We start from the raw sequence: 111404 nt of genomic DNA, 5'->3' as shown, positions 1-111404 counted from the left end.
CTGGAGAAGCTGTTCCGCGGGGTGCCGAAGACCGGCCCCCTGCGCCTGACGGACCAGGTCGTGGGCCACGGAGACGAGGTCTATGCCGCAGCGTGCAAGGAGGGGGCCGAGGGGATCATCTCGAAGAAGCTGTCGGCGCCCTACCGCTCCACCCGCTCGAAGGCGTGGGTGAAGGTGAAATGCACCAAGCGGCAGGAATTCGTGGTCGGCGGCTACGCGCCCTCGGACAAGAACCGCTCCTTCGCCTCGCTGCTGGTGGGAGAGCACGGGCCGGACGGCTTGCGCTATCGCGGGCGGGTTGGCACCGGCTACAGCCAGGATGACATGCAGGCGCTTGCGAAAGGCTTCATCGCGCGCAAGACGCCACCCTTCAGGGATGTGCCCAAGAACATCGCGCGCGACGCGGTCTGGGTCCGGGCCGACACGGTAATCGAGGTCGAGTTCACCGAGTTCACCGCCGACGGCCATATCCGCCACGGCGCCTACCAGGGCACCCGCGAGGACAAGGCGGCCGAGAACGTCACCCTCGAGACCCCGCAGGACGAGGCCCCGGAACCGCCTGACAAGACGCCGGAGCCAAAAGCGCGACGCGACGGCGCGGCCGAGGTTGCGGGCCAGCGCATATCCTCGCCCGACCGAGAGGTGTTCCCGAGTTCCGGCTGCACCAAGCTTGACCTCGCGCGCCACTACGACCGCGCGGGCGAGCGCCTGACCGCCATCGCGGGCCACCGGCCCCTGTCGCTCTTGCGCGCCCCGAAGGGGATGTCGGGGCAGACCTTCTTCCAGAAGCACGCCAGCGACGGGTTCCCCGACGCGGTCGAGGAAGTCGAGATCGAGGAAAAGAACGGCGGCACCGGCACATACATCTACGCCACCCGCCCCGAGGGCTTCGTGGCCTGCGCGCAGATGGGCACGATCGAGTTCCATATCTGGGGCAGCCGCACCGACCGGATCGACCGGCCCGACCGGCTGATCTTCGACCTCGACCCGGACGAAGGGCTGGGCTGGGCCGACACCAGGTCGGCCGCCTTCGACCTGCGCGACCGGCTGGAGGATCTGGGCCTTTCGGCGGGCGCGATGGTGACAGGTGGCAAGGGCGTCCACGTCTGGGTGCCGCTGCGCCGCGCGCATGGGTGGGACACGGTCAAGGGGTTCTCGAAGACCCTCGCCCATGTGATGGCCGAGGCCGAGCCCGACCGTTTCGTGGCCACCATGTCCAAGGCCAGGCGCAAGGGCCGCATCTTCATCGACTACCTCAGGAACGAACGCGGCCAGACCGCCGTCAGCCCCTATTCCGTCCGCGCGCGGCAAGGCGGGCCGGTCGCCGTGCCGGTGGAGTGGGCCGAGCTGAAGCGGCTCGACGGGGCGAACCTCTTCACCATGGGCGCGGTGAAGGAGCGGCTGGAAGAGCCGTGCCCTTACCTGACGCGCGCCGATGACCTGCAGCAGATCACGCGCGGCACCCTCTCCAAGCTCGAAGACTGGGCAGCGGCGGACGATTGATGCACAGGAGCGCTGGAAACTTCAGGCAGCAGGCAACCGGGACAGCATGATACAGGAATTCAAGGACTTCATCGCCAAGGGCAACGTCATCGATCTTGCCGTCGGCATCATCGTGGGCGCGGCCTTCACTTCGATCGTGCAGAGCCTGGTGAACGATATCATCAACCCGATGATCGGCCTCGTCCTGGGGGGTATCGATTTCACCTCGATGTATGTGGTCCTGTCGGGCGAGGTGCCGCCGGGCATCGGTCTCGACGCCGCGCGCGAGGCGGGTGCCGCGATCTTCGCCTACGGCTCTTTCGTGACCGCGATCATCAACTTCTTCATTGTCGCCATGGTGGTGTTCATGCTGGTCAAGCTGGTGAACCGCATCAAGAAGGCGGCCGAGAAGCCCGACGATGTCGCGCCCACGGTCCCCACCGGGCCCTCGCAGCTCGACGTGCTGATCGAGATCCGGGACACGCTCCGGAAAGATGGCACCTGACGTTGCGAAAAAAGCGCGCGGACAGGTTCAAGGCAATGAAACCTTCACCGGCGTGCCCTAGGTTGAACGGCATGACCCGTGAGACCCTCAACCGGTACGCGCGCGCCGAGCAACTTTCGGATGCCGTGGTGCACATGATCGGCCTCGCCTGCGCGCTGGCGGCGGTGCCGGTGCTGGTGTGGCTCAGCGTCGAATGGCGCGGAGACGTCGCGGTCGTCACTGCCGTCTCGATCTACGGCACGACGCTGGTGGGGATGCTGGGATGCTCGGCGCTCTACAACATGACGCGCGAGCACCGGTTCACGCCGGTGTTCCGCCGCCTCGACCATTCGGCCATCTACCTCAAGATCGCCGGCAGCTTCACGCCCTTGGCCGCCATGACCGGGGGCGGGGGCATGGCGTTCCTCGCCGGGCTCTGGATGGTGGCCATCGGGGGGTCGTCCCTCAAGATCATCGCGCCGGACAGGCTGCGCTGGCTGGGGCTGAGCCTTTACCTCGGGATGGGGTGGGTCGGCGTCTGGGTCGGACGCGACATCATTGAGGGGCTGACACCCGGAGCCGTCGCGCTGATCGCCACGGCCGGGGTGCTCTATACCGTCGGGGTCCTGTTCTACCTGTGGGAGCGTCTGCCCTTCCACACGGCCATCTGGCACGGCTTCGTGGTAATCGCGTCGGGCCTGATCTACGCGGCGATGTGCGTCGAGGTCACGCGACAGCTCGGACCCATGCCCGCCCTCGGCTAGAGGAGCTTTTCCATGAAGATCGAGGTCGTCCCGGAGGCATAGTCGCCGAACGCTTCACACGGCACGAAGCCCGCCCCGGCATAGAGGCGACAGGCCGCATCGAGCGTCGCCCCCGTATCGAGCCGCAAGATCAGCAGGCCCTCGTCGCGCGCGGCCCCTTCGACCGCTTCCAGCAACCTCATGCCGATGCCGTGGCCCCGCACTTCGGGCGCGACGAACATGCCCTTCACCTCGCCGTAGCCCTCGCGCATCGCCAACGCCGCAGTGCCGACGACCGCCCCGCCAGAGTGCGCCGCCCACATGCTGAGATCCGGCTCGCTGCCGTCGATGCCGTGATGGTCGTCGGGCGGGAAAAGGCAGGCCATCAGGGCGGCGCTCTCGGCCAAGCGCCGCCGAACGGCCCGGTCCATGGGGTCGCAGGGGTGAACCGTGATCTGCATCCTGCGTTTCTCTTCCGAACAAGCGCGGAAGGGAATGGCCATGAGCCACGAAAGCGACAAGACCGAGAAGACCCACGACAACGAGAAGACCAAGAAGTCCGATTTCGGTCCGCAAAATGCCGATCAGGGCAAGTCCGGGGGCACCGGCAAGACGAAGTTCGACAAGCCGTCCGCCCCGGCCGACGACACCGCGACAGACGAGCGGCGCGCCAAGCCGATCCGTGGCTCCAAGCCGCATAACGGCAACGACTAGATCGGCGGGTACCCGCCATATCTTGTGGATAAGGTGGGCGGACGGCCCCGATATGGGGCCGTCCGCGTTGACTTTGGCCTCCGCTGCCTCGAACATGGACGCAATCGAGCAGCCGGCAGGGTCCATGCAGTTCACGCGCCTCCGCCTCAACGGGTTCAAGTCCTTCGTCGATCAGACCGACCTGGTGATCCAGGCCGGCCTGACCGGCGTGGTCGGCCCCAATGGCTGCGGCAAGTCGAACCTTCTCGAGGCGCTGCGCTGGGTCATGGGCGAGAACCGACCCACGGCAATGCGCGGCGGCGGGATGGAGGACGTGATCTTCGCCGGCACCGCCACCCGTGCCGCGCGCAACTTCGCCGAGGTTTCGCTGACCATCGACAATGCCGACCGCCTTGCGCCGGCGCAGTTCAACGATGCGGATGCGATCGACATCATTCGCCGCATCACCCGTGACGCCGGCAGCGCCTACAAGGCGCAGGGCAAGGACGTGCGGGCGCGCGACGTGCAGATGCTGTTCGCGGACGCGGCGACCGGCGCGACCTCTCCGGCGCTGGTGCGGCAGGGGCAGATCAGCGAACTGATCCATGCCAAGCCGAAGAACCGCCGCCGAATCCTCGAGGATGCGGCGGGGATCGCGGGGCTCTACCAGCGGCGCCACGAGGCCGAACTGAAGCTGAAGGGGGCCGAAGCGAACCTCGCGCGGCTCGACGACACGGTGGATCAGTTGGCGCAGCAGTTGAACACGCTCGCGCGGCAGGCCAGGCAGGCTGCGCGCTATCGCGAGATCGGCGACCAATTGCGCCGGGCAGAGGGGTTGCTGCTCTATCGCCGGTGGCGCGAAGCCGAGGACGCGCTGGACCGCGCCCGCACCCTGTTGCAGCAGCGCGCCACCGCCGCCGCCGAGGCCGAGCGGGCCGCGCGCGAGGCGACCGAAGCGCGCGAGGCGGCCGATGCGGCCATGCCCGACTTGCGCGAAGAGGATGCCGTGGCGCGTGCGCTGGTCCAGAAGCTGGAACTCGAGGCCGCGTCGCTCGCCGACCAGGCCCGGCAGGCGGATGAAACGATCCAGCGGCTCTCGGGGCGTCTGCGCCAGCTGGGCAAGGATATCGACCGAGAAACGGCGCTGAACGCCGATGCCGACGAGTCGGTCGACCGTCTTGAAGACGAGCGGGCCGAGCTGATCGACGCGACCGAGGGCTTCGACGCGGACCTCGCCGGCGCTGCCGAGGCCGCCGAGGATGCCGCCCGCGTGCTGGGCGAGCGCGAAGGCGCGCTCGCGCGGTTGACCGAGGACGTGGCTCGCCTTGCCGCGCGTCACCAGTCGGCCGAGCGCTTCGTGGCGGATTGCCGCAACGGGCTGGCCCGCGCCGAAGCCGCCGCCACCACCGCGCGCGCGACCGTCGCCAAGGCCGAGACTGCCCGGATCGAGGCCGCCGAACGCGTCGCCGCAGCCGAGGCGCAGCAGGCGGACGCGACCGACCGCGCTGCCCGCGCGGATGTCGCCCTGCAAGAGGCCGAAGCGGCTCGCGCCGCGATCCAGTCCGACGAGGCCGACGCCCGCGCAGCCCGCGCCGCAGCCGAGAGCGAGCGCCAGGCCCTCCGCGCCGAGCACCAGGCGCTGAGCCGCCTCGTCGCGCGCGACGCCGGCCAGGCGGACGCGGTAATGGACCGCATCCGGGTCGAGCCCGGCTTCGAGACCGCCCTTGGCGCCGCCCTCGCCGGCGACCTGAGCGCGCCCCTGACCGAGGACGGCACCGGCTGGGCACGCCTGCCCGACTACGACGACGCGACCCCGCTGCCCGACGGCGCCCGGCCGCTCGGGTCGCACGTCACGGCCCCGGCCGAACTGGGTCGCCGGCTGGCGCATGTGGGGCTGGTGGAGGCCGGGCAGGGCGCAAGGATGCAGGCCGCGCTGCAGCCCGGCCAGCGCCTTGTCAGCGCCGAGGGGCACCTCTGGCGCTGGGATGGCTTCCGCACCCGCCCCGAGGACGCGCCAGGCCAGGCGGCGCTGCGCCTCCAGCAGAAGAACCGCCTCGCTGCGCTGGACGCCGAGCTGGCCGATCTCGACGATCGCGCCGACTCCGCCGCCGAGGCGCATGCCGAGATCGAGGCGCGCCTGAAGAACCTGACGGAAGCCGATCGCGCAGCCCGCGACGAGCGTCGTGCCGCGGATGCGCAGGTTGCCGAGATCGCGCGAACGCTCTCGCGCGCCGAGGCCGACCGCGACCTCGCAGAGGGTCGCCTGCAAACGGCCGAGGACGCCGTCGACCGACACGAGGCCGAGGCCGAAGGCGCCCGCGACAGCCTCGTCGAGGCAGAGAAGGGGATGGAGGGTCTCGCCGATCTGGGGACCCTGCGCGCCGGCGTGGCCGACATGAAGATGACTGTGGATGCCGCGCGCATGACCACCATGGCCAAGCGCGCCGCCCATGACGAGCTGAAGCGCGAGGGCGATGCGCGCGACAAGCGCCTCGCCGCGATCGCCCGCGAGCTGACCTCGTGGCGCGGCCGGCTCGAGAATGCGGGCGGCCGGCTGGGCGACCTGACCGCGCGCCGCGACCGGACCGAGCACGAGCTGGCCGAGGCCGAACGCGCGCCCCGCGCCATCGCCGAGGCGCAGGCCAAGACCGGCCGCGCTCTGACCGAGGCGACGGCCCGCGCCGAAACGGCCGCCGCCGCCCTGCGCGAGGGCGAGGCCCGGCAGACCGACACCGCCGCCGCCGAGCGCCAGACCGAGCGTGCCGCCGGCGAAGCGCGCGAGGCCCGCGCCGCCGCCGAGGCCGCGCGGGACGCCGCGGCCGAGACCGTCCAGGCCGCCGAAGCGAGGATCCGCGAGGACCTCGACCTCGCCCCCGACGCGCTGGTCGAGAAGCTGGCGGTCACCGATCCCGCCCAACTTCCCCCCTCGCGCGAGATCGAGGTCGAGATCGCCACCCTGCGCCAGAAACGCGACAGCCTTGGCGCCGTGAACCTGCGTGCGGAAGAGGACGCCAAGGAGGTCGAGGCCGAGCATGGCACGCTGATCTCGGAGAAGGCCGACCTCGACGCCGCGATCGCCGAGCTGCGCAAGGGGATCGCGGGCCTCAACCGCGAGGGGCGCGAGCGGCTGCTGACCGCGTTCGAAGAGGTGAACCGCTCTTTCGGGACCCTGTTCCAGAGCCTCTTCGGCGGCGGCGAGGCGCGGCTCGAGCTGATCGAAAGCGACGACCCGCTGGACGCAGGGCTGGAAATCCTGTGCCAGCCCCCGGGCAAGAAGCTGTCGACCCTCTCGCTGCTGTCGGGGGGCGAGCAGACGCTGACCGCGATGGCGCTGATCTTTGCCGTGTTCCTTGCCAACCCCTCGCCGATCTGCGTGCTGGACGAGGTGGACGCGCCGCTTGACGATGCGAACGTCACCCGTTTCTGCGATCTGCTGGACGAGATGACCCGCCGGACCGAGACGCGGTTCCTCATCATCACGCACCACGCGGTAACGATGGCGCGGATGGACCGCCTCTTCGGCGTGACCATGGCCGAACAGGGGGTCAGCCAGCTCGTCAGCGTGGACCTGAAGCGCGCCGAGCAGATGGTGGCCTGACCCCCGCCTGTCGCAGGGTTGCATCGCCTCCGTGCCGCCCGCCCGGCGCGGCTAGGCCGAGCCGCGGACCCATGCTAGCCTGCAAAAAAAACGAGCAGGCAATCATGAATATTTCTCCCCTGGCGGACCCGCAGGTCCGCGACCAGCTTCTTTCCGACCCCGACCGGATCCTCGAGGATGCCGAGCTGATGCGCGCGCTTGTCGGTGCCGCCGACGGGATGCGCGGCGGCAACGTCGTGGACATGCGCGGCCTTGCGATGGAGCGGCTCGAGGCGCGGCTCGACCGGCTCGAGGACACGCATCGCAACGTGATCGCGGCCGCCTACGAGAACCTCGCCGGCACGAACATGGTGCACCGCGCGATCCTCGCGCTGCTGGAGCATGACAGCTTCGACGGTTTCCTCGAGGCGCTCGCCGGCCCGGTGGGCGATACGCTGCGGGTGGACGGCATGAAGCTGATCCTCGAGACCGCGGGCGACCGGTCCACCGCGCATCTGGGCGACCTGGAGCGGACCCTCGGCCTTGCGGAGAAAGGCTGGGTCAGCCTGTTCGCGGGGCTCGCCCGGGGCGGGGCGCCGCGGCGGGTCACACTGCGGCAGGTCGATGGCGGCGACCCGGATATCCATGGTCCGAAGGCGGCGGCGATCCGCTCGGAGGCGTGCCTGACGCTGGACCTGGGCGAGGGGCGTCTGCCGGGAATGCTGGTGCTGGGCGCAGAGGACCCGCAGCAATTCGCGCCGGGGCAAGGGACCGACCTTCTGGGGTTCTTCGCCGGCGTGCTGGAGCGTGCCCTGCGCCGTTTCCTGACGTGATCACGCCGGGCCTCGCCGATCTGCTGTCCCGCTGGTGCGATCACCTGCGCGGGATCGAGGCGGCGTCCCCGGCGACGGTCGAGGCCTATCGCGCGGATGTGGCGGGGTTCCTCAAGTTCCAGTTGGGCCATGTCGGTGAAGAGACCGGTGCGGCGCTTCTGTCGCGGGTGGGCGTGCCGGACATGCGCGCGTGGATGGCCGCCGAACGTGGCGGCGGTCTGTCCGCCCGGTCTCTGGCGCGCAAGCTGTCGGCGGTGCGCACCTTCGCGGGCTGGGTGGCCGAGCGCGAGGGGTTCGACGTCACGGCGATTCTCTCGGCGCGGAGCCCGAAGTTCCAGCGCAAGCTGCCCCGCCCGATGAGCGAAGAGGCCGCGCGCGACATGATCGGCACGGCCGGAACCCAGGCGACCGAGCCCTGGATCGCCGCCCGCGACACAGCCGTGCTGACGCTTCTGTGGGGCTGCGGGCTGCGCATCTCCGAGGCGCTTGGCCTGGATGGTGCGTCGGCGCCGCTGCCCGAGACGCTGCGGATCACCGGCAAGGGCGGGAAGGAACGGATCGTGCCCGTCCTGCCCGTCGCGCGCGCCGCGGTCGAGACCTACCGGTCCCTCTGCCCCCACGACCTGCCCTCCGATGAGGCCCTGTTTCGCGGCGCAAAGGGCGGGCCGCTGAACACGCGGATCATCGCCCGCGCGGTGGAGCGTGCCCGGTTGCAGCTTGGGCTTCCGGCCTCCGCGACCCCGCACGCCTTTCGCCATTCCTTCGCGACGCACCTTCTGGCGGCCGGAGGCGACCTGCGCGCGATCCAGGAATTGCTGGGCCATGCGTCGCTATCGACCACTCAGGCCTATACCGGCGTCGATACGGCGCGGTTGATGGCGGTCTATGAAAAGGCGCACCCGCGGGGGTGAGTCCCGAAGATTGGCCGAAACGTCGCATGGGTTGACGCTTGAACAGGGCGCGAAATTGCGGATAGAGAGTGGCCGACTTCGATTTGGAGGCGAGAGCGAATGTTCGACACCATGACCCTGACCAAGATCGTGGGCGGCTTCTGCGGCTCCCTCCTGGTGTTTCTGCTGGGTGGCTGGGCCGCCGAGGCAATCTATCACGTGGGCGGCGGTCACGGCGACGAGCACGCGCAAGCCTATACGATCCCGGTCGAGGATAGCGGCGAGGGTGAAGTCGAAGAAGAAGGTCCCGCCTTCGAGGAAGTGTTCGCCTCGGCCGATGCCGGCGCCGGCGAGCGCGTGTTCGGCAAGTGCCGCGCCTGCCACAACATCGACGGCTCGAACGCCACCGGCCCGCACCTTGACGGCGTGGTCGATCGCGAGGTGGGCGCAGTCGCCGGCTTCAACTACTCGGGCGCACTGTCCGAGCATTTCGACGTCTGGACCCCCGAAAACCTGAGCACCTTCCTGCAGAATCCGCGCGGCACGGCGTCGGGAACCACGATGAGCTTCGCGGGCCTCAGCAGCATCGAGGATCGGGCGAACGTCATCGCTTACCTCCAAAGCGTCGGCGGCTGAATCCGGACATCCTTCAGGCGACCGGGCCGGCCCTTCGCGGCCGGCCTTTTCGTGTCGCGCGGCCCGGCTCGGCCGCTCACGGGCGCATCACCACAATTCAACTTGAATGTTCGCGGACCCGTCCCGTAGCTTCACGTGACCTCACCATGTGACGGAGACGCCTATGCCTTCCCGCCGCCCCCAATCCGCGATCGCGATCGCCCGGGCCGAAAGCTCGGCGCAGCGTCTGGCGATGCAGGCCCTGCTGACCGGCGCCGCCATTGTCGCGCTGGCTACCGCCGCCTTCGCGCAGGAGGCGGAAGACGTCACGACCAGCCACGGCTACACCAATTTCGGCGAGCTGAAATACGGCCCCGGCGAGGTGCTGGATTACGTCAACCCAGACGCGCCCAAGGGCGGCACGTTCTCGACCTGGTCGCTCGGCAATTTCGACAGCTTCAACCTGTATACCCGAGCCGGCGTCCCGGCGGCGCTGGCCGATATCGGAACCGAGCGCCTGATGACCGAGACGCTCGACGATCCTTACGGATCATACTGCTTCCTGTGCGAGACCGTCGAATACGACGAGGACCGCACCTACGCGACCTTCCACCTGCGCGACGACGTGACCTTCCAGAACGGCGAGCCGATGACCGCCGAGGACGTGAAGTTCACCCACGAGCTTTTCGTCGAGCAGGGCATCACCGAATACCGCACGTCGGCCGCGCAGTTCTACGACTCGATCGAGGTGATCGACGACCACACCGTGCGCTTCAACTTCTCGGATTTCATGCCGAAGAATGTCCGCGTGCAGCAGGCGGGCGGCAGCCCGGTGTTCTCGAAGGACTGGTTCGAGGAAACCGGAACCCGGCTGGATGAAAGCGCGACCGAGCCCTTCATGACGACGGGGCCCTACGTGCTGGATGGCGTCGAGTACAACCGGCAGGTGGTCTATGCCAAGGACCCCGACTACTGGGGCGCCGACTTGCCCCTGAACCAGGGCCGCAACAACTTCGACTCGATCCGGATCGAGTATTTCGCCGACACCTCCGCCGCGCTCGAGGCGTTCAAGGCGGGCGAGTATCTCTACCGGGCCGAGACCGACCCGGCCGACTGGAACACCGCCTACGAATTCCGCGCCCTGTCGAACGGCTACGTGACCCGCGAAGAGATCGAGACCGGCAGCGTCGGCGAGCGGTTCAGCTGGGTCTTCAACCTCGACAAGGAGAAGTGGCAGGACCGCCGCGTCCGCGAGGCCATCGGGATGATGTTCAACTTCGCCTGGTCGAACGATACGCTCTATTACGGCGCTTACCGCCAGCCGGTCAGCTTCTGGAACAACACCGACCTTGCGGCCGAGGGCCCGCCTAGCGCCGAGGAAATCGCGATCCTGCAGCCTCTGGTGGACGAGGGGCTTCTCGACCCCGAAATCCTGACCGAGCCGGCCGCGGTGCCGGTCGAGCACGATGCGACCACCAACCGCCCCAACCGCCGCATCATCCGTGCCGCGGGTGCGCTGCTGGAAGCGGCGGGGTGGGAGACTGGCGAGGACGGCGTGCGCCGCAAGGATGGCGAGCCGCTGACGCTGACCTTCATCCAGTTCAACCCGCAATACGACAAGGTCATCGCGCCCTTCCTGTCGAACCTCGAGCTGATCGGCGTGCAGGGCAACCTCGAACGGGTGGACACGGCGCAATATGTCCAGCGCCGCCGCGAGGGCAATTTCGACCTCACCAACCAGATCTTCCGCTTCGGGTTCGAGCCTTCGACCGGGCTGGAGCAATGGTTCGGGTCCGAGGATGCCGCCGACAGCTCGCGCAACATCATGCGGCTCCGCAGCGACGCGGTGGACCGACTGATCGAGGTGGTCACGACCGAGGCCGATACGCTCGAGGATCTGACGGCCGCGACCCATGCGCTCGACCGGACGCTGCGGCGGATCTCGTTCGACATCCCGTTCCAGTACAACCCCGAGACCTGGGTCGCCTACTACAACGTCTACCAGCATCCCGAGGATCTTCCGCCCCTGGGCGTCGGTGCCATTGACTTCTGGTGGTGGGACGACGAGGCCGAGGAAGAGCTTCGCGCCGCCGGCGCGTTCTGATCCCGCACGACGGAGTCTGACTGTTGGGAGCGTACATCCTTCGGCGATTGCTGCTGATCATTCCGACGCTGTTCGGGATCATGGTGGTCAATTTCATCCTGACCCAGTTCGTCCCCGGCGGACCGATCGAGCAGGTCATCGCCCGGATGGAGGGTTCGGGCGACGTCTTTTCGGGCATCTCGGGCGGCGGCGGCCAGCCGATGGAGTTCGAAGGCGGCGGCGGCACGGAATACGCCGGCGCCCGCGGCCTGCCGCCCGAGTTCATCGCCGAACTGGAGCGCGAGTTCGGGTTCGACAAGCCGCCGCTCGAACGCTTCTTCACGATGATCTGGAACTACATGCGCCTCGATTTCGGCGAGAGCTACTTCCGTTCCATCAGCGTGATCGACCTCGTGCTCGAAAAGATGCCGGTCTCGATTTCGCTCGGGCTCTGGTCCACGGTGATCGCCTACCTCGTGTCGATCCCGCTGGGCATCCGCAAGGCCGTGCGCGACGGATCGTCGTTCGACACCTGGACCTCGGCGCTGATCGTGGTGGCCTACGCGATCCCCGGGTTTCTCTTCGCGATCCTGCTGCTGGTGCTGTTCGCGGGGGGCTCGTATCTCCAGATCTTCCCGCTGCGGGGTCTGACTTCGGACAACTTCGAGCAGTTGAGCCTTCTGGGCAAGATCGGCGACTACCTGTGGCACATCGCGCTGCCCGTGATCGCCTCGACCATCTCGGCCTTCGCGACGCTGACGCTGCTGACGAAGAACTCGTTCCTGGACGAGATCAAGAAGCAGTACGTCACCACCGCTCGCGCCAAGGGTCTGAAGGAGTCGCAGGTCCTCTATGGCCACGTCTTCCGCAACGCGATGCTCATCATCATCGCGGGCTTTCCCAGCGTGTTCATCGGCGTGTTCTTCACCGGCTCGATCATCATCGAGACGATCTTCTCGCTCGACGGGCTCGGCCGGCTGGGATTCGAAGCCGCGGTGGCGCGCGACTACCCGGTGATCTTCGGAACGCTCTTCGTGTTCAGCCTGATGACCCTTGTCGTCGGGATCCTGGCGGACCTGATGTATGTCTTCGTCGATCCCCGCATCGACTTCGAAACGCGGGAGGGTTGAGATGACCCGCGAAGGCAACGTCCACGGCCCCGACGAGCCGGGCATCGACATGGCGCCGCCCCGTCCCGCTGCGGGCGGGCACGACGCGCCGCCTCCGGTCGAGCCGCGCCGCCGCCGGCCGACCTTGTCGCCGCTGAACCAGCGCCGGTGGCGGAACTTCCGCCGCAACGGGCGGGCCTTCTGGTCGCTGATCCTGTTCTGCGTGCTCTTCGGCCTGTCGCTCTGCGCCGAGTTCATCGCCAACGACAAGCCGATCCTCGTCAACTACGACGGCGAGCTCTACGCGCCGATTTTCAGCTTCTACCCCGAGACGACCTTCGGCGGCGACTTCCGGACCGAGGCCGTCTATGCCGATGTCGAGGTCGAATGCCTGATCCGCTCGGGCGGGCTCGAGGACTGCTTCGACGACCCCGAGGGGATCATCGCGTCGGGCACCACCGCCGCGGGGGTCGAGGCCGGCTGGCTCGTCTGGCCACCAATCCGCTACAGCTACGACACCATCGCCGATATCGGCGGTGCGGCACCGTCGGCCCCGGATGCGACGCATATCCTCGGGACAGACGACACCGCGCGGGACGTGGCGGCGCGGGTGATCTACGGCTTCCGCCTGTCGATCCTGTTCACCCTGATCGTGACGGTCCTGACGACGCTGATCGGTATCGTGGCGGGCGCGGTCCAAGGCTTCTTCGGCGGCAAGACCGACCTGTTCTTCCAGCGCATCATCGAGATCTGGGTCTCGACCCCGTCGCTCTACGTCATCATCATCCTCTTCGCGATCCTGGGTAGAGGATTCTGGTTGCTGGTCTTCGTCACCGTCCTCTTCGGATGGCCGGCGCTGGTGGGCGTCGTCCGGGCCGAGTTCCTGCGCGCCCGCAACTTCGAATACATCCGCGCGGCTCGCGCGCTGGGGGTCGGAAACTGGACCATCATGTTCCGCCACATGCTGCCGAACGCGATGGTGGCCACGCTGACCATGCTGCCCTTCATCATCACGGGCACGATCTCGACGCTGGCCTCGCTGGATTTCCTCGGCTTCGGCCTGCCGTCCTCGTCCCCCTCGCTCGGTGAGCTGACGCTGCAGGCCAAGCAGAACCTGCAGGCGCCGTGGCTCGCCTTCACCGCGTTCTTCACCTTCGCGATCATGCTGTCGCTTCTCGTCTTCATCTTCGAGGGCATCCGCGACGCGTTCGACCCGAGGAAGACCTTCCAGTGACCGACCCAGCAGATCCCGTCCTCCAGGTCCGCGACCTGAACATTCGCTTCAGTCAGGAAGGGGCCGTGACCCATGCGGTGCGCGGCGTATCCTTCGACGTGGGACGGGGCGAGACGGTCGCGCTGGTGGGCGAGTCGGGCTCGGGAAAATCCGTCACCGCGCTTTCGACGGTCGAACTGCTGCCCGGCTCGGCCAGGATCGAGGGCTCGGCCAAGTTCGGCGGTCGAGAGCTGGTGGGCGCCTCGGAGAAGACCCTGCGCGAGATACGCGGCAACGACATCAGCTTCATCTTTCAGGAGCCGATGACCTCGCTCAACCCGCTCCACACCATCGAAAAGCAACTGGGGGAAAGCCTTGCGCTGCACCAGGGGCTGAGCGGTCAGAAGGCCCACGCCCGCATCGTGGAGCTTCTGGACCAGGTCGGCATTCCCGATCCCGAGATGCGCCTGAAAAGCTACCCTCACCAACTTTCGGGCGGGCAGCGGCAGCGCGTGATGATCGCCATGGCGCTGGCCAACGGCCCCGAACTTCTGATTGCGGACGAACCGACCACCGCGCTCGACGTGACGATCCAGGCGCAGATTCTCGACCTTCTGCAGGAGCTGAAGGAGGAACGGGGCCTGTCGATGCTGTTCATCACCCACGACCTGACCATCGTGCGCCAGATCGCCGACCGGGTTTGCGTGATGAAGGACGGCGAGATCGTCGAGACCGGCCCCACCGCGCAGATCTTCGATAACCCGCAGCACCCCTACACGCGGATGCTGCTCGAGGCGGAATCGATCGGCGGACCGACGCCCGTCCCCGAGGGGGCCGAAACGGTGGCCGAGACGAAAGACCTGCGCATCTGGTTCCCGATCCAGCGCGGTCTTCTGCGCCGCACGGTGGGGCATGTGAAGGCGGTCAACGGCGCGACCCTGTCGGTCCGCAAGGGCGAGACGCTGGGGATCGTGGGCGAATCAGGCTCGGGCAAGACCACGCTGGCGCTGGCCATCATGCGACTGATCGGCTCGGACGGGCCGATCGTCTTCCTCGGGCGCGAAATCCACGAGCTGAAGGGCAGGGGGATGCGGCCCCTGCGCGCCGACATGCAGATCGTGTTCCAGGACCCGTTCGGGTCGCTCAGCCCGCGCATGACGGTCGAGGAGATCATCGCCGAGGGGCTGGGCATCCACGCGAACCTGTCCCGGCGCGAGAAGCACGACAAAGTCGCCGCGATCATGCGCGAGGTCGGCCTGCCGCCCGAGACCATGCACCGCTACCCGCACGAGTTCTCGGGCGGACAGCGCCAGCGGATCGCCATCGCCCGCGCGATGATCCTGCAGCCCAAGCTCGTGGTGCTGGACGAGCCGACCTCGGCGCTCGACATGACGGTGCAGGTGCAGATCGTGGAGCTTTTGCGCGAGCTGCAGCGGAAGCACGGGCTGGCTTACCTGTTCATCAGCCACGACCTGAAGGTCGTTCGCGCGCTGTCGCACAAGGTGATGGTGATGCAGAAGGGCGACGTGGTCGAGGCCGGCCCCGTGGACCAGATCTTCGACCGACCGCAGACCGACTACACCCGCCAGCTGATGGCGGCGGCCTTCGGGAAGCGCGCCGGCTCGGCCGCCTGAACGTCTTTTTCGATCCCCGCAACAAAAGCGGGGTGCGCGCGTTGACCGGCGCAACGGGGACGCGCCAGGAATGTTCAAGAAGATATCTCTCATCGCGAACCGGAAGTCTGGGCAGAACAGCCGCGATGCAGAAGCCATCGACCGGGCCTTGAGTGCCTTCGGCGACGGCGCCGCTCGTTTCGACTGGCATCCCGAGACCCCGATCGAGGACACCGTCGCCCGAGCGCTCGCGCGCGATCCCGAGATGGTCGTGGTAGCCGGTGGTGACGGCACGGTCATGGCCGTTGCAAGCGCGCTTCTTGGCAGCGGCGTGCCGATGGGGGTCCTGCCGCTGGGTACGTTCAACTTCTTCGCGCGCGGGCTGGGCCTGTCCGAAGACCCGGAGGTGGCGGCTCGGCAGATGATGTCGGCCGAACCCCACGATATTCGCGTGGGCATGGTGAACGGGCAGGCCTTCCTGAACAACGCCTCGCTCGGCATCTATCCTGCGATCCTGCGCGAGCGCGAGACGGTCTATTCCCGCTGGGGGCGGTTCCGACTGGCGGCGCACTGGTCCGTGGTCAAGACGTTCCTGCGGTTCCGCAAGCCGATGAAGGTCACGCTGACGATCGACGGCAAGCGCGAGACCCGGCGCACCGCCCTCGTCTTCGTTGCCCGGTCGGCCTATCAGCTCAACCTGTTCGGGATCGACGGCGAGGACGCGATCGACGCCGATCGCTTCGCCGTTCTGGTTTCAAGGGCCGAGACGCGACGGGCGCTGTTCATGATGGCGGCGCGGCTGGCGCTCGGCCACCCGATGCGGGGGCGCGACTACGATCTGTATTCGGCGAAGGTGGCGGATATCCACACCAAGCGGCGCCGGACGCTTCTGGCCTTCGATGGAGAGAAGCGACTTGAAAGCGGACCCTTCCGCTTCCGCATGTCCGACGAGAGTCTGACGATTCTCCTACCGCAATCCGACGCCGAGGCCTGATGCGAATCCTGCACCTCTCCGACTTGCATTTCGGCCGTGACCGGCCCGAACTCGAAGGACCTCTCGTTCAGGCGGTCAACACTCTTGCGCCGGATCTCGTGGCCGTTTCCGGTGATTTCACGCAGCGCGCGCGGGTGGGGCAGTTCGAGCGGGCACAGGCCTTCCTGTCCCAGTTGACGCCCCCGACGCTGTCCGTTCCGGGCAATCACGACACCCCGCTCGACAACCTGTTCCTGCGGTTCCTGCGACCGTTTCACCGCTACAAGCGCCACATCGACCGCAACCTCGAACCGACGATCGAGACGGACGAGGCCGTGATCGCGGGGGTCAACACCGTGAACCGCTTCTCCTGGCAGCGGGGGCGGCTATCGAAGCACACGATCCGCGAGATCGGCCGCGCCTTCGAGGGGGCGGGCAAACGCCTGCGCGTCGTCGTGCTGCATCACCCGTTGGAGCATGGCCCCGAAGTGGAGAAGCGGCTGATGCGGGGGGCACACAAGGCCTTGGTGGCGCTGGACGAGGCGGGGGCGGACGTCGTGCTGTCGGGCCATCTGCACAACACGGTGACGCGGCCTTTCACCGTCGCGCCGGGCTGCCTGTTCGTCCAGGCCGGAACGGGATTGTCGAATCGCCTGCGGGGCGAGGACAACACGTTCAACCTTCTGACGGCGACGCCGGACAAGATCGTGATCGATACGTTCTCGGCCGGGGAGGACGCGGCGTTCGAGGTTCAGGGCCGGGTGACCTTCATGCGAGGCGAAGCCGGCGCCTGGGCCGAGACTTGATCAGCCCGGGCCCAGAGTATTGCAAGTGACGTCGCGCGCGCTGAGCCGCTGACAGGCAAGCGCAGCGCGGTCCTGCGTCATGCCGACGAAGTTCGCCTCCCACCCCTTGGGGCTTTGCACGACCTTGCGAAGCGCGTCGTCGAGGGTGCCGATCTCGGTCAGCGCGGTCTTGAGCAGCACCTGCTCGGCGGCGTAACGGCTGCCGAAGCGCCCGACGTTGATGCCGTAGTGCCGCCCTCCGCTGGAGGACATCCGCGTGACGACCTCGCCACCCTGCGGACGTACGGCTTGCTCGGCCGCGATCTCGGCTTCGGCCATCGCGACCGTGCGGGACCGGGGTTCAGGTGTGATGGTCGGGGCCGCCGCAAGAGTCGGTACCGGGGCGGTGGCTTCGGTGACCATGGGCGCCTCGGCAAGCGCCTCGGGCAATGCCTGTTCGACCGCCTGTGCCACGAGGTCGGGTGACAGCGCCACGGTGCGCACCGGTCGGAGCGCGGGTCGCAGAGAGCGCGCGACGGCCACCGACCCGGCGCCCGTGGCCGTGTTGTAGTTCGGCGGCGCGGGCGGCACAACGGCGACGCGCGAGGGCGCGCGAGAGAAGCCGAGATCGAGCAGTTCCGCCACCTTCGCGTCGCGGGTAGCCGTCGAACGGCCGCCGAAAACCGTCGCGATGATCCTCTCGCCGCCACGTTCGGCCGAGGCGGTAAGGTTGAAGCCCGCCGCGTTGGTGAACCCGGTCTTGATCCCGTCGGCGCCCTGGTACGAGCTTAGTAGCCGCCGGTTGGTGTGGTGGACGACCGCGAGCCCCGCATCGGCGCTCTGCCGGGAGAACAGGTTGTAGTACTGGGGGAAGTCGTAGAACAGGTGCCGCCCCAGCGTCGTCATGTCTCGCGCCGTCGAAAGGTGCCCCGAGGCCGTGAGCCCGTGGGCGTTCTTGAAGGTCGACTGCGTCATGCCGAGCGCCTTGGCCGTCCGGTCCATGCGCGCGGTGAAGTTCGCCTCGGACCCCGAGATTGCCTCGCCGAGTGCGGTCGCCGCATCATTGGCCGATTTCACCGCCGCGGCGCGGATCAGGTAGCGCAGGGCGATCTGCTGCCCGGCGCGAAGGCCTAGCTTCGAGGGCGGTTCCGAGGCGGCGTTCTTCGAGATCGTCACCTTGGTGTCGAGCGAGATCTCGCCCTTCTCGACCGCCTCGAAGGCGATGTAGAGCGTGAGCATCTTGGTCAGCGACGCGGGGTGGAGGCGCGCGTCGGCGTTGCGTTCGTGAAGGACCTGCCCCGACCGCGCGTCAATCACCATGGCCGCATAGGGGGCCGCGATCGCGGGCGTGGCGAAAAGGACCACAAGGGATAGGAGGACCCCCAACGGGGTCGTGAGCCGTCGGATTGCCACGGGTTTCTGCCTCAATCTGCCTCTACGGTCGGCGTTCTTTTTAGGGACCGATCCGTCAACAAACCTATAATAGCATGGAGTCTTGCAGCGGAAAACTGTGCAATGACGGCGGCTTACGTAAATACCGACCGCCGAACCAGATGTGGACAGCGCCCGCGATGCAACCGCTATATCCTGAGCGTCGCATCAGTTCAGAGTTGCAATAAGGTCAGGCAACCCGCCCAAATCGGCCAATTCGTGGAACCGCGGCTCTTCCCGGGGCGGGTCGGCAGCCTCGATCGCCCATTCAAGGCCATGCGGAACGAAGACCCCGTGCCCGCCGGCGGCGATCATTGGCAAGACGTCGGATTTCATCGAATTTCCCGCCATCAACCCGCGGTCAGGGCCATCGCCGTGGCTTTCGAAGACCCGCGCATACATTGCCTGTGTCTTCTCGGACACAATCTCGATCGCGTCGAACAAGTCCCCCAGCCCGGACTGAGCGAGCTTACGCTCTTGGTCGAGCAGATCGCCCTTGGTCACAAGGAGGATGCGGTAGTTCGGCGCCAGGTGCTCGACAGCGTCGCGGGCGTGGGGGAGCAACTCGATCGGGTGCTCCAGCATCTCCTGACCTGCCTCGACGATGCCCCGAATCACGTGGCCGGGTGCCTTGTCGCCCGTAACGTCGAGCGCGGTCTCGATCATGGACAGCACGAAACCCTTGATGCCGAACCCGTAGCGCCCGAGATTTCGACGCTCGGCCGCGAGGAGGCGTTCGGCAAGGTGGTCGCGGTCGGTATGATCGGCCAGAAGCTCGGCAAAGCGCGCCTCCGTCATGCGGAAAAATCGCTCGTTGTGCCAAAGTGTATCGTCGGCGTCGAAGCCGATCGTGGTAATGTGGGGCATTGTGCCTCTTTTCTGTCGCGGCATCGTCCTTATATTGCGGAACCGCACCTCACGATTAACCGCAATGGGCCAAACGTGACCAGATACCCCACGACACTGATGGCAGATCGCCCCGGCGACGACGATGGCGATGCCGGGGTCAAGCTTGATACCAAGCCGAAAACCAAACGGCCGCCGCTCTACAAGGTGATGATCCTGAACGACGACTACACGCCGATGGAGTTCGTCGTGCATGTTCTCGAGCGGTTCTTCGGCCTGAGCCACGCGCAGGCATTCGAGATCATGCTGACCGTTCACAAGAAGGGGTTGGCGGTGGTCGGCGTGTTCTCGTTCGAGGTCGCCGAGACCAAGGTGACGCAGGTGATGGATTTCGCCCGCCGTCACCAGCACCCGCTGCAATGCACCATGGAAAAGGAATAGGCGGCTGCTTTCCGACCGTTTGACTCGTGCCGCGGACGAGGGGCTGCTGACCTCGCCCATCCTTCTGGTCTGTCCCCCCGACGGGACGGGACTGGAGACTTTGCCGGGGGCGGTCCTCGTCTATCACGACAGCCAGCCCGAGCATGATCGCTTCGCCCGCCTGACCGAAATGCGGGACGAGATCGCCGGCCCCGCGGGCTGCGTGGTGGTGAGTCTGCCCCGCACGCGCCTGGCCGCGCGGGACCTGGTGGCGCGGGCGGCCGAGCTTAATGTGCCGCTCCTGATCGACGGGCAGAAGACCGACGGCATCGATTCGATGCTGAAGGCCGCGCGGGCCCGGGGGACGGTGGGCTCGGTGATCTCGAAGGCGCACGGCAAGCTGTTCGTCGTCGAGGGCGGAGACTTCGCGGATTGGCGCGCTGCGCTGCAAGAGAATTCGGACGGCTTCCTGACCCCTCCGGGCGGATTCTCCGCCGACGGGATCGACCCCGGCTCGCGCTTGTTGATCGATGCGCTGCCGCCGCTGAAGGGCCGCGTGGCCGACCTGGGCGCGGGATGGGGCGCGCTTTCGGTCGCGATCCTGGGCAGCGAGGCCGTCACCGCCTGCGACCTGGTCGAGGCCGACCGCCCCTCACTGGACTGCGCCCGCCGCAACGTCGTCGACTCGCGCGCCCGGTTCCACTGGGCCGACGCGACCGCGTGGGCGCCCGAGGACAGCGTGGATCACGTCGTGACCAACCCGCCGTTCCACAAGGGACGTGCCGGCGACCCGGGGATCGGGCGTGCCTTCCTTACCACGGCCGCGCGCATCCTTGCCCCGCGCGGTGTGCTCTGGATGGTCGCCAACCGCCACCTTCCCTACGAATCCCACCTCGAGACATTGTTCGGCGAGGTCGCGGAGCTTTCCGGCTCCTCTGCCTTCAAGCTTTTCCGCGCCGCACGACCGCGACGCCCCCGCTGAGGGTTCCCCCATGACATTATCGATCCAGGGCAAGACCGCCATCGTGACCGGCGCGGCGAACGGCGTGGGCCTGGCCGTCGCGCGTCTGTTCATCGACAAGGGCGCGAACGTGATGATGACCGATCTCGACGAAGAGACGCTGAAGAACGAGATCGGCGAGATGGACGAAGATGGCGGCACGGCCCGCTGGTTCGCCGGCGACCTGCGCGAGAAGTTGACGCTGCAGAACCTGCTGTCGGCCACGCATGACGCTTTCGACAGGGTCGATATCCTCGTGAACGCATCGCGCCAGATGGAGACCTGCGATCCCCTCGATCCCGAGGACCCGATGCTGGAAACGCTGCTTGAGCAGAACCTGATGACGTCCCTGCGCCTGTCGCAGGCGGTCGCCAACCGGATGATCCGACAGGCCGAGGACGAGGGGCGAACGGGCCAGCCGCTGGGCTCGATCATCAACTTCTCGTCGATCGCCGCGCGCCGGACGCAGCCGGACCTGCTGGCATACTCGATCTCGACAGCGGCGCTCGACCAGGCAACGCGGAACCTTGCCGTGGCGCTGGCTCCGCACCGAATCCGGGTCAACGGGATCGCGTTCGGATCGGTCATGTCGGCCTCGCTGAGGGGCGCCATCAAGCGCGACTCAGAGATTCGCGAAGAGATCATCGAGGCCACGCCGCTGCACCGCATCGCGTCGGCCGCCGAGGTCGCCGAGGCCGTCCAATTCCTGGCCTCGGACGGCGCGGGCTTCGTGACTGGCGAGATCCTGACCGTTGATGGCGGCCGATCTCTCTTGGACACGGTCGATACGTCGGCGCACTGATCTTCAAACTCCGTTCACTTCTCTCGCCTATCGATTCCCCCGAAGCGGAACGAAGGATGAGTTGCCCGTGCTGAATAACTTTTTTCGCAAGCCTCGTGAGACGGGCCTCGCCGAGGCCATGCTGGCTGGCATCAAGAAAAGCCACATGGTCATTCGCCTCGACCTGTCCGGCAAGATCCTCGAGGCCAACGAGGTCGCGGCCGAGTCCGCCGGCGTGAAGCTGGCCGACGTTCTTGGTCAGAACTATGCCCAGTTCATGCGCCCGAAGGACGTCGCCGCGAAGGAATTTCAGCGTATCGCGGAGACCGTGCGCGCCGGTGGCTCGGTTCAGAAGATCGCACCGGCCTTGAACAATGCAGGCGAAGAGGTCTGGTACGACCTCACCTATTCGCCGCTCGATACCCGCGACGGCACCCGGGAAATCCTGGTCGTCGCCCATGACATCACCGAGATGCACCTCCGCCGCCGGGACAACCGCAGCCAGGTGGACGCGATCCGGCGCTCGATGGGCGTGATCGAATTCGACCTTCAGGGAAATATCCTTGATGCGAACGATCATTTCCTGGAGGCCGTAGGGTACTCGATCGACGAGGTTCGCGGCCACCACCACAGGATTTTCGTGCGGCCCAAGGAAGCAGCCACGTCTGAATACAAGGAGTTCTGGAACAAGCTGTCGCAGGGATCGTCGAGCACTGGCCGCGTCGAGCGAATCGGCAAGAACGGCGAGCCCATCTGGCTGCGCGCGACCTACGAGACGCTTTCGGATCCCGAAGGCCGACCCTTCAAGGTGGTCAAGTACGCCTTCGACATCACTGCGGACGCCAACATGCAGGCCGATGCCACGCACCAGATCGAGGCGATCCAGAAGGTCCAGGCGGTGATCGAGTTCGCGCCGGACGGGACCATCATCCGGGCCAACGACATCTTCTGCAACGTTCTTGGTTACCGCGAAAACGAGATAGCCGGAAAGCATCACCGGATCTTCGTGCAGGAGAACCACGCGAACTCGACCGAGTATCGAGACTTCTGGGCGAAGCTGCGGGACGGCCACGAGCAGGACGGCAATTTCGTGCGCGTCGGCAAAAACGGCAACAACGTCTATATCCGGGCGAGCTACTCGCCGATCCGCGACGCCTCGGGCCGTGTTGCAAAGGTCGTGAAATTCGCGATCGACACGACGAGCTTCGAGATCGCGACCCGGACTCTCAGCAATGGACTCGGCCAGCTTGCTTCAGGCGACCTGTCAGCCCGCATCGCGAACGACCTAGGCGAGTTCGACAGCATCCGCACGTCCTTCAACGAGGCGGTGGAGCGGCTGAACTCGGTCGTTCAATCGACCAACGAAGTGTCGCTGCAGCTCAACCGCGAGGCTGACGCGGTTGCCGAGGCGACCGACAACCTCGCCCGCCGGACCGAGCGTCAGGCGGCGACGTTGGAAGAAAGCGCGGCGTCTCTCGAGGACCTCACGTCCGTGGTGCATGCTGCGAACAAGCGGGCCTCCGAGGCGCGGGTTCTCGCTGAAAGCGCGCGGACCGATACGGATCGCTCGAACGAGGTCGTGCAGAATGCGATGTCGGCGATGGCCGACATCGCGGAGTTCTCGCGCAAGATCTCTTCGATCACGAGCCTGATCGACGATATCTCGTTCCAGACGAACCTCCTGGCGCTCAATGCCGGCGTCGAAGCCGCGCGCGCGGGCGACGCGGGGAGGGGCTTTGCGGTCGTGGCATCCGAGGTCCGTGCCCTCGCGCAGAGGTCCTCTGACGCCGCCAAGGAGATCGCGACCCTTATTTCGTCGTCGACCGAGCAGGTCGATCGCGGCGTGAACCTGGTGAATCAGGCCGGCGACTCTCTGTCGACGATTCGAGGCAAGGTTCAAGAGATCCATGCCGGAGTGGAGACGATTTCGGGCATGACCGAAGAGCAGTCTCAGGGCATCTCCGGGCTGAACGTCGCGATCGGCGATCTTGACCGGGTGACGCAGCAGAATGCTGCCATGGCCGAAGAGACCAACGCCGCGATCCAGGCCTTGGGGCAGGGCATCTCGCAGCTGCGGGGCGAATTCGAGTTCTTCCGCACCGAAGGGCCCGACGTTCGAAAGCCGCGCCTGCGCTCCGTCAGCTAGCACTTTTCCCCTCGGCGCCGGCCTGCTACGCCAGCGTAATGACAGAGGATGATTTCGACGAACGGAAGGTCCGGGCGGCCCGATGGTTCCACGCGTTGCGCGACGAAATCGTCGCAGCGTTCGAAGATCTGGAACGAACGCACGACACGGGTCCGTTCAGCGAAGACCCGCCGGCGGCCTTCGAGGTCACCAAGACCAGCCGGCGGTCGGATGACGGCTCCGACGCGGGCGGTGGGCTGATGAGCGTCCTGCGCGACGGACGCGTGTTCGAGAAGGTCGGCGTCAACGTCTCGGAGGTCTACGGGACGTTGGGGGAACGAGCGCAGGCGGCCATGGCCGCCCGCAAGGGCATCCCCGGCATGAAGGACGATCCGAGCTTCTGGGCGAGCGGCATCAGCCTGGTCGCGCACATGCGCAATCCGCAGGTTCCCGCGGTCCACATGAACACGCGGATGTTCTGGACACCCCATGCCTGGTGGTTCGGGGGTGGCGCGGACCTCAACCCGGCGCTGCCCTACGAGGAGGACACCGCGCATTTCCACAGGACACTTCAGGAATACCTCGACCGGCATGGCGCGGAACACTATCCTCGCCTGAAGACGTGGGCCGACGAGTATTTCTTCATCCCGCACCGCAACCGCGCCCGCGGCGTCGGCGGCATCTTCATGGATGACCAGTGCTCGGGCGACTGGAATGCGGATTTCGAACTGACGCGCGACATCGGGCGGGCATTCCTTCCGGCGTTCCTGCCGCTGGTCGAAGCCCGCCGCACCCAGGATTTCGACTCCGCCGACCGTGAGACGCAACTGATCCATCGCGGGCTCTATGCCGAGTACAACCTCGTCTATGACCGCGGGACGAAGTTCGGCCTGGAAACCGGCCATGACGCCAACGCCGTTTTGATGAGCCTCCCGCCGCTGGCACGCTGGCCCTGACCGAACCCGCACGCGATCGGATGGACAATCCGAGACCCGCGCCTAACCTCGGCTGCATGGAAAGCGATCCCTTCCTCGGCCACCGGGTCTTTGTCTACGGCACGCTGCGCCGCGGGTTCATCAATAACGAGGCGACGCTTGCCTTCCGCAACGGCGCTACCTTCGTCGCCGAAGGCCGCGTTCCGGGCGCGCTCTACTCGGTCGGGTGGTATCCCGCGCTGGTCGAGGGCCACCCCGGCGAAGTCATTGGCGAAGTGTGGGAGCTTTCCTCCCCGGGCCTGATGGACGTCCTCGACGAGTACGAGGGGCTTTTCGACGAGGGCCCTCCGGAATACCGGCGCGAGCCGCGCACCGTCTCCACGGATCAGGGGCCGATCGAGGCGTGGGCCTACATCTATGCCTACGAGGTGGACGAGCAGCAGCTCATCCCCTCGGGCGACTGGGCCGACGCGTTCAACACGGCCTGAGGTTGCCGGTCAGCCGACGCAGCGAGATAGGGACAGGAACGGAACATCGTCCGAAAAGCGCACCGCGTAGTTGCCGACGCTCACGGTCGTGCCGCGGTCGGTCCACCACCAGTTGCCGCGTCCACGGCCCGGGATCTCGGCCGTACAGGCCTCGGTCAGCAGGATCGTTTCGCTTCGGGTCGTGAGGCGGCTGGCCGAATGACTGACCTTCTCGGCGTAGACCGCGCCGGTATCCGAAACGAGCGCCCGCTCGGCCAGAGCGGGCGAGGCAACAAGCGCGGTTGCCGCGAAGGCGAGGATGTGGATGGCCTGCATGTGGACTGCTCCTTTTCTTGTTTATGACAAATTCAACGCGAAGCATCCGATTCGGTAACCACATTCGCGCATCGCGGGCGGATTTCGCGACCAAGCGTCACTGTTCCATCACAGGCGTGCTCTTCCGGGATCGAGGTCGCGCCATGCTCCCGGCGCCAGATCGCTCAGGTCGAACGGCCCGACCGACCACCGGACCAGCCGCAGGCAGGGCAGCCCCACATGGGCGGTCATGCGCCGTACCTGGCGGTTGCGCCCCTCGTGGATCGTCAGGCGCAGCCACGCATCGGGCACCGACTGGCGCTCTCGGACCGGGGGTTCGCGGGGCCAGAGCGCGGGCGGAGCGATCTGTTTGGCCTGCGCGGGCAGAGTGGGGCCGTCGTTCAGCACGACCCCCTCGGCCAGGGCACGGATCTGTTCCGGCTCGGGACTGCCCTCGACCTGGACAAGGTAGGTCTTGGGCATCTTGTGGCGCGGATCGGTCAGGCGGGCCTGCAGTTTGCCGTCGTTGGTAAGCAGCAACAGCCCTTCGCTGTCCCGGTCAAGGCGGCCCGCGGGGTAGAGCCCCGGCAGGTCGAGGTGCCGGGCCAAACCCGGCCACCGGCCGTCATCGGTGAATTGCGACAGCACGTTCATGGGTTTGTTGAACGCCACCAGCCGGGTGGGGCCGGACTGCTTGGCGCGAGGTCTGGGTCGGGAACGGGCCATGAGACTGCCGAGGTACTGCGAATATCCGGGCCCGGTGTCGGCCAAAGGGGTCGCTTCCGCAACTGCCCTTCGCCAGGACCGGCGCCGCCTAGCTCGCCACCCACCAGACCAGGAAGGCCACCAGAAGCGCGACGACGATCGCGGCGATGGCCACCGTGCCGCTGGCGCGACGGTCGCGGGTATCGCGGGAGGGGGCCGTAGGCGGGACGCCGGATACCGAGCTCTCGGCTGACGCGGCGCGCAGGGGCATTCCCGGCGGAGTTCCCCGGTCGAGCCGATACGAGCCGAGGTGCCGCAACGGCTCTTGCGGGCGGAGCGGCTTCGAGACGGCGCGGGGGCGCAGGATGATGATCGGCCCCTTGACTGCGGAAAGCTTGGTCGCGTCCGCCTGCAGGCTCTCCGACGCGATGCCTTCGCCCTCGTTCAGGTAGTTGGCCAGCCCCAGATCGCCGAGGGCGCGCGTATCCAGCGCGGCCGCGCGGTCAGGCTCGACATCGACATCGCCAAGCGCACGGCTGAGCGCCGCGCCGTCCTCGACCAGAGCGGACGCCTCGGGCATCGTCAGGTCCACGGCAAAGACGTGGATCGTCTCGGGGTCTGTGGGAATCTCTGCCATCCGGGCCTCCATTTTCGTTTGCAACGTGGCGGGTGCCGCTGTGGTTCATACGTTATGATGGTGACCGCGCGCGATCGCGGCACTAACCTCGTGGCAGCAGAGAACCGTGAGAGGGCGTTGCGATGATCAGGACCTATCTGGCTGCGGCGTTTCTGGCCCTTCTGCCTGTCCCCGGCCTTGCGCAGAGCTGTGACGGGTATACCCAACTTGAAATGAGCTTTTGCGCCAAGGATCGCTGGGCGGTTGCCGATGACGAACTGAACCGGCTTTGGCGTATGGTGAAGCCGCTGGCCGACGGGCAAGGCCACGGCGCGCAGTTGTTGCAAGAGCAGCGCGATTGGTTGCGCCGTCGCGATGCCACCTGCGAACCGGAACTGTCGGGCGGCGGCTCGGCCGCCCCGATGACCTACTGGTTCTGCATGGAAGAGATGACGGCCGCCCGGAACACCGCTCTGCGCGCGCGTCTTCCCTAGACCCGCGCGCGGCGGTTCTGCGCCAGCAGGTCCATTGCGGCCATGCGCACGGCCACGCCCATCTCGACCTGCTCCTGGATGACCGAGCGGTTGATGTCGTCGGCGATGGTCCCGTCGATCTCGACCCCTCGGTTCATCGGCCCCGGATGCATGACGATGGCATCGGGTTTCGCGTGGCCCAGCTTTTCGGCGTCGAGCCCGTAGCGGTGGTAGTACTCCCGCTCGGAGGGGATGAACCCGCCATCCATCCTCTCGCGCTGGAGGCGCAGCATCATCACCACGTCGGCATCGGCAAGGCCGGCCTTCATGTCGTGATGCACCTCGACGCCCCAATCGGCGGCTCCTGCGGGGATCAGCGTCGGCGGACCCACGAGGCGAATGCGGCTCTCCATCTTGCCGAGAAGCCAGATGTTCGACCGTGCGACGCGGGAATGGGCGATGTCGCCGCAGATCGCGACCGTCAGCCGGTGCAGCCGCCCCTTGGCCCGCCGGATCGTCAGCGCGTCCAGAAGCGCCTGGGTGGGATGTTCGTGCCGCCCGTCTCCTGCGTTCAGAACGGCGGCGTTCACCTTTTGCGCCAGCAGGTCCACCGCACCGGAATGGGGGTGGCGCACCACCAGCAGGTCGGGGTGCATGGCGTTCAGCGTCAGCGCCGTGTCGATCAGCGTCTCGCCCTTTTTGATCGAGGACGCCTGCATCGCCATGTTCATCACGTCGGCCCCGAGGCGTTGGCCGGCGATCTCGAAGCTGGCTAGCGTGCGGGTGGAGTTCTCGAAGAACATGTTGATCTGGGTGAGGCCCTTCAGCGCCTGTCCGTGCTTCTGCGAGCCGCGGTTGAGATCCACGTAGGTCTCGGCCAGGTCGAGGATCGTGGTGATCTCGTCGGGGGCGAGGGGCTCGATCCCCAGAAGGTGGTCCTGCCGGAAGGCCATGCGCGCTCCTGTCGTTCGGGCGGGGTATGGGAAGGCGGGGGCGATCCGTCAAGCGTGGTCCGTGCTCACGAGAACTTCAGGGCGGGGGCGTGGGTTTCGCGCGGGCTTCTGCTAGGACGCAGGAAGGTTAATCGGAGGTTTGCAATGTTGCGCGTCGTTCTCTTGTCGATCCTGATGGCCCTGCCCGCCGCGGCGCAGGACCGCGCGGGGGTGGAGCGTCAGTTCCAGGCGTGGCTCGAACAGACCATCTGGCCCCGCGCCTCGCGCGAGGGGGTCTCGCGCGGTACATTCGACGCGGCGTTCGACGGCGTCGGCCTGCAATGGGAGCTTCCCGACCTGCGCCCGCCGGGTTTCCCGCCCCCCGCAGAGACGCGCCAGACCCAGGCCGAATTCGGGAACCCCGGCAAGTACTTCAACCGCGGTTCGATCGACGGTGCGACCAGCGTGGGGCGGCAGATGGCGCGCACCCACGCTGGCACGCTTGCGGCGGTCGAACGGGCGACGGGCGTTCCAGGGCATATCATCCTGGCCATCTGGGGCCGCGAAAGCGGCTATGGCCGCGTCGACATCCCTCACGACGCGTTCCGGGTTCTTGGCACCAAGGGCTTCATGAGCACGCGGGCCGACTACTTCACCGACGAGCTGGTCGCACTGTTGCAGATCGCCGAGGCGGGCCATGCGCCCGAAGATGCCATGCGGTCAAGCTGGGCCGGCGCGCTGGGTCAGCCGCAATTCATGCCGTCGAGCTTCCTGAACTACGCCGCCGACGGAAGCGGGGACGGGCGCGCCGACATCTGGCGCTCCGAGGCGGACACGATCGCCTCGATCGGCACCTACCTCGCGCGGCACGGCTGGCAGCCCGGCCGCGACTGGGGGTTCGAGGTTGCGGTGCCGGAAAGCGTCTCGTGCACCCTCGAGGGGCCCGACCAGGGGCGGGCGATCCGCGACTGGGCCGCAATGGGGATCACCCGCGTCGGCGGAAAGGCCTTCCCCCAGAACGAGTTGCCGGGCGAGGGCTTCCTGCTGATGCCGGCCGGGCGCAACGGGCCAGCGTTCATCGTGACGCCGAATTTCTACACGCTGAAGGACTACAACATGAGCGACCTCTACGCCCTGTTCGTCGGCCATGTGGGCGACCGGATCGCCTACGGCATGGGCGATTTCGAAGGGAGATGGGGCAATGTCGGCGGCCTGATGCGCTCGGACGTGGCGGCGATGCAGCGCGCCTTGCAAGAGCAGGGGCATGACGTGGGCGGCGCGGACGGGCTTGCCGGCTTCAAGACCCGCCGCTCCATCGGTCGCTGGCAAGAGGCGAGCGGCCGCCCGGCCACCTGCTTCCCGGAACCCGGAATGGTGGCGGCGCTGCGTTGAGCTGGCTTCGATCGGCACGATTCCGGCCTCGCGGAACCGCCGCCGTACTTGCACTTGATCCACACGCGCCCTAGGCCCATTTTCGCGCACCAAGGAGGGCCGCCCGTGACGCAGTACCTGGATTTCGAGAAACCCCTCGCCGATCTGGAAGGGAAGGCTGAAGAGCTGCGCGCTCTCGCCGAATCCGACAATGACGTGACGGACCAGGCAAAGGCGCTCGACCAGAAGGCCAAGGCGCGGCTGGAACAGCTCTATACCGCGCTGACGCCGTGGCAAAAGTGCCAGGTCGCCCGCCACCCCGAGCGGCCCCATTGCCGCGACTACATTCGCGAGCTGTTCACGGAATACACGCCGCTGGCCGGCGACCGGAACTTCGCCGATGACCATGCGGTGCTCGGGGGCCTCGCGCGGCTCGAAGGGCGGTCCGTGGTGGTGATCGGTCACGAGAAGGGCCACGACACCAAGTCCCGGCTCGAGCACAATTTCGGCATGGCCCGCCCCGAGGGCTACCGCAAGGCGATCCGCCTGATGGAGATGGCCGACCGTTTCGGCCTGCCCGTCGTGACGCTGATCGACACGCCCGGCGCTTTCCCTGGCAAGGGCGCCGAGGAACGCGGCCAGTCCGAAGCGATCGCACGCTCGACCCAGACCTGTTTGCGGCTGGGCGTTCCTCTGGTGTCGGTGGTGATCGGCGAGGGCGGCTCGGGCGGTGCGGTGGCTTTCGCCACGGCGAACCGGGTGGCGATGCTCGAGCACTCGATCTATTCGGTGATTTCGCCCGAGGGCTGCGCCTCGATCCTGTGGAAGGACGCCGAGAAGACCCGCGAGGCCGCCGAGGCGCTGCGCCTGACCGCGCAGGACCTGAAGAAGCTGGGCGTGATCGACCGCATCATCCCCGAGCCCGTCGGCGGGGCACAACGTTCACGGACGGAGGCCATCCTCGCCGTCGGTCGCGCGCTGGACGAGATGCTTGCCGAGATGGACGGCCATGACGCCCCGCGCGTCCGCTCCGACCGCCGCGCGAAGTTCGTCGCAATGGGCGCCAAGGGCCTCACGGGCTGACGCGGCACCCCGCGCTGCGAGGCAACCGCGGGCACGGGTAGACCGCCGGGGGGTGGCGAGGGCAGGGGCCACGGACCTTGCTCGGACGAAGTGCGTTGGCTTGCCAAACCGAAAGGAAGCCATCATGCGCATCGCTCGCCTCATCTGCCTCGCCCTGCTGCCTGTTCCCGCCGTCGCGCAGTCCGTTCCCTTCGACGCCGCGGCCCTCGACGAAGCGACGTTCGAGGGGAGCGATCTGCCGGACGGGCAAAGCGCGCTGACCGTGAAGGTGCAGACCCTGCTCGATCGGGCGGGCACGTCTCCCGGCGTGATCGATGGGTGGAAGGGCGGCATGTCCACCACCGCGATCAAGGCATTCGAGCGCCGCCATGACCTAACCGTCGACGGGGTGCTCGACCAGCAGGCCTGGCAGGTTATGGGCGGCCCGGATGCCGCGCCGATCGCGCAAAGCTATACCATCACCGAAGAGGACGCCTCGGGCCTCGTTGACGAAATCCCCGAAGATTATTCCGAAAGGGCCGAGATGGACCGGCTCGCCTACCTCCGCGTGACCGAGAAGCTGGCAGAGCGTTTTCACATGGACGAGGAGTTCCTGATCGCTCTCAATGGCGGCGGCAGCTTCGATCCCGGTCGCACCATCACTGTCGTCGATCCCGGCGCGAATGTCGAAACCAAGGTCGCCCGGATCGAAGTGGACAAGCCGAACCAACGTGCCTCGGGGCTGGACGCCGACGGTAACATCGTCGTCGATTACCCGGTGACGGTGGGGTCCGATCAGGTCCCCTCGCCGTCGGGAACGTTCGACGTCGAGGCCGTCGCGATTGAGCCGACCTACACCTACCGCCCCGACACGAACTTTCAGCAAGGTGACAACGACGAGGTGCTGGTATTGCCGCCCGGGCCCAACAACCCTGTGGGGCGTGTCTGGATCGACCTGTCGAAGGAAACCTACGGCCTGCACGGCTGGGCGCACCCGTCCGAGTTGTTCACCGCCGCCAGCCACGGCTGCGTCCGGATGACCAACTGGGACGCGACCGAGCTGGCCCACCTGGTGTCCCAGGGCGTGACGGTGGAGTTCCTCGAATGATCCTCCGCGCTGCCTGTATTGCGCTGCTGGCAACGCCGGCGCTTGCCCAGGAGACACCGGTCTCCGAGGCCGCACCCGAGGTCAGCGAGACGCCGGCTCCGCGCCCCGATCCCGAGGATCGCGCGTCCGAGGTCGCCCCCGACGCGCCCGGCGAGGCTCCCGAGGAAGCGACCGCGGAGACACCCGAGGACGCGCCCGACACGCCAGCACAATGGCAGACCCTGCGCGAGACGCCGGAGGTATACGCCTCCTGCCTCGCCGCCCTCGAAGAGTTCGGCACCGAGTTCGTGGAGCGCGATAGCATAACCGGCCAGGTCGCCGATTGCGGCATCGCCAATCCCATCGAAGTCACCGAGATCCTGCCCGGGGTGGAGCTTCGCCCCGAAGCGGTGATGCGCTGCGAAACCGCACGCGCCCTCGCCTCCTGGGTCTCTGGCACGGTCGTTCCCGCCGCCGCCCGCACCGGCATCCTGGCGCCGCTGGCCGCGATCAACCACGGCTCGACCTATGTCTGCCGCAACCGCGGCGGGGTCGCGTCGGGTAAGGTCAGCGAACACGGGTTCGGCAATGCCGTCGACGTGATGGGCTTCCGCTTCGAGGACGACAGCAGCCTCGCCGTCGAGCCCCGCGCCGATTCCGGCACCATCGAAGAGGCGTTTCAACGGGCCGTCCGTGGCGGCGCATGCCTCGACTTCACGACGGTGCTGGGGCCGGGGACGGATGCGGCCCATGCGGACCACCTTCACCTCGACGTCAAGGAGCGCAACGGCGGCTATCGCATCTGCCAGTGACGGCCACGGGCAAACGCCTCGGTGGTGAAGGGGGGCAGTGTGCCCTCCTTTACAGGTCAGGAGGCGACGCCGGTCCCGATGGGGCAGGTCACGCCGGTGCCGCCGAGGCCGCAATAGCCGCCGGGGTTCTTCGCCAGGTATTGCTGGTGATAATCCTCGGCATGGTAGAACGCGGGCGCGTCGCGGATCTCGGTCGTGATCGGCCCGTGGCCCGCCTCGCGGAACTTCGGCTGCATGGTCTCGCGCGAGCTTTCGGCTGCTGCCTTCTGCGCTTCGGTGAAGGTGTAGATGCCCGAGCGGTACTGCGTGCCGCGATCATTCCCCTGCCGCATCCCCTGGGTGGGATCGTGGCCCTCCCAGAAGACCTTGAGCAAATCTTCGTAGGTGACGACAGACGGGTCGTAGATCACGCGCACCACCTCGTTATGGCCGGTGCGGCCCGAGCAGACTTCGTCATAGGTCGGATTCGGGGTGTGGCCGCCGGCATAGCCGACCATGGTGCTCCAGACGCCGCGAACCTTCCAGAACATCCGCTCGACGCCCCAGAAGCAGCCCATGCCGAAGACGGCTTCCTCCATGCCTTCGGGCAATTCGCCGCCCAGAGGCGTGTCGTTGACGAAATGGCGCGTCGCCGTGGGGATCGGCTGGTCGCGGCCCGGCAGGGCCTCGTCCTTCGAGGGCATTTCAGTGGATTTGCGCAGGATCTGGAACATGGTGTCCTCTTCGTCGGGGTTGCCCTGATATAGGGGCACATCGCCCCGCTCGCTACTCGGCTGGGGTCGGGTGATGGGGCAGATCGTCGGAAAGGCCGCCATCGCGCACCCGTCGATCTCGGCTCCTGCGGTCTCTGCGACTTCACAACTTCGTTCAGGGAAGCCGCTCACGTCGCTACGGCGATCAGAAGCAGGAGCGTCAACGCGCTGCCACACTGCAATATCTGGGCTGGCGCACGATGCAGGTGGATGCGGCATCCGGGCGAAGATCCGCCATCGCCCGGAGAGGGGGCCGGAACACTGCGTGGCGCTCTTTGTTGAGCGGACGAAACGACAAACCGCACCCTAAACGGAGGCACCACATGAAACGCATTCTTTCTCCCGTACTCGCCGCCGCTCTCGTGTCGCCCATGGCCCTGCTGCCCGCCGCGGCGCAGACCACGGACTCCGAGACCAGCAGCCCGGCCGTCGATGGCTCGATGGATGCCGATACCGTCGGCGTCGACACCGAAACGAGCGACACCGACGCGGATGGCTCGAGCAGCACCAGCGCCGAAACCAGCTCGGACAGCGCCACCAGCGCCGGGTCGGGCGGCTCGGACATGACTGCCGACGCTGATCCGCTGATCGTCACGGTGGGCGATGCCGAGATCACCGCGTCTGACGTTCAGACCGCGATCGAGGCGTTCCCGCCGCAGCTCGCCCAGCAGGTTCCGCCCGAGCAGCTCATCTCGGTCGCCGTCGACCAATTGGTCCTGCGCGAACTGATCCTGCAGCGCGCCGAGCAGGAGAACCTTTCGGAAGACCCGGAAGTGCAGCAGATGATCGAGGACAACGGCGAGCGCAGCCGCGAAGATGCGATCGTTCAGGTCTACGTGCAGCGCGCGATGGACGAGGCGATCTCGGATGAAGCGGTGCAGGGCGCCTATGACGAGGCGACGTCGCAGACCGAGCAGGAACTGCCGCCGATCGACCAGGTTCGCCCGCAGATCGAACAGCAACTTCGCCAGGAGCGTCTGGGCGCGCTGCGTCAGGAACTGATCGGACAGGGCACCGAGATCACCTTCTACGACGAGCAGGGCCAGCCCGTCGAAGACGCCGGCGCCACCAGCGGCGCGATGTCCGGCAACTCCGGCAGCGAAATGTCGAACGGCAGCGAAATGTCGGGCGGCGATGCCTCCGACAGCGGCGCGAGCGACACGTCCGGTAGCAGCGACTCGGGCAGCATGTCGGACAGCGACAGCTCGGATGATGCGAACTCCGGCACCTCCTCGAACTGAGGTCGCGCTGGCGTCCGATGACCGGCGCGCACACCGCCACTTGCCGCCCGCCGTTCCCCACGGCGGGCGGTCGCATGTCTGGACCCCGCTTCAGTAGAAGCTTTGCGGGTCGATATCGACGCTGAGGCGGATGTCGCCCTTCACCCTGACCTGCGCCAGCCACTCGGACACCGCGCTTTGCAGGGGCGCGCTTTTCTCTGCCTTCACCAGCATGCGTAGCCGGTGCCGACCCCGGATTCGCGCGATCGGCGCGGGCGCGGGACCGTAAAGTACCGCCCCAATCCGGCGCAGCGGCCCGTCGATCCGCGCGAGGTGGTTGCCCAGGTCGAACGCGGCCTGCATGTCGGGCGAGGACAGCACGATCCCGGCCATGCGACCGTAGGGTGGCACGCCTGCCGCCTTGCGCTCGGCGGCTTCGGCGGCCCAGAAGCCGTCCTCGTCCCCCGACAAGATAGATTTGATGACGTGGTGTTCGGGCTGGAAGGTCTGAAGCCACGCCTCGCCCGGCCGCTCGGCCCGGCCCGCACGGCCCGCGACCTGTCGCATCAGCTGGAACGTCCGCTCGGCCGCGCGCAGGTCCGAGCCCTGAAGCCCCAGGTCGGCGTCGATCACCCCCACCAGCGTCAGCAGGGGGAAGTTGTGCCCCTTGGCCACCAGCTGCGTGCCGACGACGATGTCGGCGTCGCCCGCCGCGATTGCCTCGATCCTCGCCTTCAGCGCGCGGGCGGACTGGTACATGTCCGAGGACAGTACCTCGACCCGCGCATCGGGAAAGAGGGCGGCGGCTTCCTCGGCCATGCGCTCGACCCCCGGCCCCACGGCGGCCAGCTTGCCCTCGACCTTGCACGAGGGGCAGACCTCGGGCATCGGCTTCGTTTCACCGCATTGATGGCAGACAAGGCGCTTGAGGAAGCGGTGCTCGACCATGCGCGCGTCGCAATGGTCGCAGGCGATCATCTCGCCGCAGGCCCGGCAGAGCGTCACGGGCGCATAGCCCCGGCGGTTCAGGAACAGAAGGCTCTGCTCGCCCCTCTCCAGCCGGTCGGCGATCTGCGCCTGAAGCGAGGGCGAGACCCAGCGGCCCCCCGGCAGATCCTCGCCCCGCATGTCGATGGCGCGCATCTGGGGCATGGCGCGGTCGCCGAAGCGCGAGGTCAGGGTGAGGGCGCCGTATTTCCCCGCCTCGACATTCGCCCAAGTTTCCAGCGACGGGGTGGCCGATGCCAGCACCACCTGCGCCTTGCAGATCGAGGCGCGCAGCACCGCCATGTCGCGCGCGGAATAGAGGACGCCGTCCTCCTGCTTGTAGGAGGTGTCGTGCTCCTCATCGACGACGACCAGCCCGAGGTCGCGGAACGGAAGGAACAGGGCCGACCGTGCGCCGACAATCAGCGAGGCCGCGCCTTCGCCGACCATGCGCCAGCAGCGGCGGCGCTCGGTCTGGGTGACGCCGTGGTGCCATTCGGCCGGCTTCGCGCCGAAGCGCGCCTCGACACGGGACAGGAATTCGGAGGTCAGTGCGATTTCCGGCAACAGCACCAGTGCCTGCCGCCCCTGCCGCAGGCATTCGGCGACGGCCTCCAGATACACCTCGGTTTTGCCCGACCCGGTGACGCCGCGCAGCATGGTGGTGCCGTAGGTCCCGCTCGCCACGGCCCGGACCAGCGTGTCCGCCGCCCCGGCCTGATTGCCCGCCAGCACCTTGCCCGGCAGATCGGGGTCGAGCCGGGGGTAGGGCGCATCACGGGGGGTGTCGCGCTCGATCACCGCGCCCTGTTTCACGAGGCCCTTCACAACGGACGACCCCACGCCGGCCATCTCGGACAGCTCCGACAGAGTGAACGAGAGGTCCCCGTATTCCGCCAAAGCCTCCAGCACCCGGCGGCGGGCGTCGGTGATCCTGTCGGGCTCCACGCCCCCCCGCGCATAGACCTTGCGCATCGACACGTCCGAGCCGAGGCCGGGCGAGCGGGTCGCCAGCCGCAGCATCGCGGGCATCGGCGTCAGCGTGTACTCCGCCGCGCGAGTCAGGAACTGGCGCATCTCGTCCCGCATAGGGGCCACGTCCAGAACCCGGTTCATGGCGCGCACTTTGGACAGGTCGTAGCTGCCGATCCCCTCGTCCCAGACTACCCCCAACACCTTGCGCGGCCCCAGCGGCACCTCGACGAAGTCGCCGACCCCGCAGCCACCCTCGGGCGCGCGGTAGTCGAGCGCCCGGTCGAGCGGCTGGGTGGTGAGGACGGCGACAAGGTCGCCCGGCGCGAAACGGGTCATGGCCCCGGATGTGCCCCCTCGGGCGCAGGGCCGCAAGGGCGCTGACCTTCGGCGGGCGATCCTGTAGACGGGCCGAAACAGGAGCCTCCAATGAAGTTCTTCGACGTCCGCACACCCTGGTTCCGCCCGATGTGGCGGCGCATACTCGTCTTTGGCGTCACCGCAGGATGGAGCGGGTTCGAGCTGGCGAACGGCAATGCCGGATGGGCGCTTCTGTTCGGCGCGGCGGCGGCGTGGCTTGCGTACCAGTTCTTCGTGGTGTTCGACCGGGCCGACTAGCCCGCCGGGTCGATCCGCTCGAGCGTGCAGTCGGCGCGCAGCGCCTCGATCATGTCGGGCTGGCACAGGTCGGTGGCGGGCGTCGTGACGGTGGCGGCGGCTGCGGCGGTGCCCCAGCGCAGCGCCTCTTCGGGCGGGGTGCCGATGGACAGGGCCCAGGTCATCGCCGCAAGGAAGCTGTCGCCCGCGCCGGTGGCCGAGACGACCCCGACCTTCGGCGGGCGGACGAACCAGATGCCATCGGCCGAGGCCAGGAGGTTCCCCTCGGCGTCGCGGCCGACGATGACGTAGCGCGCAGCCCCCCGCGCGACCGCATCGGCGGCGAAACGGGCGGTATCCGCCAGCGCCGGCATCGGGCGGCCGCCAGCCTCTTCCGCCTCGAGGTGGTCGATGCGCAGGACTTCGGGGCGGGTGTCGGGGTCGGGGTCGGGCGAGCGGACAAGGTCGTTCAGCGCCGCCCCCGACGTGTCCACGACGAAGCGGATGCCCATGGGCCCCGAGGCGCGGGCGAGCGCGCGGGGAAACCTGGCGGCGAGCGCAGGGGGAAGCGAGCCCGACAGCACGACGAAGTCGCCCCGCGCCGATTCCTCGGACAGGGCCTGGATCGCGCGGTCGCCATCCTCGGACGTGAGCTCGGGGCCCGGCAGGATGAAGCGGAACTGCTCGCCGGTCGAGCGGTCGGTGACGCCGAGGCTCACGCGGGTCTCGCCCTCCACCGGGATCACGCGCACCGAAATCCCCTCGCGCGTCATCGCCTCGCGCAGACGTTCGCCCATGCCACCGCCAAGCGCCACGATGGCTGCCGTCTCGCCGCCCAGCCGCTGCACCAGGCGCGAGACATTGATGCCGCCGCCGCCCGGATCGATGCGGGGGGCGTCGCAGCGCAGCTTGGGGCCAGGCACGACCCGCTCGGCCGCCGTGGCGAGGTCGAGCGCGGGGTTCATCGTCACCGTCAGGATCGCGGGAAGCTGGTCGATGCTCATGGGGGGCAAGGTGCGCGCACAGTCCCGCGAGTCAAGCGCCGTCCCTCTTTCGCGGGCGGGCCGATGTGCCTACCTTGGGCAGAGCCCCGAAAGGCCCGCCATGCTTCGCCTTGCCCTTTGCCTGCTGCTGTTCGGCCTGCCCGCATGGGCGGACCCCGGGCATGGCCTCATCAAGAACCGAACCGGCCTGCCGTTGACCTTGCCCCTGCAGGTCAAGACCGACCCCGGGCGGGACGTCTACCTGGTGATGCGCGACGCCGCGACGACCGAGATCGCGGTGACCGCCTATATCGAGGGCGGCCGCTTCTTCCGCCTGCTGATGCCGCCGGGGACCTACACGCTCCACGCCGCGATGGGGCGCGAGTGGCTGGGCGAGGATGACCTGTTCGGCCCGGAGACCGAGTTCTACACCCTGCCCGAGGCCTTGGGTTTTCGCGCGGGGATGACTCGCAAGCGCGGCCACCTGATCGACCTGACGCTGGCCGACGAAATGGCCGAGGCGGCGACCCGCGACATCGCCCTGTGTCAGTATTACGAGCCGGCACCCGCCCCCGAGCGGCCCGCGGCACCGCGCGACCGGGCCGGGTCCATCGCGCCCGAGGTTCCCGATGGCTTCCCCCGCCCGCCCGGGCCGCGCGACCCGCTTCTCGACGGGGCGCCCGAGCTGGGGCAGCACTTCGGCAATACGGTTCCGGACATCCCGCTATGGCAGCGGCTCGAGGCACCGGACTCGCGGATCGTCGCCGGGCCTGACCGCGATGACCGACGGGTCCTGCGCCAACGGCTCTGCGATCCGGTCTGACGGCTGGCACCGGAGCGTCGTTCGTGGCATTCCGCTGACGACCATCCCTGGGAGGCACATCCATGAGCGGCGCATTCGGCAAGGGCCACCACCTGCACCTGATCGACGGATCGGCCTTCATCTTCCGCGCGTTCCATGCGCTGCCGCCGCTGACGCGCAAGTCCGATGGGCTGCCCGTGGGGGCAGTGTCGGGCTTCGTGAACATGCTGTGGAAGACGGTGCAGGACAACAAGGGCGCCGATGCACCGACCCACGCGGCGGTGGTGTTCGACAAGGGCTCGATCACCTTCCGCAACGAGATGTATGACCTCTACAAGGCGAACCGGGACGAGATGCCGGCCGATCTGCGCCCGCAGATCCCCCTGACCCGCGACGCCACCCGCGCCTTCAACATCGCCTGCCTGGAGCAGGAGGGGTTCGAGGCCGACGACATCATCGCCACGCTCGCTTGCAAGGCCCGCGACGCCGGTGGCCGCGTGACCATCGTGTCCTCGGACAAGGACCTGATGCAGCTTGTCGGCGACGGCGTGGTGATGTTCGACGCCATGAAGAACACCGTGATCGACCGCGAGGGCGTCGAGGCCAAGTTCGGCGTCGGCCCCGAGCGGGTGGTGGACGTGCAGGCGCTGGCCGGCGACTCGGTCGACAACGTGCCCGGCGCACCCGGTATCGGCATCAAGACCGCGGCGCAGCTGATCAACGAATACGGCTCGCTCGAAGAGCTTCTGGCCCGCGCGACGGAGGTCAAGCAGCCCAAGCGCCGCCAGACCCTGATCGACCACGCCGACCAGATCCGGCTGTCGAAGAAGCTGGTGCAGCTCGATTGCGGGATGGCTCTGGACTACGACCTCGACACGCTCGAGGTGAAAGAGCCCGATGCCGAAACCCTGATCGGCTTCCTGACCGAGATGGAGTTCCGCACCATCATCCGCCGCGTGGCGCAAGAGCTGGGGGTGGACGCCCCCGCCGTGCCGGAAACCGCGCCCGTCGCGGCCGAGGCGGAGGCAATCGAGCAGCCCCCGTTCCCCGAGGACTACACCTGGATCCGAACCGAGGACGAGCTGGCCACCTGGATCGCCCGCGCCACCGATCAGGGCTACGTCGCCGTCGACACCGAGACGACCGCCCTGAACGAGATGCGGGCGTTGCTGGTCGGCGTCTCGCTCGCGCTGGCCCCGGGCGAAGCGTGCTACATCCCCCTCGCCCACAAGCAGAACGCCGAGGCCGACCTCTTCGCCACGGACGCGCTGGCCGAGGGGCAGATGCCGATGGAGCGCGCGCTTGCGCTGCTCAAGCCCCTGCTCGAGGATGAAAGCGTCCTGAAGATCCTCCAGAACGCCAAGTACGACTACAAGATCTTCAAGCGCAACGGCATCGAGATGGGTCCGATGGACGACACGATGCTGATCTCCTACGCGCAGCACGCGGGCCTGCACGGGCATGGCATGGACACGCTGGCCGAGCGTTACCTGACCCACACGTGCATCCCCATCAAAGACCTGATCGGCAGCGGCAAGGCGCAGGTCACCTTCGACAAGGTCCCCGTGGACAAGGCCGTGCGCTATGCGGGCGAGGATGCCGACGTGACCCTGCGCCTGCACGAGCGGCTGAAGCCACAGCTCCACCGCTCGCGCGTCACGACGGTGTACGAGACGCTGGAACGGCCGCTCATCCCCGTGCTCGCGCGGATGGAGATGGCGGGCATCGCCGTCGACCGCAACACGCTGTCGCGCATGTCCGGCGCCTTCGCGCAGAAGATGGGCGCGCTCGAGGCCGAGATCCGCGAGATCGCGGGCGAGGGGTTCAACGTCGGCTCCCCGAAGCAGCTGGGCGACATCCTCTTCGACAAGCTTGGGCTGCCCGGCGGCAAGAAGGGCAAGACGGGCGCCTACGGCACCGGCGCCGACGTGCTCGAAGACCTCGCCACCGAGCACGAGCTGCCGCGCAAGGTGCTGGACTGGCGGCAGGTCTCGAAGCTGAAATCGACCTACACGGACGCGCTGCAGGATCATATCGACCCCGCCACCGGCCGGGTGCACACCTGCTATTCGATCGCCGGGGCCAATACCGGCCGCCTCGCCTCGACTGATCCGAACCTGCAGAACATCCCGATCCGGACCGAGGAAGGCCGCCGCATCCGCGAGGCCTTCGTCGCCCCCGAGGGCAAGACGCTGGTCAGCCTCGACTACTCCCAGATCGAGCTGCGCATCCTCGCCCATATCGCCGGCATCGACGCGCTGAAACAGGCCTTCAAGGAGGGCCAGGACATCCACGCCGCCACCGCCTCCGAGATGTTCGGCGTGCCCCTGGACCAGATGACGCCCGACATCCGTCGCCAGGCCAAGGCCATCAATTTCGGCGTCATCTACGGGATCAGCGGCTTCGGCCTCGCCCGCAACCTGCGCATCCCGCGCGACGAGGCGCAGGGCTTCATCGACCGCTATTTCGAACGGTTCCCCGGCATCAAGGACTACATGGCCGAGACCACGGCATTCGCCAAGGAACACGGCTACGTCCAGACCCTTTTCGGGCGCCGCATCAACACGCCCGAGATCAACGCCAAGGGCCCCGGCGCTGGTTTCGCCAAGCGCGCCGCCATCAACGCCCCGATCCAGGGCACGGCCGCCGACGTGATACGCCGCGCCATGATCCGGATGGAGGCCGCCATCGCGGGCCTCCCCGCCACCATGCTGCTGCAGGTCCACGACGAATTGTTGTTCGAGGTGGACCAGGGCCACGAGGATGAGTTGATCGCCCGCGCCCGCGAGGTCATGGAATCCGCCGCCGCGCCGGCCGTGCACCTGACCGTCCCTCTCGACGCGGATGCAGGGCAGGGCGTGAACTGGGCGGCGGCGCACTAGGCCTCGCTCGTTTCTTCGGCATTCGAAGCATCTGGTCAGCGCGCCTTAACTGATGCTTCAGGCAGCCTTCCGTACAAGCGTGATCACGCGGAGGGAGGATCGTCACGATGGCGGCGTTTGCACTGACACCGGAAACCTATGGCCGCTCGCCGGAAGAGATCATCGACACGGCGTTGGCGACGGTGCGTGAACACTTGGGGATGGAGATCGCCTATCTCTCCGAATTCATCGAGGGGCGAAGCGTGTTCCGCGCCGTCGACGCGCCACGACTGGAGCACCTCATCGCAGCAGGCGACAGCCGCGATCTGGATGACGTCTATTGTCAGCATATTCTCGACGGGCGCCTTCCAGAACTGATTCCAGATACGGGGAAGGAACCGCTTTGCGTTGCGATGCCGATCACGGCGGACGCTCCGATCGGCAGCCATGTCAGTGTGCCGATCCGACGCAACGACGGCAGCACCTACGGCATGTTCTGCTGTCTCAGCTCGCGGCCGAACGCGACTCTGACGGTTCGAGATCTCGGCGTGATGCGGGTCTTCGCGGATCTGGTTGCTGACCAGGTCAACGGCGCGTTGAGGGAGCGCGCCATTCATGCCGCGAAGAGTGCGGTGATCCGCGAGGTTCTGGACACGCAGGGCTTCACGATCGTCTACCAACCGATCGTGGATCTTCGCTGCGGCGCCATCCAGGGGTTCGAATCCTTGAGCCGGTTCAAGGCCAAGCCATACCGTACGCCCGACCTGTGGTTCGCGGATGCGGCATCCGTCGGTCTTGGGGTCGAGCTGGAGCTCGCCTCGATTGAGGCGGCCCTGCAAGGACTGCGGGATCTGCCCGACCACGTCTACCTGTCCTGCAACGCGGGACCGGAGACAATCGCATCCGGGCGGCTGGGCGAGGTCCTCGAGAACAAGGCCCTGAATCGTGTGGTCCTCGAGATCACGGAGCACGACCGGATCGGCGCGGAAGAGGACCTCCTCGACGAGCTAATGTTCTGGCGCGGTCGCGGGATGAGGATCGCGATAGACGACGCCGGCGCAGGCTATTCCGGTCTGCAGCAGGTCATCCGGATCTCGCCGGACATTCTAAAGCTCGACCGGTCCCTCGTGACCGGCATCAACGGGGACCCGGTGCGGCGTTCGCTTGCGGCCGCGATGGTTCATTTCGGCACCGAAACCGGTGCGAAGATCGTAGCCGAGGGGATCGAAACGGCAGACGAATGCGAGGTCTTGATCAACCTCGGCATGCATCAGGGCCAAGGCTGGTATTTCGGCCATCCCGGTGAACTGCCGGCGGCACTCAAGGCGTGCCCGCTGCCAAGGCCGGGCAACACGAACTTGGCCAGAAGGGCGTAGGCTCGGGCGGGGTGTGCCGTTGGCTTAGGGGCAGTCCGCGATCCGACCAGCCGGCGTACGTCCGCTTTGGGAGAGCCCGGCGGGAGTGAACCGCGTGGCAGGCGTGGGCGATGAGGCATGATTGCTAGGGGGCCGCCACTTCGTGAAGCTGAGCATCATCTTGGCAGCATGGGCCGCGACCTTGCTGATGCCAAGGTATCGCAAGATGGTGTCTTTTTGCCGCGGCAGGTGCGCGCGCGGCTCGCTTGCCAGCCGCCGTGCGCGATCCGGTTCGGCACGGTCTGGCGGGGCGGGCCCACGCGCGCTAGGTGCGGGGCGCAGGCAGCAAGGAGGGTCCCGTCATGCGCGTCATCTTCATGGGAACGCCGGATTTCTCGGTCCCCGCGCTCGAGGCGCTGGACCGGGAGGGGCACGAGATCGCCTGCGTCTACACCCAGCCGCCGCGCCCCGCCGGTCGCGGCAAGAAGGATCGCCCCACTCCCGTGCAACGTGCCGCCGAGGCGCGGGGGATCGAAGTGCGCCATCCGCGCACGCTGCGGGACCCGGACGCACAAGCCGACTTCGCGGCGCTCGGAGCAGATGTGGCGGTCGTGGTAGCGTACGGACTGATCCTGCCGCAGGCCGTGCTCGACACGCCACGGCACGGCTGCCTGAACATCCACGCCTCGCTTCTGCCGCGCTGGCGCGGTGCTGCGCCGATCCACCGCGCGATCCTGGCGGGCGACCCCGAGACGGGCGTGTGCATCATGCGGATGGAGGCGGGGCTCGACACCGGACCGGTGATCCTGCGCGAAACCACCGCCATCGGCCCCGAGAACACGACCGGCGACCTGCATGACCGCCTGTCGGGCATGGGGGCGAGTGCCGTCGTCGAGGCGCTGAACCGGCTGGGCGCGCTGCACGAGACGCCGCAGCCCGAGATCGGCGCGACGTACGCCGAGAAGATCGACAAGGCCGAGGCGCGGATCGACTGGTCGCGCCCCGCGGTCGAGGTGGACAGGCAGATTCGCGGGCTGTCCCCTTTCCCCGGCGCCTGGTGCGAGGCCGAGGGCGCGCGGCTGAAGCTGCTGCGCTCGCGGCTGGCCGATGGGTCGGGCGCACCGGGGCAGGTGCTGTCCGGCTTCACCATCGCCTGCGGCGACGGCGCGGTCGCGATCCTCGAGGTGCAGCGCGAGGGGCGGCGGCCGCAATCGGCGGACGAGGCGCTGCGCGGCATGGCGATGCCCGAACGGCTGGACTGAAGCGCAGGTTGCGAACCCGGAGGCCTGTCGCCGCGTTGGACTGCGGAGGCTGCCACGATGAATCCCAAGCAGGAACTCGCGGAAGAGCGGACGGACTGGGCAGAGGATCGAACGATCCTCGCCGCCGAGCGGACATTCGCGGGTTGGCTGCGCACGGGCCTGACCATTGCCGCGCTTGCCATCGGCTTGCAGGCCCTGTTCCGTGCGGCGGAGCCCACATGGCTGCCGAAGGCCGTGGCGACCCTTTTCCTGATCACGGCCGTCCTCGTCTTCGCCGCCGCCTGGTCCGAGGCCAGGCGCAGCCACCGGAACTTCTCGACCCATGGCTGCCGCGTGCAGCCGACCTGGCGGATCTCGCTGCTGTCGGCGCTTCTTATCGCCGGGACGCTGGGAACGGGCGGGGTCCTCTGGTTGCTTTGATCGCGTCGGGGTAGGGTCGCCGCGACCCGACTCGGAACAGAGGTGTCATGGCCGATACTCCCGCCTACCAGGTGCTCGCCCGGAAATACCGCCCCGCCACCTTCGCGGACCTGATCGGGCAGGATGCGATGGTGCGCGTCCTTAAGAACGCCTTCGCGGCCGATCGGATCGCGCAGGCCTTCATCATGACCGGCATCCGCGGGACGGGGAAGACGACCACGGCCCGGATCATCGCCAAGGGGATGAACTGCATCGGCCCCGACGGCAATGGCGGCCCGACGACCCAGCCCTGCGGCGTCTGCGAGCCCTGTCGCGCCATCGCCGAAGGCCGCCATGTGGACGTGATGGAGATGGACGGCGCCTCGCAGACCGGCGTCAACGACATCCGCGAGAACGTGCTGAACTCGGTCCAGTACGCGCCCACTTCGGCGCGCTACAAGATCTACATCATCGATGAGGTTCACATGCTGTCGACCAGCGCGTTCAACGCGCTGCTGAAGACGCTGGAAGAACCCCCCGCCCATGTGAAGTTCATCTTCGCCACGACCGAGATCCGCAAGGTGCCGGTCACGGTCCTGTCGCGCTGCCAGCGCTTCGACCTGCGCCGGATCGAGCCCGAGGTGATGATCGGGCACCTGAAATGGATCGCTGAGCAAGAGGGCGCTCAGGTCTCGGACGACGCCTACGCGCTTCTGACCCGCGCAGCCGAGGGGTCGGTGCGGGATGCGCTGTCGCTGATGGACCAGGCGATCGCGCACGGGCAGGGCGAAACCTCGGCCGAGCAGGTGCGCGCGATGCTGGGGCTGGCCGACCGGGGCCGCGTCATGGACCTGTTCGACATGGTGATGAAGGGCGACGCGGCGGGCGCGCTGTCGGAATTGGCGGGTCAATATGCGGACGGGGCGGACCCGATGGCCGTGCTGCGCGACCTGGCCGAGGTCACGCACTGGATCAGCGTGGTCAAGATCACCCCCGATGCCGCCGAGGATCCGACAGTGGGCCCGGACGAGCGCGAGCGTGGTCGCGACATGGCCGAGCGTTTGCCGATGCGCGCGCTGACGCGGATGTGGCAGATGCTGCTGAAGGCGCTTGAGGAAGTCTCGGCCGCGCCGAACGCGATGATGGCCGCAGAGATGGCGATCATCCGCCTGACCCACGTGGCCGACCTGCCGCCGCCGGGCGACCTCGTGCGCAAGCTGAAGGACGGGCCGCCTGCGGGTGCGCCCGCGCCGCAGCAGGACGACGGCGCTCCGGCCGGGGCCGCGCCCACGGCACAGCGCGCAGCGCCCCCCGCGCGGTTGGGGCAGGGCGGTCACGGCACCGCCACCGCACTTGCGCAGCAGCCCGACGATGCGCTGGTCCGATATCAGCGCTTCGATCAGGTGGTCGAGCTGATCCGCGCCAACCGCGATGCAAAGCTGCTGATCGACGTCGAGACTGGCGTGCGCCTCGTGCGCTACACCCCCGGCCGGATCGAGTTCGCTCCCACCGATGCCGCCCCGCGCGACCTTGCCGCGCGCCTTGGGGCAGCGCTCAGCCGCTGGACGGGGGTGCGCTGGGGAGTCTCGGTCGTGTCCGGGGGCGGCGAGCCCACAATCGCCGAGCTTCGCGACGCCGAGGTCGAGGCGCTGCAGGCCAAGGCGCTGGCCCATCCGATGATGCAGGCGGTGCTCGACGCGTTCCCCAAGGCGAGGATTGTCGAGATCCGTACGCCCGAGCAGATCGCCGCCGAGGCCGAGGCGCAGGCGCTTCCCGAGGTGGACGAGGAATGGGATCCCTTCGCCGAGGACGATTGACGGGACCCAGCTTCGATCACGAAGCGTTGAGGCCCGGAACCAACCCACCGGAGACCTTCATGTCGCGCATCATCTACCTCATCGGCCTCGTCGTCGTCATCGCCATCATCCTGTCGCTGCTGGGCCTGATCTGAGCCACCGCTTGAACGGCAGACCCTGCGCCCGTATCTGAGGGAGAACTTTGGATACGGGAGACAGGGATGTTCAAGGGAATGGGCGGCCTCGGCGACATGGGCAAGATGATGAAGGCCGCGCAGGAGATGCAGGGGAAGATGGAAACCCTGCAGGACGATCTGCGCAACATGCATGTCACCGGCGAAAGCGGGGCGGGGCTGGTCAAGGCGACCTCGACCGCCAAGGGCGAACTCGTGGGTCTCGACATCGATCCGTCGATCTTCAACCCCGACGAAAAGGAAGTGGTCGAGGACCTGATCCTCGCCGCGATCAAGGACGCCCAGCAGAAGGCTTCGGACAAGGCTCAGGAAGAGATGTCCAAGCTGACCGACGGGCTGGGTCTGCCGCCGGGCATGAAGCTGCCGTTCTAGTCGGCACGCCGGTCCCATGCCCGACGCCACCAACGACATCCAGGCGCTGATTGACCTGATGGCGCGCCTTCCGGGGCTCGGGCCGCGTTCGGCCCGGCGGGCGGTGCTGTATCTCATCAAGAAGCGCGCGGCGGTGATGCGCCCGCTTGCGCAGGCGCTGATGGCCGTGGCGGACGGGGCGCGCGAATGCCTCGTCTGCGGGAATATCGGGACCGAGGATGTCTGCGGGATCTGCCGGTCCGATAAGCGCGCGACCGGCGAGATCTGCGTGGTCGAGGATGTCGCCGATCTCTGGGCGATGGAGCGGGCCGGCGTCTTCCGCGGCCGGTATCACGTTCTGGGCGGCACGCTCTCGGCGCTCGACGCCGTGGGGCCGGAGGAACTGCGCATCCCCCGGCTCGAAGCGCGCGTGGCCGAGGAAGGCGTGACCGAGGTGATCCTCGCCCTCGGGGCCACCGTGGATGGCCAGACCACGTCCCATTACATCGCCGACCGGCTGTCCGGGTTCGAAGGGCTGCGCCTGACGACCTTGGCACAGGGCGTGCCGGTGGGGGGCGAGCTGGACTTCCTGGATGACGGGACCATCGGCGCGGCGTTGCGCGCGCGCCTCAGTCTCTGAGGCTCATGTCACGGAATCGTATTAGTCCGCACACCAAATCTTGCGTTCCGCGGATTGATATCCACAACTTTGCGGCTGCCTCGGGCAATTATTCACTTTACAGATTCGGCACCCTCCCACACCATATCTTGTGAGGACAGGGGGCGAACAAGACCCCTCCTCGTGCAGGCACCGAGACCTTGGGCGATCAGCAGTGTCCCCTCGGCCTCTCAGACATGGGGATGCCAATGTCGTTGAGCGAGCAATACATCACGCCGGACGATCTCGACCCGATCGACCTTGTCGAGCATCTGGCCACCTACAACGAATGGGAATTCGACCGCGTCGCCGACGACCAGATCGCAATGGCGGTCGAGGGCAAGTGGCGCACCTACTCCCTCACCCTGGCCTGGGCGCCCTACGACGAGACGCTCCGCCTGATCTGCACCTTCGAGATGGAGCCCCCGGAAGAGCGCCTTCCGGAACTCTACGAGGTGCTGAACGCCGCAAACGATCAGTGCTGGCTGGGCGCCTTCACCTACTGGGCCGAGCCCAAGCTGATGGTCTACCGCTACGCGCTGTCCCTGTCGGGCGCGCAGATCGCCGGGTCCCAGCAGATCGACCGCATGATCGACGCCGCGGTGCGCAACGCCGAACGCTTCTATCCCGCCTTCCAGCTGGTTTGCTGGGGCAATCGCGCGCCCCGGGACGCCATGCAGGTCGCAATAGCCGAGGCCTACGGCCGGGCGTGACCTGCGCCCGCAGGGGCCGCGACCACCTTACCCCTCATAAGAAACGAGGTCGCGGCCCCATCCTTAATCCACGCTAACCACCGCGGCGGTTTTCACCTGCGCTCGGGCGAAAGGCGCGCTAGATCATGCGCCATGGCCAACGAACTCGAACTTGCCGCAATCCTTTGCTCGCTGATCTTCGGAGGCGAGACCGAGGTCAGTCATGCCTATTCGGTGGGATACGACCTGCACCGCATCCGCGTGGATTGTGAAACCGACACCGCGGTCTACGAGGTCGGCCTCGACAAGCGTTCCTCGCTCGACAGCGTTCAGCAGGCGATCTTTGCCGGATCGCTGACCGGCAAGGAGCCGGTCGTTGTGATGATCGACACCGACGGGCGCGAGGGACCCTACGAGCTACGCATCCGCACCGTGTCTGAACTGGCAGGTATTGCGTATGAGACCTACCGCGCCGACGATCTGCTTCGCCACAACGCGTCCGCGGCAGAGCCTGCGACGCCCCACAGGTAGGCGGACGGTCCCGGACGGGCACTCCCGCCGCCTTCATCCTGCTTGAAACTTCGGGGGCCTCGCGGGCGGGGGTGCGCCCTTGACGCCGCCCCCGTGACATCCCCGCCCGCCTCTGGTCTGTTGCGCGCAAACGAAAGAGGTGACGCGATGGACATGAACGAACTGAAGCGCCGCGGGCTGGTGATGCTGGGCTGCGGCAAGATGGGCTCCGCGATGCTGGAAGGGTGGCTGAAGGGCGCGCTCGACCCCGGCGACGTCTGGGTGATCGACCCGAAGCCGTCCGAGTGGCTGCAAGGCACCGGCGTCCACATCAACGAGCGCATTCCTGATCAACCGGCGATGCTTCTGGTCGCCGTGAAGCCGCAGATGATGACCGACGCGCTGCCCGACGTGGCGGCCCTGGGTGGCGGCAAGACGGTCGTCCTGTCGGTCGCGGCGGGCGTCACCGTCGCCAAGTTCGCCGATGCGTTCGGCCCCGGCACCCCGATCATCCGCGCCATGCCCAACACCCCCGCCGCCGTCGGGCGCGGGATCACCGCGATCGTCGCGAATGACGAGGGGCAGTCGTCGCTCGACCTCGCCGCCGATCTTCTGGACGCGGTCGGCCAGACGGTGCGGCTGGAGGCCGAAGACCAGATGGACGCGGTGACGGCCGTCTCCGGCTCGGGTCCCGCCTATGTGTTCCACATGATCGAAAGCATGGCGAAGGCCGGCGAGGCGCAGGGCCTGTCCGCGGACCTCGCGCTGGCGCTCGCCAAGGCCACCGTTGGCGGCGCGGGTCAACTGGCCGAGGACAGCCCGAAGGACCCGACGACCCTGCGGCAAGAGGTGACGTCGCCCAACGGCACCACGCAGGCCGGGCTCGACGTGCTGATGGCGGATCTGCCGGACCTCATGCGCCGCACGATCACTGCCGCCGCCGACCGCTCGCGCGAGCTTGGTGCATGAGCGCCAGTTTCGACGACTTCCTGAAGCTCGACATCCGCGTCGGGCGCATCGTCGAGGCCGAACCCTTCCCCGAGGCGCGCAAGCCCGCCATAAAGCTGCGCGTCGATTTCGGGGGCGAGATCGGGATCAAGCAGTCGTCGGCGCAGATCACCGCGCATTACGATCCCGCCACGCTGGTGGGAAAACAGGTGCTGGCGGTGGTGAACTTCCCGCCCCGCCAGATCGGGCCGGTGAAATCCGAGGTGCTGGTCCTTGGCGTTCCCGACCCGCAGGGCGAGGTCGTCCTCGTCGCGCCCGACCAAGATGTGCCTCTGGGCGGCCGCCTGCACTAGCCCTTCGCCGCCCCTCCCGGGGGGCGGCTGAGGATGGCGTGGGGCTGCGATTGGTATTCCCGCGACCAGATTACCCAGAACACGGCGAGGCTGGCGAGGATCAGCGCGACCGCTCCCATCAGCCATGCCAGCGCCGCCAGCGCCACGTAGAGCCCGCGAAGGCCGCGGTTGAAGTTCCCCGCGGCGCGGATGTTCAACTCGGCCGCGCGGGCGGCGCGGGGCAGCGCCTCGGGGTCGTCGGGATCGTTCGGCACCGCCGCCATGACCACGGCGCAATAACCGAACAGCCGGTTCGACCAGACGAATTTCAGGAACGACTCGGTCAGGAGCAGCGCTACGAACCCGAGCTTCACCTGGTAGATCACCGGCGTCGCGTGAGCGCCCAGCTCTTCCGCCACGCCGCCGATCTGCTCGGCGTTGCCGATCACCGCCAGCACGCCCCCGATCGCGATGACGACCGTCGAGGCGAAGAAGGTTGTGCCCTGCCGCAGGGTGGACAGGATCGTCGCGTCGAAGATCCGCGGCTGGCGGGTGACCATCTGCACCATCCACTCGCGCCGCTCGGTCATCATCAGCACCGTGACCGAGGGTTTCGCCGCGTCCTCGCGCTCGATCCAGAAGCTCAGGGCCTGCCATCCCACCAGCAGCAGGAGGACCGCGACCAGGTCGAGCGGGGAAAGGTGCAACAGGCGATCGATCAGGGACATGAGCCGGACCATAGGCCGCCCCCGGCGCGCTTGCCAGTCCCCGGCTCCGCGCATAGCCTCGACCAAGGAGGAGACCCCCATGCAGATGCCGGATCCGAACCCCGCCATCCTGTCGCGCAAGGCGGCGGTCGTGCGCCGACTGGCCGAGGCGCTGCCCGAGGGCGCGGTGATCCACGCCCCCGAAGAGGTGCGCGCCTATGAATGCGACGCGCTGACGGCCTATGCCTGTCCGCCGCTCGCCGTGGTGCTGGCGTCCTCGACCGAGGAGGTCTCGGCCTGCTTGGCGGTCTGCCACGAGGAAGGCGTGCCCGTCGTCCCGCGCGGGGCGGGCACCTCGCTGGCCGGGGGCTCGTTGCCCACGGCGGATGCGGTGGTCCTTGGTGTGGCGCGACTGAACGAGGTGCTCGAGGTCAGCTACCCCGACCGGATGATCCGCGTGCAGACGGGGATCACCAACCTCGCCGTTACCGGCGCGGTCGAGGAGGACGGCTTCTTCTATGCCCCCGACCCGTCCTCGCAACTTGCCTGCGCCATCGCCGGCAACATCGCGATGAACTCGGGCGGGGCGCATTGCCTGAAATATGGCGTCACCACGAATAACCTGCTGGGCGTGACGGTGGTGCTGATGGACGGCACCGTGGTCGAGATCGGCGGCGGCCACATGGACGCCCCCGGCCTGGACCTTCTGGGCGTGATCTGCGGCAGCGAGGGACAGCTTGGCGTCGTGACCGAGGCGACGTTGCGCATCCTGCCCAAGCCCGAAGGCGCTCGCCCGGTCCTGATCGGCTTCGACGAGTCCGAGATCGCCGGACAATGCGTCAGCGACATCCTCAAGGCCGGAATCCTGCCTGTCGCGATCGAGTTCATGGATCACCCCGCCATCATCGCCTGCGAGGCCTTCGCGGGCGCCGGCTACCCCGACTGCGCCGCCCTGCTGATCGTCGAAGTCGAAGGCTCGGACGCCGAGATAGACGCGCAGCTCGACCGGATCGAGGAAATCGCCCGCCGCCTCGACCCGGTCGAACTTCGCGCCTCGACCAGCGCCGAGGAAAGCGCGGCGATCTGGCTGGGCCGCAAGTCCGCCTTCGGCGCGATGGGGCAGATGGGCGACTACATCTGCCTCGACGGCACGATCCCCGTGGGCGAATTGCCCCGCGTTCTGAATGGCATCACCGAGTTGACCGAAAGCTACGGTCTGCGTGTCGCCAACGTCTTCCACGCGGGCGACGGCAACATGCACCCGCTGATCATCTTCGACGCCAATACCGAGGGCGACCTCGAGAAGGCCGAGGCCCTGGGCGCCGACATCCTGCGCCTCTGCGTCGAGGTCGGCGGCTGCCTGACCGGCGAGCATGGCGTCGGCGTCGAAAAGCGCGACCTGATGGAGGTGCAGTTCGACCCTGCCGACCTCGAGGCGCAGATGCGAGTGAAGGACGTGTTCGATCCCAAATGGCTGCTGAACCCGGCCAAGGTGTTCCCACTGTCTGTCAGCGCCGGCCGGCGGGCGGCCTGACGATGTTGCAGCCCGAAAGCGAGGGCGACCTTGCCCGGATGATCCGCAGCGCGAACGCGCCGATGGCGATCCGCGGCGGCGGCACGCGCGCGCCGGTCGAGGCCGGCGACCTGACGACCCGCCGGATGACCGGAATCACGCTCTATGAGCCCGGCGCGCTGACCCTCGTGGCGTGGGCCGGTACGCCTATGGCCGAGATCGACGCCGCTCTCGAGGCCGAACGACAGCGCCTCGCCTTCGAGCCGTGGGAGGCGGCGCGCGTCCTCGGGCGGTCCGGCACGTCCACCTTGGGCGGCTGCGTCGCGACCAACGCCAGCGGCCCGCGCCGCATGGTGGCAGGTGCTGCCCGCGACGCGGTGATCGGCGTGCGCTTCGTCGACGGCGAGGGGCAGGTGGTGAAGAATGGCGGGCGGGTGATGAAGAACGTAACCGGTCTCGACCTGGCCAAGCTTCTCTGCGGCTCGCGCGGGCGGCTCGGGGTGCTGACCGAGGTTGCGCTGAAGCTGCTGCCGGGCGTCGCGGCCAGTGTGACGCTCGCCGCCGAGGGCCTGACACCCGAGGACGCCGTCGCAGCGATGTCGGTGGCGCTTTCCACGCCGTTCGAGGTGACGGGCGCGGCGCATGATCCCGCCGCCGGCACCTTCCTGCGGATCGAAGGCGGCGGCGACTCCGTCGCCTACCGCGCCGACCGCCTCGCCGCCGCGTTGCCCGGCGAGTGGCGGCAGATCGACGCTGACCCGTGGCCCGCGATCCGCGACGCCACCCGGTTCGCAGGGGTCGAGGGCGACCTCTGGCGCGTCTCGGTCCGCCCCTCTCACGCACCGGCGCTGGTGGCCGCACTGCCGGGGCGCTGGCTGATGGACTGGGGCGGCGGGCTGATCTGGGCCGAGACGCCGCCCGGAACCGACCTGCGCGCGCAGATGACATGCGCCGGCCACGCCACCCTCGTCCGCGCCGCGCCCGAGACGCATGCGACGCTCGGCACGCTGCACCCCGAACCCGACGCGGTTAAACGCCTGACCGGCGGGATCGTCAGCAAGTTCGACCCCAAGGCGCTGTTCGCGCACTCGTGAGGCCCTGATGCAGACCCATTTCACCCCCGAGCAGCTGACCGACCCCGACACCGCCCGGTCGAACGAGGTGCTGCGCGCCTGCGTCCATTGCGGGTTCTGCACGGCGACCTGTCCGACCTACCAGGTGCTGGGTGACGAGCTCGATTCCCCGCGCGGGCGCATCTACCTCATCAAGGACATGCTCGAAAACGACCGGCCCGCCGACGAAAAGACCGTCACCCATATCGACCGCTGCCTGTCCTGCCTCGCCTGCATGACGACCTGCCCCTCGGGCGTGCACTACATGCACCTCGTCGATCACGCCCGCGTCCATATCGAGCGGACCTATAAGCGCCCATGGCGCGACCGTGCCCTACGCTGGATGCTGGCCCGCGTGCTGCCCTACCCCGGCCGCTTCCGCCTTGCCCTGCATGCCGCCCGGATCGGCCGCCCGCTCAAGTCCCTGATGCCCGACAAGCGGCTGAGGGCGATGCTCGACATGGCGCCGCCCCGGCTGGCACGAAGGTCGGAGGCGGACCGCCCGCAGATCCACCGGGCCGAGGGCGAGACGCGGATGCGCGTGGCGCTGCTGACCGGCTGCGCGCAATCCACGCTCGACCCCACGATCAACGAGGCGACGGTGCGGCTGCTGACGCGGCTGGGATGCGAGGTGGTGGTGGCCGACGGCATGGGCTGCTGCGGCGCGCTGGTCCACCACATGGGGAAAGAGGACCAGGCCCACGCCTTCGCAAAGGCCAACATCCGTTCTTGGCAGGCGGTCAAGCGGAACGGCGGGCTCGACGCGGTGGTGGTGAACACCAGCGGCTGCGGCACGACCGTGAAGGACTATGGCCACATGCTGCGCACGACCGATATGGCCGAAGAGGCCGCCGAGATCAGCGCGCTGGCCTGCGATGTGTCCGAGCTGCTCATGCGGCTCCTGCCGGGAAAAGAGCCGCTGCACACCCCGAACGAGGCCGCCGAGGACGTGGCCGGCATCGACGCGCGCAAGCCGACGACCGAAGGGAAGGGGCCGCTGCGCGTCGCCTACCACGCGGCCTGCTCGCTTCAGCACGGACAGAAGGTGCGGGCGGCGCCCAAGACTCTGCTTGCCCGCGCGGGGTTCGAGGTGGTCGAGCCCAAGGACAGCCACCTGTGCTGCGGCTCGGCCGGCACCTATAACCTGATGCAGCCCGAGATCAGCGCCGAACTGAAGGCCCGCAAGGTCGCCACGATCGAGGCGAGATCCCCGGACGTGATCGCCGCGGGCAATATCGGCTGCATGACACAGATCGCCAGCGGCACCGGCATCCCGGTCGTGCACACGGTCGAACTGCTGGACTGGGCCACGGGCGGGCCGCGCCCCGACAAGATTCCGCCCGAATCGCCCCGACCTCTGTAAACTTCCGCCGCAATGCGGCCATGACCTGCGACCAATGGTAGACGCACCCGAATCGCCGGAAGGTCGAGCCCCATGCGCATCCTCGCAGCCCTCAGCCTCATGGCCCTTGTCCTTCTGCGCCCTGCCGTGGCGACGGCCGGCGACAGCGATCTGCGCCAATTGGCGACGGGCGACGACGTGCGGGCGTTCCGCGCGGTCGGGCGGCTCGAAATTGCGGGGCAGGGGTTCTGCACGGCCACGCTGATCGACACGCGGCTGGTGCTGACGGCCGCCCATTGCGTGACGGATGAGGCCGGCGGCCCGATCGCCCCCGAGATGCTGGTGTTCCGCGCGGGCCTGCGCGACGGCCGCGCGGATGCCGAGCGGGGCGCGCGGCGTGTGGTCATCTCGCGCGGGTACAGGCCTGGTGCGGAGGGGACCGGGGCGCTCGCCGCCGACATCGCCCTGATCGAGCTCGACCGTCCCGTCGATCCGCACATCGTCGCGCCGATCCCTGCGGGCGCGATGGCGGGCGTCCGGATCGGTATCGTCTCCTATGCGCATGACCGTGCTGAGCGCCCCGCGTTGCAACAGGAATGCCGCGTGCTGGCGCGCGAAAGCGGGGCGCTGGTGATGTCCTGCGACGTCGATTTCGGCTCGTCCGGCGCGCCCGTCCTGCGGTTCGACGGGGCGACGCCACAGGTCGTTTCGGTGGTGTCTGCCAAGGCCGAGGCGGACGGGCGCAAGGTTTCGGTCGGGGCCGATATCGCCCACGTGCTGCCCGCGCTGCGGGCAGAGCTGACGGCCTCGAACGGGGTGTTCTGGCGCAGCGCCGACGGCGGCGCACGCCCCGAAACAGGCGCCAGGTTCATCCGCCCCTGATCTGCCCTAAATCGCTGTTTCCGCGACGCTTTTTCTGGCTCCAGAACCTCTTGAACGGGCCGGATAAGCCTCCCATATTCCCTGTGTCGGACGCCTATCCTGGGTCCGACCGCCGCCTGTCCCCGATGGGGAAGGCAACGAAAATTGGTGATCGCTTAACGCAAGGATGAACCGATATGCGAACCTTTGATCTTGCTCCGCTCTACCGTGCCACCGTCGGCTTCGACCAGATGGCCGACCTGATGGACCGCGTGATCCGCGACAACGCGAACGCGCAGACGACCTACCCGCCCTACAACATCGAGAAGACCGGCGACGACGCCTGGGCCATCGAGATTGCCGTGGCGGGCTTCACCGACGACGAGCTGAACGTCGAGCAGCGCGAGAATGCGCTCGTCGTGTCCGCCCGGAAGGCCGATGACGACCAGGGCCGGACCTACCTGCACCGCGGCATCGCCACCCGCGCCTTCGAGCGCCGCTTCCACCTGGCCGATCACGTCCGGGTCGAAGGCGCGCGCCACGTCAACGGCATGCTGATCGTCGAACTGAAGCGCGAGGTGCCCGAGGCGCTGAAGCCCCGCCGCATCGCCATCGAGAAGCCGGCCGAGACGGTCGAGCATCAGATCGCGGCCGAATAAGCCGCAGGTTTTCCCTGACGAAGGTAGGCCGCGCCCCCGGGCGCGGCCTTTTGCGTGGGTGGGGGACGGTCGTGGCGTCTATCTGAGACCATCCTGCAATGGGCCATGGCCTGCCCAAGCCGTCAGCTAGCGATGATCGCGGAGGCGGCGCAGTGTGATCGGCGGGAAGGCCCCACTGGAGGATTGAAGCTTGAAGATATCCAGGGCCACGGATGCCGACTGCGAAGCCATCGCGAGGATACACCGAGCGTCCCGGATCAAGGCGATGCCGTGGCTGCCCGTGGTGCACTCAGCGGATGAGGACCTCTGGTTCTTCAGCACGATCGTGATCCCGGCAGAAAATGTCTGGGTGGCTCGCGATGGATCGGACGTCGCCGGGTTCGTTTCCGCGAACGAGGGGTGGCTGAATCACCTCTACGTGGACCCCGGATATTGGCGACGGGGCATCGGGTCCGAGCTTCTGTCGGAGGCAAGGGCAGACGCGGACGAATTGCAGCTTTGGACGTTTCAGCGAAACACGGATGCCCGCCGGTTCTATGCGGCGCACGGATTCGACGAGTGCGAGCTCACTGACGGTCAGGACAACGAAGAACGGACGCCGGACGTACGCATGGTGTGGGTCCGGCGCCGGTGATCCCCTCGCGGCACCAGAAAGCCCGCCCAGAGCTGCATCAGGCGCCAGCAAGGAACGAGGGCCGCCCGTAGCCGAGCGGCCCTGCAAGGATCAGAGCTCGACGTCGAGGCAGATGTACTTGACGTCGAGATACTCATCGATGCCCAGATGCGACCCCTCGCGGCCCAAGCCGGATTGCTTCACCCCGCCGAAGGGCGCCACCGGGGTCGAGATCAGGCCCGTATTCACGCCGACGATGCCATATTCCAGCGCCTCGGACACGCGGGTGATCCGGCTGAAATCCTTCGCGAAGAAGTACGACGCCAGCCCGAAGATCGTGTCATTGGCCAGCTGGATGCCCTCTTCCTCGGTCTCGAACCGGAAGAGCGGGGCGAGGGGGCCGAACGTCTCCTCGGTGGCGAAGGCCATGTCCTGAGTGGCGCCGGTGACGATGGTGGGTTGGAAGAACGTGCCGCCCATCTCGTGCCGGTCGCCGCCGTAGATCACGTCGGCGCCCTTGGATTTGGCGTCGGCGATGTGGCTTTCGACCTTTTCCACCGCGTCCTCGTCGATCAGGGGGCCGAAATCCACCTCGCCTTCCAGCGCGTCGCCGACGGACATCCGCGAGACGCGCTCCTTCAGCTTTTCGGCGAAGGCGTCGTAGATGCCCGACTGGACGTAGATGCGGTTGGCGCAGACGCAGGTTTGGCCGGCGTTGCGGAACTTGCAGGCGATCGCGCCCTCGACCGCCTTGTCGAGATCCGCGTCGTCGAACACGAGGAAGGGCGCGTTGCCCCCAAGCTCCATCGAGGTCTTCATCACCTGCTCGGCCGATTGCTTCAGCAGGATGCGCCCCACTTCGGTCGAGCCGGTGAAGGTCAGCTTGCGGACTTTCGGGTTCTTGCAGAACTCCTTGCCGGTGCCCGAGCTGTCGGTCGAGGGCAGGATCGAGAGCACGCCCTCGGGCAGCCCGGCGCGGGTGGCCAGCACGCCGAGCGCCAGCGACGACAGCGGCGTCAGCGACGGCGGCCGGACGACGAAGCTGCACCCGGCGGCCAGCGCGGGGCCGGCCTTGCGGGTGATCATCGCGTTGGGGAAGTTCCACGGCGTGATGGCCGCCGCGACGCCGACGGGCTGCTTGATGACGTGGATGCGCTTGTCGGGGGCATGGGGCGGGATGATCTCGCCATAGATGCGGCGGCCCTCTTCGGCGAACCACTTGATGAAGCCCGCGCCATAGAGGACCTCGGCCTTCGCTTCGGCGACCGGCTTGCCCTGCTCGGCGGTCAGGATGATGGCGAGATCGTCGGCGTGCTCGACCATCAGGTCGTGCCATTTCATCAGGATGTCGCGGCGATCCTCGGCGGTGCGCTTCGCCCAGTCCTTTTGCGCCTCGTAAGCGGCGTCGATCGCCCGGCCGATATCCTCGCGCGCAAGATCGGCGAGCTCGGTCAGCACGTCGCCCTTGGCGGGGTTCGTCACCTCGAACGTCTTGCCGCTTGCGGCGTCGGACCATTTCCCGCCCAGATAGGCGCGGCTCTGCAACAGTTCGGGGTCGGACAAGCGGGAAGCGAGATCGGTCTGGGACATCGGGTAGCCTTCGTTTGAAGATGCGTCAGTTGGTTAACGAGGCGGGCAGGTCCGCCGGTTCCATGCGTCACGGGAACCGCGGCGGGCCCGCGTCACTTCCTCGTTATGTGGTGAGGGTGCGGCATGGCGAAACATAGCGAACAGATCGTGGCGCGCGACGCCGATTACGACAACAGCGCCGCGGTGCCGGATGCCGAGCGGTTCATCCCCCTGTGGGAGGACGAGGCGCGGGTGTTCCGCGACAGCATGGGCGACCGCGCCCGCCTCGGCATCCCGTACGGCGCCACCGCGCGCGAAAAGCTGGACCTGTTCCTGCCCGACGGCGCGCCAGATGGCCTCATGGTGTTCGTTCATGGGGGCTACTGGCGCTCGCGGCACCGGCACGACTGGTCGCATTTCGCCGAAGGCGCCCTCGGGCGCGGCTACGCCGTCGCCATCCCCTCCTACTCGCTGGCGCCCGAGGCGCGGATCTCGCGGATCACGCTGCAGATCGCCCAAGCGGTCCGGGTGGCGGCTGCCGAGGTGGCAGGGGGGCCGATCCGCCTTGCCGGCCATTCGGCGGGCGGGCACCTGGTGGCGCGGATGCTGTGTGCCGATCCGATGCTGCCCGCGTCGGTGGCCAAGCGGCTCGCCCATGTGCTGCCGATTTCGCCTGTATCGGACCTGCGGCCGCTGGTCGGCCTGAGCATGAACGGTGACCTGAAGCTGACGGCCGAAGAGGCCGCGATGGAAAGCCCGATCCTGTGCGAGGTCGTCCACCGGGCGCCGGTCACGGTCTGGGTCGGCGGCGCGGAATTGCCGGCCTTCCAGAACCAGGCGCAGTGGCTGTCCGAGGCGTGGGATGCGCGCATCGTGGTCGACGAGGGTCGGCACCATTTCGACGTGATCGACGGGTTGCGCGCGCCCGACTCGCCGATGCTGAAGGCGCTTTTCGACGCGTGACGGGGGCCACCGGAGTTACCTCCAGCAGCCCACAAGTACCGTCATGTCGGTCGCGCGCCGCTCCATCTGGCCCAGCGGCAGATCCTCGCCCAGCGGCGCGGTGGATGGGGTCAGGCCGGCGCCGCTGAGAAAGCCCTCGATGGTGTCCACATCCGTGGCGAAGGCGACGCCGTCCGGCAAGCTGCGGCCCAGTTCACCCTCGGGCTGCAGAAGGCCGAGGACCTGTCCGCCATTGTCGAAGACCGGCCCGCCCGCGTCACCCGGACGTGCCTCGAGCGCATAGCGCCGCACGTCCTCGGCCCCGTCCAGCCCCTCCATCGCGGCGAGGGTGCCGTAGGTCATCGATGGCGCGCCGAGCTGCCCCTCGAACGAATAACCGGACAGCACGACTTCGGTGTTGAGGCGCGGCACGCCCTCGCGGAAGGTCGCGTGCTGGCGCGGGGCCAGCGCCTGCCCCGGCTCGAGCAGGGCAAGGCCCCGTTCGGCGTCGGCGGCCGTCACCGTGGCTTCGATGCCGTCCTCGAGAGTGATGCGCTCGCAGCCCTGCGCCACGTCGGCGGTGGTCAGCACGTCCCCCCGACGCGACACGAAGAAACCCGAGCGGACCAGTTCGGGCCGCCGGATTTCCAGCCCGGCCAGCAGGTCGACGCTTTGATCCTCGGTCGGTTCGCCCATCTCGTCGGGCATCACGACGCCCGCCGTCGTTTCGAAACTGGCGAGCATCTCGTCGAGCACGCGGGTGCTGCGATCCTCGTCACCCGCAGGCCAGATCAGGGTGAAGCCCTTGATCTCGCCATTTTCGAGCCGCGCCTCGGTGTGGCTGACGATGTCGTCGCCCTGGCCGACCAGGGTGAATCCCGATTGCCGCCGCTCGCGCTCGCCCTCGGGCGGCACGATCTCGAGCGTCTGCATGACGTCGTAGAGCCCGTAGAGGTCGGCCTGCTCGCCGGCTTGCGAGATCAGAAGCACCTTGGCCTGGGGGTCCGCGCCGTTGCGCGGCTCGTAATGGGCGAAGGGCGGCTGGTAGCGGTCGAAGGCCACCAGCTCGGTCGGCATCTGGACGGTGACGCCGGCGGTGCTGTCGATGACGTTCGCCATGCCGAGCCCGTCGAGCACGGCGTTGTACTGGGCCAGAAGCTCGGCACGCTGCTGCGTCGTCAACACGCCAGTGTCGTCGTAGCCGTTGGCGGCCTGCCATTCGGCCATGGACCCACGGGTGCCGCGGCCGAACGCGGCGTCGATCGGGCCGTCGTAATAGCCGGCCCATTGCAGCGCGACCTGAAGGGCCTCGCGTTCGGGGCCGATGAGCAGGGACTCGCTCTCACGCGCCTCGGCGAGCGTCTCCTGCGGCTCTTGCTGGGGCTCGGCCTCGGGCACCATGACGCGGGCGGCTTCGCCCAAGGTGTCGGCCTGGGCCGTTTCGACACCCCCCTCGGGCCAGATCGCCTCGCCGAAGATCGAGCCGTCGGTGGTGAAGCTGTCGCTGGGGATCAACTGACGGGCACGGAGCGACCGGCGCTGCTGCGCGGCCTCTTCGGGGGTGAAGGGACCGATGGCCACAGCGAACCAGGACGAGTTGTTCAGGTCGAACGCCGCGACCCCGTCGATCTGACCGGCGAACTCGCGCGCGGTTTCGATCGCGGCGGGGGCGTTCGACTGCGCCTCGACCTGGAGCCACGTGTCCTGCGCCCATGCCGGCGCGGCCAGGCTGGCCAGTACGGCGGTCATGGCGGTTCTCGATTTCATGTTCACTCGTTCCCTGTCGATCTTGCACAAAGGCCCGGGGCCTGTTTCGCAGGACAGAAGGGCGGATGAGGGGGAGGTCGTCAAGAAACGCGGGCTTCACGGTTGCGTCACGATTGACCCTTGTTGCCCTTCTGCCTATGCAGGCCCCGGTTTCGCGAAGGGGCTGACATGGCCAAGCCGACCTGTTTCCAGGACATCATCCTTGCCCTCCAGGACTACTGGGGGCGCCAGGGCTGCGCCGTCCTGCAGCCCTACGACATGGAGGTCGGAGCGGGCACGTTCCACCCGGCCACGACCATGCGCGCGCTGGGGCCGAACGCCTGGGCCGCGGCCTATGTGCAGCCCTCGCGCCGTCCGACCGACGGGCGCTACGGCGACAGCCCGAACCGGCTGCAGCATTACTACCAGTACCAGGTCATCATCAAACCTTCGCCGACTGACCTGCAGGCGCTGTACCTGGGCAGCCTCGAGGCCATCGGCATCGACGCGAACCTCCACGACCTGCGCTTCGTCGAGGATGATTGGGAAAGCCCGACGCTGGGCGCATGGGGCCTTGGCTGGGAGGTCTGGTGCGACGGCATGGAGGTCAGCCAGTTCACCTATTTCCAGCAGGTCGGCGGCCACGACTGTCACCCGGTCTCGGGCGAGCTGACCTACGGCCTCGAACGCCTCGCCATGTATGTCCTCGGCGTCGACCACGTCATGGACATGCCGTTCAACAAGCCCGACAGCCCCCGCCCGCTGACCTATGGCGACGTCTTCCGCGAGGCCGAGGCGCAATACGCCCGCTTCAACTTCGACACCGCCAACACCGATGTCCTCCTGCGCCACTTCGAAGAGGCCGAGGCCGAATGCGCGAACCTCCTGTCCCGGCCCGCGGTGGACCCGCGCACGGGGCGGCGGATCGTCATGGCGCTGCCCGCCTATGACCAGACGATCAAGGCCAGCCACATCTTCAACCTCCTGGATGCGCGGGGCGTGATCTCGGTCACCGAACGCCAAGCCTATATTGGCCGCGTCCGCACACTGGCCAAGCAATGCGCCGACGCCTTCCTGATGACCGAGGCGGGCGGGTTCGCCGAAACCGAAGCGGCGCAATGACCGGCAAGATCATCGCCATCCTTCTGGCCGTGGTGACCGTGGTGGCCGCCTTGGGGCTCTACTACCTGCAGGTCTACTATTTCTACGAGCGTGTCTCGCCCCGCGGCTTCGCCCTGCAAACCGAGGCCGGAGAGATACCGGCCAAAGCCACCAACATCGAGGCGATCGATGCGAACTCATCGCCCATCCGCTTCCGCGCCTGCTTCGACACGCCCCTGACGCCCGATGTGGATGCCGTGCCCTACGAGGGCGCAGTGCCGCTGAACGCGCCCTTCTGGTTCGACTGCTTCGATGCCGAGGAAATCGGCGTGGCGCTTGCAAGCGCTCAGGCGCAGGCGTTCCTGGCCGAAAAGAACATTGAATTCGGCGTGGACCGGGTCGTCGCAATCCTGCCGGGCGGTCGCGGCTACGTGTGGCACCAGCTCAACAATTGCGGCGAACGCGCCTATGACGGCACCCAGATCGGCGAGGACTGCCCGCCGCGCGAGGATCAATGATGCCCGACCTTCTGATCGAACTCTTCTCCGAGGAAATCCCCGCCCGGATGCAGGCCCGCGCGGCCGATGACCTCAAGCGGCTGGTGACGGACGGTCTGGTCGAGGCCGGCCTGACCTACGCCCACGCCGGCACCATGGTTACCCCCCGCCGCCTGACGCTGGCTCTCGAAGGGCTGACGGACCGCTCTCCCGACACGGTCGAAGAGCGCAAGGGCCCCAAGGTCGGCGCGCCCGACAAGGCGATCGAGGGCTTCCTGCGCGGCGCCGGCGTCATCCGCGATGTCTTGGAGGTCCGCGCAGACAAGAAGGGCGAGACCTACTTCGCCCGGATCGAAAAGAAGGGCCGCCCCGCGCCCGAAATCGTGGCCGAGGTGGTTGAGGCCACCGTGCGCGGCTTCCCCTGGCCCAAGTCGATGCGCTGGGGCGCTGGGTCCTTGCGCTGGGTGCGCCCGCTGCACCGCATCGTCTGCATCCTGACACGCCCCGAAGGGCACGAGGTTGTCCCGCTCGACATCGACGGCATCGTTTCCTCTGACGTGACCGAAGGCCACCGCTTCATGGCGCCGGGCGAGATCCGCGTGAGGTCCTTCGAGGACTACCAGCACAAGCTGAAGCGCGCCTTCGTGATGCTGTCCCCCGACGAACGCGCCGAGACGATCCGCGCCGACGCCGCCAACCTCGCCTTCGCGGCGGGGCTCGAGGTGGTCGAGGATGCGGGCCTTCTGGCCGAGGTCGCGGGGCTGGTCGAATGGCCGGTCACGCTGATGGGCACGATCGACGAACAGTTCCTCGACCTGCCGCCCGAGGTGTTGCAGACCTCGATGCGCGAACATCAAAAGTTCTTCTCGGTCCGCGAGCCCGGATCGGGCCGGATTGTTCGATTTGTGACAGTCGCCAACCGCGAGACGGCCGATGACGGCGCGACGATCCTCAACGGCAACCAGCGCGTCCTTTCGGCCCGCCTCGCCGACGCCGCGTTCTTCTGGAAGAACGACCTTGCCGTCGCCAAGGCCGGGATGGGCGCGTGGACCCGGAACCTGAAATCCGTCACCTTCCACGCCAAGCTGGGCTCCGAAGCCGACCGGGTCGAGCGCATCGCCGCCCTCGCGCGCGAGTTGGCCCCGGTGGTTGGCGCGAATGCGGACGAGGCCGAGCAGGCCGCTCGGCTCGCCAAGGCCGACCTGACATCGGAAATGGTCTACGAATTCCCCGAATTGCAGGGAATCATGGGCCGCTATTACGCGAAAAGTGCTGGTTTCGACGATGTCGTGGCGGATGCCGTGGCCGAACATTACGCGCCGCTTGGTCCCTCCGACACGGTGCCGACCGCACCCGTCTCGGTTGCGGTGTCGCTGGCAGAGAAGCTGGACAAGCTGACGGGCTTCTGGGCGATTGATGAGAAGCCCACGGGATCGAAGGACCCTTATGCGCTGCGCCGGGCTGCGCTAGGGGTGATCCGGTTGATCCTGACGAACGACCTGCGTTTGGCGATATTCGGTTTGCTCGACGAGTCAATTCGAATTGAGCGTCGACACGACCGTTCCGATGGCCTCGCTGAGTTCGATCATCGAGTCCTTGTCGGTGATCTTATGGAATTTTTTGAGGACCGCCTGAAGGTCCACCTCCGGGACGAGGGCATCCCGCATGACGTCATCGACGCCTGCCTCGCCATGCCGAACGCCGACGACCTGACGCTGCTGGTCAAGCGGGCGCGGGCGCTGGCGGCGTTCATGAAGACCGAGGACGGCACCAACCTCGTCCAAGGCTTCAAGCGGGCGAATAACATCCTCACCCAGGCCGAGGAAAAGGACGGCGTCGAATACTCCTTCGGGGCCGACGCCAAGCATGCTCATACGGACGAGGAACGCGCGCTGTTCGCAGCACTCGACCAGCAAGAGCCGGTGATCGAGAAGGCCATGACTGACGAGGATTTCGGCGCGGCGATGACCTCGCTGGCCCTTCTGCGCCCGCCGATCGACGTGTTCTTCGAGTCGGTGCAGATCAACGCCGACAACCAGATCCTGCGGCGCAACCGGCTGAACCTTCTCAGCCGGATCCGCACGCTCTGCCTTGGCGTCGCCGATCTGACCCGGATCGAGGGCTGACCGCGCGTCACGAACCTTGCCTGGGTCCGCACGCGGCGTATGCTCTGAACACAAGAGGAGCGCCGCAGTGCAGCACGAGGTCGACATCGCCGGCGTGACCTACATCACGCCGACCGCCAATATTCGCCCCAAGGCCCACGGGGGGCGGGCCAAGTGCCTGCAACGGCTGATCCGCCTCGGCCTGCCGGTCCCCGACACCTACGCCGTCGACTTCGACACGGTCGGCCGCATCGCTCAGGGCGGGCGGCTGGACGCCGAGGCGCTGATCGCGGCGTTCGGGGCGGACCCGCTGGTCTCCGTTCGGCCGTCCTCCGAGGCCGCTGATTGGGGCGGGCCGCCCTCGGTCCTGAACATCGGCATGAACCGGGCGCGCCACGCGGCTCTGTCCCACCGGCTGGGACCCGGGGCGGCCGCCGCGCTCTATGCGCGGTTCATCCAGTCCTTCGCCACGCAGGTCGCGCGGTTGAATCCCGACCTTTTCGACGGGCAGAGCATCGACCGGATGCTCGTCACCTACGAAGAGCAGATGGAAGAGCCGTTCCCCGACGAGCCCGCGGAACAGCTTTCGGCGGTCCTGTCGGCCATGGCCCGCGCCTGGGACGGCACCACGGCGCGACTGCTGCGCCGGGCCCGTGGCGCGCCCGAGAATGCGGGCCTCGGCCTCGTCGTGCAGCGCATGGTGCTGGGCGTCGGCAATCCCGCCAGCGGCGAAAGCGGCTCCGGCGTCATCCAGTTCGTGTCGTCGTCCACCGGCGAAAACCGCATCACCGGCCGCTACCTGCGCCAGAGCCAGGGCCGCGAGGCGCTGCTGCCGGGGGCGGGGGCGCTGTATCTCGGCCGTGATACGCGGGGGGAGTCGCTGGAAGAAAGCTCGCCGCAGATCTACGCGGATCTGCAGCTGTACGGCGGGCTCTGCCGCACCCGCCTGCGCGAAGAGATGCAGATCGAGTTCACCATGCATCACGGCGCGCTGCACATCCTCGACGCGGTGCGGGTCAAGCGGACGTCGCGCGCCGCGCTGCGGATCGCCGTGGCGCTCGCGACCGACGGGATCATACCCGAGGGCGAAGCCGTGCTTCGTATCGCCCCCCGCGCGCTTCTGGACGTGCTGCACCCGCAGGTGGACCCCGACGCGCGCCTGCCACTGATCGCCCGTGGCATCGCCGCCAGCCCCGGTGCCGCGACCGGCAAGCTGGTGTTCAGCGCGGCCGCCGCCCAGGCGGCGCAGTCACGCGAAGAGGACGTCATCCTCGTTCGGCGCGAGACCACCCCCGACGACGTGCTGGGGATGCACGCGGCCAAGGGCATCCTGTGCGAACGGGGCGGCCCGACCAGCCACGCGGCGGTGATCGCCCGCGGGCTGGGCTTGCCTTGTGTCGTGGGCGCCTCGGACATCGCCATCGATCCCCGCGCGCGCAGCCTGCGCGGACCCGACGGCAGCATCTATGCCGAGGGCGACGTGGTGACGCTGGACGGCTCGGACGGGCGGGTGATCCAGGGCGCCGCGCCGCTGCTCGAACCTGCAATGGACGACGCGTTCCGCACGATCCTCGACTGGGCGGACGAGCGGCGCGACATCGGCATCCGCGCCAATTGCGACACCCCCGACGCGGCGCGCACCGCCGCGCGCTTCGCCGCCGAAGGGATCGGGCTATGCCGGACCGAGCACATGTTCTTCGACGAAGGTCGCCTGACCCCCATGCGCGAGATGATCTTCGCCGAAAGTGCCGACGACCGGGCCGCGGCGCTGGACCAGCTTCTGCCCGTGCAGCGCGCCGACTTCCTCGAACTGTTCCAGATCATGGCCGGCAAGCCCGTCACAATCCGCCTCTTGGACCCGCCCCTGCACGAGTTCCTGCCGCAGGACCGCAAGGGGATGCTGGATCTCGCCGCGTCTCTCGACCTGCCGCTGGCGGCGGTCGAGCGGCGCATCCAGACCCTCAGCGAGTTCAACCCGATGCTGGGGATGCGCGGCGTGCGGCTCGGGATCGCCATGCCCGAGATCTACGAGATGCAGGCCCGCGCCATCTTCGAGGCCGCCGTGCAGACATCCCCGCGCGTGACGCCCGAGGTGATGATCCCGCTTGTCTCGGCCAAGCGCGAGGTCGAGCTGGTGAAGTCCCGCATCGACGCCGTGGCGGCGCAGGTGCGCAGCGAAAGCGGGGTCGACTTCGACTACCACCTCGGCGTCATGGTCGAAACGCCGCGCGCCGCCTTGCGCGCCGACGAGATCGCGGAATACGCGACATTCCTCAGCTTCGGGACGAACGACCTGACGCAGATGACCTATGGCCTGTCGCGCGACGACGCCGGGCGGTTCATGTCGGCCTATGTGCGCGAGAAGGTCTTTGCCGACGATCCGTTCCTGCAGCTCGACACCGAAGGCGTGGGCGAGCTTCTGACCATCGGCGCCGAGCGTGGCCGTCGCGGCCGGCCCGACGTGATCCTGTCGATCTGCGGCGAGCATGGCGGAGACCCCGATTCGATCGCCTTCGTTCGCGCCGCCGGATTCGATTATGTCAGCTGCTCACCCTACCGCGTTCCGGTCGCGCGGATGGCGGCGGCACATATTGCGATCCGCGAGCGGGGACGCACAACCACGGCCCCGCCCGAGCGCTGACGGCGCGAGTTTTACAATAATCGGCGGGAACCTGCGCACCCCGGTATTCCGGTATTGGTCTGAGCCGGCGAGTTTCGTACGTCATCCCCTGCTTGCAAGGGCGCGGCGCCGAGAGGCCGCCGGGACACGCCCCTGTCAAACACGCCAGGCTTACGGGGATTCTGAATGCAGTGTGATGTTTTCGCGGCGCGTGCCGTTCGGCGCGCGATGACGATTGTCGGCCTAGTGGCCGGTCTCACCATTTCGACCGCCGCGATGGCGGATGTCACCTTCGGCACCAAATCCGCGCCCGATATCGAGCTTGGACAGACGCTGGGCGACCGCCTCGAAGGCCTCGTCGGTAGCGCCGCGCCGGAAGTGCAGCCCGACGCTGGACAGACCCTTCGTGACGCACTCGCCCCCGACGTGCAAGAAGAGGGCAAGGATCGTCCGGAAATTGCGTACGACTATGGCTTCGTCGACACACTTCCGGCGGCCGATGGCGACAAGCAGTTCGAATGCCTGTCCGAGGCGCTCTATTTCGAAGCGCGCGGCGAAGGGGCCGAGGGGGTCTTCGCGGTGGCCGAGGTCATCCTGAACCGCGTCGACAGCCCGCGCTTTCCCGACACGATCTGTCAGGTGGTGAACCAGGGCACGGGCCGCAAGCACGCCTGCCAGTTCAGCTATACCTGCGACGGCCTCCCCGAGGTCGTTGGCGAACGCCGCACCATGGATCGCATGGAAAAGATCGCCGGCCTGTTCATCGACGGTGCCCCGCGCGACCTGACCGACGGCGCGCTGTTCTACCACACCAAGGCCGTGAACCCGTACTGGGCCAGCGCGTTCGACCGCGTCGCAACGATCGGCGAGCACCACTTCTACGTCCAGTCCTGACGTCCTTCCGTCGCGTCCCGTTCTGCCGTAAGACGCGGACCGAGGCGAGAGAGGGGCAGTCATGGGTGACGACACCAAGCTGGCATTCCAGCACCCCGAAGCCCGCGCGGCCGCCTATCCGCCCGCGGGCTTCCCCGACCGGATCTCCCTGCGCGACCACGTCGTCGAGGTCGAGATCGGCGCCTTTCAGCCCGAGCGTGGCCGAACCCAGCGCGTCCAGTTCAACATCGTGGTCGAGGTCCGGCCAAGCCGCGCCGGAGCGACCGACGACGTGGACGACGTGCTGTCCTACGACACCATAGCCGAAGCCATCCAGGCGGCCCTGAGCGAAGAGCGGCTGAACCTCCTGGAAACCCTGGCCGAGCGGGTTGCGTCGCGCCTTCTGGCCGAACCGCAGGCGCTGCGCTGCTTCGTGCGGATCGAAAAGCTCGACCTCGGGCCGGGCGCGCTGGGGGTCGAGATCGTGCGCACCTCCGAAGGGCCGGTGCGCGAGACGACCGACGACACCGCCCCTCATCCCGTCGTGGCCTTCCTGGCGAACGCCGCCATCGACGCGCCGGACCTGCCCGCGATCCTCGACCGGATCGAGGCGGACGGGCCGGTGATCCTTTGCGTCGGGCCCGCGCCGAACCCCGCGCCGCAGACCGGCCACGCGATGGTCCAGCGCCGCATCGACCTGCTGGCGATCGAGCAGAACTGCTGGCGCCTCGCCGCTCGCGACGCCCGCTGCGTGGTCGTCGAGACGCGGACCGAACTCGACTGGGCGATGAAGAAGGGCCGCACGACCGTCTGGGCCCCGTCCAAGCTGGTGCTGGACGCCGTCGAGCCTCCTTCTGCTCAGCCGCGTGACACGGTCTCCCTGGCCGCGTGGTTCGCGGGACAAATGCGGGCACGCCGCCTGCTGGTCGTGGGCGCCGAGGCCCCCGCGACAGACCTCCCGACCGAGGCGTGGCCCCTGTGACCTACTGGCGGCCCATCCCCCAGGCCGGTCCCGCCCGCCCGCCAGAGGCGCTGACCCTCGCCGGCGGCTGGACGTGGTTCACCCATGTCGAGGCGCTGTCCCGCGACGCCGTCCCCCGGATCCTGCCGGCCGAGGCGCTGCCCTACGCCGTGCGCGACCGCCTCGTCGCCCCGCGCGCGCCGTTGGGCCGCCTGTCGCTGGATCAGCCGCGGATCATGGCGATCTTGAACGCGACGCCCGACAGCTTCTCGGACGGGGGTGTCCATGCGGGCGCCGAGGTCCCGCAAGCCCGGGCGCTCATCGCGGCGGGGGCCGACATCCTCGACGTGGGCGGTGAAAGCACCCGCCCCGGCGCCACCGCGATCCCCGTGGACGACGAGATCGCCCGCGTCACGCCCGCGATCCGCGCCGCGCGCGCCGATTGGGACGGGCCGATCTCGATCGACACGCGCAAGGCTGCCGTTGCCGAAGCGGCAATCGCTGCCGGAGCGGACATGATCAACGACGTCTCGGCCATGACTTTCGACCTGCGAATGCCCGCCACGGTCGCGGCCGCAGGCCTACCGGTGTGCCTTATGCACGCGCAAGGCGACCCGGCGACGATGCAGCAGTCGCCGCGCTACGATAACGTGCTGCTCGACGTCTACGACTACCTTGCCGCCCGGGTCGATGCCGCCGAAAGCGCCGGCATCCCCCGCGACCGGATCATCGTCGACCCCGGCATCGGGTTCGGCAAGACCGTCGCCCACAATCTCGCATTGCTCGCGCGATTGTCCCTGTTCCACGCGCTGGGCTGCCCCATCCTGCTGGGCGCGTCGCGCAAAAGGTTCATCGGCACCATCGGAGGGGCCGAGGTTCCCCGCGACCGGATGTCCGGATCCATCGCCGTCGCGCTTGCGGGGGCGGCGCAGGGTACGCAGATACTCCGCGTTCACGATTTGGCGGATACAAGACAGGCCCTTACCCTCTGGCAGGCGTCCACCACAGGAGAGACCCCATGACCCGCAAGCTCTTCGGCACCGACGGCGTCCGCGGCACCGCGAACACCCACCCGATGACGGCCGAGATGGCCATGAAGCTGGGCGCTGCCGCCGGCCGCTATTTCCGGCGCGAGGGCGCGGGCGCGCACCGGGTCGTGATCGGCAAGGACACCCGCCTGTCGGGCTACATGTTCGAGAACGCGCTGACCGCGGGCTTCACCAGCGTCGGCATGAACGTCCTGCTTCTGGGGCCGGTGCCGACGCCTGCGGTCGGAAGCCTGACCCCGTCGATGCGCGCCGATGCGGGCGTGATGATCTCGGCCAGCCACAACCCGCACGAGGATAACGGCATCAAGTTCTTCGGGCCCGACGGCTTCAAGCTGTCGGACGCTGCCGAGACCGAGATCGAGCGCCTCGTCGAAGAGGGCACCGAAAGGGCCAGCCCCGGCACGATCGGCCGCGCCAAGCGGATCGACGACGGCCGGTTCCGCTATGCCGAGCGGCTGAAGTCCACGCTGCCCGTCGGCCGCACCCTCGAGGGGCTGCGTATCGTGGTGGATTGCGCCAACGGGGCCGCACACCGCGTCGCCCCCGAGGTCCTGTGGGAACTTGGCGCCGAGGTCATTCCGATGGGGGTCGAACCCGATGGCCTGAACATCAATCTCGATTGCGGCTCGACCCGGCCGGAGACCGCGCAACGGCTGGTCCGCGAACGTCGCGCAGACCTCGGGATCTGCCTCGACGGCGACGCCGACCGGGTGATGATCATCGACGAGAACGGCGAGGTCGCCGACGGAGACCAGGTCATGGCGCTGTTCGCCAGCCGCTGGGCCGAGGCGGACCTTCTGGCGGAGCGCACGCTGGTCGCCACGGTCATGTCGAATCTCGGGCTGGAGCGGTTCCTCGGCTCGCGCGGGCTGCAGTTGCACCGCACCAAGGTCGGGGACCGGTACGTGGTCGAGGCGATGCGCGCGGGCGGGTACAACCTCGGGGGCGAGCAGTCGGGCCATATCGTGATGACCGACCACGCCACCACCGGCGACGGCCTTCTCGCGGGGCTGCACTTCCTGACCGCCATGGTCGAGACGGGAGAGAAGGCCTCCAAGCTCGCCGCGCAGTTCGACAAGGTACCGCAGCTTCTGAAGAACGTGCGCTACCAGCCGGGCGGGGCGCCGCTCGAGGATGAGGGCGTGAAGAAAGAGATCGCCGCCGCCGAAGAGCGGCTGAACGGCTCGGGCCGCGTGCTGATCCGCGCCTCGGGGACCGAGCCCCTGATCCGCGTGATGGCGGAATGCGAGGACGAGGCCCTCTTGGCCGAAGTCGTGGACTCCATCGCGGACCGCATCGCCCGCGCCACGGGCTAGCGCACGAGGCCGCGCAGCGAGTTCCACTGGCTGACGGCGAGGCCCGCGAGGATCAGCGCGAGCGCCGCGAAGAAGCGCAGCGGCAGCGCTTCGCCCAAGACGGCGGCGCCGAAGATCATGGACCAGACCGGCACCTGGTAGTTCACGAGCGTCATGAAGACCGATCCCGCGGTTTGCACCACCCGCACCCGGATCAGCACGGCCAGCGCCGTGGGGATCAGCCCCAGCACCACGATCGCCGGGTCCGCGAGGGAGCCCGACAGGCGGGGCACCCCCTCGACCAGAAGCATCGCGGGGATCAGCACCACCGCACCGACGACCAGGGTCAGCGCCGATAGCGTGATCGCGTCCACCGGCGGGCATCGCCGCGTCAGGATCGACCCGGCAGCGTAGGACACCGCCGCCGTCAGGCACGCAATCCGCCCCAGCGCCTCGGTGCCCCCAGTCTCAAACGCCAGCGCACCGGGTCCCAGCAGCAACGCCGCCCCGGAAAAGCCAAGGCTCACGCCGAAGGCTCGGCGCAGGGACATCGGCTCGTCCGAGAAGACATGCGCCAGGGGCAGCACGAATAACGGCAGTGCGGCCATCGACAGGCCGGCGAAGGCCGAGGGGACGTATTGCTGACCCCAGCTCAGAAGGAAGAACGGGAGGGCGGTGTTGGCGATCCCGATGGGGACGGCGAAGGCCCAGATGCGCGGTTCGCGGGGAAACCGCCGGCCCATCACGGCCATCAGCATCAGAAGCGCTGCCGCCCCCAGCGTCGTGCGCGCGCAGGCGACTGTCAGCGGGCCATAGCCGCGCAGGGCGATCGAGACGATCATGAAGGTCCCGCCCCAGATCAGGCCGAGGAACAGGATGGAGAGCCAGTTTTCAGGGGTGGGACGGTCGGTCATGGCGCTTTCGTAGGCCGGGCGCGAGACGGGGGGAAGAGCGACTTCGAGCAGCCAGCACGAAGAAAAACGCGCGGCCCGATCTCTCGGCCCGCGCGGGTGTTCCTGCAGACGGCGCGAGGGCGCGTCGGCTCAGTTCTTGTCCTTGTCGACCATGCGTCCGGCCGAGATCCACGGCATCATGCCGCGCAGCTTCTTGCCGACTTCCTCGATCTGGTGCTCGTCGTTCAGGCGGCGAGTAGCCTTGAACATCGGCTGGCCGACTGCGTTCTCCTGCATGAAGTCGCGGACGAACTTGCCGGTCTGGATGTCCGTCAGGACCTCCTTCATGCGCTTCTTCGTCTCGTCATAGGGCAGGATGCGGGGGCCCGAGACATACTCGCCATACTCGGCGGTGTTCGAGATCGAGTAGTTCATGTTCGCGATGCCGCCTTCGTAGATCAGGTCCACGATCAGCTTCACCTCGTGCAGGCACTCGAAATAGGCCATCTCGGGCTCGTAGCCGGCCTCGACCAGCGTCTCGAAGCCCATGCGGATCAGCTCGACGAGGCCGCCGCAGAGCACCGCCTGCTCGCCGAACAGGTCGGTCTCGCATTCCTGGCGGAAGTTGGTCTCGATGATGCCCGAACGCCCGCCACCGATGGCCGAGCAATAGCTGAGGCCGATCTCCATCGCCTTGCCGCTGGCGTCCTGGTGGACCGCGACAAGGCAGGGCACGCCGCCGCCCTTGGTGTATTCGCCGCGCACGGTGTGGCCGGGGCCCTTGGGCGCCATCATGATGACGTCGACGCCGGGCTTCGGCTCGATCAGGCCGAAATGCACGTTCAAGCCGTGGGCGAAGGCGATCGCGGCTCCGTCCTTCAGGTGGTCGTGGACATGCTTGCGGTAGGTTTCGGCCTGCAACTCGTCGGGCATGGTGAACATGATGAGGTCGCACCACGCGGCGGCTTCCTCGATCCCCATGACCTGCAGGCCTTCGCCCTCGGCCTTCTTGCGGCTGGGCGAGCCTTCGCGCAGCGCGACCGCCACGTTCTTGGCGCCCGAGTCGCGCAGGTTCAGCGCGTGGGCGTGGCCTTGGCTGCCATAGCCCAGGATCGCCACCTTCTTGTCCTTGATAAGGTTAATGTCGCAGTCCTGATCGTAATAGACGCGCATGTCGGTCCCTCCGGTTTGATGTGGCGGAGGGTAGTGGGTGAGGATGCGCGGCGGAAGCCATGAAACCACCGCCAGTTGCGCCTTCGATGGCCTCTTTTATTCGCCTTTGTCGTGCATCTATAAGTTCTTATGCTCGACGACATCGATAGGCGGCTTCTCCGCCAATTGCAGAACGATCCCGCCGCCACGTTGGCGGCGCTGGCCACCCGCGCCGGCGTCACGACGCAGCTTGCGACCCGCCGGTTCGAGAGGCTGCGCGCAAGCGGCGTCCTGCGCGGCCAGCACGCCCGGATCGACTGGCGCGCCTTGGGCTACGAGATCGAGGTCAGCCTGCGCTTCACCCTCGACAAGGCTGACCCCCGCGCCTTCGACGCCTTCATCGACGCCGCCCGCGAGGTGCCCGAGGTGACCGAGATTCAGACCTTCCTCGGCCGCGTCGATGTGCGCCTGTCGCTCGTCGCCCGCAACCTCGCCGACTACCACCGGCTCTACCGCGAGCGCATCCTGACCCTGCCGCACATCGCCGAGATCGAGGCGCTGATGCAGGTCGCGACCCTGAAAGCCGACGAAAGGCTGCCCCTGTGACCCCCGATGACACCGACCGCGCCATCCTGCGCGCCCTGACCGAGGACGCGACGCTGTCCTCTACGGCCTTGGGCGAGCGGGTCGGCCTGTCCCAGCCGGTCGCCTGGCGACGGGTGCGGCGGCTGCAGGAGGCCGGGATCCTGAAGGGCCGGCGCCTCGATCTGGACCTCGAGGCACTGGGGTTCGGGGTGACGATGTTCCTGGGGGTGAAGCTCGCCGCGAAGGGGCGGTTGGACCTCACCGCATTCGAGCGCGCGATCACCGCCATCCCCGAGGTGCAGACGGTCGAGCACGTGTTGGGCCTCTACGACTACCGTCTGCGGGTCATTGCCCGGGACATCGCCGATTTCGAGCGTGTCCTGCGCCGCCGCATCCTGACGCTGCCGGGCGTCGGCAACGTCGAGGCGAACGTCCTTCTCAGCGAGGAGCGGCGGTCCGGTCCGATCTGAGCGCACCCATCCCCGCCATCATCACCCGCCGCCGCAGGGGGGCTACGTCGTTCACCAGCTTCAGCCCCTCGGCCCGCAGCTTCTGGACCGGCCCGAGGTTCGACCGGCAAAGGCGGTTGTAGGCATCGATAGCCGCGGCCCGTCCCAGCATGTCCGCCTGCCGCGCGCGCGCATAGCGGGCCAACCCTTCGGGCGCCCCGGGATCCTCCTGCAGACAGTCGGCAAGGGTGGCGATATCGGCGATCGAAGTGTTCAGCCCCTGCGCGCCGATCGGCGGCAGGACGTGCGCGGCCTCGGCCACCAGGACGGTGCGCTTGGCCGTCAATGCGCGGGCGGTCTGGGTGACGATGGGCCAGACCCGCAGCGGCGTCGCGCGCTGCATCGGCCCCATGACGTGGAGCGCACGCTCGGTCAGGCGGGCGTTGAACGTCGCCTCGTCCATCCGGGCAAGCTCGGTCACGCGGGCGCCGTCGTCCATCCAGACGATCGAGGACGCCGCCCGCCCGTCGTGATCCGCCAGCGGGACAGTGACCATCGCGCCGCCGGAATTGTATATCTCGGTCGAGACATGCTGGTGCGGTTCGGCATGGGTGCAGGCGAAGGCGAGCGCCTTCTGCCCGTAGCGCTGGATGCGCGTGTCGATCCCGGCCGCCTCGCGCACCGGCGAGGCGCGGCCGTCGGCGCCCACCACCAGCCGGGCCGTCAACCGTCTGCCGTCGGTCAGGGTCACGAACGCCTTGTCGTCCCGCGCTGTCATGTCTGCAAAGCCGGTGCCCAGCCGCAGATCGACCCCCGGCGCCTCGCGCAGGGCCGCCGAAAGTGTCTGGTGCGCGCGCCAGTTCATCACGTTCCAGCCGAAGGCCCCGAGGCCCAGATCGTCGGGCCGGAAGGTCCGCAAAGCGGTCTGCTGTGGCGGCCAGCCGGTCGAGTCCATGACCCGGAGCGCCTCGAGCGGCGTGGCATCCGGCGACAGATGCTCCCACAGTTCCGCCTCGCGCAGGACGTCGACCGACGGCTCAAGGTAGGCGGTCGACCGCAGGTCCGAGCCCTCGGCCGCCTCGCCATCGGGCGGGGTCGACGGGTCGCAGATCGTGACGCGCCAGCCGCGCTTGGCCAGAAGCGCCGCCAGCACCATGCCGGAGATGCCGGCGCCCGAGATGAAGATGTCGGTATCCATGGCTCTCATGGTAGGTGGCGGGGCCGCGCGGGGAAGCCGCCGATGCCGACCTGCGACAGAAAAGCCGTCAGATCGGGGGCGTGGTGGTCGATAAACGGCTCCTCAACGGCGCGGGGGCCGACGAGGACGGTGCACACGCCGCGCGCGTGGGGGATGCGCAGGTTTGCCGGGCTGTCCTCGAACATCGCGGCGCAGGTGGGGTCGATGTCCAGCGCGCGGAAGGCAGAGTCGAAGGCGCGGGCGTCGGGCTTGGCGACGAAATCCGCGTGCTCGATGGTGAAGGTGCCGTGAAAATGGTCGGTCAGGCCCCGCGCCCGAAGGATACGCTCTGCGTGCCACGCGCTGCCGTTCGTGAACACGACCCGACGCCCGGGCAGCGCTGCGAGGGCGGTCCCAAGCGCGGGATCGGCGGCGAGGCCGGTCAATGGGATGTCATGCACATCGGCCAGGAACGTCTCGGGCGCGATGCCGTGACGGGCGACGAGGCCGGGCAGCGTGCCGCCGTAGTCGCGCCAGTAGGCGTGGCGCAGGCGGTCGGCCTCGGCCGGTTCGACCCCCAGCCGCTGCGCGATCCAGTCGGTCATGCGCGCCTCGATCGCCGCCACGATCCCCGATTCGGGCGGGTAGAGCGTGTCGTCCAGGTCGAAGATCCACGTGTCGATGGTCATTCCGCTGCCCTAGCGGCGGGCCAGCGGGCTGTCTATACCGCCGGGAAGGGAGGGCTCGCATGCCAGACGCGAAAGCGCCGCAAAAGGACGCCTATCGGCTGATCCTCGAGGCGATAGACGAGGGGCTCTACAAGCCCGGCGACCGGCTGGTCGAGAACGAGTTGGCCGAGCGCTTCGGCGTCAGCCGCACGCCGATCCGCGAGGCGTTGCAGCGGCTCGAGACGCAGTCGTTGCTGACGCGGGACGGGCGGAGCCTGATCGTCTCGTCGCTCGACCACAACCAGATGGCCGAGCTTTACATCGTGCGGACCGAGCTCGAGGGGCTGGCGGCCGAACTGGCCGCGCGCCACGCAACCGACGAGGAGCTGCGCGTGCTGCGCCGGATGGTCGAGGACGACCGGGGGCGGCTTGACGATCCGCGCGCGCTCAGCCGGTCGAACCGGCGCTTCCACAAGCAGATCCACCTTGCCTCGCACAACATGTTCCTGGTGCAGCAGCTTGACCTGGTGCACCGGTCGATGGCCCTTCTGGCGACGACCTCCCTTGCCGTCGAGGGGCGCGGAGAGGATGCGCTGGCCGAGCATGACGCCATCGTCTCGGCTCTCGAGGCGCGGGACGGGGCGGCGGCGCGCGGGGCGCTGTGCGCGCATATCTCTACCGCGTACGAGACGCGCCTGCGCCACGATTCGACGCAGGACGCGCCGCACTAGTCGGGGCGCGTGACGCCGTGCGCGGTCTTGTCCCAGTAGAAGGGCCGGGTGACGAGTTCGGCCACCGCCTTGCACAGCGAAATCGTCGCGAGCGGATAGTAGAGCATCATCACCGGGATCCACCGCGCCAGCTCAAGACGTCGCTGCCGCGACAGGGCGATGGCGAGGCCGATCGCCTGGATCACAAGCGTCAGGCCCAGCCCCAGTTGCACGACCCAAAGCGCGTGAAGCGTGGGGGTGTAGGGCAGGGGCGCTGCAGCCAAGAGCAGCCAGAACGGCCACAGAAGCGGCGCCAGCGCAGCACCGGCCAGCGAACCCAGGAACAGGACCTGCACGCCCACGAAGCCCCATGGCCCGATGTCGCGGATCAGGCGCAGCGGGTGGCGCATGTGGGCCGCCCATGTGATCGCGTAGCCCTTCTGCCAGCGGGAGCGCTGCTTGATCCAGGCGAGTGGACGGGCGGTGGCCTCTTCGCGGGTGACGCTGTCGATCAGTTCGGTCCGCCAGCCGGCGCGGGCGAGGCGCAGGCCAAGGTCGGCGTCTTCGGTGACGTTGTGCGCATCCCAGCCGCCGACGGCTTCCAGCGCGTCGCGGCGCAGGAAGATCGTGGTTCCGCCAAGCGGAATGGGCCAGCCGAGCCGCCCGATCGCCGGCAGGATCATCCAGAACCACGCCGCGTAGTCGATGGAAAAGCACCGGGTAAGCCAACTCGCCCGGGTGTTGTAGAAGCTCAGCCGACCTTGCAGCGCCGCAACGTTCGGCTTGGCCGCCGCAAACCGCGCGGCCACCCGAAGAAGCTGGTCGGACTCCGGCGCGTCCTCGGCGTCGTACACGCCGACGATCGTGCCCCGGCAAAAATCCAGCGCGACGTTCATCGCGCGCGGCTTCGTCTGAACCTCGCCTGGGGCCACGGTCAGGACATGCGCCCAAGCCGGCAGCGCGACCCGCGAGATGGCCCGCGCGGTGACGTGGTCGTCGCATTCCATGATGAGCCACACCTCGAACCGGTCCCGCGGATAATCGACCGCCTCGATCCGCTCGAGAAGCATGGGGGCGATGTCTTCCTCGCGGTAGAGCGGCAGGAGGATCGAGATCGTGGGCAGCGCGCTGGGAGCCTGTCGCACCATCCGCCCGGTGCGCCGCGGCCACATGGCGACGAGGTAAAGCGCGGTCTGGATGGCGAGAATGCCGATCGCCACGACCTGCCCGGCGATCAGCGCGCGGCTTGGCGCAAGGCAGACGGCCGCCACGAGCAGAACGCCGATGCCGGCCGCGACGGAGGGCGCAATGCGCAAGCCCCGGCAGCTGCGGTCCGGCGGGCACCTCTCTTCGGCCTCGCGTGCGAGGGCGAGGCCGCCATGGCGCGTGAGCGCGGCCATCAAATCCGCGCGCTTGGTGGGCACGGGCACGATATCCCCCAGAACCGAACGGATCCGCGAGGCGACCAGCGTGAAGCGATCGGGGTCGGCTACCGCAATCGGCTGGAAACCCGACCCGGCACGAAGGGGCAGCACGGCATGGCGGGCGCAGAACCCGGCGCCCAGTTTGCGGATCGCGCGCGCGTCGGGCAGGGGCACGGCATCGCGGCCCGGGACGACCGGCGACATGGGATCGAGATGAGCGAGGTCGAACATGGCGGTTCCGTCCGTGGATCCGCCAATCCTGTCACCCTTCGCTTAAGGGATGGTGAACGCGGATCAGGCCGCGTCGTCCATCACCTTCGCGAAACGCTCGAACAGGTAGAAGCTGTCCTGCGGGCCGGGGCTGGCCTCGGGGTGGTGCTGGACGCCCCAGACGGGTCGGTCGGGCACGCGGATGCCGCAGTTCGAGCCGTCGAAGAGCGAGATATGCGTCTCTTCCACGCCCTTCGGCAGGGTCTGCGAGTTCACGGTGAAGCCGTGGTTCATCGACGTGATTTCGACCTTGCCGGTCGCCAGCTCCTTCACCGGATGGTTCGCGCCGTGATGGCCGTGGCCCATCTTCTGCGTCTCGGCCCCGAGGGCGAGACCCAGAAGCTGGTGACCAAGGCAGATGCCGAACACGGGGATGTCCGAGGTCTTGAGGACTTCCTGGATCATCGGGACCGCATACTTGCCGGTCGCCGCCGGGTCGCCGGGACCGTTCGAGAGGAACAGTCCAGCGGGATTGTGGGCCATGATTTCCTCGGCCGTGGCGGTGGCGGGCAGGACGGTCACATCGCAGCCGGCGCTGGCCAGGCAGCGCAGGATGTTGCGCTTGGCGCCGTAGTCGATGGCCACGACCTTGTGGCCGGGCTTGTCGCGCTTGAGGTAACCGGTCGGCCAGGCCCACCGCATCTCGTCCCAGCGGTACGATTGCAGGCAACTGACGTCCTTGGCGAGGTCCAGCCCGACGAGGCCCGGGAACGAGCGTGCGGCAGCGATCAGCGCCTCGATGTCGAACTTGCCCTCGGGGTTGTGGGCGAGCGCGACATGCGGCGCGCCCTGCTGGCGGATCGCGCGGGTCAGCCGGCGCGTGTCTAGGCCGCCGATGCCGATCTTGCCGTGCCGGGCCAGCCAGGCGCCCAGCTCTTCGGCGGCGCGCCAGTTGGACGAGGCCGTCGGGTCCCACTTCACCACCATCCCTTCCGCGAACGGAATCGCGGTCTCGTCATCCTCGGGAGTGACGCCGGTGTTGCCGATATGGGGGAACGTGAAGGTCACGATCTGACCCGCGTAGGAGGGGTCGGTCACGATCTCCTGGTAGCCGGTCATCGCGGTGTTGAAGCAGAGCTCGGCCGTGGTTTGCCCGGTGGCGCCAAATCCGCGGCCATAGAAGACAGTCCCGTCGGCAAGGGCGAGGCAGGCGGTCGGGGTCTGGCGGGGCATGGCGGGATCTCCGGGCTGGGCGCAAATCTACCGCGATGTATGGAGATCGTGCCACACGGTCAAGCGCCTTGCCGTTCCCGACCTCCGGTCATAGGTGAAAGGCCGTTTCCGCGTCGACCGAGGATATGCCATGGAACTGCGCGACCGCATCAATGCCGCCATGAAGACGGCGATGAAAGAGAAGCAGGCCGCACGTCTTTCGACGCTGCGGCTGATCAACGCCGCGATCAAGGACCGCGACATTGCCGCCCGCTCGACCGAGGACGGGCCCGATGGGGTCACGGACGCGGAAGTGCGCCAGATCCTGGGGCGCATGATCAAGCAGCGCCAGGAAAGCGCGCGCGCCTATGAAGAAGGCGGGCGCCTCGAACTGGCCGAGGGCGAGCGCGAGGAAATCGCGATCATCGAGGAATTCCTGCCGCGCCGCCTGGCCGACGACGAGGTGGAGCGTGCCGTCGATACCGCAATCTCCGAGACGGGCGCCACATCGATCCGGGACATGGGCAAGGTGATGGGGGTCCTGAAGGAGCGTCACACCGGTCAGATGGATTTCGGCATGGTCGGTCCCAAGGTGAAGTCCCGGCTGAACTGAGCGCCGGGACGGTACGCTTGCCGCGCCCTAGTGCGGCAGGCGTTTCAGCAGCCGGTCGAGGTCGTCATAGACGGCCTCGCGCTCTTCGGGGCTGAGGAAGGCGCCAAGCTCGACCTCGCGGCCACCACCATCCAGCGTCAGGTAATTCCTCACCGGCCCGCGATCGGGGTGGAGCGAGAGGCGAATCCAATAGGGGTTGGCCTCCCATGTCTGGTCCGAGGTACGGGGGTTGTGACGCACCAGCGCGATCCGGTCCGACCAGACCGTCAGCACTTCGGTGAGTTCGCCGTCGCGGTAGTTCCTGAGGAAGAACAGGTACAGCGCGGCCATCGCCGCCACGAGGAACGGCAGGAGTCCCCAGAAGACCGGCGTGCCGATGAACGGGGCGAGGGGCACCAGGAACATGCAGCCGGTGAACGCCATGATCCCCACGAAGCCGGACATGGGCAGGGAGCGGTGCGGCCAGAGCCGCAGGGTGGCGAAAGGACGCCCCCCCTCATGCGAAAAGGCCCCGGGCGATGCCGGGGCCTCCTCTTTCGATGTGGTCCATTGAACCGGCATGGTCAGTGCGCGTGGCCCTTGTCCCAGTCCTCGCGCTTGGGGAGCGTCTCGAACGTGTGCTCCGGCGGCGGCGAGGGCAGGGTCCATTCCAGTGTGTCGGCCCACTCATTCCAGGGATTCGCGGGCGCCGTGCGCGGCACCTTCGCGAGGACCCAGAAGATCGCCCCGATGAAGAACAGGAAGGAGGCGAAGGACAGGTAGGCCCCCCAGGACGAGACATGGTGCCACAGAGCGAACGCCTCGGGGTAGTCGATGTAGCGGCGGGGCATGCCCTGACGACCCAGGAAGTGCTGGGGGAAGAAGGTCAGGTTGGCGCCGATGAACATCGCCCAGAAGTGCGCGTGGCCGATCCATTCGGGGATCATCTTCCCGGTGAACTTCGGGAAGTAGAAGTAGATGCCCGCGAAGATGGCGAAGACGGCGCCCAGGGACATGACGTAGTGGAAGTGCGCCACGACGTAGTAGGTGTCGTGATAGGCGCGGTCGATTGCCGCCTGGCTCAGCACGACGCCGGTGACGCCGCCGATGGTGAACACGGCGAGGAAGCCGCAGGCCCAGAGCATGGGTGCCTTGAGCTCGACCGAGCCGCCCCACATCGTCGCGATCCACGAGAAGATCTTGATGCCCGTGGGCACCGCGATGACCATCGTGGCCAGCATGAAGTAGGACTGCTGGGTCAGCGACATGCCGACGGTGTACATGTGGTGCGCCCAGACGACGAAGCCCAGGACGCCGATCGCGATCAGCGCCCAGACCATCGGCAGGTAGCCGAAGATCGGCTTCTTCGAGAACGTCGCAATGATGTGGCTGATGATGCCGAAGCCCGGCAGGACCACGATATACACCTCGGGGTGTCCGAAGAACCACAGGATGTGCTGGTAGAGGATCGGATCACCACCGCCCGAGGGGTCGAAGAACGTCGTGCCGAAGTTCCGGTCGGTCAGCAGCATGGTGATCGCGCCGGCCAGGACGGGCAGGGCCAGAAGGATCAGCCACGCTGTCACGAACACGGACCACGCGAAGAGCGGAACCTTGAACAGCGTCATGCCCGGAGCGCGCATGTTCAGGAACGTCGTGATGATGTTGATCGCGCCCAGGATCGACGAGGCGCCCGAAACGTGCACGGCGAAGATGGCAAGGTCGGTGGAATACCCGCCCTCGGTCGTCGAAAGCGGCGGATAGAGCACCCAGCCGATCCCCGAGCCCATCTGCCCGTTGCCGCCAGGTGCGAACAGCGAGCACACCGCTAGCGCCGAACCGGCAACGAAAAGCCAGTAGCTGAGGTTGTTGAGGCGCGGGAACGCCATGTCCGGCGCGCCGATCTGCAGCGGCATCAGGTAGTTGCCGAAGCCACCGAAAAGCGCGGGAATGACGACGAAGAACATCATCAGGATGCCGTGGGCCGTGATCAGCACGTTCCACAGGTGTCCGTTCGGCGTGCAGTTCTCGGTCGCGGTCGGGAGGAGCCGCGCGCCTTCCATGCACATGAACTGGACGCCGGGCTCCATGAGCTCCATGCGCATGTACACCGTGAACGCGACCGAGATGAACCCGGTTACTGCCGCGGTGACGAGGTAAAGGATACCGATATCCTTGTGGTTGGTGGACATGAACCACCGGGTGAAGAAGCCCCGGTCGTCCTCGTGTCCGCCATGGCCGTGGACGGCTGCATCAGCCATGTCGTCCCTCCTGGTTCCCGTTAACAAAGAGGCACGCAGACTCCGAGCCCCACGCGCATCGAAGCGCGTTCTAAGCCTATCAGCCGGGCATCGCAATGATACGTTTTGGCGCGGTGCGGGAACTGCGACGGCAATTCGGCTCTAATTCTGCCGGACGTCCGCCGCCGCAACTCGGGCATGCCGAGCCTTGCGGACACGGGCCGTGCGCGGCATTCAGGCGCCATGGGACGAACCGAGACATGAGGGGGCCCGACTGGCCCGTGGCGGGGCGCGGGCAGAGTGTGGGCCTGCTCGGCGGCTCGTTCGATCCCGCCCATGCGGGGCACGTGGCAATCACGCGGGCGGCGCTCGCCCGGTTCGGGCTGGACTGGGTGTGGTGGGTGGTCTCTCCCGGCAATCCGCTGAAGCGGGACGCTCCCGCCGCGTTGGATCGCCGGCTTGCACAGGCGCGCCAGGTGATGCGCCACCCGCGCGTGCACGTCACGGACATCGAGGCGCAGTTGTCCTCGCGGTTCAGCGCCGACACCGTGGCGAGCCTGCAAGAGGCGTATCCCCACCTGCGCTTCGTCTGGCTCATGGGGTCGGACAACTTGGGCCAATTCCACCTCTGGGATCGGTGGGACGAAATCGCGGGCCGTGTGCCGCTGGGGATCTTCGCGCGGCCGGGGGATCGGCTGCGCGCGCTCAACTCGCCCACGGCGCGGCGGCTGGCGTCGGATCGTGTGCCGCCCGCGATGCTTGCGCAGGCTGCGCCGCCCGCCTGGTCCTTCGTCAATATCCCGCTGCGGCCTGAATCCTCGACCGAATTGCGACGCGCGGGACAGTGGAAACATTGAAGTGATCCCGTTGTCAGGTACTTATGGTTGATCGTTTCCGCGCGATCGCTCTAAATCATTCGGCGGCAAAACCGGAGGGAAAATGCGCCTGAGCAGACGCCAGATGCTGGCGGGCCTCTTGTCGGCCAGCGCGACCGGCGCTTGGGCCGAGGCTCCGACGCGTTCAATTCGCCCGCGCCTCCGCGGCTCCGAGCCCCCCAAGGAGCCGATCCCCACCGGGAAGGACCTGGTCGAGGGCAGCAGCCTGTCGGGCACGGTCGCCTTCGCCGTGGCCGATGCCGCCACCGGCGAAGTGCTCGAATCGCACAACTACGCCCTCGGGATGCCCCCGGCCTCGACGGCCAAGGCGCTGACCACGATGTGGGCGCTCGAACAGCTGGGGGCGCAGCACCGCTTCGACACGCGGCTTGTGGCGACGGGGCCGGTGGTGAACGGGCGGATCGAGGGCGACCTGATTCTCGCCGGCGGGGGTGATCCGACCCTGGATACCGACGGTCTGATGGCCATGGCCGTGGCGCTGAAGGAGATGGGCGTCCGCGAGATCGGCGGGCGGATGCGCGTGTGGTCCGGGGCGCTGCCGAACCTCTACGAGATCGACGAGGAGCAGCCCCGGCACGTTGCCTACAACCCGGCGATCGGCGGCCTGAACCTGAATTACAACCGTGTCCATTTCGGGTGGGAGCGGCAAGGCGGTGCTTACGAGGTGACGATGGATTCGCCCGGAATCCGCGAGACCGCCGCCGTGACGGTGGCGCAGATGGAGGTCGCGGATCGTGCCGGCCCGGTCTACACCTACAATCGCGGCGAGCGCATCGACGAATGGACCGTGGCGCGAACGGCCCTTGGGAACGCCGGCTCGCGCTGGCTGCCGGTGCGCTTTCCCGCGCTCTATGCAGGCGAGGTGTTCCAGACGCTCGCGCAGTCGCAGGGCATCATCTCGGGCGGCGTTGTGGACTATGCCGACCACGCGCAGGGTGACGTGCTGCAGGTCCACCGCAGCAATGTGCTGCCGCCGATTCTGGCCGACATGCTGAACTATTCGACCAACATCACCGCCGAGGTGGTGGGCGTCTCGGCGTCCCAGACCGAAGGCCCGGTCGAGTCGCTGGTTGAAAGCGCTGGCCGGATGAACGACTGGCTGAAGCGCGAGCACGGACTCCGCAACGTCGCGCTCGAGGATCACTCGGGGCTGGGCGACGACAGCCGCATCTCACCGGCCGACATGGTCCGCGCGATGGTTGCCAGTCACGACGGCGGCGCGCTGAAATCGCTGATGAAGGGCTTTCCGCTCGACGACACGCGGTTCACGGTGACCGCCAAGACCGGCACACTGAACTTCGTCAGCGCGTTGACCGGCTACATCACCGGCCCGACGGACGGTCGGACGCTCGCCTTCGCGATCTTCACCGGCGACATCCCCCGCCGCGATGCGCTGACCGTGGAACAGCGCGAGCGCCCCGAGGGTGGGCGCAGCTGGATCGGATCGTCGAAATACCTCCAGCGCCAGCTTCTGGAAAGCTGGGGCAAGGCGCACCTGACCTAAAGCACCATGTGCCGCGCCCGGGCACCCCGTTCGATGGCGGCCGCGCTCAGCCGCGAGATCGACAGCTCGTAGCGGATTTCCTCCAGCAGGCGAATCTCGGTCTCGCCCAGAGCGCCGTCGGCAGCCGCGACGTCGCAGGCCAGCGCGTAGGCGGTCTCGAACAGGGGCTCGGGCAGGTTGTCGCGGATCAGGCCGAACAGCGCGTCGAGCCCGTCCTCTTCCGCGTAAAGGTCGAACACCGTCTGCGAGACGGTGCGGATCCGATCCTGGTCGTATTTCGCGAAGATCGGCAGGTGGTTGACGACCCGCTCGATCGTGACGAGCTCGGTCGTGCGCAGGTTCTCGTCCGATGCGGAGACGGCGACCATGACCGCCACAAGGCAATCCTGCGGGCTGAGGCTGTTGGGGACGTCGTTCATCGGTGCTCCGGGGGTTCGGGTGTCGGCATGCATGGTAATTGACGGTTCCGCGCCGCGGCAATACTGCAAGCGCGCATTCCATGATGGAGAAAGCGATGACCGAGCTGCGTGAAATTGCGATGACCTCGAAGGTCTGGCCGTTCGAAGAGGCCCGCAAGCTGGTCAAACGCTTCGAGAAACAGCCGCCCGAGAAGGGCTACGCCCTGTTCGAGACGGGCTACGGCCCGTCTGGCCTGCCCCATATCGGCACCTTCGGCGAGGTGGCGCGCACGACCATGGTGCGCCGCGCGTTCGAGACGATGTCGGACATCCCCACGAAGCTTCTGTGCTTTTCGGACGACATGGATGGGCTGCGCAAGGTCCCGACAAACGTCCCGAACCAGGAGCAGATGGCCGAAGACCTTCACCTGCCGCTGACCCGCGTGCGCGATCCCTTCGGCACCCATGACAGCTTCGGCGCCCACAACAATGCGCGCCTGCGCGCGTTCCTCGACAGCTACGGGTTCGAGTACGAATTCGCCTCTTCCACCGACTACTACACGAGTGGCCAGTTCGACGCGGCGCTGCAGCGTGCGCTCGAGCGGTTCGACGAGATCATGGCGATCATGCTGCCGACCCTTGGGCCGGATCGTCAGGCGAGCTACTCGCCGTTCCTGCCCGTCAGCCCCAAGACAGGCCACGTGCTGCAGGTCCCGACGCTTGAGCGCAACGTCGAAAAGGGCACCATCGTCTATGAAGAACCCGACGGCGAGCGCGTCGAGGTCCCGGTGACGGGCGGCAACGTCAAGCTGCAGTGGAAACCCGACTGGGCGATGCGGTGGCACGCGCTGGGCGTGGATTACGAGATGTCGGGCAAGGATCTGATCGATTCGGTTACGCAGGCGGGCAAGATCTGCCGCGCGCTGGGCAGCCCCGGCCCCGAGACGCTGACCTACGAGCTGTTCAACGACGACAAGGGCCAGAAGATCTCGAAATCGAAGGGCAACGGCCTGTCGATGGAGGAATGGCTGACTTACGCGTCGCCCGAAAGCCTCGCCTACTTCATGTACCAGAAGCCGAAGACGGCGAAGCGGCTCTATTTCGACGTGATCCCGAAGGCGGTGGACGAGTATCACCAGCAGCTGCGGGCCTATCCCGATCAGGACGAGACCGCGCGGCTGAACAACCCGGTCTGGCACATCCACGGCAACAGCGACGTTCCGCAGTCGGACATGGTGGTGCCCTTCGCGATGCTTCTGAACCTTGCAAGCGTGTCCGGCGCCGAGGAGAAGGAGACGCTGTGGGGTTTTATCCGCCGCTATGCGCCCGGCGCCGCGCCCGAGGCGAACCCGCAGCTCGACCAAGCGGCCGGCTATGCGATCCGCTACTACAACGACTTCGTGAAGCCCGAGAAGACCTTCCGCCAGCCCACCGACGCCGAGCGCGCCGCGATCCTCGATCTGCGCGAGCGGCTTGCGGCGTGGGAGAGCGGCCTCGACGCCGAGGCTCTTCAGTCCGAAGTCTTCGCCGTCGGCAAGGCGCACGAGATCGAGCCGCTGCGCGACTGGTTCAAGGCGCTCTACGAGGTGCTGCTGGGACAGAGCCAGGGGCCGCGCTTCGGTGGGTTCGTTGCGCTTTATGGCGTGGACGAAACGGTGGCGCTGATCGACCGGGCGCTCGCGAACTGATCACGGGAAAGAGACTTCCTGCGCGGCGGGGGCGCGTCTTAGGCTGATCCGAAAGGAGACGCCATGAGACGCATCGTCCTCGCCGCAGCGCTTTCGATTTTCTGTCTGCCCGCCCTCGCGCAGGATTCTGAGATCGAGGGCGTGATTTCCTCGCAGCTCGAAGCCTTCCGCGCCGATGCGTTCGACCGTGCCTTCACCTACGCCTCGCCGGACATCCGGAACATGTTCGGGACGCCCGGCAACTTCGGGAGGATGGTGCGCAACGGGTACCCGATGGTCCACCGCCCCGGCGATGTCCGCTTCGGCGCGCTGGAGGATCTGGGCGGCGTGCAGCGCCAGCGGGTCATCATCCGGGATGCCGACGGGGCGTACCATGCGCTCGACTACGACATGGTCGACGGGCCGGACGGCTGGAAGATCGACGGCGTCCGCCTTGTGGAGATGCCGGACGTGAGCGTCTGATCAGAAGGCGAGCCAGGCGCCCAGGTCAATCCGGCTTTCGGTGTCGCCGCTCGGGTCGAACGCATAGCCGACGGTAAGGTCGATGCCGTCTGCGATGGAATAGGCGGCGTTCGGGGCGATGCGTAGCGCCGTGCCCTCTTCGTCCTCGGCGCCCTCGAACTCCACGAACAGCTTGCTGCGGTCGGTCACCTGAATCCCCGCGACGAGACCCATCCGCCATTGCTCTTCAAGCCCGGTGCTGTCCCGACCCGCCTCGACGTCGAACCAGGCGTCGCGATCGCCGACCGTGAAGCCGCGGCCGACATGCAGGGTGACGCCGTTGCGGACCTCGCCCGGCAGAACGGTCAATTCCTCGGGCGTACCCCCGTCCAGCTCGAACGAGGCGCTGGCCGAGACCGACACCTGCCACGGGCGGTCGGGCGTCAGCGCGACGCGGCTGAAGGCCGAGACGGCGCCGGCCTGGGGGCCGTAGCGGTCGGCGGCGAGGCCGAAGGTCAGGCGCGGGCTCATGCCGTACTCGGCATAAAGGCTCTGCACCTCTATATCGCCCTGCCGCCCGAACTTGAGCGACATGAACGTCTCGCCCTCCGGACGCGGCCAGGCGCCCGAGGTGGCCGCCGTGGCGACCATGGTGAACAGAAGGACAAGGGCGCGAAGCAGGGTCATGCCCCCGTCATCGCAGAAGAGAGTGAATCGGCGATTAACGCCCTTGTCCGTCGGGCCCTACTTCTTGCGCCGCTTCACGTTGCCGCCCCGCTGACCCGGACGCCCCGCGGTCGAGCGGCCCGAGGATTTCGTCGCCGCATCCGCCGCGGCATCTACCGCCGATTGCCGCGCCAGGGGATCGTCGGAAATCGCGAGGTCCACGGCCTCCAGCCGCTTGACCTCGTCCCGCAGGCGCGCGGCCTCCTCGAATTCCAGGTTCTCGGCCGCCTTGCGCATGTCGGTGCGCAACCCTTCCAGCACAGCCTGAAGGTTCGATCCGCCGCGCTTGGGGTCGATCTTGGCGGTCACGCGACTCATATCGACATCGCCCTTGTAGAGGCCCGACAAAATGTCATCGACGTTCTTCTTGATCGTCGCCGGCGTGATGCCGTTGGCCTCGTTGTAGGCGACCTGCTTCTCGCGCCGGCGGTCGGTCTCGCGCATGGCCCGCTCCATGGAGCCGGTGATGCGGTCGGCATACATGATGACCCGCCCGTCGGCGTTTCGCGCGGCCCGGCCGATGGTCTGGATCAGCGAGGTTTCGGACCGCAGGAAACCCTCCTTGTCGGCGTCGAGGATCGCGACCAGCCCGCATTCCGGGATGTCGAGCCCCTCGCGCAGCAGGTTGATGCCCACCAGCACGTCGAAGGCACCGAGGCGCAGGTCGCGCAGGATCTCGATCCGCTCGATCGTGTCGATGTCCGAGTGCATGTAGCGGACCTTGATGCCCTGCTCGTGCAGGTACTCGGTCAGATCCTCGGCCATGCGCTTGGTCAGAACCGTGGCGAGCGTCCGGTAGCCGGCTTTGGCCACGCGCCGGATCTCGTCCAGCAGGTCGTCGACCTGCATCTCGACGGGCCGGATCTCGATCTGCGGGTCGACCAGGCCGGTGGGTCGGATGATCTGCTCGGTGAAGACGCCGCCGGATTGCTCCAGCTCCCACGCGGCGGGGGTGGCGCTGACGAAGACCGACTGGGGCCGCATGGCATCCCATTCCTCGAACTTCAGCGGGCGGTTATCCATGCACGAGGGCAGGCGGAAGCCGTGCTCGGCCAGGGTCATCTTGCGACGGAAGTCGCCCTTGTACATGCCGCCGATCTGCGGGACCGACACGTGGGATTCGTCCGCGAAGACGATGGCATTGTCGGGGATGAACTCGAACAGGGTCGGGGGCGGCTCGCCCGGAGCACGGCCCGTGAGGTAGCGCGAGTAGTTCTCGATCCCGTTGCAGACGCCGGTCGCTTCCAGCATCTCGAGGTCGAAATTCGTGCGCTGCTCGAGCCGCTGCGCCTCGAGCAGCTTGCCGTCACCGACGAGCTGGTCGAGCCGCATCCGCAGCTCTTTCTTGATGCCGTTGACCGCCTGCTTCATCGTCGGGCGCGGCGTCACGTAGTGCGAGTTGGCGTAGATGCGGACGCGCTCGAAAGTGTCGACCTTCTCGCCGGTGAGGGGGTCGAACTCGATGATCGCCTCAAGCTCTTCGCCGAAGAAGGACAGCCGCCACGCGCGATCTTCGAGGTGGGCGGGCCAGACCTCGACCACGTCGCCTCGGACGCGGAAGCTGCCGCGCTGGAAGGCATGGTCGTTGCGCTTGTATTGCTGGGCCACGAGGTCCGCGATGACCTTGCGCTGGTCGTAGTCGCTGCCCGTATGCAGGTCGAGCGTCATGGCGCCGTAGGTCTCGACCGAGCCGATGCCGTAGATGCAGGACACGGACGCCACTATGATGACGTCGTCCCGTTCAAGCAGCGCTCGGGTGGCCGAGTGGCGCATCCGGTCGATCTGCTCGTTGATCTGGCTTTCCTTCTCGATGTAGGTGTCCGACCGCGCGACGTAGGCCTCGGGCTGGTAGTAGTCGTAGTAGCTGACGAAATACTCGACCGCGTTGTCGGGGAAGAAGCTCTTGAACTCGCCGTAAAGCTGGGCAGCCAATGTCTTGTTCGGGGCAAGGATGATGGCGGGACGCTGCGTTTCCTCGATCACCTTGGCCATGGTGAAGGTCTTGCCGGTGCCGGTGGCACCCAGAAGCACCTGGTCGCGCTCGCCGCCCCTGACGCCCTCGGACAGTTCGGCGATGGCCGTGGGCTGGTCGCCCGCAGGCTGGAACTCGCTGTTCATGCGGAAGGCGATGCCGCCTTCAAGCTTCTCTCGCGTCTTCACGTCCGGCGCGGGGGCGTGGAGCAGCACGGGCATCTGGTCGGGACGGTTGTTATGCATGGGGGGAAGATATGCGTGCGCGGGCGCGGTGCAAGCTGCCCGGACGGGGAACGTCGGCCTTGCTTCAAGCCGCGCGATTCCACATATGTCGAGCGACCAGAGAAGGAGGCGACCGATGACCGCGCGCATCTATCAGCCCACCAAGACCGCCATGTCTTCGGGGAACGCAAAGACGAAGGACTGGGTGCTCGAATTCACTGCCGACACGCCGCGGAGGATCGATCCGTTGATGGGATGGACGTCCTCGCATGACACCCAGCCCCAGGTGCGGCTGCGCTTCGCGACGAAGGAAGAGGCGCTCGACTACGCCGAAACTCACGGAATCGATGTGATCGTCACCCTCCCCAAGAAGCGCCGCGCCAATGTCCGCCCCGGCGGCTACGGCGAGAATTTCGCAACCGCGCGCCGTGGTGCCTGGACACACTGAGGCTGTAAATCCGGATCAAGTTTCGGCGGAATAGGCCACAAGAACCGGCCGAGCCGTAGTTCCGCGACCTCGGGCCTCATGCGATGTCGGATAAATCGGCGCAAATCAGCTACAGCCGTGCGAAGCTCAAGGTCGGCCCACCCAGCCATCTCGACAGTAGACGTTCTTCGAGCCCGTATCGCCGCCCGGTCGGATCGAGCCGATCCTTGCAGCGGCTTGTGCACATCACCGACTTCTCTGGGTGCACCCGTTCCTGAACGGCAACGGTCGGGTTGCGCGGCTTATGTCCTACGCCATGCTGCGCAGGGCGCCCGACACGCTCGGTCTCTGGTCAGTGGCGCGCGGGCTGGCGCGGTAAGAGACGGCTTGCAAGGACCACTTGGCCGCCTGTGATGGCCCCCGCCATGGAGACCGGCACGGACGCGGAACGCTCGGCGAAGCCGCGCAGATGGCATGAACTGAGGGATGAACGTCTGCTGAGCGGAAGCGGTCATTCGCTGCGTGTCCGATGCCATCTTGGACGCGGATGATGCGTGGCGACCAAAGCTTAGCGGAGGCAGACACGGGAGCGTCCGCCTCCGCTTTCCCTCAGCCACCGGGCGCCGCGGCAGAACCGGCGAGAATGCCGCCGTCGATCGTGAGCTCGGTGCCCGTCATGTAGGCCGCCTCGTCCGAGGCCAGCATGATGGTCAGGGCCGCCACTTCCTCAGCCTTTCCGAACCGCCGCATCGGCGTGTCCGTGACCATTGCCGCTTCGCGCTTGGCCCGGTCGGGGCCGCCGCCCGGCATCGGCTCCCACATCGGCGTCATGATCGCTATTCCTGCGGTCCCGCGCGGAGACTGGGGGCGACACGCCCGAGATCGCCGAGGCCGTCGCGGCATACAAGGTGGCCTGTTGTGGACTTGCATCGGTGCCGGCGGAATTGCCGGGGCTTGGGCCGGAACGCTTGTCGGCCGGTTTGGCCTCGGCCGCGTTCACGGGGCTTTCCTCGGGCTAATGTCAGCCAACATCCTCGCGGTCGGCTACGGCATCGGACCCGGCCTCGCGCTTGTCGGTGGCGCCTTCTTCGGCGCGGCCTACGTGATGTTGACCGGTGTCTATCTCATTTGGAGCATCCACGCCTTGCCGGACCGTCCCGCGACCGGGCTCATGGTCGGGTGCCTGACCATCGCGGTGGGACAGACCGCCGGCGCACCGGTCTTTGGGCTTTTGATGGCGGGTCCCGGCCCGGGGCCGGCGGTGGCCCGCTTTGGCGGTATCGCGCTTCTCGCTGGGTTCTTCCGGGCAGAAGCGCGTTCACCGACGCGCACGCACAGCCTCGACGCGAAACCGAGCGCTTTTCGGAGGTCGTAGAAAAGCTCGAACTGGACCTCGGCACGGCTGACGAGTCTCGCCTTCGGGTTGATTCACTTCAACGAAGGCGCAGCATAATCGGCAGTTTTCGACCGGCAGGTTGGGATACGACCTTGTGTCCGGACCGCGAGACCTTCCTGCCGTTCGCTGTGGGCGTATGCGCCGCGGTCGCGAGCCAGCCAGAAATAGGATCAGGAAGCTGCCACCCGCCGCGAGTGCACAGTAACTGGCGCCATGGGCCGCCTCGCTTGCGCCGCCGCGTCGATAGAAGCGATGGCGTTCCGAGCCGCAGCAACGCCACAGGCGCGTGCAGACGTGGTAAATGGTTCTTGTAGGCAACCAGGGATGTCGAGATGCGAACTCATCCGGCCAGGATCGCGGGCGACCACAGCATCAGCGAAGGCGGCGAGACCGACGCCACTGCCTCGAAGCGATCGTTCTGGGACAGACGTTCGATCGCGGCGGGACGATAACGTCGTAGCCTGTGCATGTTGCCAGGAAGGCAGCGTCGGACGATACTCGCGGCAGCCTGGCTGATATCGGAAAGGCGCGGTCGATGGCGACCGAGATCTCGACGCAGTGCTGCATCGTCGGCGGCGGACCCGCCGGGCTGACGCTCGGCTACCTGCTGGCTCGGGCAGGCCTCGACGTTGTCGTCCTGGAGAAGCACGCCGATTTCCTGCGCGACTTCCGCGGCGACACGATCCATCCCTCGACCATGGAACTGATGCATGACCTCGGCCTCCTGACCGAGTTCCTGGAACTGCCCCACCAGCGCATTCAGAAGCTCTTCGCGCAGTTCGGACCGGATCGCGTGCCGGTTGCCGACTTCTCCCGCCTGCCGCTCCGCGCGCCGTTCATCGCGATGATGCCGCAATGGGACTTCCTGTCGTTCCTGGCGGAAAAGGGGAAGGCGCATCCCGGCTTTCGACTGATCATGCAGGCCGAGGGCTGCCGCCTCCTGCATGAGGCGGGACGGGTAAGGGGCGTCCAGGCCGAAGCCGCGGACGGTGCGCTCGAGATCCGCGCCCCGCTGACGGTCGCAGCCGACGGCCGCGGATCGCGCCTCCGAACGGAAGCCGGCCTGAACGTGCGGGATTTCGGCGCGCCGATCGACGTGCTCTGGTTCCGGCTGTCGCGTTCGGCGTCCGACACGGACGAGACACAAGGCCGGTTCGCCGCGGGCCAGATCTTCATCATGCTCAATCGCGGCGACTACTGGCAGTGCGCCTACGTCGTGCCGAAAGGCGGCTTCGAAGAGAAGAAAGCGGCGGGACTTGCCGCGTTTCGTGCCGAGGTGGCCAAGATCGCTCCATTGGGGCCGAGCCGCATCGATGAGCTGACGTCCTGGGAGAAGGTGAAAGTCCTCAGCGTTCAGGTGAACCGGCTGGAGACCTGGTGGCGACCGGGGCTGCTCTGCATCGGCGATGCCGCCCATGCCATGTCGCCCGTGGGCGGCGTCGGGGTGAACCTCGCGGTGCAGGACGCGGTGGCAACCGCGAACCTGCTGGTGAACCCGTTGCGCCGAGGATTGCCGTCGGATCGCGAACTTGCTTCCGTGCAGCGCCGCCGCCAGTGGCCAACACGGGCGATCCAGTGGCTGCAAATCCTGGTCCAGGACCGCGTGCTACTGAGGGCCTTGCGCAGCAAGTCGGTCTTTCGTGCGCCCCTCCCTCTACGGGTAATGGCCGGTGTCCCGCTCCTTCGAGACGTTCCGGGCCGGATCGTCGGAATGGGACTGCGGCCGGAACATCCGAACCAGGAGTTCCGCCGGTGAAGCTATATCTGTGACACCGTGCACGCCACATGGGGCATACGGCGATTTACTTCCGGACTCGCCTTCCGGCGGATTTATCGTCCGGATTGTCCCGCATCCTGCGCGGATGCACGCGCTCTCTTTAGTCGCTGGACGAGCAACTGCGGGACACGCTCCGATCGAAGAAGGAGCTCGAAGTGTAAGCAAAACCGAGATCCACGACATCTTTCGCCAATCCGTGTGCGGCCACTTTGTGCCTCTCGCAGCCGCCGCGACGAGCGATGGGGATCGACTTACCGCTGCCGCTCATGCGGGGATCGGCGCCGCGAGACCCTGATCTGCCCTCACCGGCAACCGCGCCTCGATCCAGCCGACGATGTCGTCCAGAACGTCCTCCTTGCCAAGGTCGTTGAGGAGGTCGTGATAGTGGCCCTCGTAAAGCTTGAGGGTCTTGTCCGCGGATCCCGTGTGTTCGTGGAAATACTCGCTGCCTCGGCAGACCGTCGCGCGGTCATCGGTGCCGTGGAGGATCAGGACCGGCAACGTGATCTTGTCGAAGTTGCCGTGCAACCGCTCGTCGGCGCGCACGAGCGCGGCGACCGTGGCGGCGGGTTGGCTCTCGTCCTTCACCAACGGGTCGGACTCGAGCGCGGCGAGTGCGACAGGATCGCGGGTGAAGTCCTTCATCTTCAGCGTCAGCACGCCCAGCTTCGGCGCGACGTGGCTGAGGCCCTTGATCGCGGCCAGCACGAAGCCCGGCGCCGGCACCTGGAAGGCGAAGCTTTCGCAGATCAGCCCGTCAATCTCGTCTTGGTGGTCGAGCACGTAGGTGCAGGAGACGACGCCACCGGCGCTGTGGCCGAGCAGGTAGAGCGGCAGCCCCGCGTGCCGCTCCTTGGCGATGCCGATCAGCCCTCGGACATCCGCCACGTAGTCGGCGATGTCCTCGACGTAGAAGCGCTCGCCCTCGGACTGGCCGCGACCGCGCAGGTCGACGGCGAAGACGGCGAAGCCGCGGGCCGTCAGTTGCTCGGCGGTCCAGCCGTACTGCCCGCCATGCGAGTTCACACCGTGGCAGATGACCACGACGGCGCGCGGGGCGCCCTCGGCCCCCCACGAGCGCATGTGGATCCGGACGCCGCCGGCGCTGGTGAAATCTTCTTCACGCATCTTCCTGGCTCCTCTGTGCCCGCGCTCCTACGACCGGCTCTCCCCGCACGAAGGCAAGGAGGTCGGCGTTGAACCTGTCCTGGTGTGTCGTCGGCAATCCGTGATCGCCGCCCTCGTAGATCTTGAGCACGGCGCCCGACACGATCTTCGCGCTCATCAAGCCAGCCGCGCCGATCGGCACGATCTGGTCGTCATCGCCGTGCAGGATCAGCGTCGGCACGTCGATCTTCCTCAGATCCTCCGTGTAGTCGACCTCCGAGAACTCGCGGATGCAGTCGAGCTGGCCCTTGAGGCCGCCCATCATGCCCTGGAGCCAGAACGACTCGCGGACCCCCTCTGACACTTGCGCTCCGGGGCGGTTGTACCCGTAGAACGGCAGCGTCAGATCGCGAAAGAACTCCGCTCGGTTGTCGTAGGTGCCCTTGCGTATGACGTCGAATGCATCGAGGGGCAGACCACCTGGATTCGCCTCGGTCTTCAGCATCAGTGGCGGTACCGCCCCAACCAGCACCACCTTGGCCACGCGCGCCGTGCCATGCCGGCCGATATAGTGCGTGACCTCGCCGCCGCCGGTCGAATGCCCGACCATCACGACGTCGTGCAGGTCGAGCGCATCCATCAGCGCCGCGAGATCGTCGGCATAAGTGTCCATGTCGTTGCCGTGCCAGGTCTGGTCCGACCGGCCATGACTGCGGCGATCATGGGCGATCACCCGAAAACCCTGGCCGCCCATGAAGACCATCTGCGCGTCCCAGGCATCTGCCGTCAGCGGCCAGCCATGCGAGAAGACGATCGGCTGTCCACTGCCCCAGTCCTTGTAGAAGATTTCAGCGCCGTCCTCGGTCCTGACCTTTGGCATGTGCGTGCTCCCGCAGAAGGACGTGAGCGTCCCAATGGAATACTTGCCCTAACGGCAACCTGGTGCAGACTGGCGGAACCGACAAACTCCGGGGCGAATCTGACAATGACGCTGGTTGATCCGCCGGCCGAGATCGCGATCCTGCATTATCCGGGTGCGCAGCTCTCTGCGCTCTACGGTCTCACCGACGTTTTCGGGATCGCCAGCGAGCAATCTCAGCTGATCGGCGGGGCCACGGCGCCGATGCTGCGGGTCACGCATTGGAGACCAGAGGCCGCAGCCGGTCCGATTGCCAAGACATTCGACACCCATCCCGGACTCGTCGGTCGCCCGGTCGTGGCGATCGCGGCGCCGAGCCTGCGGGACTTGCCCAACGATCCGGTGCTGCTCGACACGCTGGCGGCGTGGCTGAAGGACCGTCACGCCAGCGGCTGCGTCATCTGCTCGGTCTGCTCCGGCGCGTTCCTGCTGGCGCGCGCGGGCCTGCTCGACGGTCGTTCGGCGACGCTGCACTGGTGCCACGCCGTGGAGTTCGCCGAACGCTATCCGGCAGTCCGGATCGACGCCGACAGCCTTCTGGTTGATGACGGCGACATCATCACCGCCGGCGCCGTCATGGCGTGGACCGACCTTGGGCTGAGGATCGTCCATCGGCAGCTCGGCTCGGCTGTTACCGTGGCGACCGCCCGTTACATGCTCTTCGACCCGGCCGGGCGGGAACAGCGCCACTACAGTGGCTTCGCTCCTCGACTGAACCACGGGGACCGGCCCGTGCTCGGGGTGCAGCATTGGCTGCAAGCCACCGGCGCGCGCGACGTAACGGTCGCAGCCATGGCCGAACGCGCGATGCTGGAGCGGCGCACGTTCCTCCGCCGCTTCTTCAAGGCGACGGGGCTCAAGCCGAAGGAGTATTGCCAGCAGCTCAGGATGGGTCGTGCTCGCGAGATGCTCGAACTGTCGAGCCGCACGGTCGCGCAGATCGCATGGGAGGTGGGCTACAGCGACGAGGCTGCGTTCCGCAAGGTCTTCAGGAAGATCGTCGGGCTACCTCCGGGCATCTACCGCCTGCGTTTCCGACCCGAGGGGACTGCTACCGCCCTTCCTCCGAAGGCACGAACCGCGGAGCACTCGTGCGATCCCGTTCACTCATAGTGCCGCCGCTTCGGCGACCTCGGCCCGGACGAGAAGGAACGCGCTGCCGTCGCTCAAGATCGACAGCGGCTCCGACCGGTACCGCCGCTGCGATGCCAGCAGCGAGGTGGTCGTCGGGGCCAATCAGCACCGGTGCATGGCCCATCGCGGCAATAGCATTGTCCACGCCCGGAGCCTCGCCGGAATTGCGGTCACCAGCGCTCGAGAGCACAGTGTAGGTTAGCGGCGCGACGCTCGCGGTCATTCCGAGGGCCAGCACGACGAGACTCATCGCACCTTTGACAACGGCCGCTTCAGGCGATCGTATTATTCTGATCGGCTCTGACGAGGAGTTGCGAACTGCTTGGCGCGAGGCCAGGTATGGCCGCGTCGCTGGTCGTCTTCGTGTATTAGACCAGCGGTCGTCGACGATCCGAGGCGGTCGGCGACGTGGCGGCGGGACGTCCAACATGACCTGAGCCCCGGCTCTGCTCCAGCTATTCGGAGAGTCCGCAGGTTGATTCCCGGGGCTACGCGGCGCGCATTGTCAGCCCCTTCGGAGCCACGAATTCGGCTGGCGGGATGTTCCCGAGGCCAGAACGGGGGCGTTGGTGGTTGTAGTCGTGCTGCCGGACATGGATCTCGCTGACGAAATCGAGGCTCCAGCGGATATCCAGGGTATCCGGCACCAGCATCGGCCTTCGCGTCCCGAGAGCCCGCATCCGGTCGCCCCGGCGACGCATCTGGAGCTTCTCCTGCGATCTCCGCGAAACAACCAGGTTGGTCGGTGGCGACGGTTCGTCACAGGATTTCATCCGATCTGGCAAGCCGCTTCTGCGCTGCAATCCGGAACGGTGCGTTCACCTCGCCATAGCGGCGATAGCCGGGACCGCGCTGGACAATTTCGACGAACAGGCCGCCGGGCAGGACACGGGAGTACATCTGGAAGAAATCCGAGCCTTCGATCCGGTCGTACAGGATGTTCCCCGCGCGCAGCCTATCGAGTAAACCCGGCGGCAGGTCAAAGCGGGCTTCGAGGTCGTCGTAGTAATTCTCTGGAATCGTCAGGGGAGCGAAGCCGCGCGCCGCGAGCACATTCGCCGTTGCGAAGATGTCGTCGGTGGCGAGTGCAATCTGGTGGACCGAAGCGCCGAAACTATCGGCGAGGAAGCTTCCAGCCAAGGTTCTGTGTGTCTCGGTTGCATTCAGCGTGACACGGAAGCCGCCGCCGCGGCTGGTGACGTCTTGAGCGCGGATCAAACCGTTCGGGTCGATCACGTCGAGGATCGGCGACTTCTCCATGTCGAACAGCGAGGTATAGAAGAGAGTCCAGCTCAGCATGTCGTGGTAGCTCGTGATTTGATCGAGATGGTCGACATGGGTGAGCCCCGCGTCCGGCTCCTCGGCCGGGACTGCCGTGAACTCGTCGCTCCAGACGCGATTGAGCCCGTTGGTGGCGTCCACGAAGTGCAGGACCGACCCCGCAAGGCCTCGGATCGCCGGCAGGGTCAGGACGCCCACCCCGATCTCCTGCCGGAACGGGTCTGCGCCGAGCGCTTTCGCACGGGACAGTGCGTCTTCGCCGGAGCCAACCTCGATACCGATGTCACACACGCAGGTGCCGCGCGCGTTCCAGGTGTGACCGGCATGTCCTTCGGTTTCGCGGTTGACGACGATGTGTATTTCCCCCTGCCGCCAGAGATCGATCTCCTTCGTGCGGTGGCGGCCGACCAGATTGAAGCCCAGGCTGTAAAGCGCGGCGCTTAGGGCTCTTGCTTCCTCCCTTCGCGACGCGAACTCGATGAAGCCGATCCCTTCGGCCGAGACACGGGCGGGGATCTCGGGCAAACCCTGAGCAACTTCGGGTTCTGCCCGGCGCACGTCGTCCATGAGCGAGACGAGTGACCGACGCCCGTCACGGGCGATCGCCTTCGGATCACCCCCGCGGAACTGGTCGTTGAAGATTTCGAGGCTGATCGGTCCAGCATAGCCCGTGGCCATCACCGCGCGCATGAAGCGCTCGACGCCCAGGTCGCCTTCTCCCGGCATGTTGCGGAAGTGGCGCGACCAGTAGAGCAGGTCCATCTCGATCGCGGGGGCGTCGGCGAGGTGGATGAAGAAGATGCGGTCGCCCGGGATCGCACGGATGGAGTCAGGATCGATTCCCCGGCCCAGCGTGTGGAAGCTGTCGAGGATCAGGCCGACGGATGCGTGGTCTGCGCGCCGCACGATCTCCCACGCGTCACGATGGTCGTTGACGTGTCGGCCCCAGGCAAGCGCCTCGTAGCAGATGCGCAGGCCGCGCTCCTTCGCGATCTCGCCAAGCTCGGCCAGGTCGTCGGCCGCGCGGTCGATGCCACCCAGAGCGCGGGGATGGCAGGATGAACAGATCAGCATCATGTCCGTGCCGAGATCGGCCATGGTGTCGAACTTGTGCCGCGCACGGTCGAACGCCTTGGACCGTAGTGGCTCGGGCAGGCATTCGAAGTCGCGAAACGGCTGGAACAGCGTGATCTCCAGCCCGTGGTCGCGCACCATCCGTCCGACCTCTCGTGGACCGCCGTCATGAGCGATGAAATCCTGCTCGAAGATCTCGACGCCGTCGAACCCCGCCGCGGCGATCGCCGCAAGCTTCTCCGTCAGGTCGCCGGCAATCGACACGGTGGCAATGGAGGTCTTCATGACGTGGGCTTTCCTTCTGAGGTGGGCTGCAAGGATGTTGTCTCCCTCGCAGGCTCGTCATTCGCGGTGACGTTTGACGCGGGACGCTTGAAGGAATTGAGCAAGCCTGCAGCGGGTGTCGCGACCTTCCCGGGCAGGGAGCGTGGGATTGAACCAGTCGAGGCCGCGCCCGTCATGCGGCCGGCTTTGCAACGATGTCGCGGAGTGCTGCTTCGCCGATTTCCCGACCGTGAAAGACCGAGAAGGCGTGAAGCCCCTGGTAGAAGAACAATTCCTCTCCGGAGATGATCGCAAGACCGGCTGCCTCGGCTTCGTGCAGGAACAGCGTGTCAGGCGGAGTGTAGACGGCATCGAATGCCCAGGAGGCCGCTGTCATCAATTCGCGCGGCACGGGCGTTCCTTCGTATCCCACCATGCCGACGGGAGTGCAGTTGACCAGCCCGTCTGCTTCGGCGGCAGCCTCAGGAAGTTCAGAGACTACCTTCACGGCGAGCGCCGGCTCGGCGGAACGGAGCGTATCCGCCAGCATCTCCGCCTTTGGAAGGTCCTGTTCGACGAGGCGCAACTCTTGCAGCCCGAGTTCAAGCAGTCCAAAGGCTACGGCCTTGCCGACCCCGCCGGCGCCAACCATGCAAACCCTCCCAGCCGGCGCCGACCCGCGCACGCGCTTGTACCCGGCGATGAAGCCGGAGAAGTCCGTGTTGTAGCCCAAAGGCCCCTCTGCCGTGAACAGGACGGTGTTGACCGCCCCCAGCCGTGCAATCCGTGGATCGGCCACCGTCAGCAGGGGCACGACACGTTCCTTGTAGGGATACGTGATGTTGAGCCCCCTGTAGCCGGCTGCCTGGGCTTGGGCGAAGATCTCCTCGAAGCTGTGCCCCCGGTCTCGCGGGACCAGCCGGTCGTACCGGACATCGACGCCGATCAGGTCTCCCGCGCGCTCGTGGAGACTGGGTGCCTGCGAGCGCGTGATGTTGTCTCCGATCAGGCCGAGTTGCACCCGCTCACGATGCATGGGCATCGAACTACCTCTCGAAAGATGAAGGTTTCAAAACTGCGGATGTGCCGCAGCCGATGGACACGCTCATTCGCCGCGCGGATGCAGCCAGCGCATCTCGGGCTTGCAGCCGACCCCCATGGTGCGCGCTTCTCCCTTGCGGCATTCAACGTTTTTGCTATCCTCTGGTATAGTATGGAATGAAGGTCATTATCGTCAATAGCAGCGAAAGCGCGCCGAGGTTCAGCTTATACGGCTCCGCGTGAGGACTCGCGTGCCGCGAGCGGGCGTGGCAGATATCGAAGCGGTACCGGCACGTTGCGGTCCGACAATCTCTTTCTGGTAAGGTCGGGGACCAATGCTCAGCACACAGATCCACAAGTTCGATATCTTCGGCCATGACGGAGAGACCGTGGGCGATGTCGCCTACAGGCGCATCCGCTCCGACATCGTCCTCGGGCGCCTCAAACCGCTGCAGAAACTCAAGCTAGAAGTGCTCAAGGAAACGTACTCGGCCGGAATCTCAACCTTGCGCGAGATACTCAGCAAACTCGCGATGGAAGAACTCGTCACGGCAGAGGGGCAGCGAGGCTTCGAGGTCGCGCCGATCAGCGAGGCGGGGCTGCGCGACATCGCCGACCTGAGGCTCCTGCTCGAAACGCACGCCCTGCGCCGATCCATGGCCGCGGGAGACCTGGAGTGGCGGGGAAACGTGGTGGCGGCACACTACAAACTGGCGGCGGTCGAGAGTGATCTCATCGGCGGCGGCCAAAGCGCGGTGGAGCAGTGGGTGCGATACGACTGGGGGTTCCACCACGCCACGATCTCGGCATGCAATGCGCCTGCTTTGATGCAAACTCACTCGTCGGTCTTCGACAGATATATGCGGTACCACATGCTGGTTCTGTCGTTCCGGGGCGAGATCGCGGCAGAAGAACACGAACGCATGCGCGACCTCGTCGTGGCCGGTGACGCAGATGCGGCCGTGGAGCTTCTTGTGTTTCATGTTCAGAGCGGGGTGGAGCACGTCCTGGCCACGGGGCGCATTCCCGCGTCGTAGCGGTCTCCACTTCGTAACAACTGACGTTTCCGCTATTGACAGACAAAATTAAGAATGTGGAAGTGGGGCAGGCCCCGGTCGAAGGGGCAATCCAACGGGAGGAAACTATCATGCCATTCGTAACGCGCCGCGCGGCCATTGCAGCCGGACTCGCCGCCACGACCGCCGGCTTCGCTTTCGGAGCTTCAGCGCAGGAGGCGCCGGTCCTGCGGCTGTCTTCGGTCGTTTCCGAGAGCGACATCCGCGCCGAGGCCTTCGCGAAGATCTCCGAAGCCGTTTCGGAAGAGTTTGACCTGCAGGTCTACAACGCCTCGACCCTGATCCCGCAGGGCTCTGAGTTGACGGCGATCCAGCGCGGCAACCTCGAGATGGGCCTTATCGCGCCACAGGACCTGGCCGACCAGGTTCCGGCCTGGTCGATCCTCACTGCGGCATATGTCTTGCAGGACGTCGACCACATGGAGGCGGTGTTCGACAGCGAGGTCGGCGAGCAGTTGAACCAGATGGCCGAAGAGGCCGGGCTCCACATCCTCGCGCCAGTCTACTTCGGCACGAGGCAGGTCAACCTTGTGCCAAGCCGCGATGAAAGCGAAGTCATGACGCCGGAAGATCTCAGTGGCGTCACCCTGCGTATGCCGGGCGGGGATGCATGGCAATTCCTCGGCGAAGCGATCGGCGCAAATCCGACGCCTCTCGCGTATTCCGAGGTCTACACGGCATTGCAGACCGGGGCCATCGACGGCCAGGACAACCCGCTGCCCAACGACTACAACATGAAGTTCTACGAAGTCACCGGTCAGATCGCGCTGACCGGTCACCTCGTGGGTTTCGACGTGCTCAGCATCTCCTCCGAGGTCTGGAACGAGATGACGCCCGAGCAGCAGGAACTGCTGCAAGGCGCAGTGGATGAAGCCGTTGCAGAAAGCACCGAGCGTCACCTCGCGCGCGAGGACGAGCTCGTTCAGTTCTTCAAGGACGAGGGCTTGGACGTCTACGAGCCCGACCGCGAGGCCTTCCGCGAATTCGCCCAGCAGAAATACCTTGAATCCGAGTTCGCCGAAAGCTGGCCTGAGGGCATGCTCGACCAGATCAACGCGATCGGTTCGGACGGCAGCGCGAACTGAAACGGCACGGCGGGGGCCGGGTGCGCCCGGTCTCCGCGCAGACTCCGAGGCAATTCATGAAAACGGAGCGACCCAAGTGGCGCGCCGCGGCGCGTAACTTCGTCGAGGCGGTGCCCGCGATATTGCTCGCCGCGATGTTCGTGGCGTTCATCGTGCAGGTGTTCATGCGCTACGTCCTCAACAGCCCGGTCGGCTGGACGGTCGAGGTCTGTGTGATCGCCTGGACCTGGGTGATCCTGTGGGGCCAGTCCGTTTCGGCGAGGGAAGAGGACGAGATCCGCTTCGACATCATCTATGGCACGGTCAGTCCGGCTGTGCGGCGCGTGTTCCGGCTTATCTTCTCGCTCTTCCTCGTCGTGATCTACGCGATCTCGCTGCCGGCGGTCTGGGACTACGTCACCTTCATGAAGATCGAAGAGACGTCATATCTCGACATTCCCTACTCATGGGTCTTCTTCGTCTTCGTCCTGTTCACCGTCGGTTCCATCCTGCGCTACGCGTGGATCTTCTGGGGTGCCTTGCAGGGACGCGAAGAGACGCATGAGGACGGCGACCCACAGGCGGTCACGCGAAAGGACTTCTCCGAATGAGCTGGGAATTCAGCGTCACCGTCGCCGTCATCATGATGACGGCATTCGTCGGGCTGCCGATCGGCCACGCGATGATCGGTGCCTCGGTCCTCTACCTGCTGATGGTCGGTCAGGACATGAGCATCGCCGGCGAGCAGATGCTTCAGGGCCTCTACGGCTCCTACGTCCTTCTGGCGATCCCGCTCTTCATCTTCGCTGCAGACCTGATGAACGTGGGCTCGCTGTCGGATCGGTTGCTCGACTTCTGCCGGGCGCTGGTCGGGCGGTTCCGCGGCGGGCTCGGCCACGTCAACGTCGTGTCGTCTCTGATCTTTTCAGGCATGTCGGGCTCGGCCATCGCCGATGCGGTCGGCATGGGGCGCATCATCATCAACCTGATGACGAAGGACGGGAAGTATCCGGCGGCCTATGCCGGCGCGATCACCGCCGCGACGGCCATCATCGGGCCGATCATCCCGCCGTCGATCCCGATGATCCTCTATGCGCTCGTGTCGGACACCTCGATCGGCTATCTCTTCCTCGGCGGTGTAGGGCCCGGACTGGTTCTCGGCGTGCTTCTCATGGTGATGAACGCGTTCCTTGCCCGCCTTTACGGCTTCCCAGTCGACGACCCAGTGCCGGTACGCGACTTGCCGCGGATTACGCTGCGCGCTGTGCCCGCGCTCTTGATGCCAGTGATCCTGTTCGCCGGCATCTACGGCGGCGTCACCACACCCACCGAGGCCGCAGCATTGGCGGGGCTCTACGCGTTCCTTGTCTCGGCGTTCTTCTATCGCTCGATCAGCCTTCGCATGGCCTACCAGACGGTGAAGGACAGCGCCCGTTCGACCGCATCGGTCGGCATCCTCATCGCAGGTGCCTTGGCCTTCAACTACGTCGTCACGGTTGAGCAGGTTCCAAATGCCATCCGCGGCAGCCTTGCCGACTTCGACCTCGGGATGATCGGCTTCCTGCTGATGATCAACGCGCTGCTTCTTCTGCTCGGATGCCTGCTCGAGGCAAACACGATCCTACTCGTCATCGTTCCGATCTTCCTTCCGACGGCCTTGGCGCTCGGCATCGATCCGGTGCATTTCGGCGTGATCGTCGTCGTCAACACGATGCTCGGTCTCGTGACGCCACCATACGGGCTGCTGCTGTTCGTGGTGAGCGGGATCACCCGGACGCCGATCGGCCAGACGATCTGGCACCTCCTGCCATTCGTCGCGATCATGATCGTGGGGCTGGCAATCATCACCTTCATCCCGAGCGTCGTTCTATGGCTGCCGCGGCTCTACGGCTACGGGAACTGAGGCAAACTGCGATCACCACAGAGCGTCCGCGGCATTGAAAAAGGACTGCGCAATTGACCGACACCACGACCGACACTCCCGGATCCTCCCAGAGGCGGGACGAGGCGGGGCTCCCAATCCTCATCATCAATGGACCGAACCTGAACATGCTCGGGACCCGCCAGCCCGAGATCTACGGTCACGATACGCTGGAAGATGTCGAGCGGCTCTGTCACGAGGCGGCCGCGCCGACCGGCTTTGCGATCGACTTTCGCCAGAGTGACTCCGAGGCCGAGATCATCCGGTGGATCCAGCAGGCGCGGTCCTCGGCCAGCGCCATCGTCATCAATCCGGCTGGCTTCACCTCGACCTCGATCGCGATCCTGGACGCGCTCCTCATGTTCGAGGGACCGATTTTCGAATGCCACATCTCGCCGCTCTTCCGGCGCGACGAGTTCCGGCATCTCTCCTACGTATCCAAGGCGGCAACGGCCAAGATCGAGGGCTTCGGAATCGCCGGCTACGGCTTCGCCATCACGCGGATCGGGCAACTTCTCAAGCAGGCGGCTTGAAGGCCTTTTCGCCGTCCGTTCCCTCGGTGTCGAACTCGAGGACGCCCTGGCAATATCCGAGGCGGCAGAGATATGAAGATTTCGGCCGTCCTACGCGGACTGCCCAAATCTGCCACTAGCCGAAGGGGCTGCAACGCGGCTTGCTCGAAGCAGTCGTTTCCGGGAAGAACTCGATGCTGCGACCCGCACCGGCGGCGGATGCGCAGCCTGTCGTCATGCGCTGCGTTGCGCACCAACCGAGGCTTCGGTCGTCACTTGGCGGCCTCAAGCGAAGAAACTCGCATGAGGGGGAGCCATCCGCACATGAGCGCGCCTTAGGAAGGGGTCGGCCGAGGCATCTCGATGTTGATCTCCAAGCTCGACATCTTTTCTCCGCGCTCCATGCGGATTTCGACGTCTTGCTCCCTGATCGCGACGTATTTCCGGATCGCTGCCACGATGTCGCGTTGCAGCATTGGCAGGTAGTCGGTTTCGTCGGCACCTCCCCTGCTGCGCTCATGAGCAAGAAGGATCTGCAGCCGGTCCTTGGCGGTCTGCGCGCTTTTCGGGCGGCGCTGCTTGCGGGCGAAGCTGAACAGGCTCATGACGCACGCCCGAACAGCCGTTGAAACAGCCTCGGACGCCGCTCGCCTTCGATCCGCATCTCGACCTCGGTGCCGGTAAGGCGTCTGACGGCGTCCTCGTATGCCCGCCCCGCAATGGATGGCTGGTCGAGTACGACAGGCGTGCCGGTGTTGGAGGCGCGCAGGATTGCCGGGCTCTCGGGGATCACGCCAAGAAGCGGTACAGCGAGGATTTCCAGCACGTCATCGACTGTCATCATTTCACCGCTTTGCACGCGTGCGGGATCGTGGCGTGTCAGTAGCACCTGAGCCTTGACCGGTTCGGCATTGGCGGTCTCGGCCCGCCGGGTCTGGCTGTTGAGAAGTCCCAGAACCCGATCACTGTCTCTAACGGATGAGACCTCCGGGTTTGTTACGACAACGGCCTCATCGGCGAAGTACATTGCCATCTGGGCACCGTGCTCAATTCCCGCCGGGCTGTCGCAGATGATGTAGTCGAACTCCTGCTTCAGTTCGTCGAGAACCTTTTCGACCCCCTCCTTCGTCAGCGCGTTCTTGTCCCGCGTCTGCGACGTGGGCAGGATCGACAGGTTCTCCAGCCGCTTGTCGCGGATCAGGGCCTGCTTCAGCCGGGCATCTCCCTGGATGACATTGATGAAGTCAAAGACGACCCGGCGCTCACACCCCATTGTCATGTCGAGATTGCGCAGGCCTACGTCGAAATCGATCACGACCGTCTTGTGACCCTGCTTGGCCAGACCCGCCGAGATCGCAGCCGAGGATGTGGTCTTGCCCACGCCTCCCTTCCCCGACGTGATCACGATGACCCGGCCCAACGGGGGCTTTTCTTTCAAATCAACCGTCATCCGATTACCTCCATGCGCAGTCGGTCGTTCTCGAGGAACACCTGCGTGCATCGCTTGCGATTTGCGTCCCCGAGCGTCTCACTCGTCTTGTAGAGGCCGGCGATGGCCACCAGTTCCGCATCAAGGGACTGACAAAAGATCCGCGCGTCTTCGTCCCCGTGTACACCGGCCAGCGCGCGCCCGCGCAGGGGGCCATAGACGTGGATCGAACCGCCTGCGACCAGTTCGGCGCCGGAGGCGACGGAGCCGATCACCGTGATATCGCCGTGCTCGCTGACAATCATCTGGCCTGACCTGACCGGCGCGTGGATCACCACGTTCTTGCCCCCGTGACCCTCGGCACGGGACTGACGGCTTCTCTGGCCGTCGATCGGCAGCGGGGCGTCTTTGGCGCTCGGGACCGCAATGAGTCCCAGTTCCAGCAAGGCATCTTCCGAAACCATGCCGCCGCTCTGCACTCCGAAGACACGCAGCTTGCGACGCCGCAAGTTCGCGACCAGCACGCGAAGGCGGGACGGGTCCGCGATCTTGGGCGCGTTCGACAGGTCAAGGACCATCGGCGCCTCGTCGAAGAATTGCGGGACACGCCGAAGTTGTGCATCCAGTTGCTCGTAGAGGGCCTCGCTGTCCTCATCGGCGTCGATCCGAAGAGCGAGCGCCGTGAGGAACCGCCCACGGATCTGGAAAGATGCTATACTTGTCGACATGGTTTAACGCCGCCCTTCGGCGTCTCGATTGGACACGTCAGACTGCTGCTCCTGTTTTCTGGCAGGTCACGACTCGGGGCCGCGCCGCTCTTGTTCTTCGCCTACTTTCCACGGATGAGAGCCCGTGCGGAAGGAGGCGTCCGGAGTGTCAGCAAGAACCCGCCATCGCATCGAACCTCGTCGCAGGCAGCCTCGGAGAACGCCGCGCGAAGAGGGCGTGACTGCCGCAGTAGCGTCCTCGTGCGAGTAGCGGGGCTGGATGGCGACATCGTCCACGGCACCTGTGAACAAAGGCTCATCAAATGAGAGCGCTCGAAGGAGACCTGCAGCCGAGCAGCGTCAGTGTGTGGGGCCCAGCGTCTCGGATCCGCGAGCTCGACAAGGTGATCCAGCAGAACGCGAACGCCGCGGAAGAATCGGCCGCGACGAGCCAGGAACTGGCGGCACAGTCGCAGCAGCTGACCGGCGTGATCTCGTATTTCGAGCTCGACGATACCGGCAAGCGTCCCGTGGCCCCTGCCAAGCCCAAGGTCGTGGCGTCCAACGCCAAGCCGACCCGGACGCAGAAGGACGTGAAGGCGTTCGAGCTCGACCTAAAGTCGGAGGAGGTCTCCGACGACGACTTCCATCGCTACGCCGGCTGATCCATGAAAATCAGCACTCGGCATGTGCGGGACGTGGCGGGGGAGGAGGCTTCCTCCCCCGCCTACCTCACCTTCCACCTTGGCGAGCAGACGCTCGGAATAGATGTCCGCGATGTGCGGGAGCTACTGGTCCCGGGGAAGATCACCCCGCTGCCCGATGCGCCCATTGGCGTTCTGGGAGTCGTCGATCTCCGCGGGACCCCTCTGCCGGTCGTCGACCTGAAGGCTTGGCATTTCGTCAATCGAATGGAGCGAGGTTGGCCAGATCGTCGTCATCGATGTTGCGGATGGCGCAAGCCGCTCGGCATCCTCACGGGCCGGGTGCGGAAGGTGGATCAGATACGCGCGGACGAGATCGAGCCGTGCCCCAGCATCGGCGCCAATCACTGGGACAGCAGCATCATCGAGGGCCTCAGCCGCCGCGGGTCGGACCTGATCATCCTGATCCAGATCGACGGCATCTTCGGAGGGATGATGGACGGACGCGATCGATGCTGTCACTACTACTTAGGACACGGCGAGGTGGCGGCGGATCCTTCTTCCGGCAGGGCGCATGGGACGACGAGCGCCTCATCAGCGATGCCGCGTGGCTGCGAGGTGACCCGGAGCAACTGAAGCCACACCTGACTCAGATAAAAACGAACTCCAGGGGAGGCCGCGCCAGCTCCAACGAGACAGGAGAGGAACCGGCCCTCCCCTGGAGCCCGAAAAGGCGGCTGCGTTGGCGCTCCCATGGACCTGGACGCTGGCGCGGTCACGCCGCATTCGCCCATGCTACAGATCATAGCGGTCGCGCAGAAGAACCCGACTCGCAAACGCGTGTGCTACGCCATGCGGAGAGGGCTTCAGCAAATCAACACGGCGAGGGAGGACAGGATGCTGGATAGGGCTTTGAGGCGTGTCGACGAGTTCTGTACGGCGTATGACATGCGCGTACCGATCCTGATGGCCCCGATGGCGGGGGCTTGCCCTCCGGCGCTGGCTGCCGCCGTCGCGGAGGCCGGTGGCATGGGCGGATGCGGCGCCCTGATGATGGACCCTGATGAGATCGCCCAGTGGGCGGCTGAATTCCGGGCCGCGAGCAAGGGGCCGTTCCAGATGAACCTGTGGGTGCCGGACCCTGCGCCGCCGCGTGACGCGGACCACGAGCGGGCAGTTACCGAATTTCTGGCGGCCTGGGGTCCGGCTCCCGCCAGACTCTCCGCCGATCTTCCCGTGCCCTTCGCTGATCAGTGCGAGGCCCTGATAGAGGCCCGGCCGGCTGTGATGTCCTCGATCATGGGCCTTTTTCCGCCCCACGTCGTCGACCGGATGAAGGCTGGCGGGATCAGCTGGTTCGCTACTGCGACCACGGTCGCGGAGGCCCTCCAGGCCGAGGCAGCGGGAGCCGACGCCATTATCGCGCAGGGCAGCGAAGCCGGCGGGCATCGCGGAGCCTTCAATGCAGACAAGGCAAACGCGCAGATGTGCGGGTCGATGGCGCTCGTGCCTGCGATCCATGACGCAGTTGGCGTGCCGGTGATCGCAGCCGGCGGCATGGCGGACGCGCGCGGCGTCGTAGCCGCGCTCGCGCTCGGCGCGTCGGCTGTACTGGTCGGGACAGCCTTCTTGCGGGCGCCCGAAGCCGCCATCGCGCCGGCATGGGCCGATGCCATCGGCCGGGCCCAGCCAGACGACACAACGACCACGCGCGCGTTTTCCGGCCGGCTCGGGCGGAGCTTGCGCACCGACTACATCGCCGCGACCGAATGCGAAGGTGCGCCGGCGCCCCTTCCTTACCCGCTGCAGCGTTCGGCGACGGGTCCGATGCGAGCGCTCGGCGCGAAGGAGAACAACCTTGCGTGCATGCAAGCATGGGCAGGGCAGAGCGCGCGGCTGGCACGCAACGAGCCTGCCGGCGAGATCGTGCGCTCCATCTGGACTGAAGCGCGAGCGACGTTGATCCAGTGAAAAGCTTCGAACGGCACAGACGCCGCGGGCATGCCGCTTGGCAAGCGTGACCATGAAAATGAATCGCGCACGAGATCCGTCACAGGACGCGTCCGGTCATCTAGGCGCGCCTCGATACAGCTCGCATCCGGACAACCCAGCAGTAGCTCCGAGCCGCGTCGGCTGGCAGCTGGCCTGTCAGGCGGATAAACTCGCCATGCCGAAGTCGGACTTCACTGTGAGCCCTCATCGCTCACCGCAAATCTCCAGCCGCGTCATAGCTCGTGAAGACTTCGGTCGAGCGATCGGGCAGGATGAGGGCGACCGCCCGTTACATGCTCTTCGACCCGGCCGGGCGGGAACAGCGCCACTATAGTGGCTTCGTCCCTCTACTGAGCCATGGGGACCAGGCCCGTGCTCCGGGTGCAGCGGTCAGGCCGAACGGTGGCGCAGATCGCATGGGAGGTGGGCTACAGCGACGAGGCTGCGTTCCGCAAGGTCTTCGGGAAGATCGTCGAGCTACGTCCGGACGTATACCGCCTATGTTTTCGACCCGAGGGGACTGCTATCGCCCTTCCTCCGAAGCGGGCGATCAAGCGGTCGTTGACGTTGAGTTTTTGATCCCGGGGAGCGCCATGCTCATCGGCGAGGGATTGCGCCGAAACCAGCGGCTTCGGCACAACCTGAACCGCCCCGGCTTTACCGGAGAGCGTTTCGTTCAACGGGTCAGGCGACCTTATCGCGGGGTTGGGGCTGTTCAAGATGTCGTCTCTCAGCCTCTGCCGGCGGCATGTAACCTAGCGAGCTCAGGAG

At 67.1% G+C, this 111404-nt stretch carries 109 protein-coding genes (1 of these 109 running past the window's edge); 75 read left to right on the top strand and 34 right to left on the bottom strand.

Features of this window, described 5'->3' with window-relative positions:
* The 3 genes from ligD to trhA form a co-directional block, all read left to right on the top strand.
* Window positions 1-1503: the 3' portion of a DNA ligase D gene (gene ligD / locus PAM7066_RS08510; RefSeq protein WP_085853732.1), read on the top strand. Its footprint begins 990 nt before the window's first position; 1503 of the gene's 2493 nt are visible here — the last part of the coding sequence; its start codon lies off the left edge, out of view; it ends in the stop codon at window positions 1501-1503.
* Between the two features lie 46 nt (window positions 1504-1549).
* The gene (mscL, locus tag PAM7066_RS08505; RefSeq protein WP_085853731.1) at window positions 1550-1987 is read left to right on the top strand and encodes a large conductance mechanosensitive channel protein MscL; all 438 of its coding nucleotides are present in this window, start codon (window positions 1550-1552) and stop codon (window positions 1985-1987) included.
* A gap of 71 nt (window positions 1988-2058) precedes the next feature.
* On the top strand, window positions 2059-2730 hold the full coding sequence (gene trhA / locus PAM7066_RS08500) for a PAQR family membrane homeostasis protein TrhA (RefSeq protein WP_085853730.1): 672 nt from the start codon (window positions 2059-2061) through the stop codon (window positions 2728-2730).
* On the opposite strand, the gene PAM7066_RS08495 is transcribed toward trhA, so the two are convergent.
* Window positions 2727-3170, bottom strand: a complete 444-nt coding sequence (locus PAM7066_RS08495; RefSeq protein WP_245749633.1) for a GNAT family N-acetyltransferase — start codon at window positions 3168-3170, stop codon at window positions 2727-2729. The two genes, trhA and PAM7066_RS08495, sit on opposite strands and share 4 nt — an antisense overlap.
* Before the next feature lie 40 nt (window positions 3171-3210).
* On the opposite strand from PAM7066_RS08495, the gene PAM7066_RS08490 reads away from it, so the two are divergent.
* The 11 genes from PAM7066_RS08490 to PAM7066_RS08440 all read left to right on the top strand — a co-directional run bounded on the left by PAM7066_RS08490 (window position 3211) and on the right by PAM7066_RS08440 (window position 17114).
* Entirely contained in the window at window positions 3211-3423 is a 213-nt protein-coding gene (locus tag PAM7066_RS08490) for a hypothetical protein (RefSeq protein WP_085853729.1), read from the top strand.
* 124 nt (window positions 3424-3547) lie between these two features.
* Window positions 3548-7000, top strand: coding sequence for a chromosome segregation SMC family protein (locus tag PAM7066_RS08485; RefSeq protein WP_085853932.1), 3453 nt, complete (start codon window positions 3548-3550; stop codon window positions 6998-7000).
* Window positions 7001-7104: 104 nt separating this feature from the next.
* Window positions 7105-7812, top strand: a complete 708-nt coding sequence (locus PAM7066_RS08480; protein WP_085853728.1) for a DUF484 family protein — start codon at window positions 7105-7107, stop codon at window positions 7810-7812.
* Window positions 7809-8723: a tyrosine recombinase XerC gene (locus PAM7066_RS08475; protein ID WP_085853727.1), complete on the top strand. Its 915-nt coding sequence runs from the start codon at window positions 7809-7811 to the stop codon at window positions 8721-8723. Before PAM7066_RS08480 ends, PAM7066_RS08475 begins: the two co-directional genes overlap by 4 nt.
* Before the next feature lie 99 nt (window positions 8724-8822).
* On the top strand, window positions 8823-9338 hold the full coding sequence (locus PAM7066_RS08470; RefSeq protein ID WP_085853726.1) for a c-type cytochrome: 516 nt from the start codon (window positions 8823-8825) through the stop codon (window positions 9336-9338).
* A 163-nt stretch (window positions 9339-9501) separates the two neighbouring features.
* Entirely contained in the window at window positions 9502-11421 is a 1920-nt protein-coding gene (locus PAM7066_RS08465; protein ID WP_085853725.1) for an extracellular solute-binding protein, read from the top strand.
* Window positions 11422-11444: 23 nt separating this feature from the next.
* Window positions 11445-12530 carry a microcin C ABC transporter permease YejB gene (locus tag PAM7066_RS08460; RefSeq protein WP_085853724.1) on the top strand — a complete coding sequence of 362 codons (1086 nt, stop codon included), beginning with the start codon at window positions 11445-11447 and terminating at the stop codon, window positions 12528-12530.
* 1 nt (window position 12531) lies between these two features.
* The gene (locus PAM7066_RS08455; protein ID WP_085853723.1) at window positions 12532-13743 is read left to right on the top strand and encodes an ABC transporter permease; all 1212 of its coding nucleotides are present in this window, start codon (window positions 12532-12534) and stop codon (window positions 13741-13743) included.
* Entirely contained in the window at window positions 13740-15356 is a 1617-nt protein-coding gene (locus PAM7066_RS08450) for an ABC transporter ATP-binding protein (protein WP_085853722.1), read from the top strand. The genes PAM7066_RS08455 and PAM7066_RS08450 overlap by 4 nt, the downstream gene beginning before the upstream one ends.
* 70 nt (window positions 15357-15426) lie before the next feature.
* The gene (locus PAM7066_RS08445; protein ID WP_085853721.1) at window positions 15427-16329 is read left to right on the top strand and encodes a diacylglycerol/lipid kinase family protein; all 903 of its coding nucleotides are present in this window, start codon (window positions 15427-15429) and stop codon (window positions 16327-16329) included.
* A complete protein-coding gene (locus PAM7066_RS08440) occupies window positions 16329-17114 on the top strand; it encodes a metallophosphoesterase family protein (protein ID WP_245749632.1) in 786 nt (261 codons plus the stop codon). Before PAM7066_RS08445 ends, PAM7066_RS08440 begins: the two co-directional genes overlap by 1 nt.
* Here PAM7066_RS08440 and PAM7066_RS08435 read toward each other — a convergent pair whose 3' ends face one another.
* Together PAM7066_RS08435 and PAM7066_RS08430 are read right to left on the bottom strand one after the other, a co-directional pair.
* Window positions 17115-18506, bottom strand: coding sequence for a D-alanyl-D-alanine carboxypeptidase family protein (locus PAM7066_RS08435; RefSeq protein ID WP_085853719.1), 1392 nt, complete (start codon window positions 18504-18506; stop codon window positions 17115-17117). It abuts the gene before it with no gap.
* 186 nt (window positions 18507-18692) lie between these two features.
* On the bottom strand, window positions 18693-19391 hold the full coding sequence (locus PAM7066_RS08430; protein ID WP_085853718.1) for an HAD family hydrolase: 699 nt from the start codon (window positions 19389-19391) through the stop codon (window positions 18693-18695).
* Window positions 19392-19490: 99 nt separating this feature from the next.
* On the opposite strand from PAM7066_RS08430, the gene clpS reads away from it, so the two are divergent.
* The 6 genes from clpS to PAM7066_RS08400 all read left to right on the top strand — a co-directional run bounded on the left by clpS (window position 19491) and on the right by PAM7066_RS08400 (window position 25119).
* The gene (gene clpS / locus PAM7066_RS08425; RefSeq protein WP_085853717.1) at window positions 19491-19811 is read left to right on the top strand and encodes an ATP-dependent Clp protease adapter ClpS; all 321 of its coding nucleotides are present in this window, start codon (window positions 19491-19493) and stop codon (window positions 19809-19811) included.
* 19 nt (window positions 19812-19830) lie between these two features.
* Window positions 19831-20772, top strand: a complete 942-nt coding sequence (locus PAM7066_RS08420; protein WP_245749631.1) for a class I SAM-dependent methyltransferase — start codon at window positions 19831-19833, stop codon at window positions 20770-20772.
* Window positions 20773-20782: 10 nt separating this feature from the next.
* The gene (locus tag PAM7066_RS08415) at window positions 20783-21592 is read left to right on the top strand and encodes an SDR family NAD(P)-dependent oxidoreductase (RefSeq protein ID WP_085853715.1); all 810 of its coding nucleotides are present in this window, start codon (window positions 20783-20785) and stop codon (window positions 21590-21592) included.
* Window positions 21593-21659: 67 nt separating this feature from the next.
* Entirely contained in the window at window positions 21660-23717 is a 2058-nt protein-coding gene (locus PAM7066_RS08410; protein WP_175484602.1) for a methyl-accepting chemotaxis protein, read from the top strand.
* A 38-nt stretch (window positions 23718-23755) separates the two neighbouring features.
* Window positions 23756-24652: an oxygen-dependent coproporphyrinogen oxidase gene (gene hemF / locus PAM7066_RS08405; RefSeq protein WP_085853713.1), complete on the top strand. Its 897-nt coding sequence runs from the start codon at window positions 23756-23758 to the stop codon at window positions 24650-24652.
* Between the two features lie 56 nt (window positions 24653-24708).
* Window positions 24709-25119 (top strand): gamma-glutamylcyclotransferase family protein, encoded by a 411-nt coding sequence (locus tag PAM7066_RS08400; protein WP_175484601.1) that lies wholly within the window; start codon window positions 24709-24711, stop codon window positions 25117-25119.
* A 9-nt stretch (window positions 25120-25128) separates the two neighbouring features.
* Here PAM7066_RS08400 and PAM7066_RS08395 read toward each other — a convergent pair whose 3' ends face one another.
* The 3 genes from PAM7066_RS08395 to PAM7066_RS08385 all read right to left on the bottom strand — a co-directional run bounded on the left by PAM7066_RS08395 (window position 25129) and on the right by PAM7066_RS08385 (window position 26755).
* Entirely contained in the window at window positions 25129-25434 is a 306-nt protein-coding gene (locus PAM7066_RS08395; protein WP_085853711.1) for a hypothetical protein, read from the bottom strand.
* A gap of 108 nt (window positions 25435-25542) precedes the next feature.
* On the bottom strand, window positions 25543-26139 hold the full coding sequence (locus PAM7066_RS08390; protein ID WP_085853931.1) for a pseudouridine synthase: 597 nt from the start codon (window positions 26137-26139) through the stop codon (window positions 25543-25545).
* An 88-nt stretch (window positions 26140-26227) separates the two neighbouring features.
* Window positions 26228-26755: a hypothetical protein gene (locus PAM7066_RS08385; protein ID WP_139214970.1), complete on the bottom strand. Its 528-nt coding sequence runs from the start codon at window positions 26753-26755 to the stop codon at window positions 26228-26230.
* A 122-nt stretch (window positions 26756-26877) separates the two neighbouring features.
* On the opposite strand from PAM7066_RS08385, the gene PAM7066_RS08380 reads away from it, so the two are divergent.
* On the top strand, window positions 26878-27228 hold the full coding sequence (locus tag PAM7066_RS08380; protein ID WP_085853709.1) for a lysozyme inhibitor LprI family protein: 351 nt from the start codon (window positions 26878-26880) through the stop codon (window positions 27226-27228).
* Here the strand turns inward: PAM7066_RS08380 and PAM7066_RS08375 are convergent.
* Window positions 27225-28160 carry an aspartate carbamoyltransferase catalytic subunit gene (locus PAM7066_RS08375; protein ID WP_085853708.1) on the bottom strand — a complete coding sequence of 312 codons (936 nt, stop codon included), beginning with the start codon at window positions 28158-28160 and terminating at the stop codon, window positions 27225-27227. The genes PAM7066_RS08380 and PAM7066_RS08375 overlap by 4 nt on opposite strands.
* A 144-nt stretch (window positions 28161-28304) precedes the next feature.
* On the opposite strand from PAM7066_RS08375, the gene PAM7066_RS08370 reads away from it, so the two are divergent.
* From PAM7066_RS08370 to PAM7066_RS08355, 4 genes are all read left to right on the top strand, one after another.
* Window positions 28305-29531 carry a lytic murein transglycosylase gene (locus PAM7066_RS08370; protein WP_085853707.1) on the top strand — a complete coding sequence of 409 codons (1227 nt, stop codon included), beginning with the start codon at window positions 28305-28307 and terminating at the stop codon, window positions 29529-29531.
* Window positions 29532-29636: 105 nt separating this feature from the next.
* Window positions 29637-30593 carry an acetyl-CoA carboxylase carboxyltransferase subunit alpha gene (locus PAM7066_RS08365; protein WP_085853706.1) on the top strand — a complete coding sequence of 319 codons (957 nt, stop codon included), beginning with the start codon at window positions 29637-29639 and terminating at the stop codon, window positions 30591-30593.
* Between the two features lie 124 nt (window positions 30594-30717).
* Window positions 30718-31680 (top strand): L,D-transpeptidase family protein, encoded by a 963-nt coding sequence (locus PAM7066_RS08360; protein WP_175484600.1) that lies wholly within the window; start codon window positions 30718-30720, stop codon window positions 31678-31680.
* Complete coding sequence (locus tag PAM7066_RS08355; RefSeq protein ID WP_085853704.1) at window positions 31677-32471, top strand: extensin-like domain-containing protein; 795 nt, start codon at window positions 31677-31679, stop codon at window positions 32469-32471. Before PAM7066_RS08360 ends, PAM7066_RS08355 begins: the two co-directional genes overlap by 4 nt.
* Before the next feature lie 56 nt (window positions 32472-32527).
* Here PAM7066_RS08355 and msrA read toward each other — a convergent pair whose 3' ends face one another.
* Entirely contained in the window at window positions 32528-33184 is a 657-nt protein-coding gene (msrA, locus tag PAM7066_RS08350) for a peptide-methionine (S)-S-oxide reductase MsrA (protein WP_085853930.1), read from the bottom strand.
* Between the two features lie 362 nt (window positions 33185-33546).
* Here msrA and PAM7066_RS08345 point away from each other — a divergent pair, with 362 nt between their 5' ends.
* Window positions 33547-34464 (top strand): SurA N-terminal domain-containing protein, encoded by a 918-nt coding sequence (locus tag PAM7066_RS08345; RefSeq protein WP_085853703.1) that lies wholly within the window; start codon window positions 33547-33549, stop codon window positions 34462-34464.
* Window positions 34465-34554: 90 nt separating this feature from the next.
* Here the strand turns inward: PAM7066_RS08345 and PAM7066_RS08340 are convergent, their stop codons facing one another.
* Window positions 34555-36741, bottom strand: a complete 2187-nt coding sequence (locus PAM7066_RS08340; protein WP_085853702.1) for a primosomal protein N' — start codon at window positions 36739-36741, stop codon at window positions 34555-34557.
* A 90-nt stretch (window positions 36742-36831) separates the two neighbouring features.
* On the opposite strand from PAM7066_RS08340, the gene PAM7066_RS08335 reads away from it, so the two are divergent.
* Window positions 36832-37020, top strand: coding sequence for a hypothetical protein (locus PAM7066_RS08335; protein WP_085853701.1), 189 nt, complete (start codon window positions 36832-36834; stop codon window positions 37018-37020).
* Here PAM7066_RS08335 and PAM7066_RS08330 read toward each other — a convergent pair.
* Entirely contained in the window at window positions 37017-38003 is a 987-nt protein-coding gene (locus PAM7066_RS08330) for a 1-phosphofructokinase family hexose kinase (RefSeq protein WP_085853700.1), read from the bottom strand. The two genes, PAM7066_RS08335 and PAM7066_RS08330, sit on opposite strands and share 4 nt — an antisense overlap.
* 100 nt (window positions 38004-38103) lie before the next feature.
* Between PAM7066_RS08330 and PAM7066_RS08325 the strand changes: the two genes are divergently transcribed.
* The 12 genes from PAM7066_RS08325 (at window position 38104) to PAM7066_RS08270 (ending at window position 50163) form a co-directional block, all read left to right on the top strand.
* On the top strand, window positions 38104-38805 hold the full coding sequence (locus tag PAM7066_RS08325; protein ID WP_085853699.1) for a hypothetical protein: 702 nt from the start codon (window positions 38104-38106) through the stop codon (window positions 38803-38805).
* 62 nt (window positions 38806-38867) lie between these two features.
* Window positions 38868-41666, top strand: coding sequence for a DNA polymerase I (gene polA / locus PAM7066_RS08320; RefSeq protein WP_085853698.1), 2799 nt, complete (start codon window positions 38868-38870; stop codon window positions 41664-41666).
* Window positions 41667-41773: 107 nt separating this feature from the next.
* Window positions 41774-43021, top strand: coding sequence for a sensor domain-containing phosphodiesterase (locus PAM7066_RS08315; protein ID WP_085853697.1), 1248 nt, complete (start codon window positions 41774-41776; stop codon window positions 43019-43021).
* A gap of 341 nt (window positions 43022-43362) precedes the next feature.
* Complete coding sequence (fmt, locus tag PAM7066_RS08310) at window positions 43363-44262, top strand: methionyl-tRNA formyltransferase (RefSeq protein WP_085853696.1); 900 nt, start codon at window positions 43363-43365, stop codon at window positions 44260-44262.
* Between the two features lie 57 nt (window positions 44263-44319).
* The gene (locus PAM7066_RS08305) at window positions 44320-44682 is read left to right on the top strand and encodes a DUF202 domain-containing protein (RefSeq protein WP_085853695.1); all 363 of its coding nucleotides are present in this window, start codon (window positions 44320-44322) and stop codon (window positions 44680-44682) included.
* Window positions 44683-44729: 47 nt separating this feature from the next.
* Complete coding sequence (locus tag PAM7066_RS08300) at window positions 44730-46478, top strand: DNA polymerase III subunit gamma/tau (protein ID WP_085853694.1); 1749 nt, start codon at window positions 44730-44732, stop codon at window positions 46476-46478.
* A gap of 200 nt (window positions 46479-46678) precedes the next feature.
* Window positions 46679-47023, top strand: coding sequence for a YbaB/EbfC family nucleoid-associated protein (locus PAM7066_RS08295; RefSeq protein ID WP_085853693.1), 345 nt, complete (start codon window positions 46679-46681; stop codon window positions 47021-47023).
* A gap of 16 nt (window positions 47024-47039) precedes the next feature.
* Complete coding sequence (gene recR, locus PAM7066_RS08290; RefSeq protein WP_085853692.1) at window positions 47040-47642, top strand: recombination mediator RecR; 603 nt, start codon at window positions 47040-47042, stop codon at window positions 47640-47642.
* A 227-nt stretch (window positions 47643-47869) separates the two neighbouring features.
* The gene (locus PAM7066_RS08285) at window positions 47870-48373 is read left to right on the top strand and encodes a type III secretion system chaperone family protein (RefSeq protein WP_085853691.1); all 504 of its coding nucleotides are present in this window, start codon (window positions 47870-47872) and stop codon (window positions 48371-48373) included.
* A gap of 132 nt (window positions 48374-48505) precedes the next feature.
* Complete coding sequence (locus tag PAM7066_RS08280; RefSeq protein WP_085853690.1) at window positions 48506-48883, top strand: hypothetical protein; 378 nt, start codon at window positions 48506-48508, stop codon at window positions 48881-48883.
* Window positions 48884-49030: 147 nt separating this feature from the next.
* Window positions 49031-49831 (top strand): pyrroline-5-carboxylate reductase, encoded by an 801-nt coding sequence (gene proC / locus PAM7066_RS08275; protein ID WP_085853689.1) that lies wholly within the window; start codon window positions 49031-49033, stop codon window positions 49829-49831.
* Window positions 49828-50163, top strand: a complete 336-nt coding sequence (locus PAM7066_RS08270) for a tRNA-binding protein (protein ID WP_085853688.1) — start codon at window positions 49828-49830, stop codon at window positions 50161-50163. Before proC ends, PAM7066_RS08270 begins: the two co-directional genes overlap by 4 nt.
* Here the strand turns inward: PAM7066_RS08270 and PAM7066_RS08265 are convergent.
* Window positions 50160-50870 (bottom strand): DUF599 domain-containing protein, encoded by a 711-nt coding sequence (locus PAM7066_RS08265; RefSeq protein WP_085853929.1) that lies wholly within the window; start codon window positions 50868-50870, stop codon window positions 50160-50162. The genes PAM7066_RS08270 and PAM7066_RS08265 overlap by 4 nt on opposite strands.
* Before the next feature lie 79 nt (window positions 50871-50949).
* Here PAM7066_RS08265 and PAM7066_RS08260 point away from each other — a divergent pair, with 79 nt between their 5' ends.
* The 6 genes from PAM7066_RS08260 (at window position 50950) to PAM7066_RS08235 (ending at window position 56970) form a co-directional block, all read left to right on the top strand.
* Complete coding sequence (locus PAM7066_RS08260; RefSeq protein WP_085853687.1) at window positions 50950-52383, top strand: FAD-linked oxidase C-terminal domain-containing protein; 1434 nt, start codon at window positions 50950-50952, stop codon at window positions 52381-52383.
* Between the two features lie 5 nt (window positions 52384-52388).
* Complete coding sequence (locus PAM7066_RS08255; protein ID WP_085853928.1) at window positions 52389-53456, top strand: FAD-binding protein; 1068 nt, start codon at window positions 52389-52391, stop codon at window positions 53454-53456.
* 7 nt (window positions 53457-53463) lie between these two features.
* Window positions 53464-54837 (top strand): glycolate oxidase subunit GlcF, encoded by a 1374-nt coding sequence (gene glcF, locus PAM7066_RS08250; protein ID WP_085853686.1) that lies wholly within the window; start codon window positions 53464-53466, stop codon window positions 54835-54837.
* 72 nt (window positions 54838-54909) lie between these two features.
* Window positions 54910-55698, top strand: a complete 789-nt coding sequence (locus PAM7066_RS08245) for a trypsin-like serine peptidase (RefSeq protein WP_085853685.1) — start codon at window positions 54910-54912, stop codon at window positions 55696-55698.
* Window positions 55699-55874: 176 nt separating this feature from the next.
* Window positions 55875-56336, top strand: a complete 462-nt coding sequence (locus tag PAM7066_RS08240) for an Hsp20 family protein (RefSeq protein WP_085853684.1) — start codon at window positions 55875-55877, stop codon at window positions 56334-56336.
* Window positions 56337-56601: 265 nt separating this feature from the next.
* Window positions 56602-56970: a GNAT family N-acetyltransferase gene (locus PAM7066_RS08235; protein WP_085853927.1), complete on the top strand. Its 369-nt coding sequence runs from the start codon at window positions 56602-56604 to the stop codon at window positions 56968-56970.
* Between the two features lie 90 nt (window positions 56971-57060).
* Here PAM7066_RS08235 and PAM7066_RS08230 read toward each other — a convergent pair whose 3' ends face one another.
* Complete coding sequence (locus PAM7066_RS08230; RefSeq protein ID WP_085853683.1) at window positions 57061-58539, bottom strand: NAD-dependent succinate-semialdehyde dehydrogenase; 1479 nt, start codon at window positions 58537-58539, stop codon at window positions 57061-57063.
* A gap of 123 nt (window positions 58540-58662) precedes the next feature.
* Here PAM7066_RS08230 and PAM7066_RS08225 point away from each other — a divergent pair, with 123 nt between their 5' ends.
* Window positions 58663-59481: a hormone-sensitive lipase gene (locus PAM7066_RS08225; RefSeq protein WP_085853682.1), complete on the top strand. Its 819-nt coding sequence runs from the start codon at window positions 58663-58665 to the stop codon at window positions 59479-59481.
* Window positions 59482-59496: 15 nt separating this feature from the next.
* Here the strand turns inward: PAM7066_RS08225 and PAM7066_RS08220 are convergent, their stop codons facing one another.
* Window positions 59497-61227 carry a trypsin-like peptidase domain-containing protein gene (locus PAM7066_RS08220; RefSeq protein ID WP_085853681.1) on the bottom strand — a complete coding sequence of 577 codons (1731 nt, stop codon included), beginning with the start codon at window positions 61225-61227 and terminating at the stop codon, window positions 59497-59499.
* 168 nt (window positions 61228-61395) lie between these two features.
* Between PAM7066_RS08220 and PAM7066_RS08215 the strand changes: the two genes are divergently transcribed.
* The 8 genes from PAM7066_RS08215 to glmM all read left to right on the top strand — a co-directional run bounded on the left by PAM7066_RS08215 (window position 61396) and on the right by glmM (window position 71728).
* The gene (locus tag PAM7066_RS08215) at window positions 61396-62328 is read left to right on the top strand and encodes a glycine--tRNA ligase subunit alpha (protein ID WP_085853680.1); all 933 of its coding nucleotides are present in this window, start codon (window positions 61396-61398) and stop codon (window positions 62326-62328) included.
* Window positions 62325-62825: a DUF6446 family protein gene (locus PAM7066_RS08210; RefSeq protein ID WP_085853679.1), complete on the top strand. Its 501-nt coding sequence runs from the start codon at window positions 62325-62327 to the stop codon at window positions 62823-62825. The genes PAM7066_RS08215 and PAM7066_RS08210 overlap by 4 nt, the downstream gene beginning before the upstream one ends.
* Window positions 62825-64930 carry a glycine--tRNA ligase subunit beta gene (glyS, locus tag PAM7066_RS08205; protein WP_085853678.1) on the top strand — a complete coding sequence of 702 codons (2106 nt, stop codon included), beginning with the start codon at window positions 62825-62827 and terminating at the stop codon, window positions 64928-64930. The genes PAM7066_RS08210 and glyS overlap by 1 nt, the downstream gene beginning before the upstream one ends.
* 67 nt (window positions 64931-64997) lie before the next feature.
* The gene (locus tag PAM7066_RS08200; RefSeq protein WP_085853677.1) at window positions 64998-67550 is read left to right on the top strand and encodes a putative PEP-binding protein; all 2553 of its coding nucleotides are present in this window, start codon (window positions 64998-65000) and stop codon (window positions 67548-67550) included.
* Window positions 67551-67775: 225 nt separating this feature from the next.
* Window positions 67776-68423 (top strand): cell wall hydrolase, encoded by a 648-nt coding sequence (locus tag PAM7066_RS08195; RefSeq protein WP_246799783.1) that lies wholly within the window; start codon window positions 67776-67778, stop codon window positions 68421-68423.
* Window positions 68424-68484: 61 nt separating this feature from the next.
* A complete protein-coding gene (locus PAM7066_RS08190) occupies window positions 68485-69384 on the top strand; it encodes a dihydroneopterin aldolase (RefSeq protein WP_085853676.1) in 900 nt (299 codons plus the stop codon).
* Window positions 69381-70385 (top strand): dihydropteroate synthase, encoded by a 1005-nt coding sequence (gene folP / locus PAM7066_RS08185; protein ID WP_085853675.1) that lies wholly within the window; start codon window positions 69381-69383, stop codon window positions 70383-70385. The genes PAM7066_RS08190 and folP overlap by 4 nt, the downstream gene beginning before the upstream one ends.
* Complete coding sequence (glmM, locus tag PAM7066_RS08180; protein WP_085853674.1) at window positions 70382-71728, top strand: phosphoglucosamine mutase; 1347 nt, start codon at window positions 70382-70384, stop codon at window positions 71726-71728. The genes folP and glmM overlap by 4 nt, the downstream gene beginning before the upstream one ends.
* Here glmM and PAM7066_RS08175 read toward each other — a convergent pair.
* Complete coding sequence (locus PAM7066_RS08175; RefSeq protein ID WP_085853673.1) at window positions 71725-72621, bottom strand: DMT family transporter; 897 nt, start codon at window positions 72619-72621, stop codon at window positions 71725-71727. The two genes, glmM and PAM7066_RS08175, sit on opposite strands and share 4 nt — an antisense overlap.
* Window positions 72622-72750: 129 nt before the next feature.
* Complete coding sequence (ilvC, locus tag PAM7066_RS08170; protein ID WP_085853672.1) at window positions 72751-73773, bottom strand: ketol-acid reductoisomerase; 1023 nt, start codon at window positions 73771-73773, stop codon at window positions 72751-72753.
* 129 nt (window positions 73774-73902) lie between these two features.
* Here ilvC and PAM7066_RS08165 point away from each other — a divergent pair, with 129 nt between their 5' ends.
* The gene (locus PAM7066_RS08165; protein ID WP_085853671.1) at window positions 73903-74358 is read left to right on the top strand and encodes an Lrp/AsnC family transcriptional regulator; all 456 of its coding nucleotides are present in this window, start codon (window positions 73903-73905) and stop codon (window positions 74356-74358) included.
* On the top strand, window positions 74355-74807 hold the full coding sequence (locus PAM7066_RS08160; RefSeq protein WP_085853670.1) for an Lrp/AsnC family transcriptional regulator: 453 nt from the start codon (window positions 74355-74357) through the stop codon (window positions 74805-74807). The genes PAM7066_RS08165 and PAM7066_RS08160 overlap by 4 nt, the downstream gene beginning before the upstream one ends.
* On the opposite strand, the gene PAM7066_RS08155 is transcribed toward PAM7066_RS08160, so the two are convergent.
* On the bottom strand, window positions 74776-75984 hold the full coding sequence (locus tag PAM7066_RS08155) for an FAD-dependent monooxygenase (RefSeq protein ID WP_085853669.1): 1209 nt from the start codon (window positions 75982-75984) through the stop codon (window positions 74776-74778). The two genes, PAM7066_RS08160 and PAM7066_RS08155, sit on opposite strands and share 32 nt — an antisense overlap.
* Window positions 75985-75989: 5 nt before the next feature.
* Window positions 75990-76652, bottom strand: a complete 663-nt coding sequence (locus PAM7066_RS08150; protein WP_085853668.1) for a pyrimidine 5'-nucleotidase — start codon at window positions 76650-76652, stop codon at window positions 75990-75992.
* 59 nt (window positions 76653-76711) lie between these two features.
* Between PAM7066_RS08150 and PAM7066_RS08145 the strand changes: the two genes are divergently transcribed.
* Window positions 76712-77362 carry a GntR family transcriptional regulator gene (locus tag PAM7066_RS08145; protein ID WP_085853667.1) on the top strand — a complete coding sequence of 217 codons (651 nt, stop codon included), beginning with the start codon at window positions 76712-76714 and terminating at the stop codon, window positions 77360-77362.
* Here the strand turns inward: PAM7066_RS08145 and PAM7066_RS08140 are convergent.
* Together PAM7066_RS08140 and carA are read right to left on the bottom strand one after the other, a co-directional pair.
* Window positions 77359-78996, bottom strand: a complete 1638-nt coding sequence (locus tag PAM7066_RS08140; RefSeq protein ID WP_085853666.1) for a glycosyltransferase family 2 protein — start codon at window positions 78994-78996, stop codon at window positions 77359-77361. The genes PAM7066_RS08145 and PAM7066_RS08140 overlap by 4 nt on opposite strands.
* A gap of 63 nt (window positions 78997-79059) precedes the next feature.
* Window positions 79060-80208: a glutamine-hydrolyzing carbamoyl-phosphate synthase small subunit gene (gene carA, locus PAM7066_RS08135; protein ID WP_085853665.1), complete on the bottom strand. Its 1149-nt coding sequence runs from the start codon at window positions 80206-80208 to the stop codon at window positions 79060-79062.
* Between the two features lie 130 nt (window positions 80209-80338).
* On the opposite strand from carA, the gene PAM7066_RS08130 reads away from it, so the two are divergent.
* Window positions 80339-80800, top strand: a complete 462-nt coding sequence (locus PAM7066_RS08130) for a GatB/YqeY domain-containing protein (RefSeq protein WP_085853664.1) — start codon at window positions 80339-80341, stop codon at window positions 80798-80800.
* A 27-nt stretch (window positions 80801-80827) separates the two neighbouring features.
* Here PAM7066_RS08130 and PAM7066_RS08125 read toward each other — a convergent pair whose 3' ends face one another.
* Window positions 80828-81361, bottom strand: a complete 534-nt coding sequence (locus tag PAM7066_RS08125) for a DUF2244 domain-containing protein (protein ID WP_085853663.1) — start codon at window positions 81359-81361, stop codon at window positions 80828-80830.
* A 2-nt stretch (window positions 81362-81363) separates the two neighbouring features.
* Window positions 81364-83040, bottom strand: coding sequence for a cytochrome c oxidase subunit I (ctaD, locus tag PAM7066_RS08120; protein WP_085853662.1), 1677 nt, complete (start codon window positions 83038-83040; stop codon window positions 81364-81366).
* Window positions 83041-83279: 239 nt separating this feature from the next.
* Here ctaD and PAM7066_RS08115 point away from each other — a divergent pair, with 239 nt between their 5' ends.
* Complete coding sequence (locus PAM7066_RS08115; protein ID WP_085853661.1) at window positions 83280-83876, top strand: nicotinate-nucleotide adenylyltransferase; 597 nt, start codon at window positions 83280-83282, stop codon at window positions 83874-83876.
* A gap of 82 nt (window positions 83877-83958) precedes the next feature.
* Window positions 83959-85419, top strand: coding sequence for a D-alanyl-D-alanine carboxypeptidase/D-alanyl-D-alanine endopeptidase (dacB, locus tag PAM7066_RS08110; RefSeq protein WP_085853660.1), 1461 nt, complete (start codon window positions 83959-83961; stop codon window positions 85417-85419).
* Here dacB and PAM7066_RS08105 read toward each other — a convergent pair.
* Window positions 85416-85838 carry a tellurite resistance TerB family protein gene (locus PAM7066_RS08105; protein WP_085853659.1) on the bottom strand — a complete coding sequence of 141 codons (423 nt, stop codon included), beginning with the start codon at window positions 85836-85838 and terminating at the stop codon, window positions 85416-85418. The two genes, dacB and PAM7066_RS08105, sit on opposite strands and share 4 nt — an antisense overlap.
* Window positions 85839-85933: 95 nt before the next feature.
* Here PAM7066_RS08105 and PAM7066_RS08100 point away from each other — a divergent pair, with 95 nt between their 5' ends.
* A complete protein-coding gene (locus PAM7066_RS08100) occupies window positions 85934-87505 on the top strand; it encodes a lysine--tRNA ligase (RefSeq protein WP_085853658.1) in 1572 nt (523 codons plus the stop codon).
* Between the two features lie 63 nt (window positions 87506-87568).
* Window positions 87569-87967, top strand: coding sequence for a DUF4864 domain-containing protein (locus PAM7066_RS08095; protein ID WP_085853657.1), 399 nt, complete (start codon window positions 87569-87571; stop codon window positions 87965-87967).
* Here PAM7066_RS08095 and PAM7066_RS08090 read toward each other — a convergent pair whose 3' ends face one another.
* On the bottom strand, window positions 87968-88633 hold the full coding sequence (locus PAM7066_RS08090) for a hypothetical protein (protein WP_085853656.1): 666 nt from the start codon (window positions 88631-88633) through the stop codon (window positions 87968-87970). It abuts the gene before it with no gap.
* Window positions 88634-88690: 57 nt separating this feature from the next.
* Window positions 88691-90889 (bottom strand): excinuclease ABC subunit UvrB, encoded by a 2199-nt coding sequence (gene uvrB, locus PAM7066_RS08085; protein WP_085853655.1) that lies wholly within the window; start codon window positions 90887-90889, stop codon window positions 88691-88693.
* A gap of 115 nt (window positions 90890-91004) precedes the next feature.
* Here uvrB and PAM7066_RS08080 point away from each other — a divergent pair, with 115 nt between their 5' ends.
* Together PAM7066_RS08080 and PAM7066_RS19645 are read left to right on the top strand one after the other, a co-directional pair.
* Window positions 91005-91316 carry an ETC complex I subunit gene (locus PAM7066_RS08080; protein ID WP_085853654.1) on the top strand — a complete coding sequence of 104 codons (312 nt, stop codon included), beginning with the start codon at window positions 91005-91007 and terminating at the stop codon, window positions 91314-91316.
* A gap of 193 nt (window positions 91317-91509) precedes the next feature.
* Window positions 91510-91674 (top strand): Fic family protein, encoded by a 165-nt coding sequence (locus tag PAM7066_RS19645; RefSeq protein ID WP_217639947.1) that lies wholly within the window; start codon window positions 91510-91512, stop codon window positions 91672-91674.
* A gap of 230 nt (window positions 91675-91904) precedes the next feature.
* On the opposite strand, the gene PAM7066_RS08070 is transcribed toward PAM7066_RS19645, so the two are convergent.
* Window positions 91905-92126 carry an SDR family oxidoreductase gene (locus tag PAM7066_RS08070; RefSeq protein WP_245749628.1) on the bottom strand — a complete coding sequence of 74 codons (222 nt, stop codon included), beginning with the start codon at window positions 92124-92126 and terminating at the stop codon, window positions 91905-91907.
* Between PAM7066_RS08070 and PAM7066_RS08065 the strand changes: the two genes are divergently transcribed.
* Entirely contained in the window at window positions 92125-92670 is a 546-nt protein-coding gene (locus PAM7066_RS08065) for a YbfB/YjiJ family MFS transporter (protein ID WP_139214968.1), read from the top strand. The two genes, PAM7066_RS08070 and PAM7066_RS08065, sit on opposite strands and share 2 nt — an antisense overlap.
* A 556-nt stretch (window positions 92671-93226) precedes the next feature.
* Window positions 93227-94447 carry an FAD-dependent oxidoreductase gene (locus tag PAM7066_RS08060; protein ID WP_085853653.1) on the top strand — a complete coding sequence of 407 codons (1221 nt, stop codon included), beginning with the start codon at window positions 93227-93229 and terminating at the stop codon, window positions 94445-94447.
* Window positions 94448-94732: 285 nt separating this feature from the next.
* On the opposite strand, the gene PAM7066_RS08055 is transcribed toward PAM7066_RS08060, so the two are convergent.
* Together PAM7066_RS08055 and PAM7066_RS08050 are read right to left on the bottom strand one after the other, a co-directional pair.
* The gene (locus PAM7066_RS08055) at window positions 94733-95596 is read right to left on the bottom strand and encodes an alpha/beta hydrolase (protein WP_085853652.1); all 864 of its coding nucleotides are present in this window, start codon (window positions 95594-95596) and stop codon (window positions 94733-94735) included.
* Window positions 95589-96455 (bottom strand): alpha/beta fold hydrolase, encoded by an 867-nt coding sequence (locus PAM7066_RS08050; RefSeq protein ID WP_085853651.1) that lies wholly within the window; start codon window positions 96453-96455, stop codon window positions 95589-95591. The genes PAM7066_RS08055 and PAM7066_RS08050 overlap by 8 nt, the downstream gene beginning before the upstream one ends.
* A gap of 105 nt (window positions 96456-96560) precedes the next feature.
* On the opposite strand from PAM7066_RS08050, the gene PAM7066_RS08045 reads away from it, so the two are divergent.
* Window positions 96561-97607: a GlxA family transcriptional regulator gene (locus PAM7066_RS08045; protein ID WP_085853650.1), complete on the top strand. Its 1047-nt coding sequence runs from the start codon at window positions 96561-96563 to the stop codon at window positions 97605-97607.
* Here PAM7066_RS08045 and PAM7066_RS19540 read toward each other — a convergent pair.
* From PAM7066_RS19540 to PAM7066_RS08035, 4 genes are all read right to left on the bottom strand, one after another.
* Window positions 97602-97730: a hypothetical protein gene (locus tag PAM7066_RS19540; RefSeq protein WP_276326068.1), complete on the bottom strand. Its 129-nt coding sequence runs from the start codon at window positions 97728-97730 to the stop codon at window positions 97602-97604. The two genes, PAM7066_RS08045 and PAM7066_RS19540, sit on opposite strands and share 6 nt — an antisense overlap.
* Before the next feature lie 386 nt (window positions 97731-98116).
* Entirely contained in the window at window positions 98117-98329 is a 213-nt protein-coding gene (locus PAM7066_RS19640; RefSeq protein ID WP_090928844.1) for a hypothetical protein, read from the bottom strand.
* Window positions 98330-98387: 58 nt separating this feature from the next.
* Window positions 98388-100268, bottom strand: a complete 1881-nt coding sequence (locus tag PAM7066_RS08040; RefSeq protein WP_085853649.1) for a bifunctional sugar phosphate isomerase/epimerase/4-hydroxyphenylpyruvate dioxygenase family protein — start codon at window positions 100266-100268, stop codon at window positions 98388-98390.
* Window positions 100269-100440: 172 nt separating this feature from the next.
* Window positions 100441-101289 carry a shikimate dehydrogenase family protein gene (locus tag PAM7066_RS08035; RefSeq protein ID WP_245749627.1) on the bottom strand — a complete coding sequence of 283 codons (849 nt, stop codon included), beginning with the start codon at window positions 101287-101289 and terminating at the stop codon, window positions 100441-100443.
* A gap of 334 nt (window positions 101290-101623) precedes the next feature.
* On the opposite strand from PAM7066_RS08035, the gene PAM7066_RS08030 reads away from it, so the two are divergent.
* From PAM7066_RS08030 to PAM7066_RS08010, 5 genes are all read left to right on the top strand, one after another.
* Window positions 101624-102325 carry a GntR family transcriptional regulator gene (locus tag PAM7066_RS08030; RefSeq protein WP_085853648.1) on the top strand — a complete coding sequence of 234 codons (702 nt, stop codon included), beginning with the start codon at window positions 101624-101626 and terminating at the stop codon, window positions 102323-102325.
* A gap of 110 nt (window positions 102326-102435) precedes the next feature.
* Complete coding sequence (gene dctP / locus PAM7066_RS08025) at window positions 102436-103449, top strand: TRAP transporter substrate-binding protein DctP (RefSeq protein ID WP_085853647.1); 1014 nt, start codon at window positions 102436-102438, stop codon at window positions 103447-103449.
* 56 nt (window positions 103450-103505) lie between these two features.
* Window positions 103506-104039, top strand: a complete 534-nt coding sequence (locus PAM7066_RS08020; protein ID WP_085853646.1) for a TRAP transporter small permease — start codon at window positions 103506-103508, stop codon at window positions 104037-104039.
* Window positions 104036-105331 carry a TRAP transporter large permease gene (locus PAM7066_RS08015; protein ID WP_085853645.1) on the top strand — a complete coding sequence of 432 codons (1296 nt, stop codon included), beginning with the start codon at window positions 104036-104038 and terminating at the stop codon, window positions 105329-105331. Before PAM7066_RS08020 ends, PAM7066_RS08015 begins: the two co-directional genes overlap by 4 nt.
* Window positions 105332-105447: 116 nt before the next feature.
* Window positions 105448-105882: a type II 3-dehydroquinate dehydratase gene (locus PAM7066_RS08010; RefSeq protein ID WP_276326071.1), complete on the top strand. Its 435-nt coding sequence runs from the start codon at window positions 105448-105450 to the stop codon at window positions 105880-105882.
* A gap of 314 nt (window positions 105883-106196) precedes the next feature.
* On the opposite strand, the gene minE is transcribed toward PAM7066_RS08010, so the two are convergent.
* Genes minE through minC form a run of 3 tightly spaced genes read right to left on the bottom strand, consistent with a single transcriptional unit; the run spans window position 106197 to window position 108018 of the window.
* Complete coding sequence (gene minE, locus PAM7066_RS08005) at window positions 106197-106466, bottom strand: cell division topological specificity factor MinE (protein ID WP_175484599.1); 270 nt, start codon at window positions 106464-106466, stop codon at window positions 106197-106199.
* Window positions 106463-107311 (bottom strand): septum site-determining protein MinD, encoded by an 849-nt coding sequence (minD, locus tag PAM7066_RS08000; RefSeq protein ID WP_085853643.1) that lies wholly within the window; start codon window positions 107309-107311, stop codon window positions 106463-106465. The genes minE and minD overlap by 4 nt, the downstream gene beginning before the upstream one ends.
* Entirely contained in the window at window positions 107308-108018 is a 711-nt protein-coding gene (gene minC / locus PAM7066_RS07995) for a septum site-determining protein MinC (RefSeq protein ID WP_085853642.1), read from the bottom strand. The genes minD and minC overlap by 4 nt, the downstream gene beginning before the upstream one ends.
* Window positions 108019-108401: 383 nt before the next feature.
* On the opposite strand from minC, the gene PAM7066_RS07990 reads away from it, so the two are divergent.
* From PAM7066_RS07990 to PAM7066_RS07980, 3 genes are all read left to right on the top strand, one after another.
* Window positions 108402-108662, top strand: coding sequence for a hypothetical protein (locus PAM7066_RS07990; protein ID WP_139214967.1), 261 nt, complete (start codon window positions 108402-108404; stop codon window positions 108660-108662).
* 24 nt (window positions 108663-108686) lie between these two features.
* Entirely contained in the window at window positions 108687-109277 is a 591-nt protein-coding gene (locus PAM7066_RS07985) for a chemotaxis protein CheW (RefSeq protein WP_176237564.1), read from the top strand.
* A gap of 117 nt (window positions 109278-109394) precedes the next feature.
* Window positions 109395-110612, top strand: coding sequence for an NAD(P)H-dependent flavin oxidoreductase (locus tag PAM7066_RS07980; protein ID WP_217640013.1), 1218 nt, complete (start codon window positions 109395-109397; stop codon window positions 110610-110612).
* The last annotated feature ends 792 nt before the right edge of the window (window positions 110613-111404 follow it).

Source organism: Palleronia marisminoris (genome assembly GCF_900172315.1).
Classification (GTDB): domain Bacteria; phylum Pseudomonadota; class Alphaproteobacteria; order Rhodobacterales; family Rhodobacteraceae; genus Palleronia; species Palleronia marisminoris.
Note: the sequence above shows the minus strand (reverse complement) of the source record. Positions and strands in the feature narration are given on the sequence as shown.

Excerpts from the sequence above, each read along its gene's own strand:
- PAM7066_RS08240 (WP_085853684.1), top strand. The coding sequence starts at position 55,875 with ATGCGAACCTTTGATCTTGCTCCGCTCTACCGTGCCACCGTCGGCTTC.
- recR (WP_085853692.1), top strand. The coding sequence starts at position 47,040 with ATGCCCGACGCCACCAACGACATCCAGGCGCTGATTGACCTGATGGCG.
- PAM7066_RS08485 (WP_085853932.1), top strand. The coding sequence starts at position 3,548 with ATGCAGTTCACGCGCCTCCGCCTCAACGGGTTCAAGTCCTTCGTCGAT.
- PAM7066_RS08080 (WP_085853654.1), top strand. The coding sequence starts at position 91,005 with ATGACCGCGCGCATCTATCAGCCCACCAAGACCGCCATGTCTTCGGGG.
- PAM7066_RS08065 (WP_139214968.1), top strand. The coding sequence starts at position 92,125 with ATGATCGCTATTCCTGCGGTCCCGCGCGGAGACTGGGGGCGACACGCC.
- PAM7066_RS08280 (WP_085853690.1), top strand. The coding sequence starts at position 48,506 with ATGGCCAACGAACTCGAACTTGCCGCAATCCTTTGCTCGCTGATCTTC.
- carA (WP_085853665.1), bottom strand. The coding sequence starts at position 80,208 with ATGCCCCGCCAGACCCCGACCGCCTGCCTCGCCCTTGCCGACGGGACT.
- msrA (WP_085853930.1), bottom strand. The coding sequence starts at position 33,184 with ATGTTCCAGATCCTGCGCAAATCCACTGAAATGCCCTCGAAGGACGAG.
- PAM7066_RS08060 (WP_085853653.1), top strand. The coding sequence starts at position 93,227 with ATGGCGACCGAGATCTCGACGCAGTGCTGCATCGTCGGCGGCGGACCC.
- PAM7066_RS08285 (WP_085853691.1), top strand. The coding sequence starts at position 47,870 with ATGTCGTTGAGCGAGCAATACATCACGCCGGACGATCTCGACCCGATC.
- ctaD (WP_085853662.1), bottom strand. The coding sequence starts at position 83,040 with ATGGCTGATGCAGCCGTCCACGGCCATGGCGGACACGAGGACGACCGG.
- PAM7066_RS08355 (WP_085853704.1), top strand. The coding sequence starts at position 31,677 with ATGATCCTCCGCGCTGCCTGTATTGCGCTGCTGGCAACGCCGGCGCTT.
- ilvC (WP_085853672.1), bottom strand. The coding sequence starts at position 73,773 with ATGCGCGTCTATTACGATCAGGACTGCGACATTAACCTTATCAAGGAC.
- PAM7066_RS08115 (WP_085853661.1), top strand. The coding sequence starts at position 83,280 with ATGAGGGGGCCCGACTGGCCCGTGGCGGGGCGCGGGCAGAGTGTGGGC.
- PAM7066_RS08455 (WP_085853723.1), top strand. The coding sequence starts at position 12,532 with ATGACCCGCGAAGGCAACGTCCACGGCCCCGACGAGCCGGGCATCGAC.
- PAM7066_RS08345 (WP_085853703.1), top strand. The coding sequence starts at position 33,547 with ATGAAACGCATTCTTTCTCCCGTACTCGCCGCCGCTCTCGTGTCGCCC.
- PAM7066_RS08415 (WP_085853715.1), top strand. The coding sequence starts at position 20,783 with ATGACATTATCGATCCAGGGCAAGACCGCCATCGTGACCGGCGCGGCG.
- proC (WP_085853689.1), top strand. The coding sequence starts at position 49,031 with ATGGACATGAACGAACTGAAGCGCCGCGGGCTGGTGATGCTGGGCTGC.
- PAM7066_RS08445 (WP_085853721.1), top strand. The coding sequence starts at position 15,427 with ATGTTCAAGAAGATATCTCTCATCGCGAACCGGAAGTCTGGGCAGAAC.
- PAM7066_RS08215 (WP_085853680.1), top strand. The coding sequence starts at position 61,396 with ATGGCCAAGCCGACCTGTTTCCAGGACATCATCCTTGCCCTCCAGGAC.
- PAM7066_RS08070 (WP_245749628.1), bottom strand. The coding sequence starts at position 92,126 with ATGACGCCGATGTGGGAGCCGATGCCGGGCGGCGGCCCCGACCGGGCC.
- dctP (WP_085853647.1), top strand. The coding sequence starts at position 102,436 with ATGCCATTCGTAACGCGCCGCGCGGCCATTGCAGCCGGACTCGCCGCC.
- PAM7066_RS08260 (WP_085853687.1), top strand. The coding sequence starts at position 50,950 with ATGCAGATGCCGGATCCGAACCCCGCCATCCTGTCGCGCAAGGCGGCG.
- PAM7066_RS19640 (WP_090928844.1), bottom strand. The coding sequence starts at position 98,329 with ATGCGTCGCCGGGGCGACCGGATGCGGGCTCTCGGGACGCGAAGGCCG.
- PAM7066_RS08095 (WP_085853657.1), top strand. The coding sequence starts at position 87,569 with ATGAGACGCATCGTCCTCGCCGCAGCGCTTTCGATTTTCTGTCTGCCC.
- PAM7066_RS08145 (WP_085853667.1), top strand. The coding sequence starts at position 76,712 with ATGCCAGACGCGAAAGCGCCGCAAAAGGACGCCTATCGGCTGATCCTC.
- glmM (WP_085853674.1), top strand. The coding sequence starts at position 70,382 with ATGACCCGCAAGCTCTTCGGCACCGACGGCGTCCGCGGCACCGCGAAC.
- mscL (WP_085853731.1), top strand. The coding sequence starts at position 1,550 with ATGATACAGGAATTCAAGGACTTCATCGCCAAGGGCAACGTCATCGAT.
- PAM7066_RS08130 (WP_085853664.1), top strand. The coding sequence starts at position 80,339 with ATGGAACTGCGCGACCGCATCAATGCCGCCATGAAGACGGCGATGAAA.
- PAM7066_RS08305 (WP_085853695.1), top strand. The coding sequence starts at position 44,320 with ATGAATCCCAAGCAGGAACTCGCGGAAGAGCGGACGGACTGGGCAGAG.
- PAM7066_RS08155 (WP_085853669.1), bottom strand. The coding sequence starts at position 75,984 with ATGGATACCGACATCTTCATCTCGGGCGCCGGCATCTCCGGCATGGTG.
- PAM7066_RS08315 (WP_085853697.1), top strand. The coding sequence starts at position 41,774 with ATGGCGGCGTTTGCACTGACACCGGAAACCTATGGCCGCTCGCCGGAA.
- PAM7066_RS08495 (WP_245749633.1), bottom strand. The coding sequence starts at position 3,170 with ATGCAGATCACGGTTCACCCCTGCGACCCCATGGACCGGGCCGTTCGG.
- dacB (WP_085853660.1), top strand. The coding sequence starts at position 83,959 with ATGCGCCTGAGCAGACGCCAGATGCTGGCGGGCCTCTTGTCGGCCAGC.
- PAM7066_RS08235 (WP_085853927.1), top strand. The coding sequence starts at position 56,602 with ATGCCGTGGCTGCCCGTGGTGCACTCAGCGGATGAGGACCTCTGGTTC.
- PAM7066_RS08385 (WP_139214970.1), bottom strand. The coding sequence starts at position 26,755 with ATGGCAGAGATTCCCACAGACCCCGAGACGATCCACGTCTTTGCCGTG.
- PAM7066_RS08390 (WP_085853931.1), bottom strand. The coding sequence starts at position 26,139 with ATGGCCCGTTCCCGACCCAGACCTCGCGCCAAGCAGTCCGGCCCCACC.
- polA (WP_085853698.1), top strand. The coding sequence starts at position 38,868 with ATGAGCGGCGCATTCGGCAAGGGCCACCACCTGCACCTGATCGACGGA.
- PAM7066_RS08470 (WP_085853726.1), top strand. The coding sequence starts at position 8,823 with ATGTTCGACACCATGACCCTGACCAAGATCGTGGGCGGCTTCTGCGGC.
- PAM7066_RS08045 (WP_085853650.1), top strand. The coding sequence starts at position 96,561 with ATGACGCTGGTTGATCCGCCGGCCGAGATCGCGATCCTGCATTATCCG.
- PAM7066_RS08380 (WP_085853709.1), top strand. The coding sequence starts at position 26,878 with ATGATCAGGACCTATCTGGCTGCGGCGTTTCTGGCCCTTCTGCCTGTC.
- glcF (WP_085853686.1), top strand. The coding sequence starts at position 53,464 with ATGCAGACCCATTTCACCCCCGAGCAGCTGACCGACCCCGACACCGCC.
- clpS (WP_085853717.1), top strand. The coding sequence starts at position 19,491 with ATGGCAGATCGCCCCGGCGACGACGATGGCGATGCCGGGGTCAAGCTT.
- PAM7066_RS08375 (WP_085853708.1), bottom strand. The coding sequence starts at position 28,160 with ATGGCCTTCCGGCAGGACCACCTTCTGGGGATCGAGCCCCTCGCCCCC.
- PAM7066_RS08165 (WP_085853671.1), top strand. The coding sequence starts at position 73,903 with ATGCTCGACGACATCGATAGGCGGCTTCTCCGCCAATTGCAGAACGAT.
- PAM7066_RS08210 (WP_085853679.1), top strand. The coding sequence starts at position 62,325 with ATGACCGGCAAGATCATCGCCATCCTTCTGGCCGTGGTGACCGTGGTG.
- PAM7066_RS08270 (WP_085853688.1), top strand. The coding sequence starts at position 49,828 with ATGAGCGCCAGTTTCGACGACTTCCTGAAGCTCGACATCCGCGTCGGG.
- PAM7066_RS08035 (WP_245749627.1), bottom strand. The coding sequence starts at position 101,289 with ATGCCCATGCATCGTGAGCGGGTGCAACTCGGCCTGATCGGAGACAAC.
- uvrB (WP_085853655.1), bottom strand. The coding sequence starts at position 90,889 with ATGCATAACAACCGTCCCGACCAGATGCCCGTGCTGCTCCACGCCCCC.
- PAM7066_RS08465 (WP_085853725.1), top strand. The coding sequence starts at position 9,502 with ATGCCTTCCCGCCGCCCCCAATCCGCGATCGCGATCGCCCGGGCCGAA.
- PAM7066_RS08105 (WP_085853659.1), bottom strand. The coding sequence starts at position 85,838 with ATGAACGACGTCCCCAACAGCCTCAGCCCGCAGGATTGCCTTGTGGCG.
- PAM7066_RS08125 (WP_085853663.1), bottom strand. The coding sequence starts at position 81,361 with ATGCCGGTTCAATGGACCACATCGAAAGAGGAGGCCCCGGCATCGCCC.
- PAM7066_RS08245 (WP_085853685.1), top strand. The coding sequence starts at position 54,910 with ATGCGCATCCTCGCAGCCCTCAGCCTCATGGCCCTTGTCCTTCTGCGC.
- PAM7066_RS08295 (WP_085853693.1), top strand. The coding sequence starts at position 46,679 with ATGTTCAAGGGAATGGGCGGCCTCGGCGACATGGGCAAGATGATGAAG.
- PAM7066_RS08140 (WP_085853666.1), bottom strand. The coding sequence starts at position 78,996 with ATGTTCGACCTCGCTCATCTCGATCCCATGTCGCCGGTCGTCCCGGGC.
- PAM7066_RS08265 (WP_085853929.1), bottom strand. The coding sequence starts at position 50,870 with ATGTCCCTGATCGATCGCCTGTTGCACCTTTCCCCGCTCGACCTGGTC.
- PAM7066_RS08050 (WP_085853651.1), bottom strand. The coding sequence starts at position 96,455 with ATGCCAAAGGTCAGGACCGAGGACGGCGCTGAAATCTTCTACAAGGAC.
- trhA (WP_085853730.1), top strand. The coding sequence starts at position 2,059 with ATGACCCGTGAGACCCTCAACCGGTACGCGCGCGCCGAGCAACTTTCG.
- PAM7066_RS08430 (WP_085853718.1), bottom strand. The coding sequence starts at position 19,391 with ATGCCCCACATTACCACGATCGGCTTCGACGCCGACGATACACTTTGG.
- PAM7066_RS08220 (WP_085853681.1), bottom strand. The coding sequence starts at position 61,227 with ATGAAATCGAGAACCGCCATGACCGCCGTACTGGCCAGCCTGGCCGCG.
- PAM7066_RS08225 (WP_085853682.1), top strand. The coding sequence starts at position 58,663 with ATGGCGAAACATAGCGAACAGATCGTGGCGCGCGACGCCGATTACGAC.
- PAM7066_RS08325 (WP_085853699.1), top strand. The coding sequence starts at position 38,104 with ATGCTTCGCCTTGCCCTTTGCCTGCTGCTGTTCGGCCTGCCCGCATGG.
- PAM7066_RS08360 (WP_175484600.1), top strand. The coding sequence starts at position 30,718 with ATGCGCATCGCTCGCCTCATCTGCCTCGCCCTGCTGCCTGTTCCCGCC.
- PAM7066_RS08335 (WP_085853701.1), top strand. The coding sequence starts at position 36,832 with ATGAAGTTCTTCGACGTCCGCACACCCTGGTTCCGCCCGATGTGGCGG.
- PAM7066_RS08190 (WP_085853676.1), top strand. The coding sequence starts at position 68,485 with ATGGGTGACGACACCAAGCTGGCATTCCAGCACCCCGAAGCCCGCGCG.
- PAM7066_RS07980 (WP_217640013.1), top strand. The coding sequence starts at position 109,395 with ATGGACCTGGACGCTGGCGCGGTCACGCCGCATTCGCCCATGCTACAG.
- PAM7066_RS08300 (WP_085853694.1), top strand. The coding sequence starts at position 44,730 with ATGGCCGATACTCCCGCCTACCAGGTGCTCGCCCGGAAATACCGCCCC.
- PAM7066_RS08490 (WP_085853729.1), top strand. The coding sequence starts at position 3,211 with ATGAGCCACGAAAGCGACAAGACCGAGAAGACCCACGACAACGAGAAG.
- PAM7066_RS08015 (WP_085853645.1), top strand. The coding sequence starts at position 104,036 with ATGAGCTGGGAATTCAGCGTCACCGTCGCCGTCATCATGATGACGGCA.
- PAM7066_RS08020 (WP_085853646.1), top strand. The coding sequence starts at position 103,506 with ATGAAAACGGAGCGACCCAAGTGGCGCGCCGCGGCGCGTAACTTCGTC.
- minC (WP_085853642.1), bottom strand. The coding sequence starts at position 108,018 with ATGTCGACAAGTATAGCATCTTTCCAGATCCGTGGGCGGTTCCTCACG.
- PAM7066_RS08175 (WP_085853673.1), bottom strand. The coding sequence starts at position 72,621 with ATGACCGACCGTCCCACCCCTGAAAACTGGCTCTCCATCCTGTTCCTC.
- glyS (WP_085853678.1), top strand. The coding sequence starts at position 62,825 with ATGCCCGACCTTCTGATCGAACTCTTCTCCGAGGAAATCCCCGCCCGG.
- minD (WP_085853643.1), bottom strand. The coding sequence starts at position 107,311 with ATGACGGTTGATTTGAAAGAAAAGCCCCCGTTGGGCCGGGTCATCGTG.
- minE (WP_175484599.1), bottom strand. The coding sequence starts at position 106,466 with ATGAGCCTGTTCAGCTTCGCCCGCAAGCAGCGCCGCCCGAAAAGCGCG.
- PAM7066_RS08055 (WP_085853652.1), bottom strand. The coding sequence starts at position 95,596 with ATGCGTGAAGAAGATTTCACCAGCGCCGGCGGCGTCCGGATCCACATG.
- PAM7066_RS08150 (WP_085853668.1), bottom strand. The coding sequence starts at position 76,652 with ATGACCATCGACACGTGGATCTTCGACCTGGACGACACGCTCTACCCG.
- hemF (WP_085853713.1), top strand. The coding sequence starts at position 23,756 with ATGACAGAGGATGATTTCGACGAACGGAAGGTCCGGGCGGCCCGATGG.
- fmt (WP_085853696.1), top strand. The coding sequence starts at position 43,363 with ATGCGCGTCATCTTCATGGGAACGCCGGATTTCTCGGTCCCCGCGCTC.
- PAM7066_RS08090 (WP_085853656.1), bottom strand. The coding sequence starts at position 88,633 with ATGACCCTGCTTCGCGCCCTTGTCCTTCTGTTCACCATGGTCGCCACG.
- PAM7066_RS08370 (WP_085853707.1), top strand. The coding sequence starts at position 28,305 with ATGTTGCGCGTCGTTCTCTTGTCGATCCTGATGGCCCTGCCCGCCGCG.
- PAM7066_RS08480 (WP_085853728.1), top strand. The coding sequence starts at position 7,105 with ATGAATATTTCTCCCCTGGCGGACCCGCAGGTCCGCGACCAGCTTCTT.
- PAM7066_RS08400 (WP_175484601.1), top strand. The coding sequence starts at position 24,709 with ATGGAAAGCGATCCCTTCCTCGGCCACCGGGTCTTTGTCTACGGCACG.
- PAM7066_RS08100 (WP_085853658.1), top strand. The coding sequence starts at position 85,934 with ATGACCGAGCTGCGTGAAATTGCGATGACCTCGAAGGTCTGGCCGTTC.
- PAM7066_RS08030 (WP_085853648.1), top strand. The coding sequence starts at position 101,624 with ATGCTCAGCACACAGATCCACAAGTTCGATATCTTCGGCCATGACGGA.
- PAM7066_RS08230 (WP_085853683.1), bottom strand. The coding sequence starts at position 58,539 with ATGTCCCAGACCGATCTCGCTTCCCGCTTGTCCGACCCCGAACTGTTG.
- PAM7066_RS08330 (WP_085853700.1), bottom strand. The coding sequence starts at position 38,003 with ATGAGCATCGACCAGCTTCCCGCGATCCTGACGGTGACGATGAACCCC.
- PAM7066_RS08395 (WP_085853711.1), bottom strand. The coding sequence starts at position 25,434 with ATGCAGGCCATCCACATCCTCGCCTTCGCGGCAACCGCGCTTGTTGCC.
- PAM7066_RS08040 (WP_085853649.1), bottom strand. The coding sequence starts at position 100,268 with ATGAAGACCTCCATTGCCACCGTGTCGATTGCCGGCGACCTGACGGAG.
- PAM7066_RS08440 (WP_245749632.1), top strand. The coding sequence starts at position 16,329 with ATGCGAATCCTGCACCTCTCCGACTTGCATTTCGGCCGTGACCGGCCC.
- PAM7066_RS08340 (WP_085853702.1), bottom strand. The coding sequence starts at position 36,741 with ATGACCCGTTTCGCGCCGGGCGACCTTGTCGCCGTCCTCACCACCCAG.